Source organism: Pandoraea thiooxydans, from assembly GCF_001931675.1.
Lineage (GTDB): Bacteria > Pseudomonadota > Gammaproteobacteria > Burkholderiales > Burkholderiaceae > Pandoraea > Pandoraea thiooxydans.
Genome location: NZ_CP014839.1, coordinates 4,383,224 through 4,464,185 on the forward strand (window position 1 = coordinate 4,383,224; position 80,962 = coordinate 4,464,185).

Annotated in this window: 90 protein-coding genes, 1 tRNA gene and 1 other annotated feature (1 of these 92 only partly in view); of the genes, 50 read left to right on the plus strand and 41 right to left on the minus strand. The window is 63.9% G+C overall.

Annotation, left to right across the window (positions count from 1 at the left end; genetic code table 11):
* From mlaD to tatC, 23 genes are all read left to right on the plus strand, one after another.
* Nucleotides 1-86 carry the 3' portion of an outer membrane lipid asymmetry maintenance protein MlaD gene (gene mlaD, locus PATSB16_RS20305; protein WP_047215779.1) on the plus strand. Its footprint begins 430 nt before the window's first position, so 86 of the gene's 516 nt are visible here — the last part of the coding sequence; its start codon lies beyond the left edge, outside the window; the stop codon is at nt 84-86.
* Between the two features lie 3 nt (nt 87-89).
* The gene (locus tag PATSB16_RS20310; protein WP_047215780.1) at nt 90-1,013 is read left to right on the plus strand and encodes an MlaA family lipoprotein; all 924 of its coding nucleotides are present in this window, start codon (nt 90-92) and stop codon (nt 1,011-1,013) included.
* Nucleotides 1,014-1,114: 101 nt separating this feature from the next.
* Nucleotides 1,115-1,732 (plus strand): MlaC/ttg2D family ABC transporter substrate-binding protein, encoded by a 618-nt coding sequence (locus PATSB16_RS20315; protein ID WP_047215781.1) that lies wholly within the window; start codon nt 1,115-1,117, stop codon nt 1,730-1,732.
* 3 nt (nt 1,733-1,735) lie between these two features.
* Nucleotides 1,736-1,993 (plus strand): STAS domain-containing protein, encoded by a 258-nt coding sequence (locus PATSB16_RS20320; RefSeq protein ID WP_047215782.1) that lies wholly within the window; start codon nt 1,736-1,738, stop codon nt 1,991-1,993.
* A gap of 118 nt (nt 1,994-2,111) precedes the next feature.
* Nucleotides 2,112-3,056 carry an ABC transporter ATP-binding protein gene (locus tag PATSB16_RS20325; RefSeq protein WP_047215783.1) on the plus strand — a complete coding sequence of 315 codons (945 nt, stop codon included), beginning with the start codon at nt 2,112-2,114 and terminating at the stop codon, nt 3,054-3,056.
* Entirely contained in the window at nt 3,053-3,808 is a 756-nt protein-coding gene (locus PATSB16_RS20330; RefSeq protein WP_047215784.1) for an ABC transporter permease, read from the plus strand. The genes PATSB16_RS20325 and PATSB16_RS20330 overlap by 4 nt, the downstream gene beginning before the upstream one ends.
* 21 nt (nt 3,809-3,829) lie before the next feature.
* Complete coding sequence (locus tag PATSB16_RS20335; protein ID WP_047215785.1) at nt 3,830-4,066, plus strand: BolA family protein; 237 nt, start codon at nt 3,830-3,832, stop codon at nt 4,064-4,066.
* Nucleotides 4,067-4,222: 156 nt separating this feature from the next.
* Nucleotides 4,223-5,497: a UDP-N-acetylglucosamine 1-carboxyvinyltransferase gene (murA, locus tag PATSB16_RS20340; protein WP_047215786.1), complete on the plus strand. Its 1,275-nt coding sequence runs from the start codon at nt 4,223-4,225 to the stop codon at nt 5,495-5,497.
* The gene (hisG, locus tag PATSB16_RS20345; RefSeq protein WP_072628580.1) at nt 5,494-6,195 is read left to right on the plus strand and encodes an ATP phosphoribosyltransferase; all 702 of its coding nucleotides are present in this window, start codon (nt 5,494-5,496) and stop codon (nt 6,193-6,195) included. The genes murA and hisG overlap by 4 nt, the downstream gene beginning before the upstream one ends.
* Before the next feature lie 6 nt (nt 6,196-6,201).
* The gene (gene hisD / locus PATSB16_RS20350; protein WP_047215787.1) at nt 6,202-7,521 is read left to right on the plus strand and encodes a histidinol dehydrogenase; all 1,320 of its coding nucleotides are present in this window, start codon (nt 6,202-6,204) and stop codon (nt 7,519-7,521) included.
* Nucleotides 7,522-7,538: 17 nt separating this feature from the next.
* Nucleotides 7,539-8,612 carry a histidinol-phosphate transaminase gene (gene hisC, locus PATSB16_RS20355; protein ID WP_047215788.1) on the plus strand — a complete coding sequence of 358 codons (1,074 nt, stop codon included), beginning with the start codon at nt 7,539-7,541 and terminating at the stop codon, nt 8,610-8,612.
* Between the two features lie 56 nt (nt 8,613-8,668).
* Entirely contained in the window at nt 8,669-9,256 is a 588-nt protein-coding gene (hisB, locus tag PATSB16_RS20360; RefSeq protein WP_047215789.1) for an imidazoleglycerol-phosphate dehydratase HisB, read from the plus strand.
* A 51-nt stretch (nt 9,257-9,307) separates the two neighbouring features.
* The gene (locus PATSB16_RS20365) at nt 9,308-9,928 is read left to right on the plus strand and encodes a YchE family NAAT transporter (protein WP_047216797.1); all 621 of its coding nucleotides are present in this window, start codon (nt 9,308-9,310) and stop codon (nt 9,926-9,928) included.
* The gene (gene hisH / locus PATSB16_RS20370; protein ID WP_047215790.1) at nt 9,925-10,569 is read left to right on the plus strand and encodes an imidazole glycerol phosphate synthase subunit HisH; all 645 of its coding nucleotides are present in this window, start codon (nt 9,925-9,927) and stop codon (nt 10,567-10,569) included. Before PATSB16_RS20365 ends, hisH begins: the two co-directional genes overlap by 4 nt.
* Before the next feature lie 170 nt (nt 10,570-10,739).
* Nucleotides 10,740-11,489 (plus strand): 1-(5-phosphoribosyl)-5-[(5-phosphoribosylamino)methylideneamino]imidazole-4-carboxamide isomerase, encoded by a 750-nt coding sequence (gene hisA, locus PATSB16_RS20375; protein ID WP_047215791.1) that lies wholly within the window; start codon nt 10,740-10,742, stop codon nt 11,487-11,489.
* A 25-nt stretch (nt 11,490-11,514) separates the two neighbouring features.
* Nucleotides 11,515-12,294 (plus strand): imidazole glycerol phosphate synthase subunit HisF, encoded by a 780-nt coding sequence (hisF, locus tag PATSB16_RS20380; RefSeq protein WP_047215792.1) that lies wholly within the window; start codon nt 11,515-11,517, stop codon nt 12,292-12,294.
* A gap of 65 nt (nt 12,295-12,359) precedes the next feature.
* Nucleotides 12,360-12,758 (plus strand): phosphoribosyl-AMP cyclohydrolase, encoded by a 399-nt coding sequence (gene hisI, locus PATSB16_RS20385; protein WP_047215793.1) that lies wholly within the window; start codon nt 12,360-12,362, stop codon nt 12,756-12,758.
* A 12-nt stretch (nt 12,759-12,770) separates the two neighbouring features.
* Nucleotides 12,771-13,136: a phosphoribosyl-ATP diphosphatase gene (locus PATSB16_RS20390; protein ID WP_047215794.1), complete on the plus strand. Its 366-nt coding sequence runs from the start codon at nt 12,771-12,773 to the stop codon at nt 13,134-13,136.
* A gap of 46 nt (nt 13,137-13,182) precedes the next feature.
* A complete protein-coding gene (locus PATSB16_RS20395; RefSeq protein ID WP_047215795.1) occupies nt 13,183-13,545 on the plus strand; it encodes a DUF4870 family protein in 363 nt (120 codons plus the stop codon).
* A 54-nt stretch (nt 13,546-13,599) separates the two neighbouring features.
* The gene (locus PATSB16_RS20400; RefSeq protein WP_047215796.1) at nt 13,600-13,971 is read left to right on the plus strand and encodes a histidine triad nucleotide-binding protein; all 372 of its coding nucleotides are present in this window, start codon (nt 13,600-13,602) and stop codon (nt 13,969-13,971) included.
* Between the two features lie 120 nt (nt 13,972-14,091).
* Entirely contained in the window at nt 14,092-14,343 is a 252-nt protein-coding gene (tatA, locus tag PATSB16_RS20405) for a Sec-independent protein translocase subunit TatA (protein WP_047215797.1), read from the plus strand.
* Nucleotides 14,344-14,353: 10 nt separating this feature from the next.
* Complete coding sequence (gene tatB / locus PATSB16_RS20410; RefSeq protein WP_047215798.1) at nt 14,354-14,866, plus strand: Sec-independent protein translocase protein TatB; 513 nt, start codon at nt 14,354-14,356, stop codon at nt 14,864-14,866.
* A gap of 51 nt (nt 14,867-14,917) precedes the next feature.
* The gene (gene tatC, locus PATSB16_RS20415; RefSeq protein ID WP_047215799.1) at nt 14,918-15,709 is read left to right on the plus strand and encodes a twin-arginine translocase subunit TatC; all 792 of its coding nucleotides are present in this window, start codon (nt 14,918-14,920) and stop codon (nt 15,707-15,709) included.
* 75 nt (nt 15,710-15,784) lie between these two features.
* On the opposite strand, the gene PATSB16_RS20420 is transcribed toward tatC, so the two are convergent.
* On the minus strand, nt 15,785-16,990 hold the full coding sequence (locus PATSB16_RS20420) for a Do family serine endopeptidase (protein WP_047215800.1): 1,206 nt from the start codon (nt 16,988-16,990) through the stop codon (nt 15,785-15,787).
* 16 nt (nt 16,991-17,006) lie between these two features.
* Here PATSB16_RS20420 and PATSB16_RS20425 point away from each other — a divergent pair, with 16 nt between their 5' ends.
* Complete coding sequence (locus tag PATSB16_RS20425; RefSeq protein WP_047215801.1) at nt 17,007-17,753, plus strand: Nif3-like dinuclear metal center hexameric protein; 747 nt, start codon at nt 17,007-17,009, stop codon at nt 17,751-17,753.
* 32 nt (nt 17,754-17,785) lie between these two features.
* Here PATSB16_RS20425 and mscL read toward each other — a convergent pair whose 3' ends face one another.
* Nucleotides 17,786-18,217: a large conductance mechanosensitive channel protein MscL gene (gene mscL / locus PATSB16_RS20430; protein ID WP_047215802.1), complete on the minus strand. Its 432-nt coding sequence runs from the start codon at nt 18,215-18,217 to the stop codon at nt 17,786-17,788.
* A gap of 206 nt (nt 18,218-18,423) precedes the next feature.
* Between mscL and petA the strand changes: the two genes are divergently transcribed.
* From petA to PATSB16_RS20465, 7 genes are all read left to right on the plus strand, one after another.
* A complete protein-coding gene (petA, locus tag PATSB16_RS20435; RefSeq protein WP_047215803.1) occupies nt 18,424-19,038 on the plus strand; it encodes a ubiquinol-cytochrome c reductase iron-sulfur subunit in 615 nt (204 codons plus the stop codon).
* Nucleotide 19,039: 1 nt separating this feature from the next.
* On the plus strand, nt 19,040-20,425 hold the full coding sequence (locus PATSB16_RS20440; RefSeq protein WP_047215804.1) for a cytochrome b: 1,386 nt from the start codon (nt 19,040-19,042) through the stop codon (nt 20,423-20,425).
* Nucleotides 20,426-20,453: 28 nt separating this feature from the next.
* On the plus strand, nt 20,454-21,200 hold the full coding sequence (locus PATSB16_RS20445; protein ID WP_047215805.1) for a cytochrome c1: 747 nt from the start codon (nt 20,454-20,456) through the stop codon (nt 21,198-21,200).
* A gap of 79 nt (nt 21,201-21,279) precedes the next feature.
* Nucleotides 21,280-21,891 (plus strand): glutathione S-transferase N-terminal domain-containing protein, encoded by a 612-nt coding sequence (locus PATSB16_RS20450; protein ID WP_047215806.1) that lies wholly within the window; start codon nt 21,280-21,282, stop codon nt 21,889-21,891.
* Between the two features lie 58 nt (nt 21,892-21,949).
* Nucleotides 21,950-22,399 carry a ClpXP protease specificity-enhancing factor gene (locus PATSB16_RS20455; protein ID WP_047215807.1) on the plus strand — a complete coding sequence of 150 codons (450 nt, stop codon included), beginning with the start codon at nt 21,950-21,952 and terminating at the stop codon, nt 22,397-22,399.
* Nucleotides 22,400-22,478: 79 nt separating this feature from the next.
* Nucleotides 22,479-22,554 (plus strand) — tRNA-Thr (locus PATSB16_RS20460).
* A gap of 198 nt (nt 22,555-22,752) precedes the next feature.
* Nucleotides 22,753-23,394 carry a glutathione S-transferase family protein gene (locus PATSB16_RS20465; protein WP_047215808.1) on the plus strand — a complete coding sequence of 214 codons (642 nt, stop codon included), beginning with the start codon at nt 22,753-22,755 and terminating at the stop codon, nt 23,392-23,394.
* 233 nt (nt 23,395-23,627) lie between these two features.
* On the opposite strand, the gene PATSB16_RS20470 is transcribed toward PATSB16_RS20465, so the two are convergent.
* The 4 genes from PATSB16_RS20470 to PATSB16_RS20485 form a co-directional block, all read right to left on the minus strand.
* Nucleotides 23,628-24,491 carry a proteasome-type protease gene (locus PATSB16_RS20470; RefSeq protein ID WP_047215809.1) on the minus strand — a complete coding sequence of 288 codons (864 nt, stop codon included), beginning with the start codon at nt 24,489-24,491 and terminating at the stop codon, nt 23,628-23,630.
* A gap of 86 nt (nt 24,492-24,577) precedes the next feature.
* Complete coding sequence (locus PATSB16_RS20475; protein ID WP_047215810.1) at nt 24,578-25,372, minus strand: transglutaminase family protein; 795 nt, start codon at nt 25,370-25,372, stop codon at nt 24,578-24,580.
* 16 nt (nt 25,373-25,388) lie between these two features.
* On the minus strand, nt 25,389-26,345 hold the full coding sequence (locus tag PATSB16_RS20480) for an alpha-E domain-containing protein (RefSeq protein WP_047215811.1): 957 nt from the start codon (nt 26,343-26,345) through the stop codon (nt 25,389-25,391).
* A gap of 14 nt (nt 26,346-26,359) precedes the next feature.
* The gene (locus PATSB16_RS20485) at nt 26,360-27,784 is read right to left on the minus strand and encodes a circularly permuted type 2 ATP-grasp protein (protein ID WP_047215812.1); all 1,425 of its coding nucleotides are present in this window, start codon (nt 27,782-27,784) and stop codon (nt 26,360-26,362) included.
* Nucleotides 27,785-28,081: 297 nt separating this feature from the next.
* Here PATSB16_RS20485 and PATSB16_RS20490 point away from each other — a divergent pair, with 297 nt between their 5' ends.
* Together PATSB16_RS20490 and PATSB16_RS20495 are read left to right on the plus strand one after the other, a co-directional pair.
* Nucleotides 28,082-28,558, plus strand: coding sequence for a nuclear transport factor 2 family protein (locus PATSB16_RS20490; RefSeq protein ID WP_418303876.1), 477 nt, complete (start codon nt 28,082-28,084; stop codon nt 28,556-28,558).
* A gap of 41 nt (nt 28,559-28,599) precedes the next feature.
* The gene (locus PATSB16_RS20495; RefSeq protein ID WP_047215813.1) at nt 28,600-29,223 is read left to right on the plus strand and encodes a TetR/AcrR family transcriptional regulator; all 624 of its coding nucleotides are present in this window, start codon (nt 28,600-28,602) and stop codon (nt 29,221-29,223) included.
* On the opposite strand, the gene PATSB16_RS21035 is transcribed toward PATSB16_RS20495, so the two are convergent.
* From PATSB16_RS21035 to PATSB16_RS20505, 3 genes are all read right to left on the minus strand, one after another.
* Nucleotides 29,204-29,428, minus strand: a complete 225-nt coding sequence (locus PATSB16_RS21035; protein WP_169918205.1) for a hypothetical protein — start codon at nt 29,426-29,428, stop codon at nt 29,204-29,206. The genes PATSB16_RS20495 and PATSB16_RS21035 overlap by 20 nt on opposite strands.
* Nucleotides 29,429-29,522: 94 nt before the next feature.
* Nucleotides 29,523-29,813 carry a DUF427 domain-containing protein gene (locus PATSB16_RS20500; RefSeq protein ID WP_047215814.1) on the minus strand — a complete coding sequence of 97 codons (291 nt, stop codon included), beginning with the start codon at nt 29,811-29,813 and terminating at the stop codon, nt 29,523-29,525.
* Nucleotides 29,814-29,910: 97 nt separating this feature from the next.
* On the minus strand, nt 29,911-30,804 hold the full coding sequence (locus tag PATSB16_RS20505; protein WP_206093721.1) for a LysR family transcriptional regulator: 894 nt from the start codon (nt 30,802-30,804) through the stop codon (nt 29,911-29,913).
* A 117-nt stretch (nt 30,805-30,921) separates the two neighbouring features.
* On the opposite strand from PATSB16_RS20505, the gene PATSB16_RS20510 reads away from it, so the two are divergent.
* Genes PATSB16_RS20510 through PATSB16_RS20525 form a run of 4 tightly spaced genes read left to right on the plus strand, consistent with a single transcriptional unit; the run spans nt 30,922 to nt 35,594 of the window.
* On the plus strand, nt 30,922-31,773 hold the full coding sequence (locus tag PATSB16_RS20510; protein WP_237170267.1) for an HTD2 family dehydratase: 852 nt from the start codon (nt 30,922-30,924) through the stop codon (nt 31,771-31,773).
* Nucleotides 31,774-31,826: 53 nt separating this feature from the next.
* The gene (locus PATSB16_RS20515; protein WP_047215817.1) at nt 31,827-32,990 is read left to right on the plus strand and encodes an acyl-CoA dehydrogenase family protein; all 1,164 of its coding nucleotides are present in this window, start codon (nt 31,827-31,829) and stop codon (nt 32,988-32,990) included.
* Nucleotides 32,991-33,007: 17 nt separating this feature from the next.
* On the plus strand, nt 33,008-34,186 hold the full coding sequence (locus PATSB16_RS20520; RefSeq protein WP_047216799.1) for a CaiB/BaiF CoA transferase family protein: 1,179 nt from the start codon (nt 33,008-33,010) through the stop codon (nt 34,184-34,186).
* 22 nt (nt 34,187-34,208) lie between these two features.
* Nucleotides 34,209-35,594 carry an MmgE/PrpD family protein gene (locus PATSB16_RS20525; protein WP_047215818.1) on the plus strand — a complete coding sequence of 462 codons (1,386 nt, stop codon included), beginning with the start codon at nt 34,209-34,211 and terminating at the stop codon, nt 35,592-35,594.
* 93 nt (nt 35,595-35,687) lie between these two features.
* Here PATSB16_RS20525 and PATSB16_RS20530 read toward each other — a convergent pair whose 3' ends face one another.
* Nucleotides 35,688-36,497, minus strand: a complete 810-nt coding sequence (locus PATSB16_RS20530) for a helix-turn-helix domain-containing protein (protein WP_047216800.1) — start codon at nt 36,495-36,497, stop codon at nt 35,688-35,690.
* 153 nt (nt 36,498-36,650) lie between these two features.
* Between PATSB16_RS20530 and PATSB16_RS20535 the strand changes: the two genes are divergently transcribed.
* On the plus strand, nt 36,651-37,037 hold the full coding sequence (locus PATSB16_RS20535; RefSeq protein WP_047215819.1) for a nuclear transport factor 2 family protein: 387 nt from the start codon (nt 36,651-36,653) through the stop codon (nt 37,035-37,037).
* Nucleotides 37,038-37,045: 8 nt separating this feature from the next.
* Here PATSB16_RS20535 and PATSB16_RS20540 read toward each other — a convergent pair whose 3' ends face one another.
* The 4 genes from PATSB16_RS20540 to PATSB16_RS20555 are packed head-to-tail and all read right to left on the minus strand — an operon-like array spanning nt 37,046 to nt 43,890.
* A complete protein-coding gene (locus PATSB16_RS20540; protein WP_083566622.1) occupies nt 37,046-38,581 on the minus strand; it encodes an efflux transporter outer membrane subunit in 1,536 nt (511 codons plus the stop codon).
* Between the two features lie 4 nt (nt 38,582-38,585).
* Nucleotides 38,586-41,786 (minus strand): efflux RND transporter permease subunit, encoded by a 3,201-nt coding sequence (locus tag PATSB16_RS20545; protein WP_047215820.1) that lies wholly within the window; start codon nt 41,784-41,786, stop codon nt 38,586-38,588.
* Between the two features lie 25 nt (nt 41,787-41,811).
* Complete coding sequence (locus PATSB16_RS20550; RefSeq protein WP_047215821.1) at nt 41,812-43,011, minus strand: efflux RND transporter periplasmic adaptor subunit; 1,200 nt, start codon at nt 43,009-43,011, stop codon at nt 41,812-41,814.
* 18 nt (nt 43,012-43,029) lie between these two features.
* Nucleotides 43,030-43,890, minus strand: coding sequence for an alpha/beta hydrolase (locus PATSB16_RS20555; protein ID WP_047215822.1), 861 nt, complete (start codon nt 43,888-43,890; stop codon nt 43,030-43,032).
* A gap of 143 nt (nt 43,891-44,033) precedes the next feature.
* On the opposite strand from PATSB16_RS20555, the gene PATSB16_RS20560 reads away from it, so the two are divergent.
* Nucleotides 44,034-45,047, plus strand: coding sequence for a LysR family transcriptional regulator (locus PATSB16_RS20560; protein ID WP_047215823.1), 1,014 nt, complete (start codon nt 44,034-44,036; stop codon nt 45,045-45,047).
* Between the two features lie 42 nt (nt 45,048-45,089).
* Here the strand turns inward: PATSB16_RS20560 and PATSB16_RS20565 are convergent, their stop codons facing one another.
* Nucleotides 45,090-46,292: an ammonium transporter gene (locus tag PATSB16_RS20565; RefSeq protein ID WP_047215824.1), complete on the minus strand. Its 1,203-nt coding sequence runs from the start codon at nt 46,290-46,292 to the stop codon at nt 45,090-45,092.
* A gap of 380 nt (nt 46,293-46,672) precedes the next feature.
* On the opposite strand from PATSB16_RS20565, the gene PATSB16_RS21220 reads away from it, so the two are divergent.
* On the plus strand, nt 46,673-46,795 hold the full coding sequence (locus PATSB16_RS21220; protein WP_257786661.1) for a hypothetical protein: 123 nt from the start codon (nt 46,673-46,675) through the stop codon (nt 46,793-46,795).
* A 73-nt stretch (nt 46,796-46,868) separates the two neighbouring features.
* Here PATSB16_RS21220 and PATSB16_RS20570 read toward each other — a convergent pair whose 3' ends face one another.
* The 8 genes from PATSB16_RS20570 to hemA form a co-directional block, all read right to left on the minus strand.
* A complete protein-coding gene (locus PATSB16_RS20570; RefSeq protein ID WP_047215825.1) occupies nt 46,869-48,530 on the minus strand; it encodes an Nramp family divalent metal transporter in 1,662 nt (553 codons plus the stop codon).
* 496 nt (nt 48,531-49,026) lie between these two features.
* Nucleotides 49,027-49,347 carry a hypothetical protein gene (locus tag PATSB16_RS20575; RefSeq protein WP_047215826.1) on the minus strand — a complete coding sequence of 107 codons (321 nt, stop codon included), beginning with the start codon at nt 49,345-49,347 and terminating at the stop codon, nt 49,027-49,029.
* Nucleotides 49,348-49,586: 239 nt separating this feature from the next.
* Nucleotides 49,587-49,865, minus strand: a complete 279-nt coding sequence (locus PATSB16_RS20580; protein ID WP_047215827.1) for a hypothetical protein — start codon at nt 49,863-49,865, stop codon at nt 49,587-49,589.
* Nucleotides 49,866-49,947: 82 nt separating this feature from the next.
* On the minus strand, nt 49,948-50,577 hold the full coding sequence (locus PATSB16_RS20585; protein WP_269466312.1) for a UbiX family flavin prenyltransferase: 630 nt from the start codon (nt 50,575-50,577) through the stop codon (nt 49,948-49,950).
* A gap of 9 nt (nt 50,578-50,586) precedes the next feature.
* Nucleotides 50,587-50,898: a Grx4 family monothiol glutaredoxin gene (grxD, locus tag PATSB16_RS20590; RefSeq protein ID WP_047215828.1), complete on the minus strand. Its 312-nt coding sequence runs from the start codon at nt 50,896-50,898 to the stop codon at nt 50,587-50,589.
* A gap of 33 nt (nt 50,899-50,931) precedes the next feature.
* Nucleotides 50,932-51,801 carry a peptide chain release factor N(5)-glutamine methyltransferase gene (gene prmC, locus PATSB16_RS20595; protein ID WP_047215829.1) on the minus strand — a complete coding sequence of 290 codons (870 nt, stop codon included), beginning with the start codon at nt 51,799-51,801 and terminating at the stop codon, nt 50,932-50,934.
* Nucleotides 51,798-52,883 (minus strand): peptide chain release factor 1, encoded by a 1,086-nt coding sequence (prfA, locus tag PATSB16_RS20600; protein WP_047215830.1) that lies wholly within the window; start codon nt 52,881-52,883, stop codon nt 51,798-51,800. Before prfA ends, prmC begins: the two co-directional genes overlap by 4 nt.
* Nucleotides 52,884-54,173 (minus strand): glutamyl-tRNA reductase, encoded by a 1,290-nt coding sequence (gene hemA, locus PATSB16_RS20605; RefSeq protein WP_047215831.1) that lies wholly within the window; start codon nt 54,171-54,173, stop codon nt 52,884-52,886.
* Between the two features lie 308 nt (nt 54,174-54,481).
* On the opposite strand from hemA, the gene PATSB16_RS20610 reads away from it, so the two are divergent.
* Both PATSB16_RS20610 and PATSB16_RS20615 read left to right on the plus strand, forming a co-directional pair.
* Nucleotides 54,482-54,733 carry a GlsB/YeaQ/YmgE family stress response membrane protein gene (locus tag PATSB16_RS20610; protein WP_418303877.1) on the plus strand — a complete coding sequence of 84 codons (252 nt, stop codon included), beginning with the start codon at nt 54,482-54,484 and terminating at the stop codon, nt 54,731-54,733.
* Nucleotides 54,734-54,775: 42 nt separating this feature from the next.
* Nucleotides 54,776-55,018 (plus strand): GlsB/YeaQ/YmgE family stress response membrane protein, encoded by a 243-nt coding sequence (locus PATSB16_RS20615; RefSeq protein ID WP_047215832.1) that lies wholly within the window; start codon nt 54,776-54,778, stop codon nt 55,016-55,018.
* Nucleotides 55,019-55,046: 28 nt separating this feature from the next.
* On the opposite strand, the gene ettA is transcribed toward PATSB16_RS20615, so the two are convergent.
* Both ettA and ychF read right to left on the minus strand, forming a co-directional pair.
* Entirely contained in the window at nt 55,047-56,714 is a 1,668-nt protein-coding gene (gene ettA, locus PATSB16_RS20620; protein ID WP_047215833.1) for an energy-dependent translational throttle protein EttA, read from the minus strand.
* 134 nt (nt 56,715-56,848) lie between these two features.
* Nucleotides 56,849-57,943 carry a redox-regulated ATPase YchF gene (gene ychF / locus PATSB16_RS20625; RefSeq protein ID WP_047215834.1) on the minus strand — a complete coding sequence of 365 codons (1,095 nt, stop codon included), beginning with the start codon at nt 57,941-57,943 and terminating at the stop codon, nt 56,849-56,851.
* A 136-nt stretch (nt 57,944-58,079) separates the two neighbouring features.
* Here ychF and PATSB16_RS20630 point away from each other — a divergent pair, with 136 nt between their 5' ends.
* Genes PATSB16_RS20630 through PATSB16_RS20640 form a run of 3 tightly spaced genes read left to right on the plus strand, consistent with a single transcriptional unit; the run spans nt 58,080 to nt 61,873 of the window.
* On the plus strand, nt 58,080-59,249 hold the full coding sequence (locus PATSB16_RS20630) for a UbiH/UbiF family hydroxylase (protein WP_047215835.1): 1,170 nt from the start codon (nt 58,080-58,082) through the stop codon (nt 59,247-59,249).
* Between the two features lie 39 nt (nt 59,250-59,288).
* A complete protein-coding gene (locus PATSB16_RS20635) occupies nt 59,289-60,044 on the plus strand; it encodes a DsbC family protein (protein WP_047215836.1) in 756 nt (251 codons plus the stop codon).
* 32 nt (nt 60,045-60,076) lie between these two features.
* Complete coding sequence (locus PATSB16_RS20640; RefSeq protein WP_047215837.1) at nt 60,077-61,873, plus strand: M61 family metallopeptidase; 1,797 nt, start codon at nt 60,077-60,079, stop codon at nt 61,871-61,873.
* A 40-nt stretch (nt 61,874-61,913) separates the two neighbouring features.
* On the opposite strand, the gene PATSB16_RS20645 is transcribed toward PATSB16_RS20640, so the two are convergent.
* Nucleotides 61,914-62,810: a LysR family transcriptional regulator gene (locus PATSB16_RS20645; RefSeq protein ID WP_047215838.1), complete on the minus strand. Its 897-nt coding sequence runs from the start codon at nt 62,808-62,810 to the stop codon at nt 61,914-61,916.
* Nucleotides 62,811-62,940: 130 nt separating this feature from the next.
* On the opposite strand from PATSB16_RS20645, the gene PATSB16_RS20650 reads away from it, so the two are divergent.
* Together PATSB16_RS20650 and PATSB16_RS20655 are read left to right on the plus strand one after the other, a co-directional pair.
* Entirely contained in the window at nt 62,941-63,540 is a 600-nt protein-coding gene (locus tag PATSB16_RS20650) for an FMN-dependent NADH-azoreductase (RefSeq protein WP_047215839.1), read from the plus strand.
* A 15-nt stretch (nt 63,541-63,555) separates the two neighbouring features.
* On the plus strand, nt 63,556-64,395 hold the full coding sequence (locus PATSB16_RS20655; protein ID WP_047215840.1) for a pirin family protein: 840 nt from the start codon (nt 63,556-63,558) through the stop codon (nt 64,393-64,395).
* Here PATSB16_RS20655 and PATSB16_RS20660 read toward each other — a convergent pair.
* From PATSB16_RS20660 to rpe, 8 genes are all read right to left on the minus strand, one after another.
* The gene (locus tag PATSB16_RS20660; protein ID WP_083566623.1) at nt 64,392-65,174 is read right to left on the minus strand and encodes a uracil-DNA glycosylase; all 783 of its coding nucleotides are present in this window, start codon (nt 65,172-65,174) and stop codon (nt 64,392-64,394) included. The genes PATSB16_RS20655 and PATSB16_RS20660 overlap by 4 nt on opposite strands.
* 49 nt (nt 65,175-65,223) lie before the next feature.
* Complete coding sequence (locus tag PATSB16_RS20665; protein WP_047215841.1) at nt 65,224-65,913, minus strand: CYTH domain-containing protein; 690 nt, start codon at nt 65,911-65,913, stop codon at nt 65,224-65,226.
* A gap of 2 nt (nt 65,914-65,915) precedes the next feature.
* Complete coding sequence (trpC, locus tag PATSB16_RS20670; RefSeq protein WP_047215842.1) at nt 65,916-66,719, minus strand: indole-3-glycerol phosphate synthase TrpC; 804 nt, start codon at nt 66,717-66,719, stop codon at nt 65,916-65,918.
* Nucleotides 66,720-66,747: 28 nt separating this feature from the next.
* The gene (trpD, locus tag PATSB16_RS20675) at nt 66,748-67,779 is read right to left on the minus strand and encodes an anthranilate phosphoribosyltransferase (protein WP_047215843.1); all 1,032 of its coding nucleotides are present in this window, start codon (nt 67,777-67,779) and stop codon (nt 66,748-66,750) included.
* Nucleotides 67,780-67,834: 55 nt separating this feature from the next.
* The gene (locus tag PATSB16_RS20680; protein WP_047215844.1) at nt 67,835-68,407 is read right to left on the minus strand and encodes an aminodeoxychorismate/anthranilate synthase component II; all 573 of its coding nucleotides are present in this window, start codon (nt 68,405-68,407) and stop codon (nt 67,835-67,837) included.
* A gap of 2 nt (nt 68,408-68,409) precedes the next feature.
* The gene (gene trpE, locus PATSB16_RS20685) at nt 68,410-69,915 is read right to left on the minus strand and encodes an anthranilate synthase component I (protein ID WP_047215845.1); all 1,506 of its coding nucleotides are present in this window, start codon (nt 69,913-69,915) and stop codon (nt 68,410-68,412) included.
* Between the two features lie 268 nt (nt 69,916-70,183).
* A complete protein-coding gene (locus PATSB16_RS20690) occupies nt 70,184-70,900 on the minus strand; it encodes a phosphoglycolate phosphatase (protein ID WP_047215846.1) in 717 nt (238 codons plus the stop codon).
* Nucleotides 70,897-71,577, minus strand: coding sequence for a ribulose-phosphate 3-epimerase (gene rpe, locus PATSB16_RS20695; protein WP_047215847.1), 681 nt, complete (start codon nt 71,575-71,577; stop codon nt 70,897-70,899). Before rpe ends, PATSB16_RS20690 begins: the two co-directional genes overlap by 4 nt.
* A gap of 201 nt (nt 71,578-71,778) precedes the next feature.
* Between rpe and apaG the strand changes: the two genes are divergently transcribed.
* Nucleotides 71,779-72,153, plus strand: coding sequence for a Co2+/Mg2+ efflux protein ApaG (gene apaG / locus PATSB16_RS20700; protein WP_047215848.1), 375 nt, complete (start codon nt 71,779-71,781; stop codon nt 72,151-72,153).
* 12 nt (nt 72,154-72,165) lie between these two features.
* Here the strand turns inward: apaG and PATSB16_RS21200 are convergent, their stop codons facing one another.
* Nucleotides 72,166-72,303 carry a hypothetical protein gene (locus PATSB16_RS21200; RefSeq protein WP_237170268.1) on the minus strand — a complete coding sequence of 46 codons (138 nt, stop codon included), beginning with the start codon at nt 72,301-72,303 and terminating at the stop codon, nt 72,166-72,168.
* A gap of 25 nt (nt 72,304-72,328) precedes the next feature.
* On the opposite strand from PATSB16_RS21200, the gene mltA reads away from it, so the two are divergent.
* Nucleotides 72,329-73,459, plus strand: coding sequence for a murein transglycosylase A (gene mltA, locus PATSB16_RS20705; RefSeq protein ID WP_237170269.1), 1,131 nt, complete (start codon nt 72,329-72,331; stop codon nt 73,457-73,459).
* Between the two features lie 55 nt (nt 73,460-73,514).
* Here mltA and paaK read toward each other — a convergent pair whose 3' ends face one another.
* From paaK to paaN, 5 genes are all read right to left on the minus strand, one after another.
* Nucleotides 73,515-74,810 (minus strand): phenylacetate--CoA ligase PaaK, encoded by a 1,296-nt coding sequence (gene paaK / locus PATSB16_RS20710; protein ID WP_047215849.1) that lies wholly within the window; start codon nt 74,808-74,810, stop codon nt 73,515-73,517.
* A 110-nt stretch (nt 74,811-74,920) separates the two neighbouring features.
* Nucleotides 74,921-75,382: a hydroxyphenylacetyl-CoA thioesterase PaaI gene (paaI, locus tag PATSB16_RS20715; protein WP_047215850.1), complete on the minus strand. Its 462-nt coding sequence runs from the start codon at nt 75,380-75,382 to the stop codon at nt 74,921-74,923.
* 27 nt (nt 75,383-75,409) lie between these two features.
* Nucleotides 75,410-76,195, minus strand: a complete 786-nt coding sequence (gene paaG, locus PATSB16_RS20720) for a 2-(1,2-epoxy-1,2-dihydrophenyl)acetyl-CoA isomerase PaaG (RefSeq protein ID WP_047215851.1) — start codon at nt 76,193-76,195, stop codon at nt 75,410-75,412.
* Between the two features lie 38 nt (nt 76,196-76,233).
* Nucleotides 76,234-77,436 (minus strand): 3-oxoadipyl-CoA thiolase, encoded by a 1,203-nt coding sequence (gene pcaF, locus PATSB16_RS20725; protein ID WP_047215852.1) that lies wholly within the window; start codon nt 77,434-77,436, stop codon nt 76,234-76,236.
* Between the two features lie 78 nt (nt 77,437-77,514).
* Nucleotides 77,515-79,221 carry a phenylacetic acid degradation protein PaaN gene (gene paaN, locus PATSB16_RS20730; protein WP_047215853.1) on the minus strand — a complete coding sequence of 569 codons (1,707 nt, stop codon included), beginning with the start codon at nt 79,219-79,221 and terminating at the stop codon, nt 77,515-77,517.
* Between the two features lie 242 nt (nt 79,222-79,463).
* Here paaN and PATSB16_RS20735 point away from each other — a divergent pair, with 242 nt between their 5' ends.
* Nucleotides 79,464-80,240, plus strand: a complete 777-nt coding sequence (locus PATSB16_RS20735) for an enoyl-CoA hydratase (protein ID WP_047215854.1) — start codon at nt 79,464-79,466, stop codon at nt 80,238-80,240.
* 78 nt (nt 80,241-80,318) lie between these two features.
* Here the strand turns inward: PATSB16_RS20735 and PATSB16_RS20975 are convergent, their stop codons facing one another.
* The gene (locus PATSB16_RS20975; protein ID WP_156884525.1) at nt 80,319-80,630 is read right to left on the minus strand and encodes a hypothetical protein; all 312 of its coding nucleotides are present in this window, start codon (nt 80,628-80,630) and stop codon (nt 80,319-80,321) included.
* Between the two features lie 74 nt (nt 80,631-80,704).
* Nucleotides 80,705-80,962: a sequence feature (16S ribosomal RNA rRNA prediction is too short), on the plus strand.

Sequence of the window (80,962 nt, forward strand, 5' to 3'; positions counted from 1 at the left end):
GCCAGTTCCTTTACAGCAAAGCGGCTGATGCCGGCGGCGGGCACTCGCCAAGCGCTCCAGGCGCGCCTGCCCCGCAAGGGAAATAAGCCATGAAAAACAAAAAACACTTAACGTTACTTTTGGCGACGTGCATCAGCGTCGCGGGATGTTCGACGGTCCGGGCGCCGAGTCCGGCCGATCCGCTCGAAGGATTCAACCGCACCGTTTTTCAATTCAACGACGACCTCGATCGTTATGCGATGAAGCCGGTCGCGCAAGGGTATAAATTCGTTTTGCCCACACCGGTGCGCGCCTCGGTGACCAACTTCTTCTCGAATCTGGGCGATGTCGACAACCTGGCCAACAATCTGCTGCAGGCCAATGTGACCGCGGCCACGCAGGATTTGATGCGCATTGCGATCAACACCGTGTTTGGCGTCGGCGGGTTGTTCGATTTCGCCACGCCAGCCGGGTTGCCCAAACATAACCAGGACTTTGGTGTCACGCTGGGCAAGTGGGGGCTGCCTTCGGGGCCCTATCTGGTGCTGCCGCTGTTTGGCCCCAGCACGATACGCGATACGGTCGGCACGGTCGCGGATCTGCAAATCGATCCGTCCGGTTATTTCAAGCCGATCTGGTTCCGCAACACGTTGTATGGCTTGCGTGTGGTCAACACGCGGGCCAATTACCTCGGCGCCACCAATCTGTTGGCGCAGGCGGCGCTGGACAAATATTCGTTCACGCGTGATGCCTATTTGCAGCGCCGGCAGTATTTGATCAAGGGCAGCTCGGCGAGCGAACAGAATCTGCCCAATTACGACGATGAAAGCGGGCCGACCGCGGCTGCGCCTGCTGCGCCAGCTGAAACGAGTGCGCCAGCTGCGCCGGCAAGCGCGTCCGAACCGGCTGGCGCGGCCGCACCGGCGGGTGCGTCCGCCCCGGGCGCGGCCCAGCCCTCGAACAATGACAACGACAATGCGGTGCCGGTGCCGAACCGGCAGATGGTGCCCAATTCGCTGCGTCTGTTCCATTAGAGGGAAACAGTTTGTTACAAGGGCGCCATTGCCGGCGCCGAACTCCCTTTGCAGTATTTGTTCCAAGGCGAACAACCATGAGAATCCAAGGAAGGCATTAGATGAAAAAATTCTTTCTCATCCCCGTCATATCGTTTTTCATTGCCGGTGCGGCGCTCGCGCAGAACAACCTGGGACCCGAGGACCTGGTCAAGCAGACCGTCAACGAGGTCATGGCCGCAGTCAAGGCGGACAAGTCGATACAAGCCGGCGATATTCAGCATATCTCCGAGTTGGTCCAGGAAAAAATCCTCCCGCACGCCGACTTCCAGCGAACGACCCGCCTGGTGATGGGGCGCAACTGGAACAAGGCTACGCCTGAGCAGCAGCAGCAAATCACCGAGCAATTCAAGCAACTGCTGATCCACACTTACTCGGGTGCGATCGCGCAGATCCGCAATCAAACGGTGACTTACTTGCCCTATCGCGGCCAGCCGGGTGATACCGACGCGGTAATTCGCACGCAAGTGGTCAACAACGGCCAGCCGATCGAGATCGACTATCGGCTCGAGAAAACCCCCGCTGGCTGGAAGGTTTACGATATCAACGTGCTTGGCGCATGGCTGATCCAGGCTTACCGGGATCAATTCACGCAGCAGATCAGCGAGCACGGCGTCAGTGGCTTGCTGAGCTTCCTGACCGAGCGCAACCGCCAACTGGCCTCCGGTACGGCAAACTGATCTATGCTCGCGCTGCAATCCGAACTGACGCACGACACCGCAGCCGCGGTACTGCGTGATGGCATGGCGTCGATCGACGCTGGGGAGACCCAGGTCGATTGCGCCGCGCTGATGCGTTTCGACTCGTCGGCGCTGGCGGTATTGCTGGCGTTGCGGCGACACGCGATCCGCCGCGGCGCGACGCTGGCCTTCAGCAATCTGCCCGACGAATTGACCAGTCTGGCACAGGTCTACGGGATCACTCATTTGTTGGCTAACTGAGCACTGCGCCGGCCGACCGCTCGGCGGCCGGGGGCGACTTCCCCTATAATCTGGGGTTTCTTCAAATTCCCGTTCCAATTTATCCGGATGCGCCGCCCGCGAGCGGCGCGGATCGTTTATGGCGGCTATCGAAATCCGTAACGTTAAAAAGCGCTACCGAGCCCTGCAGGCGCTCAAGGGCGTTACGTTCTCCATCGAGCAGGGCGAATTCTTTGGCTTGCTCGGGCCCAACGGTGCCGGCAAGACGACGCTGATCAGCATTCTGGCCGGACTCGCGCGCGCCGACTCGGGCAGCATTTCCGTGCTCGGGCACGACGTGGTGCGCGACTACCGTCAGGCACGTCGGGAGTTGGGCGTGGTGCCTCAGGAACTGGTGTTCGATCCGTTCTTTACGGTGCGCGAGACGCTGCGCCTGCAGTCCGGCTATTTCGGGCTGCGCCACAACGACGCCTGGGTCGACGAGGTCATGGCCAATCTGGATCTGACCGACAAGGCCGACGTCAATATGCGCGCGCTGTCCGGCGGCATGAAGCGCCGCGTGCTGGTGGCGCAGGCGCTGGTCCATCGACCGCCGGTGATCGTGCTCGATGAGCCGACCGCCGGGGTCGACGTCGAGTTGCGTCAGACGCTGTGGAAGTTCATCTCCAGGCTCAATCGCGAGGGTCATACGATCGTCCTGACCACTCACTATCTGGAGGAGGCCCAGGCGCTGTGCGACCGGATCGCGATGCTCAAGCTCGGCGAGGTCGTCGCGCTCGAACCCACCACCCAGCTGCTGCAGCGGTTCGGCGGCCCTCGCCTGGTGCTGCGCTTCGCGCAGGGCACCCTGCCGCAGAGCCTGCGGCCGCTGCTGATCGAATCCCATAATCTGGACGGCCGCCACTTCGCGCTGCGCCTGGGCGGTTGCGACGAGGTCGAATCGATCCTCGCGACGTGCCGTGCCAACGGCTGCGTGATCGAAGATATCGATATTCAGCGGGCCGACCTGGAAGACGTTTTCGTGCAGATCATGGGCGACGCGCACGGCGCCGAGCCGGCGCCGCTAAGAGAGACGGCAATATGACGGGTTTTCGCACACTGCTGTACAAGGAGCTGTTGCGCTTCTGGAAGGTCGGTTTTCAGACGGTCGCCGCGCCGATCATCACGGCGCTGCTTTACCTGCTGATCTTTGGCCACGTTCTCGAGGGCCGGGTAAAGGTCTACAGCCAGCTCAATTACACGGCGTTCCTGGTGCCGGGGCTGGTGATGATGAGCGTATTGCAGAATGCGTTCGCCAACAGTTCCTCGTCGCTGATTCAATCGAAAATCACCGGTAATCTGGTGTTCGTGCTGCTGCCGCCGCTCACGCATTGGGAGATGTACGCGGCCTACGTGCTGGCATCGGTGGCTCGCGGACTGACGGTCGGATTCGGGGTTTTTCTCGTCACCGTGGCTTTCACGCACCTATTGTTTGCCGATCCGCTGTGGATTCTGATGTTTGCGTTTCTGGGCGCGGCGATTCTCGGCACGCTGGGATTGATTGCGGGCATCTGGGCGGAGAAATTCGATCAGTTGGCTGCCTTCCAGAATTTCCTGATCATGCCCGCCACTTTCCTGGCGGGCGTGTTTTACTCGATTCACTCGCTCCCTCCGTTGTGGCAGGCTATTTCTCATCTGAACCCCTTTTTCTACATGATCGACGGCTTTCGCTACGGCTTTTTCGGTGTCTCCGACGTCGATCCGTTCGTCAGTCTGACGGTCGTCGGCACTACGTTTCTGGTGTTGGCGGCGATTGCTCTGCGCCTGTTGAGCACCGGCTACAAGCTGCGTCATTGAACACATTTGCAAGGAGCGGCCATGCTGCCCACCCCCGAACAGATCAAGCAATATATCGAGACAGGCCTGGCCTGTGAGCACATCGAAGTCGAAGGCGACGGCCAGCACTTCTATGCGACCATCGTCAGCAGCGCATTCGAGGGCAAACGGCTGATTCAGCGCCATCAACTCGTCTACGGCGCGTTGGGTGAGCGCATGAAAGCGGAAATCCACGCGCTGTCGATGAAGACGTTGACGCCGGCCGAGTGGCGCGCCTGAGGCCAGGCCGAGCAGCATCCCCCGACATTACGGCAGGAACGAAAGCAAGGTGACAAACGCATCAAACGAGTGGCGTGACTCATGAGAATCACGCAAGACGATGGGCTATCGGGCGTCGCTCGGGCCAGGGAAAAGCAGACCACGGACGAGCCAAGCATGGATAAACTGGTTATCGAGGGGGGCGGGCGCCTGAGCGGGGAAATCCCCGTATCGGGTGCGAAGAATGCCGCTTTGCCGATTCTTTGCGCCAGTTTGCTCAGCGCGGAACCGATCGCGCTGAGCAACGTCCCCGAGCTGCACGATATACACACGATGCTCAAGCTGCTGCGGCAAATGGGCGTGACGGCAACCCGCGACGGCGATACGGTAACGATCGGCGCGCAGCATATCTCGCGCCCCGAGGCGCCGTACGATCTGGTCAAGACCATGCGTGCGTCGATTCTCGTGTTGGGTCCGCTGCTGGCGCGCTGCGGGGAGGCTCGTGTCTCGCTGCCGGGCGGCTGCGCGATCGGCGCGCGGCCAGTGGATCAGCACGTCAAGGGCCTGCAGGCAATGGGTGCCCAGATCAGCGTCGAGCATGGCTACCTGGTGGCCAAGGCCGCCCGTCTCAAGGGCGGGGCGCGCATCGTCACCGACATGATCACCGTCACCGGCACGGAAAACCTCATGATGGCCGCGGTCCTCGCCGATGGCGAGACCATCCTGGAAAACGCCGCCCGGGAACCGGAGGTGGGCGATCTGGCGAACCTGCTGGTGAAGATGGGCGCCCGCATCGACGGCATCGGCAGCGACCGCCTGGTGATTCAGGGCGTCGAGCGGCTGCATGGTGCCGAGCATCGGGTCATTCCCGACCGCATCGAGGCGGGCACGTTTCTCTGCGCGGCGGCCGCGACCATGGGCGACATCGTGCTGCGTCACGTGACGCCGGGGCTGCTCGATGCCGTGCTGGAAAAACTGCGCGAGACGGGAGCGGCCGTCAGCGCCGGCGACGACTGGATTCGGGTCGCCATGCAGCGCCGGCCCAAGGCGGTGAGTTTTCGCACCTCCGAATACCCGGCGTTTCCGACCGACATGCAGGCGCAGTTCATGGCCCTCAACAGCGTGGCCGAAGGCACGTCTCAGGTGGTGGAAACCATTTTCGAGAATCGCTTCATGCACGTGCAGGAATTGACCCGGCTGGGTGCGAACATCGCCGTCGAGGGCAATACCGCCGTGGTGACCGGCGTGCCGCGCCTGTCCGGCGCCACGGTCATGGCGACTGACTTGCGCGCCTCGGCCAGCCTGGTGCTGGCCGGACTGGTGGCCGACGGCCAGACCACGATCGACCGCATTTATCACCTGGATCGCGGTTACGACCGCATGGAAGCCAAGCTGTGCGCGGCTGGCGCCTCAGTGCGTCGCGTCGGTGCACGTCAGGGAGACCTCGCATGACCCGCACCGCCACCACTGCCGCCGCGCAAACGCCTGAACCGGTTCGTCGCAGCTCGCCGCAGCCACTCACACTCGCGTTGTCAAAAGGGCGTATCTTTACAGAAACGATGCCCTTGCTGGCAGCGGCCGGTATCGAAGTCACCGAGGATCCTGAAACGTCGCGCAAGTTGATTTTGCCGACCACCGATCCGAATTTGCGCGTCATTATCGTGCGCGCCTCCGATGTGCCGACCTATGTCCAATACGGTGCGGCGGATTTCGGCGTGGCGGGCAAGGACGTGCTGCTCGAGCATGGCGGCAATGGGTTGTATCAGCCGATCGACCTGAACATTGCCCGATGCCGGATGTCGGTGGCTGTACCGGCGGGTTTCGATTACGCCAATGCCGTGCGGCAAGGTGCGCGCCTGCGAGTGGCGACCAAATACGTGCAGACGGCGCGCGAGCATTTTGCCGCCAAGGGGGTTCACGTCGACCTCATCAAGCTGTACGGGTCGATGGAATTGGCGCCGCTGGTGGGGCTGGCCGATGCAATCGTCGACCTGGTCAGCACCGGCAGCACCTTGCGGGCGAATCATCTGGTTGAGGTGGAGGAAATCATGCCGATTTCCTCGCGCCTGGTCATCAATCAGGCTGCGTTGAAACTCAAGCGAGTATCGCTGCAGCCTATTTTGGCGGCTTTTGAACGGGCCGCCCGGTAACACAGCATGAAGATGAAGATACGCAAACTCGATGCTGCCGCGGCGGACTTCCCGCGGCAACTGAGCCAGTTGCTCGCCTTCGAAGCGAGTGAGGACGAAGCGATCGAGCGCGCAGTCGCCGCGATTCTGGCCGACGTCAAGGCGCGTGGCGACGATGCCGTGCTCGAGTACACCAATAATTTCGACAAACTCGATGCCACCAGCATGGCGAGTCTCGAGCTGCCGCCCGGCGAGCTGGAGGCCGCGCTCGATGGCCTGGAGCCCAAGCGCCGCGCCGCGCTCGAGGCCGCCGCGGCCCGCGTGCGGGCCTATCATGAGAAGCAGCGCATCGAATGCGGCAGCCATAGCTGGCAGTACACCGAGGCCGACGGCACCGTGCTGGGGCAAAAAGTCACGCCGCTGGACCGTGTCGGCATTTATGTGCCCGGCGGCAAGGCGGCTTACCCGTCGTCGGTGCTGATGAATGCGATTCCGGCGCGCGTTGCCGGCGTCAAGGAAATCATCATGGTGGTGCCCACGCCGGGCGGCGTGCGCAACCAGCTAGTATTGGCGGCCGCCCACATCGCCGGGGTCGACCGGGTCTTCACCATCGGCGGCGCGCAGGCGGTCGGTGCGCTTGCCTACGGCACGGCGACCCTGCCGGCGGTCGACAAGATCGTCGGGCCGGGCAATGCCTATGTGGCTGCGGCCAAGCGGCGAGTGTTCGGCACCGTCGGCATCGACATGATCGCCGGTCCGTCCGAGATCCTGGTGCTGTGCGACGGGACCACCAACCCCGACTGGGTGGCGATGGATCTGTTTTCGCAGGCCGAGCACGACGAGCTGGCCCAATCGATCCTGCTTTGCCCGGACGCCGCGTATCTGGCCAAGGTCGAGGCGGCCATGCAACGATTGATCGACGAAATGCCCCGGCAAGCGGTCATCCGCGCTTCGCTCGAAGGGCGCGGCGCGCTTATCAAGGTGCGCGACATGGACGAGGCTTGCGACATCGCCAACCAGATCGCCCCTGAACACCTCGAGATCTCCGCGCTGAACCCGCAGCCGTGGGCGGACAAGATTCGCCACGCCGGGGCGATTTTCCTGGGGCAGTTCGCCAGCGAGAGCCTGGGCGACTATTGCGCCGGGCCAAATCACGTGTTGCCGACCTCGCGTACCGCGCGCTTTTCGTCGCCGCTGGGCGTATACGACTTCCTCAAGCGCTCGAGCCTGATTCAGGTCAGCGAGGACGGCGCCCAGATGCTGGGCGAGATCGCCGCTGAATTGGCCTATGGCGAAGGGCTGCAGGCGCACGCCCGCAGCGCCGAATACCGTTTGCGTACCTCCTGAGGCGCCGAGAACCACTCATGTCCGCTTCGCTCGTGCAGCAACTGATTCGCCCCGACGTCCTGTCGATGCACAGTTATCCGGTGCCCGATGCCACCGGCTTGCTCAAGCTCGACGCGATGGAAAATCCCTATCGCCTGCCCGACGATCTGCGCGCGGCGCTGGGCCGGCGCCTGAGCGAGGTGGCGCTGAATCGCTATCCGGCGCCGCGGCCGCAGGCGCTGCTCGACAAGCTCAAGCACGTCATGCAGGTGCCCGCCGGCCACGACGTCCTGCTGGGCAATGGCTCCGATGAAATCATCAGCATGATTGCGCTGGCCTGCGCGCGGCCCGGCGCGTCGGTGCTGGCACCGGTGCCGGGTTTCGTGATGTACGAAATGTCGGCTCGCCTGAACGGCCTCGAGTTCGTCGGCGTGCCATTGCGGGAGGATTTCGCGCTCGATCTGCCCGCCATGCTCGCGGCGATCGAGCGCCATCGGCCGGCCGTGATCTATCTGGCCTACCCGAACAATCCGACCGGTAATCTGTTCGACGAGCAGGCGATGCAAGCCATCATCGCGGCCGCCACCCATAGCCTGGTGGTCGTCGACGAGGCTTATCAGCCATTTGCGCAACGCAGCTGGATGGCGCGCCTGCCCGATTTCACCAATTTGGTGGTGATGCGCACCGTGTCCAAGCTCGGCCTGGCGGGTATTCGTCTCGGTTATCTGGCCGGCTCGCCGGCCTGGCTCGCACAGTTCGATAAAGTGCGGCCGCCCTACAACGTCAATGTGCTGACGCAGGCGACGACCGATTTCATGCTCGAGCACGTCGACGTGCTCGACGCGCAGGCTGCGACCCTGAGGGCCGAACGGCAGCGCCTGAGCGAGGCGCTCGGTGCGATACCGGGCGTGACGGTGTATCCGAGCGACGCCAACTTCCTGCTGATTCGCGTGCCGGATGCAGCAAAAACCTTCGATGGGATGCTGGCGCGCGGGGTTTTGATCAAAAACGTGGGTAAAATGCACACATTGCTGTCCCAATGCCTGCGTTTGACCGTCAGCTCACCGGAGGAAAATGCCGTGATGCTGGCGGCGCTCGATGCCTCGTTGTGAACGAGCGAGCGGGATAGGCGGCAATTTCCATTTCTCTGAACGGACCCAACAACATCATGCGCATCGCGGAAGTCGTTCGCAACACCAGCGAAACGCAAATACGCGTCCAGGTCAATCTCGACGGCACCGGTGAGCGTCATCTGGCCACTGGCGTGGCATTTCTCGATCACATGCTGGACCAGATCGCCCGCCACGGGCTCATCGATCTGGATGTCGAGGCCAACGGAGATCTGCACATCGACGACCACCACACCGTGGAAGACGTCGGCATAACGCTGGGTCAGGCGGTAGCCAAGGCTGTCGGCGACAAGAAAGGTATCGTGCGCTATGGGCACAGTTACGTGCCGCTCGATGAGGCGTTGTCGCGCGTGGTCGTCGATTTCTCGGGGCGCCCCGGGCTGGAGTTCCACGTGCCGTTCACGCGCGCGCGGGTCGGCAGTTTCGACGTCGACCTGACCATCGAGTTCTTCCGCGGTTTCGTCAATCACGCGGGGGTTACGCTGCACGTCGACAATTTGCGGGGCATCAATGCCCACCATCAGTGCGAAACGGTGTTCAAGGCGTTTGGCCGCGCGTTGCGCATGGCGCTCGAAATCGACCCGCGCGCCGCTGGAGCGATTCCGTCGACCAAGGGCAGTCTATGAAATCGCCGGCCGAGCCGATCGGGTGCTGAGGTCATGACGAACACCCATACGCTGGATGTTCTCAAATCGTTCATTTCGCTGTTGGCGTTGATCAACCCGATAGGCGCTATTCCGCTGTTCATCAGCTTGACCGAGCAGCAAACGCCCGCCGAGAAGCAAGCCACGCTTCGGACCACGGCGATTTCGGTGGCGCTGGTGGTGGCCTGCTCGGCGCTGTTCGGCGAGCGAATCATCCATTTTTTCGGTATCTCGGTGGCGTCGCTGGAGGTCGGCGGCGGTGTCATCATGCTGTTGATGGCTGTCAACATGCTGAATGCGCAGGTTGGCAACACGCGCTCCACGGCCGAGGAGCGCGACGAAGCCGGCGCGCGCCAGAACGTAGCGGTCGTGCCCCTGGCGATCCCGCTGCTGACCGGGCCAGGAACCATCAGCACGGTGATCGTCTATGCCGGCAGGTCTCAGCATTGGTATGACCTGCTGTTCCTGTTGGCGGTCGGGGCGCTGCTCGGGTTCGTTACCTGGCTGGCCTTGCGCATGGCCGAGCCGATCGAAGGCTGGCTTGGTCGCACCGGCATCAACGTCGGCACGCGGCTGATGGGTTTGATTCTGTCCGCGTTGGCGGTGGAATTTATCGTGGATGGTTTGAAAATATTGTTGCCAGGTTTGAGATGACGAACAAGATTGCGATTGTCGACTACGGGATGGGCAATATCCGCTCGGTCTACCAGGCCCTGCGCGCCGCCGCGCCGCAAGCCGACGTCAATGTCAGCGCCGACGCCGGCCAGATCGTGGCTGCCGACCGCGTGGTATTGCCAGGGCAGGGTGCGATGCCCGACTGCATGCGCAGTCTGCGCGAATCGGGCCTGCGCGATGCGGTGCTGGAAGTCGCCCGGCGCGGCAGCCCGTTGCTGGGCGTGTGCGTCGGTGAACAGATGCTGTTCGACGTGAGCGAGGAAGGCGATACGCCGGGGCTTGGGCTGCTGCCCGGCAAGGTCGTGCGCTTCAGGCTCGAGGGCCGCCTGCAGGACGACGGTTCCCGTTTCAAGGTGCCGCAAATGGGCTGGAATCGCGTGCATCAGCGCCGCCCGCATGCGCTGTGGCAGGGCATCCCCGACGAAAGCTATTTCTATTTTGTGCACAGCTACTACGTGCAGCCGGCCAACGAGGCCGATATCGTCGGCGAAACCGAGTATGGCGTGCGCTTTACGTGCGCGGTGGCAAACGCTAATATTTTCGCGACGCAGTTTCACCCTGAAAAAAGCGCAGAGGCGGGCCTGACCTTATATCGCAATTTTGTTCACTGGAACCCCTGAATCCGTCTTGCGGCGGGGCCTGGCGCGATCACCGCAAGCCGGGCGCCGGCGCGGGATACCCATCGCGTCGCATGTTGTACTAATATGAACCCGACACGCCGTCGCCAAGCCTGGCCAGTATTGGGGCTAGCTTAATTCCTTTCTTTCACTTGTAAGCATCACGATTATCTATGCTGCTCATCCCGGCCATCGACCTGAAAGACGGTCAATGTGTTCGCCTCAAGCAAGGCGATATGGATCAAGCCACCGTGTTTTCCGAGGACCCCGCCGCCATGGCACGCCATTGGGTGGAGCAGGGAGCTCGCAGGCTGCATCTTGTCGACCTGAATGGCGCCTTTGCAGGCAAGCCTCGCAATGAGGCGGCCATCCGCTCGATCATTGCCGAGGTCGGCGAGGAAGTGCCGGTGCAACTGGGCGGCGGGATTCGCGATCTGAACACGATCGAGCGTTATCTCGACGGCGGCCTGTCGTACGTCATCATCGGTACCGCGGCGGTCAAGAACCCGGGCTTCCTCAAAGATGCCTGCGCGGCGTTCGGTGGCCACATCATCGTCGGACTCGACGCCAAGGACGGCAAGGTCGCCACCGATGGCTGGAGCAAGCTGACCGGCCACGAGGTCGTCGATCTGGCGCGCAAGTTCGAGGATTACGGCGTCGAGGCGATCGTCTACACCGACATCGGCCGCGACGGCATGCTGCAGGGGATCAATATCGACGCGACCGTTCGCCTGGCGCAAGCCGTCACGGTGTCGGTGATCGCCAGTGGCGGCTTGTCCAAGCTCGACGATATCAACGCGCTTTGCGCGGTCGAAAGGGAAGGCGTGGACGGCGTGATTTGCGGTCGCGCGATCTATTCCGGCGAACTGAATTTCGCCAGCGCGCAAGACCGCGCGGACCAATTGAGCGAAGGAGCGGCGTAGCCGGCCGGCGGCCGCGCGCACATCTATGGCACTACCCAAACGCATTATTCCCTGCCTCGACGTGACGGCGGGACGAGTCGTCAAAGGGGTCAATTTCGTCGAACTGCGCGACGCCGGCGATCCGGTCGAAATCGCGCGCCGCTATGGCGACCAGGGCGCCGACGAACTGACCTTTCTCGACATCACGGCGACCTCCGATGGACGTGACCTGATTTTGCCGATCATCGAGGCCGTTGCCGCCCAGGTATTCATCCCGCTGACCGTCGGCGGTGGCGTGCGCACCGTGCCCGACGTGCGGCGCCTGCTCAACGCCGGGGCCGACAAGGTCAGCATGAATTCCTCCGCCGTGGCCGATCCCCAATTGGTGGGCGACGCGGCTAGCAAATATGGCTCTCAATGCATCGTCGTGGCGATCGACGCCAAGCGCAGCGCCGGCACCGAGGCTGGCGAGGCGCCCCGCTGGGAGGTCTTCACGCACGGCGGGCGCAAGGGCACGGGGCTCGACGTGATCGAGTGGGCCAAGCGCGTCGAATCGCTCGGGGCCGGCGAAATCCTGCTCACCAGCATGGACCGCGATGGTACGAAGAATGGATTCGACCTGGCACTCACACGCGCGGTGTCCGATGCCGTCGGCATCCCGGTCATTGCCTCGGGCGGCGTCGGCAGTCTGGCCGACCTGGCCGATGGCGTTACGCAAGGGCATGCCGACGCGGTGCTGGCCGCCAGCATTTTCCACTACGGCGAATTCACGGTGGGTCAAGCCAAGCGCTACATGGCCGACCACGGCATTGCCGTCAGGCTTTAGTGCGGCAGCCCACCGACGCCAGCGGGCCGTTGGACGTCAACCAACCGGGACTACAGGAAACGATCATGTCTGCTAACTGGCTGGACAAGGTGAATTGGGACGAGCGAGGGCTGGTGCCCGCCATCGCGCAGGAAGTCGGCAGCAACGATGTGCTGATGGTCGCGTGGATGAATCGCGAGGCATTGGCGCGCACGGTCGAGACGGGCGAGGCGGTTTACTGGTCGCGCTCGCGCAACCGGCTCTGGCACAAGGGCGAAGAGTCCGGCCATGTGCAGACGGTCCGTGAAATCCGCCTGGACTGCGATGAAGACGTGGTGTTGCTCAAGGTCGAGCAACACGGCGGCATCGCCTGTCACACGGGGCGGCACGCCTGTTTCTTTCAGAAATTCGAGGGCAATGCGGCCGACGGCACCTGGAGCGCGGTCGAGCCTGTACTGAAAGATCCGCACAGCATTTACAAGTAAATAGGTTCAAGCATGAGCGATACCCTGCGCCGCCTGGCGGCTGTCATCGAATCCCGCAAGGGCGGCGATCCCGAGAAGTCATACGTGGCTCGCCTGTTTCACAAGGGCGACGATGGCATCCTCAAGAAGATCGGCGAGGAAGCCACCGAAGTCGTGATGGCGGCCAAGGATGCCCAACACGCCGGCAACCAGGGCGATACGCGTGCCAAACTGGTCGGCGAAACGGCGGATCTCTGGTTTCATTGCATGGTGATGCTGGCGCACCACGACCTGTCGCCCGACGACGTACTGACCGAGTTGGCCCGTCGGGAGGGACTCTCCGGCATCGAGGAAAAGGCCCTGCGCAAGGTGCGTGCTCGCGAGCAGGCGGGCGATTGAGTCGCACGAGCGGCGCATCTCACTACCATTTGTCGGGGGGCACCTGATGACCGATTATCCGGCGGCGCACACGCCGCTCGACGCCGAACAGGACGACAAGCTCCGCAAGCTCACGCATATCCTGTATGCGTTGTACGCCATTTTCTGGCTGACCGGCGGAGTGACCGCGCTGGTGGCGATCATCATCAATTACGTCAAGCGAGACGACGTCGCCGGCACGCTTTACGAATCCCATTTCGACTGGCAAATTCGCACCTTCTGGTGGTCGGTTCTATGGGGCGTGATCGGCGTGGCGCTGGCTCTGGTGCTGGTCGGCTTTGCCGTGTTGTGGGTGTTGGGCATCTGGACGCTCTACCGTATCGTCAAGGGTTGGCTCTATCTCCATGACGGCAAGCGCATGTACCCATGATGGCGACCCGGTCATGACAACGTCGCGCCGCGCGACTCAAAAAAACGAGGGCATATGAGTCACGAGAATTGTATTTTCTGCAAGATCGCCGCGGGTCAAATTCCTGGCAAGCGGGTGTTCGAAGACGATCAACTGATCGTCATTCACGACATCAATCCGGCCGCCAAGCTGCATTTGCTGGTCATCCCGAAGCGGCATATCGAGACACTGGCCGATTGCCTGCCAGAAAATCCGGCGGATCAGGCGTTGCTTGGTAGAATGCTTGCGTTGGCGCCCAATCTGGCTCGTGAGCAAGGCCATGGTTATGCCGATGGCGCGGGCGGATTCCGTGTGGTAATTAATACGGGGCCGGATGGTGGCCAAGAGGTCTATCATTTACATATGCATGTGCTGGCCGGACCACGGCCATGGAAGCGCATGGGATGACGGCGTGGCAACCGGCCAAATACCGGACACCACAGGTTTTCAAGGGGTTGATGCCTATCCGGCTGGATTGGCGTCGTGTTTGCCGGGCGGCACAGCCGCACGGCTGCAAGGAGAGTGGATATGGGTTCGTTGAGCATTTGGCATTGGTTGATCGTGCTGGTCATCGTGATGATGGTGTTTGGCACCAAGAAGCTGCGCAATATCGGCAGCGATCTGGGCGGCGCGGTCAAGGGCTTCAAGGAAGGCATGAAGGAAGGCGATAGCACGACTTCGACGTCGGCCGCCTCCGACAAGCCGGCAGTGAAAGAACTGCGCGACGGCAACGCGATCGACGTGGAAGTCAAGGATAGCAGCAGCCAAAAGCAAGGTTGAGGCGCGCGGCATGTTCGATTTCGATCTATCCAAGATGATGCTGATCGGTATCGTGGCGCTGGTCGTCATCGGTCCCGAGCGTTTGCCCAAGGTCGCGCGCACCGCGGGCGCGCTGTTCGGCCGGGCGCAACGCTACATCAACGACGTTAAGGCTGAAGTCAGCCGCGAAATCGAGCTCGACGGCCTGCGTTCCATGCGCGCGGAATTCGAGGACGCAGCCCGTCAAACCGAGGCGGCCATTCGCAAGAACCTAAAGGAGCAGGAGAGCGCGCTCAATGAAGCCTGGCAGAGCGCGGTAGCGGGGGATAGCGCGACTGCCGAGACGACCGATGGCATGATCGAGTCGCGTATCGGCAGTTCGCTGCGAACAACGACCAAGCGTCGCAACTGGCGCGTGCGGCAGAGCGCCACACCGGTCTGGTTCAAGAAGGCGAGTCTCAAACGGACCCAGGTGCAGTCGGCGGCGGCGCGTGTAGCGCGTCACACGCCGGCCCGCATGCGGCGGCCGGCCAGATTCTTCTAATAATGCGGCGCCGGTCCGGCGAGCCGCGATAACCTCTCATTAAGGTCGGGCGTGAGCGACGACAACCAAGTTTCGGATGAGGGCAACGAAACCTTCATCTCGCATCTGATCGAATTGCGTGACCGGATCATTCGGGCAGGCGCTTCGGTGATCGTGATTTTCTTCGGGCTGGTGTACTGGGCGCCGGACATTTTCCGGCTGCTGTCGCGGCCGCTCACACGCAATCTTCCGGCTGGCGGCAAGATGATCGTGACCGATGTGACCGGCTCGTTTTTCGTTCCGATGAAAGTCACGATGATGGTCGCTTTCGTCATCGCGCTGCCGTTCGTGCTCTACCAGGCCTGGGCTTTCATTGCGCCCGGGCTGTACAAGCATGAAAAAAAGCTGGTGATGCCGCTGGTGGTCAGCAGCTATGTTCTGTTCCTGCTGGGGATGGTGTTCGCGTACTTCCTGGTGTTTCCCACCATCTTTCATTTCATGGCGCACTACAACGCCCCGTTGGGCGCGCAGATGAACACCGACATCGATAACTACGTCAGCTTCGTGCTGACCATGTTTCTCGCGTTCGGGGTGACTTTCGAGGTGCCGGTGGTGTTGGTAGTGCTGGTGCGCATGGGTTTCGTCAGCATTGCCAAGCTCAAGCAGATGCGTCCCTATGCGGTTGTCGGCGCGTTCATCGTCGCCGCCGTCGTCACGCCGCCCGACATGCTTTCGATGATGATGCTCGCGGTGCCCCTGTGCCTGCTTTATGAATTCGGCATCATCGCGGCCCGCCTGTGGGCGAAAAACCGGCCGGCTGAGGACGCCGACGAGGCCGACGAGGCGGAAGAATCCGCGTCCTGAGTGCCGCGCCTTCGGTCACGCATTGCGCGCGCTGGTTACACCGAGCAGTGCGCCGAAGGTGAATCCCGAACTACGTCACTCGGCGCCGCCGCCGTCGGTGCCGGTATCGTCCGGCTGCGGCGGAGGCGGCGGACGCTTGCCGATCGATACCGTGATATCCATTGGTTTCTGCTTGCGCAGCACATGCAGCACGGCACTGCTGCCGGGCTTGAGTTGTGCAATGACGTTGAGCAGCTGTGAAGTGTCGGTTATCGATTGCTTGTTGACCTGCGTGAGGATGTCGCCCGGCTGAATGCCGCCGAGATCGGCCGGCCCGCCTTGCACGACGCCAGCGACAATCACCCCGGCATCCTGCTGCAAATTGAACGACTCGGCGATGTCGGAGGTAATATCCTGCGGCTCGACGCCGATCCAGCCGCGCGTTACCGTGCCGGTTGTGATAATGCTTTCCATCACCGAGCGCGCGGTCGATACCGGAATCGCAAAGCCGATCCCCATGTTGCCGCCGTTACGCGAGTAAATCGCCGTGTTGATGCCGACCAGATTACCCTGCGTATCCACCAGCGCGCCCCCCGAATTGCCGGGATTGATTGCGGCATCGGTCTGAATGAAGTTTTCGAATGCGCTGATGTCGAGATGATTGCGCCCCAGCGCGCTGATGATGCCCATCGTCACCGTCTGGCCCACACCGAACGGGTTGCCGATGGCCAACACAACGTCCCCGACATGCACGCGGTCCATGCGGCCCAGCGTGATGGCAGGCAAATGATTCAGATTGATCTTCAGCACCGCCAGGTCGGTTTCCGGGTCGCTGCCCACCAGCTTGGCGGCAGCCTTGCGGCCGTCAGGGAGCGCCACCTCGATCTCGTTGGCACCCGCGACCACGTGATGGTTGGTTAGAATGTATCCATCGGGACTGACGATCACGCCCGAACCCAGGCTCGACACCGGCTCCTGGCGCATGGCGCCGCCGTCGCCGAAGAAATAACGGAACAGCGGATCGTTCGCCTGCGGGGTGGAGCGTGGGGCGGTATCTTTGCTGGAAAAAATGCTGACCACTGCCGGCGTGGCGCGCTCGGCAGCCTCGGCGTACGAGCCCGGCGCGGGCTTGTCGCTGAAGCTGGGGGCGACTTCCTGCAGGGCGATGATCGGGTTGGCCAGTTGGCGTCCGAACGAGCCCTGGCGCTGCAGCCACTGCGGTTTGAGCGTCGCGACGATGAACAGCAGTGCCAGCAGGACCGTCACGGCTTGCGCGAATAACAGCCAGAAGCGTCTGAGCATGTAAGGGATAGAGGCGATGAACCGAGATGAACTGGAATTGTATCTGAACGAAGCGCTGCAAACCGCGCAATTTCGCGATTACTGTCCCAACGGACTGCAAGTCGAAGGGCGCCCCGAGGTGGCCCGGCTGATCACCGGCGTCACCGCCAGCCAGGCTCTGCTCGAGGAAGCCATCCAGTGGCGGGCCGATGCCGTACTGGTGCACCATGGCTACTTCTGGAAGGGCGAGGATCCTCGCATCGTCGGCTACAAGGGGCGCCGTCTGGGGTTGTTGCTCACCCATGGCATCAATCTGTTTGCCTACCACCTGCCGCTCGACGCGCATCCCGAGCTCGGCAATAACGCGCAGCTCGGCGCCCGGCTCGGCCTGCGCGCCACGGGGCGGTTCGGGCCCGACCAGCTCGGCTGGCTGGGCGTACTCGAGACCCCCATGGATGCCGGCGCGCTGGCTGAACGGATCGGTGCGGCGCTCGGGCGCTCGCCATTACTGCTGGGCGAGCCCGGCCGGCCGGTGCGGCACGTGGCATGGTGCACTGGCGCGGCGCAGGGTATGTTCGAGGCGGCCGTGGCAGCTGGCGCCGATGCCTACATAAGCGGCGAAGTCTCGGAGCAGACCACCCATCTGGCGCGCGAGACGGGCGTCGCCTATATCGGGGCCGGACATCACGCCACCGAGCGCTGGGGAATCATGGCGCTGGGCGAGCATTTGGCCCAGCGCTTCGGCATCGAGCACCGTTTCGTCGATATCGTCAATCCGGTATGAACCGGAGCTGTCCGTTCCGACCCAACGGCGATTTATTTTTTCAGGCTGTCGCGAATTTCGCGCAATAACAGGATATCTTCTGGGGTGGGCGCGGGAGGCGCGGGCGGCGGCTCTTTGCGCAGACGGTTGACCTGCTTGACCATCACGAAGATGATAAAGGCCAGGATGATAAAGTTCAGCAAGGCGGTGATGAAGCTGCCATAGCCGAGCACCGCGACGCCGGCCTTCGTCAGGTCTGCATAGGATTCCGGATTGCCTTTGAAGGTTGGCGGAATCGCGGCAAGCCTGATGAAGTGATTCGAAAAATCCAGACCGCCGAACATGGCCCCGACCACTGGCATGATGAGATCCTTGACGACTGAATCGACGATTTTGCCGAAGGCGGCGCCGATGATGACGCCCACGGCCAGATCCATCACATTGCCTTTGAGTGCGAATGTCTTGAACTCCTGCAGCATACTCATGCTAAACCTCCCGCTGTTGGTTTTGTTTCGAGCTGGTCGAGACCGCACGCCGATCATGAACAAATACGCGCCTGGCGTCAATGCGAGGCGCTGGTCAATACCGAAATGCGTTATGGCGGCGATACTTGCCGACAGGCTGGCCGCCAAGGGTGGTGGAGTATAATTTACGGTTGACGGAAAATCCAAATTCAAACTTGGGGACTGTGATGGGTGACAATCAAGAAAAGAACGTCGACAACAGCCGCCGAACTTGGCTAATCGCAACGTCTGTGGTCGGTGGAGTCGGTGGTGTGGCAACCCTGGTACCTTTCGTCAGTTCAATGGAGCCCTCGGAGCGGGCCAAGGCGGGCGGCGCGCCGGTCGAGGCAGACATCAGCGGTCTCAAGCCCGGCGACAAGATGACCGTCAGCTGGCGCGGTCTGCCGGTCTGGATCGTGCGGCGCACGCCCGATGAAATGGCCTCTCTGAGCGCCGACACGAGTCAGCTGGCCGATCCCGATTCAAAGCATCCTTTCAATTACCCGATGCCGTCCTACTGCGAGAACCCCTACCGGGCTCGCGTCGAACACAAGGATCTCCTCGTCGTCATCGGCATCTGCACCCACCTCGGCTGCATTCCTTCCGGTCCGTTCGAAGCCGATATCGTTCCGGCTCTCGGCAACTTTCCTGGCTTCTTCTGCCCCTGTCACGGTTCGACCTACGATATGTCCGGGCGGGTCTTCAAGAACAAGCCGGCGCCCAAGAATCTCGATGTCCCCCGTTACATGTACCTGTCCGACACGCACCTGGTGATCGGTAAAGACGAAAAAGGAGAGGCGTAACATGGCCGCCGATAAGAAAGTCGAAACGACAGGGCTGATCGGCTGGATCGATCGGCGTTTTCCGCTGACCAAGCTCTGGAAAGAGCATCTCTCCGAATACTACGCGCCCAAGAACTTCAACTTCTGGTACTTCTTCGGTTCGTTGGCGATGCTGGTGCTGGTGATTCAGGTGCTCACCGGCATCTTCCTGGTGATGAACTACAAGCCCGACGCGAAGCTGGCATTCTTCTCGGTCGAGTACATCATGCGCGACGTGCCGTGGGGCTGGCTGATTCGCTACATGCACTCGACCGGCGCCTCGATGTTCTTCGTCGTGGTCTACCTGCACATGTTCCGCGGCCTGCTGTATGGCTCCTACCGCAAGCCGCGCGAACTGGTATGGATCTTCGGATGCCTGATTTTCCTGTGCCTGATGGCCGAAGCCTTCTTCGGCTATTTGCTGCCGTGGGGACAAATGTCGTACTGGGGCGCCCAGGTGATCGTCAACCTGTTCTCCGCCATTCCGTTCATCGGCAAGGACCTCTCGCTCTGGATTCGTGGCGACTACGTCATCAGCGACGCCACGCTCAACCGCTTCTTCGCGTTTCACGTGATCGCCATCCCGCTGGTGCTGATCGGTCTGGTGGTCGCGCACATCATCGCGCTGCATGAAGTCGGATCGAACAATCCCGACGGCATCGAAATCAAGGAAAAGAAAGACGAAAAAGGCGTGCCGCTCGACGGCGTGCCGTTCCACCCCTATTACACGGTGCACGACATCATGGGGGTCGGAGTCTTCCTGATGGTGTTCAGCTTCATCGTATTCTTCGCCCCGACCATGGGTGGTTACTTCCTCGAAGCCAACAACTTCATTCCGGCCAATCCGCTGCAGACGCCGCCGCACATCGCGCCGGTGTGGTACTTCACGCCGTTCTACTCGATGCTGCGCGCTACCACCGACGACTTCAAGCACATCCTGATGGGCATCGCCGCCGCCCTTACCGTGCTATGGCTGGTACGAGGCAGGGCAAGCCTCAAGTGCAAGGGCATCGGCACGGTGCTGGTGGTGCTGCTGCTGCTCGCGATGTACTTCACCGAGGCCAAGTTCTGGGGCGTGGTCGTCATGGGCGGTGCGGTGCTTACGCTGTTCTTCCTCCCCTGGCTCGACAAGAGTCCGGTCAAATCGATTCGTTACCGTCCCGGATTTCACAAGGTCCTGCTGGGCATCCTGGTGATCGTTTTCTTCATCCTCGGCTACCTGGGCACGCAAGAGCCGACCCCGCTCAAGACCGCGCTGTCGCAAGTCTTCGCGCTGTACTACTTCGCGTTCTTCTGGGGCATGCCGTTCTGGACTCGGGCCGGCACCTTCAAGCCTGTGCCCGAGCGCGTCACTTACGCGGCCCATTGAGCGAAACCAAACGACACGGGATACCAAGATGAAGAAACTGTTCGCAATTCTCGCGCTCATCGGTTTGTTCGCCACGCCGGTGCTCGCCCAGGAGGCGCCTGTACCGCTCGACCCGGCCCCCAATCGCATCGACGACCTGGCGGCACTCCAGCATGGCGCGAAAATTTTCGTCAATTACTGCCTGAGCTGCCACAGCGCCGCGGCCATGCGCTACTCGCGCCTGACCGAACTCGGACTCACCGACAAGGAAATCAAGGATAATCTGCTCTTCGCCACCGACAAGATCGGCGCCACCATGAAGGTGGCGATGCGTCCCGAAGACGCCAAGAAGTGGTTCGGCGCGGCGCCCCCCGACCTGTCGGTCGAGGCCCGCGCGCGCGGCACCGATTGGCTCTACACCTACCTGCGCGGGTTCTATCGCGACGATTCGCGCCCGACAGGCTGGAACAACATCGTGTTCCCCAATGTCGGCATGCCCAATGTGCTGTGGCAACTGCAAGGCGAGCGGGTGTTGAAGCAGGTCGCCAGTGCCGGCGCGGGCGGTGAAGAAGGGCATGCGCCAGCCTTTGCGGGCTTCACCCAGGTAACGCCGGGCACGCTCACGCCGGTGCAATTCGATAGCACGGTGGCCGATCTGGTATCTTATCTGGATTGGATGTCCGAACCGGCCCAGCGTACCCGCCGCCAACTTGGCGTGTGGGTGCTGCTGTTCCTCGGGCTGTTCACTGTGCTGGCCTGGCGCTTGAACGCGGCCTATTGGAAAGACGTCAAGTAATCACAATTTCGTAGTGGGGCTAGGAACGGGGGAAGGGCCTTCCCGCTGCTAGCCCCTTTGGTTTTCAAGGATAACGCTTATGATGGTTCTATATTCGGGCACCACCTGCCCATTCTCCCAGCGATGCCGGTTGGTGCTGTTCGAAAAAGGCATGGATTTCGAAATCCGCGACGTCGATCTCTTCAACAAGCCTGAAGACATCGCCGTGATGAACCCCTATGGCCAGGTGCCCATCCTGGCCGAGCGCGATCTCATTCTGTATGAGTCCAACATCATCAACGAATACATCGACGAGCGCTTTCCGCACCCGCAACTGATGCCGGCCGATCCGGTGCAGCGGGCACGGGCGCGCCTGTTCCTGTTCAACTTCGAGAAAGAACTCTTCGTGCACGTGAGCACGCTCGAGAACGACAAAGGCCGCGCGGCCGAAAAGGCGCACGAAAAAGCGCGCCTGGCCATTCGCGACCGCCTCTCGCAACTCGCGCCGATCTTCCTCAAGAACAAATACATGCTGGGCGACGAATTCTCGATGCTCGACGTGGCCATCGCGCCGCTGCTGTGGCGCCTCGACCACTACGGCATCGAACTCTCCAAAAACGCCGCCCCGCTGCTCAAATACGCCGAGCGCATCTTCAGCCGGCCCGCCTACATCGAAGCACTGACCCCATCGGAGAAAGTGATGCGCCGCTGATCCGTCAGCGACCCGAGGCGCGCCCGCTGTCGGCGCGCCGGTTTTCACGCCACACCCCATGCCAGAAACCTCAACCAAACCCTACCTGCTGCGCGCGCTCTACGAGTGGTGCACCGACAACGGCTACACCCCCTACATGGCGGTGCACGTCGACGCGGGCACACGTGTGCCGCGCGAATTCGTCAAGGACGGCGAAATCGTCCTGAACATCAGCTTCGACGCCACCAGCGGGTTGCAAATGGGCAACGACTGGATCGAATTCAGCGCGCGCTTTGGCGGCGTTGCGCAGAAAATCGAAATCCCGGTCAACAACGTGCTCGCCATCTATGCCCGCGAAAACGGACAAGGCATGGCTTTCCCGGTCGACAAAACCGCCCCGGCCCTCGCGCCGCTGTCGACGGCCGGCGCCGCCCCGGAGCTCGCCTCCACAGACGCCAGCGACGACGACAACGACGAACCGCCACGCGGCCCCAACGGCAACCGCGGCCATCTCAAGGTCATCAAATAGCGCAACCCGGCGCCCCGCGCCGCATGCGGCTCGATTCGGATGAATGCGACCAACGGAATCGGGTACAATACGCGTCTTCGCCGGCTTAGCTCATCTGGTAGAGCAGTTGATTTGTAATCATCAGGTGGCGGGTTCGAGTCCTGCAGCCGGCACCAATCAAGTCAAGGGGTTACGTGAATTTCACGTAACCCCTTGTGCTTTCTGGGCGCCGAAAAGTACATTGCGTGATGCTTCGCGCCCTCCGGGCGGCCGGACGCTGACCGCCCCCGAGGCTCACTATGCCCGCAGCCTCGTGTATCCCCGAGCACGGCGCGGCAGGTCAGAATCCGCAATCCAACCTCAAGGAGCCTTTCATGCAACTGTATGGCAGACGCAGTTCGATCAACGTCCAGAAGGTTATCTGGTGTCTGGCCGAGCTCGGCCTGATGGAGCAGCGCGATTATCAACGCATCGATGCCGGCCTCGACTTCGGCGTCGTGCGCACCCCGGAGTATCTGGCGCTCAATCCGAACGGGTTGGTGCCGACCTGGGTCGAGGGCGATCTGGTGCTGTGGGAATCGAACAGTATCGTGCGCTACCTTGCCGCAACGCGCGGCGACGGCGCACTGTTGCCCGGCGATCCGGCCAAGCGTGCTGACGTCGAGCGCTGGATGGACTGGCAGCTCGGCACCCTCTGGGCTACGCTGCGCGTGGCCTTCCTGGGCTTGACCCGTACTCCCGAGCCGCAGCGGGATTACGATGCCATCAACACATCGTTTGGAAATGCTTCTCGCCAGTTGCAAATGGCCGAAGCGGTGCTGGCCAAACAACCTTTCATCGCGGCGACCGGCTTTAGCGTGGCGGACATCGTGATCGGCTTGGCGGTGCACCGCTGGATCGGATTGCTCGAGAACTTCGCCGGCGTGCTGCCCGCGCCGCCGGCGATGCCGTCGCTGATTGCCTGGCATCGTGAGTTGATCGAGCGGCCGGCGTTCAAGGAAACGGTTCGTTCGTAGTGGCGCGACGGGGCGAATGCTGGGCAGCGACCCTACCGGGTTTGTCAAGGCGAGCTGCAACGGGAGGGGGGTGACGATTTGACGGCAGGTGTTGGCTACGCCTATCTGACCGAGCGCCGCGGACTTGTTGATCTACCGGTTTTGGCGGCGCCATCGGCCATGTCAATGCGCATGAGGGAGTGGCGCAAAGGATCCGGCGTGAGCTCGCCCTGGTATTGGCCACACCGTCGAATTTACCTTGGCACTTTCCGATCGAAATCCTGCGCCAGCGTTTGCGGCACGGCCGCGCCTGGTGCGGCATCGCCGGCCGGTACCGGCGCATAGACGGGCTGCGCCATCGCGCGTCCGGCGGCCGGCGCGGTGCCGGCGAGGTGCTGCCAGTCGGGATCGGGAATTTCCGAGAACACTTGCTTGAGGCGTTCGCCCCAGGTGCCGTGGATCATTCGATAGTAGGCGTTTTCGCTGTCGAGCAGTGCGAAGCGAGTCACGCGCAGGCTGTTTTCCTCGTAGACCAGCAGGTCCAGCGGCAATCCTACCGAGATGTTCGAGCGCAGCGTCGAGTCCATCGAGATCAGCGCGCATTTGGCGCCTTCGTCGAGCGAAGTGGCGGGGGTGACGACGCGGTCGATGATCGGCTTGCCGTATTTGAATTCGCCGATCTGGAAATACGGATTGGTCGGCGAGGTTTCGATGAAGTTGCCAGCCGCGTAGATCTGGAATAGCCGGCTACGCTCGCCGGCGATCTGGCCGCCGAGGATGAAGCTGCAGTTGAAGTCGACGCCGAACTCGTCGAGCGATCTGGCATCGCGCGCATGCACGAAGCGCACCGCGTCGCCGACCGCGCGCGCCGCGTCATGCAGGTTGGCGGCGTTCCACAGGCTCGGTTGGTCGGGATTGGCGCTTTCGGTGAGCACCAGGCGCACCGCCTGCGTGATGGCCAGGTTACCGGCCGAGAGCAGCACCAGCACGCGCTCCCCGGCGCGCTCGAACACGGTCATTTTGCGGAACGTGCTGACATGATCGACGCCGGCATTGGTGCGCGAATCCGACAGAAAAACCAGGCCGGCATCGAGCCGCATGGCCACACAGTAAGTCATAACAAACTCAACGAGACGAATCGGCGCATTTTACTCCGTTCCCGCGGGGCGCACGGCGTGTCCGTGCCGCCCGGCGCGCGCGTTTTCTATTGATCGAGGCTGTCGACCGAGACCTTTACGCTCAGATGCTCGGTGGCACCGCCCACGCGCATGCCGCGCACCGGCGCGGCCGAATCGTAGTCACGGCCGATAGCCAGTCGGCAATAGTTGCCGCTGGCGTAGCGCGCATGGGTGACGTCGACGCTTACCCAGCCGTAGCCGTCGAGCCATACGTCGGCCCATGCGTGGCTTGCCGCGTGCGGCACGTCGCCCGGATCGATATAGCCGCTCACATAGCGCGCCGGCACGCCGTGCGCGCGACAGCAGGCCAGCATCAGATGCGCGTGATCCTGGCACACGCCGCGGCCCAGCGCCAGCGCGTGCGAGGCAGAGCTGGTCACCTCGGTTACGCCCGATTCGTATTCGACCCGGCCCAGGATGGTTTCGGCCAGCCGAAGCAGGTCTTGCGGGGTGTTGAATGCGGTGCCCGCCGAGAGCGCGAGAATGGTGTCGTCGGCCTCGGTCAGCCGGGTGGCGCACGTGTACTGCAGCAGCGGCAGACGCCCTTCGCCTTCGTCCAGGCGGCCTTCGTTCAGCGGGGTGGTTTCCACTTCACCGACGGCGAGCAGGTAGATGCTGTCATGCGGATGGTGAATCACCAGCGTGTGCATGGTGTTGCCGAAAGTATCCTCGGCCGGCGTGAGCTTGTCCGGCGCGGAAATGCGCCAGTCGATCACGCGCTGATGCACTTCGGTGCGCGGCGTCAGGCGCAACTGCTGGATGGTGTAATAGCCCTGCGCCGCGTATCGATACGTTGTCTCATGGCGGATTTTCAGGCGCATGATGGGTCGGTTCGCATTAAGAGGTCAGGGGAATCAGGAAAGTCTGGCTGACCTTGTTCCCCAAAATATACATGCGCTCAAGAAAATCGGTGAGATATGTATGCATGCCCTCGGCCAGGATCTGATCGATATCGGTGTAGGTCAATTCGGCCCGCAGCTTGCCGGCATACCGCTCGCAATCCTGCGACAGGCGATTGCGCACCACTTCGATGTTCTGGCACACCCCGTTGAGGGCGGCCAGTAGGGAACGCGGCATGCGCGGATTCAGAATCAGCAGTTCGATCACCCGCTCGGGCGTGATCACGTCGCGATACACCTTGCGGTAGATCTCGAAGCCCGACACCGAGCGCAGCACCGCCGCCCAGTAGTAGAAATCGGTCGGGTGGGTCGGGTCCTCGTCGCCACGCATGTCCTGCTGCGCTTCGTGAAATCGCACATCGAGCATGCGCGCGGTGTTGTCGGCGCGCTCCAGATAAGTGCCCAGCCGCATGAAGTAATACGCTTCGTCGTGTAGCGAAGTGCCCACGCTGACGCCGCGCGAGAGATGCGAGCGGAACTTCACCCACTCGAACAGATGCTGTGCGTCGCGCTCGAGCAGGTCGTCGGCCAGCAATTTGCGAAACTCCAGCCAGGTGTCGTTCAGGGTTTCCCACAGCTCGGTAGTCAGCGCGCCACGTACCGCGCGAGCGTTCTCGCGCGCTGCGGCGATGCAGTTGTAAATGCTCGACGGATTCTCTGGGTCGCGCACCATGAAATCGACTACCGCCGGGCCGCTCAGGCGGTTGTGGCGTGCCTGAAATGCCGTCTCCAGCTCGGAAATGCGCAAGATCGCCTGCAAGCCCTGTTCCTCGCTGGCGTTCGATTGCGGCAGCAGGGCGTTCTGCAAATTGACGTCGAGCATGCGCGACGTATTCTCGGCGCGCTCCATGTAGCGCGCCAGCCAAAACAAATGATCTGCGGTACGGCTGAGCATAGTGTGCCTGCGAGTTATTTTTCGAGGACCCAGGTGTCCTTGGTGCCGCCGCCCTGGGATGAGTTGACGACCAGCGAGCCTTCGGTGAGCGCGACCCGCGTCAGGCCGCCGGCCACCATCGACACGGTCTTGCCCGAGAGCACGAATGGCCGCAGGTCGATGTGCCGCGGCGCGATGCCGCTCTCGACAAAGGTCGGGCAGGCCGACAGCGCCAGCGTGGGCTGGGCAATGTATTTGTCGGGATGCGCCATCAACTGCGCACGAAACGCCTCGATCTGAGCCCGCGTCGAAGCCGGCCCGACCAGCATTCCATAGCCGCCCGCACCGTGCACTTCCTTGACCACCAGCTCGGGCAGATTGGCGAGTACGTAGCTCAGTTCGTCCGGCTTGCGACACTGGTAGGTCGGCACGTTATTCAGAATCGGCTTCTCGCCAAGATAGAACGACACCATGTCGGGCACGTAGGGGTAGATCGACTTGTCGTCGGCCACCCCGGTGCCGATTGCGTTGGCCAGCGTGACGCGTCCGGCGCGGTAGACCGATAGCAAGCCGGGCACGCCCAGGGTCGAGTCGGCGCGAAACGCCAACGGATCGAGAAAATCGTCGTCGACTCGCCGGTAGATCACGTCGACCCGCTGCGCGCCTTGCGTGGTGCGCATGAACACCGTGTTGTCCTCGACAAACAGATCCTTGCCCTCGACCAGCTCGACGCCCATTTGCTGCGCCAGGAAGGCATGCTCGAAATAGGCCGAGTTGTAGATACCCGGCGTCATCACCACTACCGTCAGCGCGTCGCTGCTGCCTTGCGGCCCGACCGCGCGCAGCGTGTCGAGCAGCAGGTCAGGGTAGTGCGCCACCGGCGCGATGCGGTTTTGCGCGAACAACTCGGGAAACAACCGCATCATCATCTTGCGGTTCTCCAGCATATACGACACACCCGAAGGCACGCGCAGGTTGTCCTCGAGCACATAGAACTCGCCATTCTCGCCGGTGCCCGCGCGTACCACGTCGATGCCCGCGATGTGCGCGTAGATGCCGCCCGGCACGTCCACGCCCTGCATCTCGGGCCGGTATTGCGCATTGGTGAAGATCTGCTCGGCCGGGATGATGCCGGCGCGCACGATTTCCTGGTTGTGATAGATGTCGTGAATGAAACGATTGAGCGCCTTGACGCGCTGCTGCAACCCGGTCTGGAGCGTCTTCCATTCGTGTGCCGGGATGATGCGCGGAATCAGATCGAACGGGATCAAGCGCTCCGCGCCCGCATCGTCCCCATACACCGCGAAGGTGATGCCCACGCGCCGGAACACCAGGTCCGCTTCGGTGCGCTTGCGTATCAGTGTGTCTGCCGACTGGCGCTGCAGCCAGTCGCGGAAGTTGTAATAGTGCCGCCGCACTTCCCCGGATTCGCTCGCCATTTCGTTGTAGCTCACCGTCATATCTGACCTCCTTGGCGCCGATAGATCCAGTATCGATGCAATACCCGTGCCTGGCAAGCCCCGAAACTCCCGATGGATTTGTTGCCAATTTGCACCGAAAATGCGTATTGATGCCTCGGAGCCGTGCATGCGGGCCGCCCCGTTATTGCGAATTTGGTCAATGAGCCGGCTTGACGGGTTCTGCCGGCGCAGGGCATGAAGCCCATTTGACATGGTGGAACGATCGTTCTACCATCGCAACTCAATACCGCATTTTCCGTGCGTCAGCACGCCCTGCGTTCTTCCTTCCGAGGTGAAATGATGTCGACCGAATCGCGCCCGCCGTTGCCGCCGTTCACGCTTGAAACCGCCACACAGAAGGTGCGGCTTGCCGAAGATGGCTGGAACACACGCGATCCGCAGCGCGTGTCGCTCGCTTACAGCACCGACAGCCGCTGGCGCAACCGCGCCGAGTTTGCGGTGGGGCGCGCCGAGATCGTCGCTTTTCTCACGCGCAAGTGGGCGCGCGAGCTCGACTACCGGCTGATCAAGGAACTGTGGGCGTTTGGCGGCAATCGGATCGCCGTGCGTTTTGCCTATGAATGGCACGACGACGCACAGAACTGGTTTCGTTCGTACGGCAACGAGAATTGGGAGTTCGACGAACAAGGTCTGATGGCGGTACGCCACGCCAGCATCAACGACCGCCCGATTCGCGAATCCGAGCGGCTCTTTCATTGGCCGCAGGGGCGCCGGCCGGACGATCATCCCGGCCTGAGCGATCTCGGCCTGTAAGCGCCTTGCCTGCGGCCCACGGCATTCTCTCCGAGCAAGCGATGAAGCAGACATCCGTCGCCGGTCCGCGCGAGCGTCTGCTCGACGCGGCCGAGCAACTCATCTATGCATCGAGCATCCATGCTACCGGCGTGGATGCGATCGTGCGCCAGTCAGGCACCGCGCGCAAAAGCTTCTATACGTACTTCGCTTCGAAGGAAGACCTCGTGGCGCAGGCGCTGCGGCGTCGCGACGATCGCTGGATGGCCTGGTTCGAGCACGAAACACTGCGTTCGGCCCCGCAACCGGCCGCGCAGTTGCTCGGCATGTTCGATGTGCTGCGCACCTGGTTTTGCCGCGACGACTTCCATGGTTGCGCATTTCTCAACGCGGCCGGGCAGATCGCGCCGTCGGACACCGCCATACTCGACGTCTCGCGTTTGCACAAGCAGCGCTTGCTGGCGTTCATCGAAAGCCTGTGTCGCGCGGCGGGCGCAGCCGACGCCGCCGCGCTGGCGCGCCAGTTGCTGCTGCTGGTCGACGGCGCGATCTCGGTGGCGCTGGTCAGCCGCCAGGCCGATGCTGCCGGCGACGCACGACGTGCGGCCGAGTGTCTGCTGGCAGCCATGTTGCCGAAGCCTGCCGCACCCGGTCGGAAGCCGAAAGTCACGAGGCGAGAAAAGTAGGATAGCGAATCAATTCAACATTCCGTCGCGGGAAAATTTCATTGATGCCGGCGTCGGCCAGCAGGCCGGCTTGCAGCGTCTTGCCGAGCGGATTTTTCATGCCATCGAGGATGGCGGCATCTGGCGTCGCGGGGTGCGGATGGATACCCAGAGAGTGGGGCGCGGCCGGCGAGCGCCAAAAAAAGAACCCGCCTAGGCGGGTCAATGGAGTTCACCCGTACGGTCAAGAGCGGGCATATTTAGTATAGCGCGCTCTCACGCAATATAAAGGAAAAGATGGAGACGGCCGCCTCTACGGGTCACTCGACGACTTCGACGCCGCGCCAAAAGGCGATATAGCCTCGAATCTGGGCGGCGGCCTGCTTGGGCTCCGGGTAGTACCAGGCCGCGTCGGGATTGACCTCGCCTTGCACGACCACGTTGTAGTAGCTCGCGGTGCCTTTCCATGAACACACGGTGTGGTAGTCGCTGGATTGCAGCACGGCCGGGTCGACGGTGCCCGGCGGAAAATAGACGTTGCCCTCGACGCGTTCGACTTCGTCGGCCGGGGCTTCGGCGATCACAACGCCGTTCCAGATGGCACGCGGCATGATGGCTCCTTTAGGCAGAGAGGGCAGGGAAGGCAAGGCAGGAAGCTTCAATGTTACGCCGATCTTCGCGCGGCCGTGCGGCGGCGATCGCGCCGCTTCAGTTTCCCACCGATTGCTGCAGAAACGCCACCAGGCGCTGCGCGAAAGCCGGCAGCGCGCCCATCTCGCGCACGATCAATTTCAGGTCCCGAATCGCCCAGGGGTTGGCCAGTGCCGCCAGATGCAGGCCGGCGCTTTGCTGGTGCCTGCGCGCCGCCGACTGCGGCAGCACGCCGATACCGACGTTCTGGCCGATCATCTGGCACATCGCATCGAAGCTGCCGACTTGAATCCGCACGCGCAACTCGCGCCCCGCATCGGCTGCTGCCTGGGTGAGAAAGGCGTGAATGGCGCTACCGGAATGCAGGCTGACGAACTCGTGCTCGAGCACGTCGAGAAAATCGACGCGCCGTGCACCGGCCAGCGCATGCCGGCGGGCAGTCGCCAGGACCAGCTTGTCGCTGCGATAGGGCAGCGCCTGCAGCCCGTCGGTGCGCACGTTGCCGGCGACGATGCCGATATCGGCGACGCCCTCGGCGACATTGCGCACGATCTCGTGGCTCAGGCGCTCCTGCAGATCGACGCTGATGCTCGGATGGCCGGTCAGAAACCCGCTCAGGGCCGTCGGCAGGAATTCGGTCATTGCCGTGGTATTGGCAAACAGGCGAATGTGGCCCCGGATGCCGGCCGAGTAGTCCTGCAAGTCGCCGCGCAGCGATTCGAGCTGGCGCACGATCTGCCGCGCATGGTGCAGCAGCGTCTGGCCGGCCGGCGTGAGCGTCACGCCGCGCCGGGTGCGATACAGCAACTGCGTGGCCAGCGCATCCTCGAGGTGCTTGACGCGCATGCTGGCCGCCGGCACCGACAGGCTGGAGCGCGCCGCGCCGCGCGTCATGCTGTTCGATTCGGCGATATTGACGAACAGGCGCAGGTCGGTCAGGTCGAAATGCAGCGGCGGCGGGGCGGGGCTGGGCATGAACGAAACACCGTCTTAAGCAAAGCTGAATTGTAACGACGAGCGGCGTGCGGCACACTGTACGGCATTCTCAGACCTCGATGGAGACGCCCCGTGTCCGATACCTACGCGCCGTGGCTTGGCCGCACCGAGCACAGCACCGACACCGTGAGCGCCGCGCCTGTGCGCGCGCTGGCCGCGACACTCGATCGCGACGACATTACCGCCCGCCCGGGCGATCCGCTGCCGCCGTTATGGCACTGGCTGTACTTCCTGCCTGTTGCGCCGCAGCGTGAGCTGGGCGAGGACGGCCACCCGCGGCGCGGCGGCTTCCTGCCGCCGGTGCCGCTGCCACGCCGCATGTGGGCCGGCAGCCGCTTCGAGTTCGTCGCACCGCTGCGCGTGGGAGACGCGATCGAGCGCACCAGCACCATTTTGAACATCGAGCAAAAGACCGGACGCTCCGGCGAGCTGGTGTTCGTCTGCGTCGGGCACGAGGTGTGCCGCGCCGACGGCGAAGTGTTGCTGCGCGAGGAGCACGACATCGTCTACCGCGCGCCGTCGCCCGCTGGCGCGCCCAAGGTTGCGCCCGAGCCCAAGGCGCCGCCGGCGCATGCCTGGCAGCGCACCATCGCACCCGATGCGGCGCTGCTGTTCCGCTATTCCGCGCTTACCTTCAACGGCCATCGCATTCATTACGACCGCACCTATGCGACCGAGGTCGAGGGCTATCCGGGGCTGGTCGTGCATGGCCCGCTGCAGGCCACGCTGATGCTCGATTTGCTCGGTCGCGAGCGACCCGGCGCGCAGCTTGGCGCATTCAGCTTTCAGGCTCGCCAGCCGGTGTTCGATATCGCGCCGTTCCACGTCTGCGGCGATCTCGATGCCGGCACCGGCGAGGCGCATCTGCTGACCTACACGGCCGACGGCCGGGTAGCCCTCGAGGGCTCCGCCAGTTTCGCCTGAGTTTGCCGTGCGCGCCGGCGTTGGCGCGTTTTTCAACCGGTTCCGATCACCTTATGAATCTGCCCGCCGAAGACCGTTACCAGGACATCCGCGATGCGCTGCGCGACCTGTGCTCGCATTATCCCGACGAATATTGGCGCGAGGTCGACGGCGCGCGGGACTATCCCGAAGCGTTCGTCGATGCGCTGACCGGAGCCGGCTGGCTGGCCGCGCTGATCCCGCAGGCTTATGGCGGGTCGGGCCTGGGGCTGGCCGAAGCGTCGGTCATCATGGAAGAAATCAATCGCAACGGCGGCAACGCCGGCGCCTGCCACGGCCAGATGTACAACATGGGCACGCTGCTGCGCCACGGCTCGGAAGCACAGAAGCGCGACTACCTGCCGAAAATCGCCAGCGGCGAATTGCGCCTGCAGTCGATGGGCGTGACCGAACCGACCACCGGCACCGACACGACCCAGCTCAAGACCGTTGCTGTCAAGCGAGGCGACCGCTACGTGGTCAACGGCCAGAAAGTCTGGATCTCGCGCATCCAGCACTCCGACCTGATGATTCTGCTGGCGCGCACCACGCCGGCAGAGCAGGTCAAACGCAAGTCCGAAGGCTTGTCGATCTTTCTGGTCGATCTGCACGAGGCGATCGGCCAGGGCCTGTCGGTGCGGCCGATCCTGAACATGGTCAACCATGAGACCAACGAACTGTTCTTCGACAATCTCGAGATTCCGGCGGAAAACCTCATCGGCGAGGAGGGGCGCGGCTTCAAATATATTCTGGACGGCCTGAATGCCGAGCGCACGCTGATCGCCGCCGAGTGCATCGGCGATGCGTGGTGGTTCATCAATCGCGCGGCCCGATACGCCCGCGAGCGCGTCGTTTTCGATCGCCCGATCGGGCAGAACCAGGGCGTGCAATTCCCGATCGCCGAGAGCTATATCGAGACCAGCGCGGCCAATCTGATGCGCTATCGCGCCTGCGAGCTGTTCGACGCGCACGCGCCGTGCGGTGCCGAGGCCAATATGGCGAAGTACCTCGCCGCCAAGGCCTCCTGGGAAGCGGCCAACGCCTGCCTGCAGACACATGGCGGCTTCGGCTTCGCCTGCGAATACGACATCGAGCGCAAATTCCGCGAGACCCGCCTGTACCAGGTCGCGCCGATCTCGACCAACCTGATCCTTTCCTACGTGGCCGAGCACATCCTCGGCTTGCCCCGTTCCTTTTGAGTGCCGCCGACACCGCCATGCATCGACCTCTGGAAGGCATCACCGTGGTTTCGCTCGAACAGGCGATCGCCGCGCCATTCGCGACGCGCCAGCTGGCCGATCTCGGCGCGCGCGTGATCAAGATCGAACGCCCGGGCGTGGGCGACTTCGCGCGCGCCTATGACGATCGCGTCGACGGACTGGCTTCGCATTTCGTCTGGACCAATCGCTCCAAGCAAAGCGTCACGCTCGACGTCAAGCACGCGCAGGCTGGGCCGGTGCTCGAGCGCCTGCTCGCACAGGCCGACGTGCTGGTGCAGAATCTCGCGCCGGGCGCGGCCGAGCGGCTCGGGCTGAGCTACGAGCGCTTGCGGGAGCGTCACGAGCGTCTGATCGTGTGCGACATTTCCGGCTATGGCGCCGACGGCCCTTATCGCGATAAAAAAGCCTACGACCTGCTGGTGCAAAGCGAGGCCGGCTTTCTGTCGGTGACCGGCACACCCGAGCAACCGGTCAAGGCCGGCTGCTCGATCGCCGATATCGCCGCGGGCATGTATGCCTACAGCAATATCCTTGCGGCGCTGATTCAGCGCGGCAAGACCGGGCGCGGCTGCCGGCTCGATATCTCGATGCTCGAAGCGATGGTCGAATGGATGGGCTTTCCGCTCTATTACGCCTATCAGGGCGCGAGCCCGCCGCCGCGTGCCGGCGCCGCGCACGCGACGATCTACCCCTACGGGCCGTTTCCCACCGGCGACGGCAAGACGGTGATGCTCGGCCTGCAGAACGAGCGCGAGTGGGTCGTGTTTTGCAGCGACGTGCTGCAGCAGCCGGCGCTGGCCGCCGACCCGCGCTTTGCCACCAACAGCGCGCGCAGCGCCAATCGAGAGGCGCTGCGCACGCTGATCGAGCAGGCCTTCGCCGGGCTCGACGCCGAGCAGGCGATTGCCCGCCTCGAAGCCGCGCGCATCGCCAACGCGCACGTCAACACCATGCACGACGTCTGGACGCACCCGCAACTGGCCGCGCGCGGGCGCTGGCAAACCGTCGCATCGCCGGCCGGCATGCTGCCGGCCCTGTTGCCGCCCGGGGGCGACGCGTTCGATGCGCGCATGGACCCGATTCCCGCGCTGGGCGAGCACACTGACAGCGTACTGGCCGAACTCGGCTTTACCGCGCCGCAGATCGCGCAATGGCGCGCACAGGGCGTGGTCTGACCATCCAGAGGAGACCGTACAGATGAGCGAACAGACGTTTGGCGACGCAACCCTGGCGAGCTTTGCCGCCACGCTGCGCTTTGACGACATACCGGCGGCAGTGGTCGAGCGCACGCTGGACCTGTATGCGGATTGGGTGGGCTCGGCGCTGGCCGGCAAGGGCGCGCGGCCGGTCGAGGCGATCGAGCGCTTTGCCCAGGCGATGGGGCCCACATTGGATTCGGGCGCGCCGGGCAGCGCCGAGGTGGTGATGTCCGGGCGCGCGAGCTCGCCGCTGTTCGCGGCGCTGGTCAATGGTGCCGCATCGCACTTCGCCGAGCAGGACGACGTGCACAACGGCTCGGTGTTTCACCCGGCCGCGGTGGTGTTTCCGGCGGCGCTCGCGCTGGCGCAGGCCCATCAGGCCAGCGGGCGAGAATTCATTGCCGCGTGCGTGGCGGGCTACGAAGTGGGCATCCGCGTCGGCGAATTTCTCGGCCGCTCGCATTACAAGGTATTTCACACGACCGGCACCGCGGGCACGCTTGCCGCGGCGGCCGCCGCCGGCCGATTGCTCGGGCTCGATGCGACGCAGATGCTGCATGCGTTCGGCTCGGCCGGCACGCAGGCTGCCGGGCTCTGGGAATTTCTGCGCGACGCGGCCGATTCCAAGCAGCTCCATACCGGCAAGGCGGCGGCCAACGGCCTGAGCGCCGCCTGGCTCGCGCGCGAGGGCCTCACCGGAGCGCGCCGCATCCTGACCGGCGCGCAAGGGCTGGCCGCCGGCATGTCGCAAGACGCCGTGGCCGCGCGCCTGACGGATCGGCTCGGCGAGCGCTGGGCGTTGGCCGAAACGTCGTTCAAATATCATGCCTCGTGCCGCCACACCCATCCGGCCGCCGACGCGCTGCAACAGGCGATGCGCGCACACGGCCTGTCTGCCGACGATATCCAGGCCGTCACCGCGCATGTGCATCAGGGCGCCATCGATGTGCTCGGCGCGGTCGACGTACCGCAGTCGGTGCATCAGGCGAAGTTCTCGATGGGCACGGTGCTTGGCCTGATCGCCGTGCGTGGCCGGGCCGACGTCAACGCCTTCGCCGACGCATGGCGCGACGCGCCCGTGCAGGCGTTCCGCGAGCGCGTGACGATGGCGCTCGACCCCGAGGTGGACGCCGCCTACCCGGCGCGCTGGCTGGGACGCGTGACGCTGCGCACGCGTGATGGCCGGCAACTGGCCGGCCGCGTCGACGTGCCCAAGGGCGATCCGGACAACACGCTCTCGCGCGATGAAATCGCCAGCAAGGCGACCGCGCTGGCGCGCTTTACCGGAGCCGCCGACGATGCCGAAGTGGCGCGCATGTTGACGCGCATCTGGGGGCTGGCCCAAGCGCCCGCCATGACCTGGCTGCGCGAGGCGGCAGCCTGAAATCTCGAGCCAGGACATATGCTCCCTGGCCGGCTGCGGCACGGCTGCGGCCTGTTGCGCAGGGGTTGCGTGCCGCAGCACGACGATTGGGGATTACGGGGCTTGCCGCCTGAGCCTGTCGGCAGTTGCCTGATCGGCCGGGAAAAACGTTTCCAATGCCAGCTCCGAGAGCGTGATGTCGATCGGCGTGCCAAATACCGTCGTGGTACTGATGAACGACAGGATACCGTCGTCCGTGACCAGCTCGAAGGGGACGATCACACCCGCGTGGCTCGACGGCACGGCGGCGCAGTGGTCCTGGCCTTTCGGCGCCGCATAGCCGTGCAGCTCGTCGAGCAAGCTGGCCAGCACGGGATCGCCGCTCAGCTCGACCTGCCGGCGCAGGCGCGAAAGGATATGCGCGCGCCACTCCCAGTAATTGGCGATGCGCGGCGCCAGCCCAGCGGGATGCAGGCTCAGGCGCAGCACATTGACCGGCGCCTTCAGCAAATCGGGGTCGACGCCGGCCATCAACGATTCGAGCGCGCGATTGGCGGCGACCAGCGTCCAATGCCGGTCGACGGCCAGCGCCGGATAGGGTTCATGGCCGGCCAACACCCGATCTATCGCCTGGCGCGCGGCGCTCATCGCCGGATCGTCCAGCGAGCGTTCGGCAAATACCGGCGCGTAGCCGCCGGCCATCAGCAGCCTGTTGCGCTCGCGCAGCGGCATGGCCAGCTGCTCCGCCAGGTGCAGCAGCATTTCTCGACTGGGTTGCGCCCGACCGGTTTCGACAAAACTCAGGTGGCGGGTCGAGATGTCGGCCTCGCAGGCCAAATCGAGCTGGCTCATGCGGCGCAGCAGACGCCATTGGCGAAGCAGCCCGCCCACGGAGGGCGCATCGGTTGGGGCAGAGAGTGTCATGGCGCGATCATAGCGCGCCCCCGGTCGTGCTTCCATTACCTCGCAAGTAATCGACGCCGGACCATGGCGGCAGGATCATGGACCCGTGCATCGGGATGGTTCACGCCTCGCGCCGACGCGTGCTGCCCGACTGCATTTTCAATGGAGTCCGATATGAACCCGATCTCTCAGCATCATGATGTCGCCTCGCTGGTCGACCGTTATTTTGCCGCCTGGAACACGACCGACGCCGGTCGACGTCGCGAACTGATCGCGCAGACCTGGAGCGACGACGCGGTCTATCTCGATCCGTTGATGCGGGGCGACGGCCATGCCGGCATCGATGCGATGCTGCAGGCGGTGCAGGCGCAATTCGCCGGTCTGGCGTTCCGCCGTATCGGCGAAATCGATGAACACCATGACTGCGTGCGTTTTTCGTGGGAGCTTGCGCCGCCCGACGGTGCCGCCGTGGCCGGCGGCACCGATTTCGGACAACTGACGGCCGATGGCCGCCTGCGGGCCGTGACCGGGTTTATCGATTTCATGCCAACAGCGGCATAAATGTCGATTCAAGGCGTTGCCCGGTGCCGCGGTAGCGCGGCGAGGGTCGACGCATGATCGGCGATGGGCTGCGCCGGTGTCTGGCCGCCCTGCGGCAGCGGGCCCCAGCCGCCGCCGAGCGCGCGGATCAGGTTGACCGTGGCCACCGCGCGCTGGCCCTCGAGCTGCACGGCGCTGCGCCGTGCCTGCAGCACGGTGCGATCGGCGTCGATCACGTCGAGATAGCTGACCTCGCCTTCGCGGTACTGCATACCCGAGAGCTTGGCCGCACGACTGGCTGCCGCCACCGCGGCATTTTGCGCTCGCGTCTGGGCGGCCAGAATGCGCAGGCTGGCGAGGTTGTCCTCGACTTCCCGAAACGCCACCAGAACTCTTTCCCGGTAGTTCGCCACGTCTTCCTCATAACGGGCGCGCGCCTGCGCCACGCCGGCCTCGCGGCGGCCGCCATCGAAGATCGGCAGCGAAAGCATGGTGCCAACCAGCGGACCGAGCAGGAAGGTGCGGCTGGACCAGTTGAACAGGTCGGTCAGGCGCGACGATTCATAACCGAGCCCGCCGGTAATCTCCAGCCGCGGGAAAAAGGCCGCACGCGCCGCGCCCACGCGCGCGTTGGCCGCGGCCATCGCGCGCTCAGCAGCGGCGATGTCGGGCCGGCGTTCGAGCAACGCGGAGGGCAGGCCGGCGGGAATCCGCACCCCGACCGGCACCAACGGTTGCGGCGGCAGCGAGAAATCGGCCGGCGGCAAACCCAGTAGCGTCGCCAGGCTGTGCTCGGCGAGCGCGCGCTGGCGCGCCACACCGAGTTCGTCCGCCTGGGCCGAAGCCAGCTCGGACTTCGCCCGCGCGACGTCGAGCTCGCTGATGTCGCCGTCCCTGAAACGCCGCTCGACCAGATCCAGCGCATGCTTGCGCAGCGCGACGGTCTGGCGGAACAGGCGGTGCTCGGCGTCGAGTTCGCGCAAGCCGAAATAATTCTGCGCGACGTCGGCCTGCAGCGCCAATTGCACCGAGCGGAACAGCGCGGCGCTTTGCTGAGCGTCGGCGCTCGCGGCGCTGACGGTGGCGCGCACCCGCCCGAACAGATCCGCCTCATATGAGACATTGGCCTGGGCACGCCATAGCGTGAACGGCGTGGTTTGCCCATCGGCGGGCAGGCCTTGCGAGGCTGGCGAGTCGAGCTGGCGTGTCGGGCCGAAGCCGGCATCGAGCTCGGGGAACAGGCCGGCGCGCGCGCCTTGCTGCAGCGCGCGGGCTTGCGCCAGGCGGGCCGCGGCCGCCTTCAGATCCTGATTGGCGGCCAGCGCCTGGGTCTCGAGCCGGTCGAGCGTGCTATCGCCGAACACTTGCCACCATTGGCCGCGCGGCATCGCTTCGGACGGCTGTGCCAGTTTCCAGGAGCCGGCTTCCCGAGGGGTGAGCTTTGCTTCCTTGAAGGCGGCGGGCGTGGCCACCGCCGGCCGCTCGTAGGTCGGCGTGACCGAGCAGCCCGCCAGCGCGAGCAGCGCGGCGAGCAGCGCCGGCAGCATACGTATCGTATTTTTCATTGCATCATCCTTGGAGTTCGGTGTCGGGCGTCTGGTCGGCGCACAACGGGGCGTCGTGCGGCGCGGCCGCGTGCAGCCGGCGCCTGTTGAGCGTGCGCAGCACGACATAGAACACGGGTGTCAGGAACAGCCCGAACAGCGTCACGCCCAGCATGCCGAAGAACACCGCCACCCCCATCGCATGGCGCATTTCCGAGCCCGCGCCGGTCGAGCTCACCAGGGGGACGACCCCCATGATGAAGGCGATCGAGGTCATCAGAATCGGCCGCAACCGCAGCCGGCTTGCTTCGATGGCCGCCTGCAGCGCGCTGCGTCCCTGCATTTCGAGCTCGCGTGCGAATTCGACGATCAGGATGGCGTTCTTCGAGGCCAGTCCGACCAGCACCATCAGGCCGATCTGCGTGAAGATGTTGTTGTCGCCGCGCGTGAGCCACACGCCAGTCAGCGCTGCCAACAGACTCATCGGCACGATCAGGATCACCGCCAGCGGCAAGGTCAGGCTTTCATAGAGGGCGGCCAGCACCAGGAACACCAGCAGCACGCTGATCGGGAACACCCACAGCGCCGAGTTGCCGGCCAGAATCTGCTGATAGGTCAAGTCGGTCCACTCGTAGCCGATGCCGCGCGGCAGCGTTTGTGCCGCGATGCGCTCGATGGCCGCCTGCGCCTGGCCCGACGAGTAGCCGGGCGCCGGCCCGCCGTTGATGTCGGCCGCGGTGTAGCCGTTATAGCGAACCACCATTTCGGGGCCGAAGGTCGGACTCACGGTGACCAGCGAGGAGAGCGGCACCATGTCGCCGGCGGCGTTGCGCGTCTTCAGTTGCAGAATGTCGTCGGCATGGGCGCGATACGGCGCGTCGGCTTGCACGCGTACCTGATAGACGCGGCCGAAGCGATTGAAATCGTTCACGTAGAGCGAGCCCAGGTAAATCTGCATGGTGTCGAAGACATCGGTGACCTTTACGCCCAGTTGCTTGGCCTTGACGCGATCGAGGTCGACGTTCAGTTGCGGCACGTTGATCTGATAGCTGGAGAAGGTCGGCCCGAGTTCGGGCGCGGCGCGCGCGGCCTTGAGGAATTTCTGCGTGGCCGCCTCGAGCGCGCTATAGCCGAGCGCGCCGCGATCCTCGAGCTGCAGCTTGAAGCCGCCCATGGTTCCCAGCCCCATCACCGGCGGCGGCGGAAACACGGCGATGAACGAGTCCTTGATACTGGCGTACTTCTGGTTGAGCGCCGCGGCAATCGCGCCGGCCGAGAGATTTTTCGCGCGACGCTGGTCGAACGGCTTGAGCGTGACGAATACGATGCCCGCGCTCGAGCTGTTGGTGAAGCCGTTGATCGACAGCCCGGGGAAGGCCACCGCATCTTCGACGCCGGGCTGCTTGAGCGAGATGGCGGTCATGCGGCGAATCACGTCCTCGGTGCGATCGAGCGAGGCGCCCGGCGGCAGTTGCGCGAAGCTAATCAGGTACTGCTTGTCCTGCGCGGGTACGAAGCCGCCCGGCACGATCCGCGCGACCAGCACCGCCAGCGCGAGCAGTACGAGATAGACCCCCATCATGCCGGCTTTGCGCGAGATCACGCCGGCCACGCCGGTGGCGTAACCGTGCGAGGCGCGTCCGAAGAGGCGGTTGAAGCGTGCGAAGAAGCCGCCGAACAGCCGGTTCATCACCCGCGTGAGCCGATCGGGCGGGGCGTCGTGGGGTTTGAGCAGCAGCGCCGAGAGCGCTGGCGAGAGCGTGAGCGAATTGAACGCCGAGATCACCGTCGAGATGGCGATGGTCATCGCGAACTGCTTGTAGAACTGCCCGGTCAGGCCGCTCATGAAGGCCAGCGGCACGAACACCGCGATCAGGGTGAGCGCAATGGCGATGATCGGCCCGCTGACTTCGCGCATTGCCCGGTAGGTCGCGTCGCGTGGCGACAGGCCCGCGGCGATGTTGCGCTCGACGTTCTCGACCACCACGATGGCGTCGTCGACCACGATGCCGATCGCCAGCACCATGCCGAACAGCGACAGCGCATTGATCGAGAAGCCGAACATCAGCAGCAGCGAGAAGGTGCCGATGATCGACACCGGCACGGCCAGCAGCGGAATGATGGAGGCGCGCCAGGTCTGCAGGAACACGATCACCACCAGCACCACCAGCGCGATGGCCTCGAGCAGCGTGTGCACGACCGCCTCGATACTGGCGCGCACGAACTGGGTCGGGTCATAGACGATGCGGTACTGCACGTCGGCCGGAAAATCGCGGCTCAGATCCTTCATGGCCGCGCGCACCTGGTCGGAGATGGCCAGCGCATTGGCGCCGGGCGACTGCATGATCGCCAGCGCCACCGCCGGCTTGTTGTTCAGCAGCGAGCGCAGCCCATACTCGGAGGCGCCCAGCTCAATGCGCGCGACGTCCGAGAGCCGGGTAACCGAGCCGTCGGGCGAGGCCTTGAGAATGATGTTGCCGAACTGCGCGGCGGTCTTCAGCCGCCCGCGCGCATTGACCGACAGTTGCAGCGGCACGTCCGGCGAACTGGGCGAGGCGCCGATCACGCCGGCGGCCACCTGCACGTTTTGCTCGCGGATCGCGTTGACCACGTCGGTGGCGGTCAAGCCCCGTTGCGCGACCTTGTTCGGATCCAGCCATACGCGCATGGCGTAGTCGCCCGAGCCCCACACCTGCACCTGGCCGACGCCGGGAATCCGCTCGAGCCGGTCCTTCACGTTGAGTACCGCGTAGTTGCGCAGGTACGTCATGCCGTAGCGGTTGTTGGGCGAAATCAGGTGCACCACCATGGTCAGCGTGGGCGAGCTCTTGATGGTGGTCACGCCCAGCCGCTGGACCTCCTCGGGCAGGCGCGGCAGCGCTTGCGACACACGGTTCTGCACCAGCTGCTGCGCCTTGTCGGGATCGACGCCGAGCTTGAAATTGACCGTCAGCGCGAGATTGCCGTCGCTATTGGCCTGCGACTGCATATACAGCATGTTCTCGACGCCATTGATCGACTCCTCCAATGGCGCGGCGACCGTCTCGGCGATCACCTTCGGGTTGGCGCCCGGATACTGCGCATGCACCACGACCGACGGCGGCACGACTTCGGGATATTCCGAAATCGGCAATTGAAACACGGCAAGCACGCCGGCCAGCAAGATCAGCACGGACAGCACGCCCGCGAAGATCGGCCGGTCGATGAAGAATTTGGAAATATTCATAGTGTTTCCTGTGAACTGGCTGGGCTCAGCCCTGTGCGGCCTGGGCCGCCTCGGCAGCGGCCAGCGCCGCGTCGGAGGCCATCGGTACCACGTGCGGCGCGACCGCGTCGCCGGGGCGCACGCGCTGCAGGCCGTTGACGACGATGCGTTCGCCCGGCTTCAGGCCATGGGTGATTACGCGCAGACCATCCTGGACGGCGCCGAGCGTGACTTCGCGATACTCGGCGTGCGAATGCGCGTCGAGCACCAGCACGAATTTCTTGTTCTGATCGGTGCCGATCGCCTGCTCGCTGACCAGCACGGCAGGGTGGGGCTGGCTGCCGGCCAGGCGAATGCGGGCATACAGACCCGGAATCAGCGCGCCGTCCGGATTGTTGAACACGGCCCGCACGCGGATCGTGCCGGAGGCCGTGTCGAGATGGTTGTCGATCGATTGCACCTCGCCCTTGCGCGGATAGCCGTGCTCATCGGCCAGGCCCAGGTAGACCGGGACGTCGCGACCGTGGTCGACGCCGGCATGGGCGATGAACTTGAGATAGCTTTGCTCGTCGACGTCGAAGCTTGCATAGATCGGCGAGACCGAGACCAGTGTGGTGAGCGGCGCGGACGCGGCACCGGCGGCCACCACGTTGCCTGCGGTGATGGCCGCGCGCGAGACGCGCCCGGCAAACGGGGCGACGATGCGCGTATAGCCCAGATTCAGGCGTGCCACCGCGAGCGCGGCCTGTGCCGCCTGCAGGTTGGCGGCGGCTTCGCGCGCGGCGTTCTGCTTTTCATCGAAGTCGCGCCTGGCGATCGCATTATCGGCCAGCAGCCGCTGCGCGCGGGCCAGATCCGAGGCCGTGTAGGCCGCCCGTGCCCGCGCCGCGCTCAATTGCGCCTCGGCCTGATCGACGCGGGCCTGATAGGGCCGCGGGTCGATCGTGAACAGCAACTGGCCTTTCTTGACCAGACTGCCGTCCTTGAAATGCACGGCCATCAGCGTCCCGGACACCTGGGGGCGTATCTCGACGCGATCGACCGCCTGCAGCCGGCCCGAGTAATCCTGCCAGTCGGTGATGGTGCGGCTGACCACGGCGGCGACGTCGACCTGAGCGGGCGCCGGCGCGCTCGACAGGGTGCGCGGCACGTTGGCATTGACACGGATGGCGGCCAGGCCGCCGGCGAGCGCCACCACCAGCGTGGCGGCGACGAACAGAACAAGACGTTTGCGAGACAGTGACATGTGGAATCCCCTGGATGGTTAACCGAGATTTGGCGTGCGCAAGGCGCGCGGGCGGCGAGTGCGTGGCGCCAGCCGGCGGCCGAGGAATTCGGCCGCTTCGGCCAGCGCCGGCGTGTGGGTGGGCAACTGCGCGTGGGTCAGATCGGCGTGACGGGTGACCTGGGTCGGCACGCCTGCGGCGATCAGCGCGGCCGCGTATTTTTCCGCTTCGACGTGCAGCACATCGCATTGCGCCGTGGCGATCAGGGCCGGCGGCAGGCCGTGCAGGCGCAGCGATTCGAGCGGTGCGGCATACGGATGCACGCGCTGGTCGGCGCGGGGCAGATACTGCCGATAGCACAGCGCGCATGCCTGCGCGGTGATGTCCGAGTGCAACCGGGCGGCGTCGCCCAGGCGGGTCATGCTCGGGTCGAGCATCGGGCCGAGCAATACCTGCGCGGCGAATTCGACGCTGTGGCGGTCGCGTGCAATCAGCGTCAGGCAGGTCGCCAGGTTGCCGCCGGCGTCGTCCCCGGCCACGGCCAGGCGTGTCGGATCGCCGCCAAAATCGTGCGCATGCGCGGCAATCCATACGGCGGCGGCATGGCTGTCTTCCGGCGCCGCGGGAAAGGGGGCGGCCGGGGCCAGAGAATAGCCGGCCGATACCACCAGCGCGGGACAGTGCGCGGCAATGAAGCGGGCCGGCGTGTCGGCGTCGTCTAGCGAGCCCGAAGTGAAGCCGCCGCCATGAAAATACAGCACCACCGGCAGCGCCGCGGCGTCATCTGGCCGATACAGCCGCACCCGTATGGCGCCGGCATAGCCGTCGATCGTGCGTTCTTCGATGAGCAGCGCGGCAAGCCGGGATACCGCTGCGAGGGGGGGACGGTGCGTCTTCATGAAGCCGATCGGGGTTGCCCGATGCCGAGTTCGAGTGAAACGGATTGTGATCGTTACGCGTTGCCGGATAAACGCCTATAATCCGGCAACAATAGTCGGCAAAAACGAACAATCTCGCGCCGTCATTTCCTTGGGAGAGAGTCATGGACCGCTTTCAGGCGATGCAAGTATTTACCCGCGTGGTGGACGCCAACAGTTTTACCAAGGCGGCCGACACGCTCGAGCTGCCGCGCACCACGGTGACCACGATCGTCCAGAATCTGGAGAAAATGCTCGGCGTGCGGCTGCTCAATCGCACCACCCGGCGCTTGAGCCTGACGCCGGACGGCGCCGCCTATTACGAGCGCTGCCTGCGCATCCTGGCCGACGTCGAGGAGGCCGAGGCAGCGTTTCTCGATACCGCGCGGCGCCCGCGCGGCCGGTTGCGCATCGACGTGCCGGGTTCGATCGGGCGGCTGATCCTGATTCCGACGCTATGCGAGTTTCACCTGCGCTACCCCGAGATCGAGCTGGCGATCGGACTGGGCGACAAGCCGGTCGACCTGGTGCAGGAAGCGGTCGATTGCGTGATCCGGGTCGGCGAATTGCGCGACTCGACGCTGGTGGCGCGCCGCATCGGTACGTTCGAGGGTGTGACCTGCGCGGCGCCCGGCTATCTGGAGCGTCATGGCGAACCGCGCAGCCTGGAGGATCTCGACCAGCACGTCGCGGTGCAGTATTTCTCCAGCCGCACCGGCCGCATCATCGATTGGGATTTCATCGTCGACGGCAAGCCGCTGGCGGTGAAGATGAACGGCACGGTATCGGTCAACGACGCCGACGCCTATGTCGCTTGCGGCCTGCAGGGGTTCGGGCTGATTCAGCCGGCGCGCTACATGGTGCGCAATTATCTGGAGTCCGGCGAATTGCGCGAGGTGCTGCCCGATTGCCGTCCGGCGCCGATGCCGATTTCGATTGTGTATCCGCACAACCGCCATCTGTCGCCCAAGGTGCGGGCGTTCGTGGACTGGGTGGCCGAGCTGTTCGAGCGCTGTCCGCTGCTCAGCGGCCGACAGGGCGAGCACGCCGGCGTCTGCGAATTTGCCGGGTCCGAGCCGCGCCCCACGCCGGCCGGGCTGGCGCCCGAACGTGCCGCCGAGTGCGAGTGCGTGTTGTGAGGCGAGCCCCCGCGACGGCGGGGGCATGGCGTCGCTGGCCTCTTACCAGCTGGTTTCGCGTTCCGGCGTCGCCGTGATGTTGTGGATCGAGATGTCGGCGCCGTTGAATTCCTGCTCTTCGCTCAGGCGCAGGCCCATCGTGGCCTTGAGCACGCCATAGACCACCAGGCCGCCGGCAAACGCGATTGCCACGCCCAGCGCGGTGCCGAGCAACTGAGACATCAGACTGACCCCGCCGATGCCGCCCAGCCAGGTTTGGCCGAACAGGCCGGCGGCAATACCGCCCCACACGCCGCACAGGCCGTGCAGGGGCCACACGCCGAGCACGTCGTCGATCTTCCAGCGGTTTTGGGTCAGGGTGAACAGCCACAGGAACAGCGCGCCTGCGATCGCGCCGACGATCAGTGCACCAAACGGGTGCATCAAGTCGGAGCCGGCGCACACCGCGACCAGGCCGGCCAGCGGCCCGTTGTGAATGAAGCCCGGGTCGTCCTTGCCGAGCAGCATGGCGGCGAGCGTGCCGCCGACCATCGCCATCAGCGAATTGACGGCCACCAGGCCCGAGATACCGCCGACCCGTTGCGCACTCATCACGTTAAAGCCGAACCAGCCGACGATCAGAATCCACGCGCCCAGCGCCAGGAACGGAATCGACGACGGCGGATGCGCGGCCACGTGACCGTCGCGGTGATACCGGCCGCGCCGCGCGCCGAGCATCAGCACGGCCGCCAGACCGATCCAGCCGCCCACGGCATGAACCACGACCGAGCCGGCGAAGTCATGGAACGGCGCGCCGAACATCTTCGTGAACCAGGCCTGCACGCCAAAATGGCCGTTCCAGGCGATACCCTCGAAAAACGGATAGACGATGCCGACCAGGAAGAAGGTCGCGACCGACTGCGGGTGAAATTTGGCGCGCTCGGCGATGCCGCCCGAGACGATGGCCGGAATCGCCGCGGCGAAGGTCAGCAGGAAAAAGAAGCGCACCAGTTCATAGCCGTGGTGTGCCGAGAGGGCACTCGCGCCGCTCCAGAAATTCACGCCATAAGCCAGCGGATAGCCGATGAACGCATAGGCCACCGCCGATACGGCAAAGTCGGTAAGGATCTTGACCAACGCGTTGACCTGGTTTTTCTTGCGGACCGTGCCGAGCTCCAGAAAGGCAAAACCGGCGTGCATGGCGAGCACCATGGTGGCGCCCAATAAAAGGAAAAGAACGTCGTATGCGGGGCTGTTCGAGGGCATGAATGCTCACTTTTGGTGCAAATTGAAGTGAATGATATTGCAAGCAAAAAGAATGCCTGTATTTTTATGTAATTGATTTAATTGAGTTCTCTGTTTTGCGCGTCGCTGACACGCCGCTATTTGGTGAATCCAGCGCGCTATTTTGGCGCATTTGCCGCCTGAACCCCAGTGCGGGTTGCCGTGCCGGGCGGCATGCACGGGTTCGGTGCGTTGCCTTGGGGCGGACGCATGCGTTAGATCTGCTTACATGCCTTACAAAACGGCGCTATCTCCCAAGCCGGTTGCTTGGTTATAACGGGGTTAACGGCCGATACGGCGCGAGCGGATTGTCCGCCGCGCGTGTCGCGCGTCGCCTGACTGAATTTTTTTCGGGAGTCGTTATGAGATATCTGATTGCCGCGGTTTTGCTGCTGACGCTGGGCGGCTGCGTCGTGGTTCCCGCCGGCTCTTATTACTATCCGTATGGCGGCGGTTACCATCATTACCATGATGATGACGATTGACCGTGTTGCCGGCTCGCTCCAGCGGCCGATCCGCGCCAGGCGCGGATCGGCCGGAAAACGCCGGGGGGCGGCGCTATCTGAGCAATGTGAGCTCGATTACCTTGACGATCACCAGCCCGACGGCGATCACGAGGTATCCGCGCAGCACGCCCATCCACAGGCGGTTGGCCAGCGACAGCCGGGGCGCCGGCAGTTGGTCGAGCGGCGGCATGCGCCAGGTGGCGCGCAGCGATTCGATGTCCTGTGCCGGCATACTTGCTTCGTCATCCGAGGCATCTGCGCCGGAGCGCAGCTTGCGCAGCGCCATTGTGCCCGCGTAGCCGGCCAGCGCCAGCACGGTGCCCCCGACCAGGATGCCGATGATCGCCTGGCCCGAAATGTCCGGAAACAGCACCGAGGCGGTCAGGATGATCGACAGCATCACCAGTACCCAGACGACCGCGCCGGTGAACAGGTTGAGTCCCCGGGAGTTGACCCACGGCCCGAGCACGGCCTTGTCGTTGCAAAGCAGCAGCAGGAACACCGTGGCGCTGGGCAGCAATACGCCGGCCAGAGTCTGCACCGCTTCGGTCAACAGCCCCAGCGGCGAGCCTGGAATCAGCACGATCACCGCAGCCAGCGCGACGACGGCGAAATAGATCACATAAAAACCCTTGGCGTCACCGACGCCGCGATGCAGCGAATGGCGGATCGAGAAGACATCGCCGATCGCATAAGCCGTCGACAGCGACACGGCCGCCGCGCCGATGATGCAGGCATCGATCAGCGCGATCGCGAACAGGATCGCGGGTGTGCGCCCGACGTATTTGTCGAGCCCGCTGAGGATGCCGCCGGCGTCGGTGAATTGCCCGAATTCCGGCCGGCCGTGGAACAGCTCGGCGGCGAACGCCATCATCGCGATGCTGCCGATCATCACCAGGCCGATACCGATCCAGAGGTCGGCTTTCTCGTATTTGATGAAGCGCGGCGTGATGCGCTTATCGACGATGTAGCTTTGCTGGAAGAACAGTTGCCAGGGCGCGACGGTGGTGCCGACGATGCCGATCACCAGCAGCATGACGTCGCTGAGCTTGGAGCCGACCGGCCAGCTCGGCACCACGAAGTCTCGTGCGATTTGTCCGACCGGCGGGTGTACGGCAACCAGCACCGGGATCAGCAGCAGGCTGGCAAACACCAGCACCATCGCAAAGCGCTCGAAACGCCTGAAACTCCCCGTACTGACGGCTGCCATCGTTAATACCGCGGCGATACTCACGCCCCATAACTTCGGGACGCCAAGAAAGTCAAAGGCAAAAGTGATGCCGATGAACTCAGTGACAATCGTCAATGCGTTGAGGATAAACAGGTCGATGACGCTGAAGGCGCCCCAGAACTTGCCGAAGCGTTCGAAAATCAGGCGGGCGTGACCGACGCCGGTAACCGCGCCCAGGCGCAGCACCATCTCCTGGTTGACGTACAGCACGGGAATCAGCAGCGCCAGGGTCCATAGCAGCGTCGTGCCGTAGTTCTGACCCGCTTGCGTGTAGGTGGCGAAGGCGCCCGCATCGTTGTCGCCCACCATGACGATCAGGCCGGGGCCGAGGATCGCCAGCAGGGTGCGAAATCGCGCCTGCCAGTCGCGGCGCGGCGCGGTGTCGTGATGCGCGATGGTGCCGAAAGCTCCTTTGATGTCGCCCAGATGAGCTTCGTCGAGTACCGCGCTGCGTGGCGGTAGAACGTTGGCGGGTGGTGTCATGGTGTTTCTCCGTGGTCAGGCAAAAGTAGGTTCCAGTCCGATAGACGTGGAAATACAAACGCTGGCCGCCGCATGCGCGCGGGGACCGGCGGGCCCACGCGTGCATGCGCGATCCGAACGCACGATGCGCGGCAGTGCAGGGTATACGGCGATACCCTGGCGCTGCTGCGCGTCAAAACAGGTGCACGGGAGATACTGCGAAACTGCAGCGCGCACCGTCTGCCCAGTGGCAAGACGGTGGCTAGGGGAAGCTAGCGGGGAGTCTTGCCAGTCAGGCAGTCAAACCGATCGAAGATCGACAACTACTACTGTCCAAGGTATTTGTCCCTATCGTGAAAACGAGCGAATTTTATGCGGCGCCCATCTTTTTAGTCAATCACATTGATGCAATTCCGGCAACCTTTTTATCGGCTGTTGCGCTGCCGCATCACACTGGCCGTTGAGCCGTATGGCCCGGCCGTCGGTGTGGCGCGGCAGCCTGCCGCGCCAGCGGTGCTCAATGCCTGTCATGCCCGCGGCCGTGCCAGCCACGGTCATGACGCCAGTGATCATGATCGCGCCAATCCCGATCGTGCCAGTCGCGGTCATGCCAATCGCGGTCATGCCAATCGCGGTCGCCACCATACCAGCCGGAGGTCACTACCACGGGCGGCGGTGCGTACACGGGCGCCGGACGATAGTAGACCGGAGGAGGCGGAGCCACGTATACCGGCAGCGGAACGCCGATGGAAATGCCAATGTCGGTGTGCGCCATCGCGGCACCGGATGCGGCCAACGCGATCAGGCCCGAAGCAAGCAATATCAATGGTCGTTTCATGTTTTTTCCTTGTCGCGGCAACGCCGAGGCGGCGTTGTCATATGGTTCCATTGTACGAACGGACCCTGCGCAGAGGTGAAACCAGGGTTCCAAAGATGTAACAATCGGTTAAGGGGCAATTTCGGGATCGTGCCGGCGCGGCGGCGTGGCCCCGCTATCTGGCTGTGGTGGTGCTGGGGACGCCTGACCGTGTTGGTCGATATGGCAACGACTGTGAAGCTTGCCCGGTGCATGGCTTGCTACGGGCGCGGTTCATGGCCCCGATACGCATGTTCGCGCGCAACATGCCGATGATGGTGCGGCATCGGATGCGCGGCGGGCGAGCCGCGGTGTCCGTGAGGTCCGCGACGCAGGGCCTGGCTGCGCGAAGCGACCGGCTGCGGGCGCCGCATCATGCTCAGGGCGAAATCCTGGTTGGCCTGCAGCAGCGATCTCAGGGCACCGCGCCAGGGCAAGCTCAGCAGGGCGCTGGCGATCAACAGGCAAAGCGTGAGGTCGAAAATAGCGATCTGCGACATTGCATCCTCCGTCCCGAGACAGACCGACCGATGGCCGGGGCCATTTCACTATAGGCGATGACGCTGCCGGTGAGCCGCCGAATTACGAGGCTGCCGCGTCTTCCCGGCCGGCGGCCAGGCCGGCCCAGGCGGGCGCCTGCGGCGGCGCCAGCTGGAACATGTCGAGCACGCGAGCGACCGTATGATCGATCATGTCGTCAAGCGTGGCAGGTCGATGATAGAACGCCGGCAAGGGCGGGAAAACGATGCCGCCCATTTCGGTGACGGCCGTCATGTTGCGCAGATGAGCCAGATTGAATGGCGTCTCGCGCACCATCAGCACCAGGCGGCGACGCTCCTTGAGGGTGACGTCGGCGGCGCGGGCGATCAGATTGTCCGACAGGCCGTGGGCGATGCTGGCCAGGGTTTTCATCGAGCATGGCGCGACCACCATGCCATGCGTGGCGAACGAGCCACTGGCGATGGTGGCGCCGACCTCGCGCACGCTGTGGGTGACGTCGGCCAGGGCCTGCACTTCGGCCTTGCCCAGTCCCAGTTCCTGGTGCAGGGTTTGCCACCCGGCGCTCGACACCATCAGGTGGCTCTGCACGTCGGTGTGGCGGCGCAATTGCTGCAGCAGCCGTACCCCATACACGGCACCGGTCGCGCCGGTGATGGCGACGATCAGCCGGCGTGGCGTCGCGGCTGTCGATGCGTCGTTGGGGATCGTCACGAAGCCGGGTCAGGCAGCGCCGAGGACTTGCTGCAGTTCGCCGCTTTGGTACATCTCCATCATGATGTCCGAGCCGCCGATGAATTCGCCGTTCACGTAGAGCTGCGGAATCGTCGGCCAGTTGGCGAATTCCTTGATGCCATGGCGGATTTCTTCGTCCTGCAGCACGTCGACCGTGAGGAAGTCGGTCACGTTGCATGCCTTGAGGATTTGAATCGCGCGCCCGGAAAACCCGCACATCGGAAACTGGGCGTTGCCCTTCATGAAGAGCACTACCGGGCTGCCGGTGACGATTTGCTGGATGCGTTCCTGAGTATTCATGATGTCGGCCTGTGAGGAAATTTAATGGTCATTCTAGCGAATTTCGGTCTTGCGCGCCGACGCCAGGCGAGCGCCGCTGACCCGTTCGATGCCCGCCAGATCGCGGGCGGAAAAGACATCGGTAAAACCGGCCCGGTGCAACAGGTCGCGCACCGCCCCGGCCTGGTCGTAGCCGTGCTCGCACAATAGCCAGCCGGCCTCGGCCAAATGGGTGGGCGCTCCGTTGACGATGGTGCGCAACGCGCTCAGGCCGTCGTGGCCGTCGGTCAGCGCGTGCGTCGGTTCGTGGCGCAGATCGCCGGCACTCAGATGCGGGTCGCCGGCGCGAATGTAGGGCGGATTGGCGACGATGACATCGAAGGCCGGCTGGTCGGTCAGCGCGCCGTACCAGTCGCTCTCGAGCAGCGTGAGCGCTAGGCCCAGCCGCTGCGCATTGGCGCGCGCCACCGCCAGCGCCGCGCCGGAACGGTCGATTGCGGTTACCTGCGCGCTCGGGCAGGCATGAGCGATGGCCAGCGCGATCGCGCCGCTGCCGGTGCCCAGATCGAGCACGCGCGGGGCATCGGTGCGCAGCTCGCGACAGCGCGCGAGCGCGAGTTCGACCAGCAATTCGGTCTCGGGCCGCGGAATCAGCACATCGGGCGTGACGATCAAGCTCAAGCCATAGAATTCGCGTTGCCCGGTCAGGTAGGCGATCGGCTCGCCGCCCAGGCGGCGCGCCTCGAGTTGCCGGAAGGCCGCCACAGCCGCTGCCGGCAAGGCGTCGCGATCGCGCGTGATCAATTGCGTGCGGGTCCAGCCGAGCGCGTGGCCGAGCAGGATGCGCGCCTCGAGCGCCGGCAGCGGCGAGTCTTGCAGCAGCGCCGCCACGGTGGCCGCTGGCGGGCCGGCGCGAACGTTCATGCGTCGGACTCGCCCAGCGAGGCCAACAGTTCGGCCTGGTGTTCGGTGATCAGCGCGTTGATCAGTTCGTCCAGATCGCCGTCCATGATCGCATCGAGCTTGTAGAGCGTCAGATTGATGCGATGGTCGGTCATGCGGCCTTGCGGAAAGTTGTAGGTGCGAATGCGCTCGGAGCGATCGCCCGAGCCGATCAGGCTCTTGCGCGTGGCCGCTTCCTTGGCCTGCTGCGCGCGTACCTGGGCGTCCTTGATGCGCGCGGCCAGGACCTTCAGCGCCTGGTCCTTGTTGCGGTGCTGCGAGCGGTCGTCCTGGCATTCGACCACGATGCCGGTGGGCAAGTGGGTAATGCGTACCGCGGAATCGGTCTTGTTGATGTGCTGGCCGCCGGCCCCGGAGGCGCGGAAGGTGTCGATGCGGATATCCGCCGGATTGATCTGCACGTCGCTGACGTCGTCGGCTTCGGGCATGACCGCGACGGTGCAGGCCGACGTATGAATGCGGCCCTGGGTTTCGGTGGCCGGTACGCGCTGCACGCGATGGCCGCCCGATTCGAATTTCAGGCGCGAGTAGGCGCCCTGGCCGACCAGCCGCACGATGACTTCCTTGTAGCCGCCCAGGTCTGACGGGCTCGACGAGACGATTTCGATCTGCCAGCGCTGGCGCTCGGCATAGCGCGAGTACATGCGCAGCAGGTCGCCGGCGAACAGCGCGCTTTCGTCGCCGCCGGTGCCGGCCCGGATTTCGAGAAAGATGTTGCGGTCGTCGTTGGGGTCGCGCGGCAGCAGCATTTTTTGAAGTTCGGCCTCGAGTTCAGCCATGCGCTTGCGCGCGGTCTCGATCTCTTCCTCGGCGAACGCCCGCATCTCCGGGTCCGCCGCGAGATCCTGGGCGGCCAGCACATCGTCGCTTGCCTGGCGGTAAAGGCCGTACTGTTCGACCACCGGCGACAATTCCGCATGCTCGCGAGTCAGCTTGCGATAGTTGTCGAGATTGTCGGTGATGTCGCTTTGGCTCAATAGCGCATTGAGCTCGGTCAGTCGTGCACTCAACTGATCGAGCTTGGCTTGCATGCTCGCTTTCATTTATTTGTCGGCAGTTCCCGAATGATGGAAAAGGTCGGGAATGAGTTGAACGATGCGCTCGCGTTGCTCGCCGCGCGCATAGTTGAGCGCATGGGTCGGGCCATGCAGGAATTTCTTGGTCAGTGCCTGGGACAGCGCCTCGAGGACGGCGGCGGGGTCGTCGCCGCGTGCCAGCATGCGCTGGGCGCGCTCCAGTTCGGTTTGCCGCAGCCGCTCGGCCTGGCCGTGCAGGTCGCGGATGATCGGCACGACGCTGCGCGCGTCGAGCCACTGCATGAAATGCTGCACGCGGGTTTCGATGATCGCCTCGGCCTGGGCCACGGCGGCCTGGCGCAGCGCATGGCCTTCCCGCACGATATTGCCGAGATCGTCGACGGTGTAAAGAAATACGTCGTCCAGGCGGCTGACCTCGGCCTCGATGTCGCGCGGCACGGCCAGGTCGACCATGAACATCGGGCTGTGCTTGCGTGCCTTGACGGCGCGCTCGACCGCACCGAGCCCGATGATCGGCAGGGTGCTCGCCGTGCACGACACGACGATATCGAATTCATGCAGGCGCGCAGGCAACTCGGACAGCTTGATCGCCGTGCCGCCAAAGCGCTCGGCCAGCCGCTCGCCGCGCTCGGCGGTGCGGTTGGCGATGAACAGGGCCTTCGGGTGCTGCGCGGCGAAATGCGTGGCGCACAGCTCGATCATCTCGCCCGCGCCGATGAAAAGAATGCGCTGCGTGCTGATGCTCTCGAAAATGCGCTGCGCCAGCCGGACCGCGGCGGCGGCCATCGATACCGAATGCACGCCGATCTCGGTCTGCCCGCGCACCTCTTTGGCGACTGCGAAGGTGCGCTGGAACAGCTGGTTCAGGTAGGTGCCCAGCGCGCCCGCCTCGGCGGCGCTGCGCACGGCATCTTTCAGTTGGCCGAGTATTTGCGTCTCGCCAAGCACCATCGAGTCCAGGCCGCTGGCCACGCGAAACGCGTGCCGCACGGCATCGGATTGCGGCAGCGCGTAAATATGGGGCGCCAGTTCGCTGGCCGGGATGTTGTGGAAACGCGCCAGCCACTCGACGGTGCTCTCGCGCGCCGCGGCGTTATTGGTCGCGCAGTAGATTTCGGTGCGGTTGCAGGTCGAGAGAATCGCCGCTTCCGGCGTCATGGCGGTGCTGCCGTTGGCGCGCCACAGCGATTTGAGGGTTTCCAGCGCCGGCTGCAACTGCTCAAGCGAAAACGCCACCCGTTCGCGCAGTGCGACCGGGGCGGTGTGATGGTTGATGCCGAGTGTAAGCAGTTGCATGTTCGATGAGCGGGGGCAACCGTTCATTATATCTCGTTGCTGGTCTTCCTGGCGGCGCGTGCGGGGCAAGGATTTTCCTCGTTAACAGCGAAAATTCTGTGGTTTGAATCCGCTTCTGACACGATTTTGCGACTTTTTTGACGATTTTGCACAGGGCCGCATTGGCCGCCTCGCCGGCGTCTGGCCGTGCAACGTTCTGTAACGATTTTCCGGCATCCGGCCCGGCAAAGCTGGCTATACTCGCGGCGAGAGTGGCGCCGGCTGCAAGCCGGCGCCACGCCGGGCAACTCAGCCGCACAGGAGGCATCATGGGCGTCGTCGGCACGATCTTTGTCGGACTGGTGGTGGGCATCGTGGCGCGCGCGCTGCACCCCGGGCGGCAGAGCATGGGCGTCATCATGACGATCGTGCTCGGCATCGCCGGCTCGCTGCTGGCCAAATACGTCGGCCAGATGCTGCATTTCTATCAGGCAGGCCAATCGGCCGGCTGGATCGCTTCGATTCTGGGGGCCATCGTCCTGCTGGTGATTTACGGCGCCGTGGCGCGCCGCGCGAGTTGAGCCGTCGGGCTCGAATTGACAGCTTATCTTACGGGAGACCGCATGCACGGCATTATCGTTCTGTTGCTGATCGGGTTGGTGGCGGGCTGGCTGGCCAGCCTGGTAGTGGGTGGGGCCTACGGCTTGATCGGTGACATGGTGGTCGGCGTGATCGGCGCGTTCCTGGGCGGCTGGATTTTGCGCCATGCCGGCGTCTCGGTGGGCTACGGCACGCTGGGGCGCATCATTACCGCCACCATCGGCGCGATCGTGCTGCTCGCGGTATTGCGGCTGGCGCGGCGCTGACGCCGCGCCGCGCAGCCGGTGCCGCGCCCTAACGCGCGATGGGCCGGTAGCGGATACGCTTGGGTTTGGCCGCTTCCTCGCCGAGCCGTTGCCGCTTGTCGGCCTCGTATTCCTGGTAGTTGCCGTTGAAGAAGGTGACCTGGGAGTCGCCTTCGAAGGCCAGGATGTGCGTGGCGATGCGGTCGAGAAACCAGCGGTCGTGCGAGATGACCATCACGCAACCGGCAAATTCGAGCAGCGCGTCTTCGAGCGCGCGCAGGGTTTCCACGTCGAGATCGTTGGACGGTTCGTCCAGCAGCAGCACGTTGCCGCCGGCGATCAGCGTCTTGGCCAGATGCAGCCGGCCGCGCTCGCCGCCCGACAGATTGCCGACGAGCTTTTGCTGGTCGCCGCCCTTGAAGTTGAAGCGCCCCAGATAGGCGCGCGAGGGTGTCTCGAAGCGGCCCACGGTCAGCACGTCGGCGCCGCCGGAAATTTCCTCGAAGACAGTCTTGTCTGCCTGCAGCGCGTCACGGCTCTGGTCGACATAGGCCAGCTTGACGGTGGGCCCGAGCGTGACGGTGCCCGAATCGGGCTGCTCGCGGCCGGTCAGCATGCGGAACAGCGTCGATTTACCGGCGCCGTTCGGGCCGATGATGCCGACGATCGCGCCCGGCGGCACGCTGAAGCTGAGGTTGTCGATCAGCAGGCGGTCGCCATAACCCTTGCTGACGTTCTCGAACTCGACCACCTTGTCGCCCAGGCGCTCGGCCACCGGAATGAAGATTTCCTGCGTTTCGTTGCGCTTTTGGTATTCCTGCGAATTCAGCTCGTCGAAGCGCGCCAGACGGGCCTTCGACTTGGCCTGCCGGCCCTTGGGATTCTGGCGCACCCACTCCAGTTCTTTCTGGATGGTCTTTTGCCGCGCCGATTCCGAGGCTTCTTCCTGCTTGAGGCGTTCTTCCTTCTGCTCCAGCCAGCTCGAATAATTGCCCTTCCAGGGGATGCCGTGGCCCCGGTCTAGCTCGAGAATCCACTCGGCGGCATTGTCGAGAAAGTAGCGATCGTGAGTGACCGCGACGACCGTGCCGGCAAAGCGCGTGAGGAATTGTTCGAGCCATTCGACCGATTCCGCGTCGAGGTGGTTGGTGGGCTCGTCGAGCAGCAGCATATCGGGCTTGGACAGCAGCAACTGGCACAGGGCCACGCGGCGTTTTTCGCCGCCCGAGAGGTTGCCGATGATGGCATCCCACGACGGCAGGCGCAGCGCGTCGGCGGCCACCTCGAGTTGCTGCTCGGCGCTGTTGCCGCCGCTGGCGGCGATGATCGCCTCGTATTTGGCCTGTGCCGCGGCCAGCGCGTCGAAATCGGCGTCGGGCTCGGCGTAGGCCGCGTAAATCTCGTCGAGCTTCTGCTGTGCCTCGAATACCTCGCCCAGGCCTTGCTCGACGGCCTGGCGCACGGTGTGCGCCGGGTCGAGCTTCGGCTCTTGCGGCAGGTAGCCGATATTCAGATTGGGCATCGGCGTGGCCTCGCCTTCGATTTCAGTGTCGACGCCGGCCATGATCTTGAGCAGCGTGGACTTGCCCGAGCCGTTCAGGCCCAGCACGCCGATCTTGGCGCCGGGGAAAAACGACAGCGAAATGTCTTTGAGGATATGGCGCTTGGGCGGCACGATCTTGCCGACCCGGTTCATTGTGAAGACGTACTGTGCCATGGGCGGTTTAGCCTGAAGTGCTGAAAATGGGAGGTGTGGGCGAAGTGTAGCAAACACAAGGCCGCCGCGACGGCGCGGCGCGCATGCGAGGGCGAGCCCGCGCGGTCGGCCTGGACCGCGCGCTCAGGGGTGGATCAGACGTTGAACAGGAAATTCATGACGTCGCCGTCGTGGACGACGTATTCCTTGCCTTCGGCGCGCATCTTGCCGGCTTCCTTGGCGCCTTGTTCGCCCTTGTAGGCGATGAAGTCGTCGAAGGCGATGGTTTGCGCGCGAATGAAGCCGCGTTCGAAGTCGGTGTGGATTACTCCGGCGGCTTGCGGCGCGGTGGCGCCGATCGGGATGGTCCAGGCGCGCACTTCCTTGACGCCGGCGGTGAAGTAGGTCTGCAGGCCGAGCAATTTGAAACCGGCGCGAATCACGCGGTCCAGGCCGGGCTCTTCCATGCCCATGTCGGCCAGGAAGACTTCCTTGTCGGCGTCGTCGAGGTCGGCGATCTCGGCCTCGATGGCCGCGCAAATGGCGACCACCGGCGCGTTCTCGGCGGCCGCGTAGGCGCGCACGGCGTCCAGGTGCGGGTTGTTCTCGAAGCCGTCGTCCTTGACGTTGGCCACGTACATGGTCGGCTTTTCGGTGATCAGGCAGAACGGCTTGAGCAGCGCCTTTTCTTCCGGCTCGAGCTTGAGCGCGCGTACCGGCTTGGCTTCGTTGAGCACCGGCAGCACTTTTTCGAGCACGGCGACCAGCCGTTGGGCCTCTTTGTCGTTACCGGAGCGGGCAGCCTTGGTGTAGCGTTGCAGCGCTTTTTCGACGGTGGCCAGATCGGCCAGCGCCAGTTCGGTGTTGATGACTTCGATGTCGGACAGCGGGTCGACCTTGTTGGCGACGTGGATCACGTTCGGATCCTCGAAGCAGCGCACGACGTGCGTGATGGCATCGGTCTCGCGAATATTCGCCAGGAATTGGTTGCCCAGGCCCTCGCCCTTGGAGGCGCCCGCCACCAGGCCGGCGATGTCGACGAACTCGACGGTGGCCGGCACGACACGCTCGGGTTTGACGATCTCGGCCAGCGCCTTGAGACGGGGGTCCGGTACCTCCACCACGCCGACGTTGGGCTCGATGGTGCAGAACGGATAGTTTTCGGCGGAGATGCCGGCTTTGGTCAAGGCATTGAAAAGGGTCGATTTGCCGACGTTGGGCAAGCCGACGATGCCGCATTGGAGGCTCATGGCGCGAACAGTGCAGAGGAAAACCGCTATTGTACTGGAGCGATCCTGGCGCGGCTGCGCGTGCCGGGCGCATAAGCGGCGATGCCCAGGGCTATAATGCCCTGAGTCTGAGATCTTGCGCCCATGCGCGCTGTGTATGTCCAATTCCAATTCATTCGATGTGATCGTCGTCGGCGGCGGGCTGGTCGGCAAGTCGACCGCGCTGCTGCTGGCGCAGGCGCGCCTGAAGGTGGCCTTGTTGGCGCGGCCGGCCGCCGCGCCGGCCGATGCGTGGGACGCGCGCATTTACTCCCTGTCGGCCAGTTCGCAAACCTTGCTCGAGCGCATGCGCGTGTGGCAGGCGCTGGATGCGGCCCGGGTCAATCCGGTGTACGACATGGAGGTGTTTGGCGACGCGCGCGGCGCCCTGCATTTTTCCGCCTATCAGGCGGCGGTGCCCCAGCTCGCGTGGATTGCCGAATCGTCCAATGTCGAGCGGGCGCTGGATGCGGCGTTGCGCTTCGCGCCGCAAATACATGTGTTCGATGCGCGCGGCGCGGCGCTCGCGGTGTCGGCCGAACGCGCGGCGTTGCAGCTCGACGACGGTGCGACGCTGCACGCGGCGCTGGTGGTCGGGGCCGATGGCGCGCACTCGTGGGTTCGCGAACAGGCCGGCATCGCCGTGCAGCGGCGCGATTACCGGCAGGTCGGGGTGGTTGCCAATTTTCGGGCCGAACGGGCGCATCGCGATACCGCGTATCAATGGTTTCGCGATGGCGAAATCATTGCGCTGCTGCCGTTGCCGCAGCAGCATGTGTCGCTGGTCTGGTCGGCCTTTGCAGACCATGCCGACGAACTGCTCGCGCTGCCGCCGGCGGCATTGGCCGCCGAGGTGACGCGCGTCAGCGGCGATGCCGGGTTGGGCGAGTTGACCTGCGTGTCGGCGAGCGCGCAAGGATTTCCGCTCGCGCTGAGCGAGGCCGACCGGCTCATCTCGCCGCGCATCGCGCTGGTGGGCGACGCCGCGCATACCGTGCATCCGTTGGCCGGCCAGGGCATGAACCTCGGCCTGCGCGACGTGACGGTGCTGGGCGAGGTGCTGGCCGCGCGCGAGGGGTTTCGCGACTGCGGCGACTTCACGGTGCTGCGCCGCTACGAGCGCGCGCGTCGCGAGGACATTCGCCGCATGGCGCTCACCTGTGACGGCCTGCAGCGGCTGTTTGCGTTGCCGGGTCCGGTGATGCAGCGGCTGCGCAATACCGGCCTGGACTGGGTCAACGCAACGCCGTTTCTCAAGAAATTCCTGGTTGGCCGCGCGCTTGGGTGAGCGCGGCCGGCCTTTCTCAACGCCAAGGGGCTGATCGGTATGTTTGAACGAAATCGCACGTACACGCGTGTCGCGCATGTTTTTGGCGCGCTTTTCCTGAGCTGCGCGGCGCTGGCGGCAACCGTGCCGGCGCACGCCGACGCAACGCTGGATCGGGTCAAGGCGGCGGTGCAAAAGAGCCTGGGCGCTGATGCGCAGGTCAAGGCGGTGGAAAAGACGCCGCTGCCGGGTATCTATGAGATCGATCTCGGCACCCAGATCGTGTACAGCGATGCGCAAGGGCACTATATGCTGGTGGGCGATCTGGTCGACGCGCACACCCGGCATAGCCTGACGCAGGCGCGCCTGGCGGAGCTCAACAAGATCGATTTCAATACCTTGCCGCTGAACGACGCGATCAAGTACGTCAAGGGTGACGGCAGCCGCAAGATCGCCGTGTTCGCCGACCCGAACTGCCCCTATTGCAAGCGCTTCGAGGAGGCGCTCAAGAGCAGCAGCGTCACTAACGTAACGGTGTACACCTTCCTGTTCCCGGTGCTGGCGCCCGACTCGGCGACCAAGTCGAAGGCGATCTGGTGCGCGCCTGATCGATTGAAGGCATGGCACGCCTGGATGCTCGATCAACAGTTGCCCGCACAGGCCGGCAATTGCAGCACGCCGCTCGAACAGAACCTGGCGCTCGGGCGTCGGCTCAACGTGACCGGCACGCCGACGATCTTTCTGACCGATGGCCGCCGCTTGCCGGGCGCCCTGACGGCAACCCAATTGGCCCAGGTGCTGGGAACCGGCAAGTAAGCCGGCGGATGCCGAAACAATAACGACGCCTGATGAAACCGATTCGCTATAGCATCGTCCCCAAGCAGCCCGCCGCCCACCTGTTCGAAGTCAGCGTTACCGTGCCGCAGCCCGATCCGGCCGGGCAGCGCTTTACGCTGCCCGCGTGGATTCCCGGCAGCTACATGGTGCGCGAATTTGCCCGGCATATTGTCACGATCGACGCGGTGTGCCGGGGGCGCAAGGTCGCGCTGGCCAAACTCGACAAACATACCTGGCAGGCCGCGCCATGCAAGGGCGCGCTCACGCTGACCTATCAAGTCTATGCGTGGGACCTGTCGGTGCGGGCCGCGCATCTCGATCAGACGCACGGCTTCTTCAACGGCAGCAGCGTATTTCTGTGCGTTGCCGGCCAGGAAGCGACGCCTTGCGAGATCGATATCGTGCGGCCGGGCGGTGTGCAGTACCGAGCCTGGCAGGTCGCCACGGCGCTGGCGCCGGCGCCCGACACCAAGGCGCTCGGGTTCGGCCGCTATCTGGCTTGCGATTACGACGAACTGATCGACTCGCCGGTGGAACTCGGCACGTTTGCCCACGCGAGCTTCAAGGCGTGCGGCGCGCTGCACGAAGTGGCGATCACCGGCAACGTACCCAATCTCGACATCGCGCGCCTGTGCCGTGACATGAAGCGGATCTGCGAGACGCAGATCAAGTTCTTCGAGCCGGCTCCCGGCGGGCGCGGCCGCGCGCCGGTGTCGCGCTATGTGTTCCTGGTGATGGCGGTGGGGGACGGCTACGGCGGGCTCGAGCACCGCGCCTCGACCGCGCTGCTGTGCACGCGCGGCGATCTGCCGGTGCTGGGGCACGCGGCGATGAGCGAAGGCTACCGGGGATTTCTCGGGTTGGTCAGTCACGAGTACTTTCACACCTGGAATGTCAAGCGCATCAAGCCGGCGGTTTTCGCGCCGTATGATCTGGCGCGCGAGAACTACACCTCGCTGCTGTGGCTGTTCGAGGGCTTCACGTCTTACTACGATGACCTGATGCTGGTGCGCAGCGGCGTGATCGCCGAGCAGGACTATTTCGATTTGTTGGGCAAGACCATCGGCAACGTGCTGCGCGGCAGCGGGCGGCACAAGCAAAGCGTGGCCGAGAGCTCGTTCGATGCCTGGATCAAGTATTACCGGCAGGACGAAAACGCGCCCAATGCGATCGTCAGCTATTACACCAAGGGCTCGCTGATCGCGCTGGCGCTGGACCTGATGATTCGCACCAGGACGCGTGGCCGCAAGTCGCTCGACGACATCATGCGTGCCCTGTGGCAGCGCTACGGGCGCGACTTCTATCGCGGCCGCCCGGTCGGCGTGCGCGAGGAGGAGGTCAGGCCGCTGTTCGAGCAGGTCAGCGGCATGCCGCTGAAGGAATTTTTCGACTCGGCGGTACATGGCACGAGCGATTTACCGTTGGCGCGGTTGTTCGAATGGTTTGGCGTGACCCTCAAAGCCGAGCCCGGTGAGAATGCCAAGCCGTCGCTCGGCGTGAAGCTTGGCACCAGCAATGGCTCATGCACGCTGGCGCAGGTCCATGACGGCGGCGCGGCGCAGCGCGCAGGCCTGTCGGCCGGCGACGCGCTGGTGGCGCTCGACGGCTTGCGCGTGACGGCCAGCAACCTCGATAAGCTGCTGGCGCGCTATCGGCCCGGCGACGATGTCCGCCTGCATGCGTTCCGGCGCGATGAACTGCACGAATACGTGGCGACCTTGAGCGCGCCCGAGCCTGCCCGTTACCGCCTGAGTGTTGTCAAAGAGCACGGCGCAGCGGCACGCCGTGCGCGCTGGCTGCACGGTTGATGCCAGCCAAGCGCCTGAGCAGCCTCAGAGTGTGGGCGCATCAGACCGGAGGCCGCGCCACCGCCATCATGTGCTCGATGAACACCTGCGTCTTGCGCGGCAGGAAGCGTCGCGATGGCGTCACCATGTGCACCGGATGGCTGGGCAACGACCATTCCGGCAAGACCTTGACAAGACGGCCCAGGGCCGCACTGGGCGCGGCCAGCCCGTCGGTCAACGCCGCCATGCCGGCGCCGGCCAGCGCCAACTCCTTGACCATCCCCATGCTGTTGACCTGCAGGGCGCCGTGCATGGTGAACTCGACGCGCTGGCGCCCGCGCGTGAGCACGTCGCTATCGATGACGTTGCGCGCGCCCTGCAGCAGTACGAAGCGATGCCCGGCGAGTTCGTCGGGCGAAGTCGGCATGCCGGTTTGCGAGAGGTAGATCGGACTGGCGTAGAGACTGCGTGTGAGGTCCAGAAAATGGCGTGCCACCAGCGTCGAGTCGCTCAAATGGCCGGCGCGGATGGCGACGTCCACGCGCTCGGCGATCAGGTCGACGTGGCGCGGGCTGAGATCCATATCGACGGATATTTCCGGGTAGGCGGCGCAGAAGGTGGCCAGCGCAGGCGCGAGCCACTGCATGGCGAAATCGCTCGGCGCGGTCACGCGCAGCCGGCCGCGCGGCCGGTTCGACAGCTGGCTGGCGAAGTCGCGCGTTTCTTCGACTTCTTCCAGGATCGGCAGGCACCGTTCATAATAGGCTTGTCCGACTTCCGTGAGCTCCAGGCGACGGGTCGTCTTGTGCATGAGCTTGGTGCCCAGCCGCGTTTCCAGGCGCGTCAGGCGCCGGCTCACGGTGGCCTTCGGCAAGCCGAGCCGATCGCCGGCGCGGGTGATGCTGCCGGAGCGCACGACCTCGGCGAAGATCAGCATGTCGTTCAGGTCATCGATCATGGCGTTATCTCGGGGAGCACTGTTCCAAATTGGGAACAAACAATTCAATTTTAGCGGCTTGTTTCATTTTGCGTGGTTATTAGAATTTCTCCTAAGACATGTACGTCCTTAACGACCCAAGGAGAGATTGATGACCACCATTTTGCAGATCAATGCCGCAGCCCGCTCGCAGGGCGCAAATTCCACGACACTGGCCAATGAGACGGTGGCACGCCTGAGCGCTGCCCAACCGGGAGCCAAGGTGATCGTGCGCGACCTGCTGGCCGACGGCCTGCCGCACCTGGACGAGACGGTGATCGGGGCTTTTTTCACGCCGGAAGACAAGCGCTCGCCGGAGCAGAACGCGATCATTGCCCGCAGCGACGCGCTGATCGCAGAAATCCAGTCAGCCGATACGATCGTATTGGGTGTGCCGCTGTACAACTTTCACGTGCCGTCGCAACTCAAGGCCTATTTTGACTGGATCACGCGCGCTCGCGTGACGTTCCGCTATGGCGAGGACGGCACGCCGGAAGGGCTGATCAAGGGCAAGAAAGTTTATGTTGCGCTGGCGCGCGGCGGCTTCTACAAAGATACGCCCAACGATAGCCAGACCCCGTTCCTGAAAACCATTCTGGGTTTTCTGGGCATGACCGACGTGACCTTCATCTACGCCGAAGGCTTGGCGCGCGGCCCGGAAGCGGCCGCCACCGCGTTCGCCCAGGCGCGTGAAGCGATCGCCGCTATTTAACCAACGACCCGCCTCATGAGACACAACGATCCGTCCGCGCAACCGTCGCCGCTGTCGACCACCCATCGCAGCCGCTGCACGTTGTTTCATTCGGTCGGGGTGCACGACCGCCTGACGCAGACCGATCCGTTGTTGTCTTTCGAGGTGTTCCGCTTGTCCGGGGCGGTGATTCCGCCCCATCCGCACGCCGGGTGCGCAGTCGCGCACTACATACTCCCCGATGCCGCGGGCGGCCTGCGCAGCCGTCTGGCTCAGGGCGAGGCGGAGGTGGCCCGTCCGGGCGACCTGCTGTGGCTCGACGCGCATTGCGGCACGGTGCATCAAGAGACGCCGGCCGACGGTAGCGTCGAGTGCCGCGGGCTGCAGGTGGTCGTCAATTATGCGGACTGCGAGCGCGAGGGTGCGCCGCAGCAGCGCCGGGTGCCTGGCGAACAAATGCCTTGTTGGCAAAGCGGTGGTGTCGAGCTGCGGCTAGTGTGCGGGCAATGGCAGGAGCGCCAGGCGCCGCTGGTGCCGCACGCTGGTGCGACCCTGTTGACCTTGAACTGGCAAAGCGACGATACCTTGTCGTTGGCGTTGCCGGAGGATAGGCATTGGTTCGCGCTGGTGCTCGACGGCTGTTGCAGAATCGATGGCGTTTTGCTGGCGGCCGGCGGCTCCACGATGGCGGCGACCTTGCCGGCCGGTACATGGAACGTATCCGGCACGGCCGGTGCCGGGCTTGCGTTGCTGGGCGGCGCGCCGCTCCATGAGCCGGTCATTTACCAGGGAGCGTTTGCCGTGCGCGACGAGGCGCAACTGGTCGACACGCTGCGCCGCTATCAGGAAGGCGCGATGGGCACGCTTGGTTGTTAGGGCAGCGGTGCGATGCGCCAGTCGATGGGCGTGGCGCCCACACTGGCCAGATGCCGATTGACGGCGCTGAAATGGCCGCAACCCAAAAAGCCGCGATGCGCCGACAACGGCGAAGGATGCGGCGCCTCGAGCAGCAAGTGACCATTGCCGGCAAGCAGCGGCGCCTTGGCTTGCGCGTGAGAGCCCCACAATAGACACACCAGTGCCTTGCGATGCTTCGACAACTCGCGCAGCAGGCAGTCGGTGCATGCCTCCCATCCCCCATTCTTGAAGCGCTTGGCGTGACTCGCCGCCTGAGCGCGCTCGACCGTCAGCACGGTATTGAGCAGCAGCACGCCCTGGCTCGCCCAGGTCTCCAGATAGCCGTGCCCTGGTGCAGCGATATGCAGATCCCGTTCGATTTCCTTGTAGATATTGCGCAGTGATGGCGGCACGCGAATGCCGGGGCGTACCGAAAAGGCCAGGCCATGGGCCTGTGGCACGCCATTCTCTTCGCCGTGATACGGGTCCTGGCCGAGGATGATGACCTTGACGGCATCGGGCGAGGTGACGCGCAACGCATGAAATACGTCGTCTGGATAGATCTGTTTGCCGGCTGCCCGCTGGGCGTCGACGAAGTCGCATAACTCATCGTAAGCGGGGCTGCGCATGAATGGCGCGAGCAGTGCGCGCCACTCGGCCGATAGCGATTCGAATTGCGCTCGCAGCGGCAACGCGGACGGCGTCGATGGGGCGTCGAACAGATCTTGTTGTCGTGGCACGGTGTTGGCGTTCGGCATTGGGTCCTGGGCGGGCGATGGCTGGCTGTCCAACCGATCGGCAGTACGGTCATCCGCGTTGGTTGAGCGCATTGTGCAATACGTGTTGGCGCAGTCGATAGCCGCGCTCGGCTTTGCTGGTGTCGTCCGGGTGCAAACCCGGGAAGCGCTGGCGCAGGTCGGCGGCCACGGCCTGCAGCGCCGCTTCGCCACTGGCGTCCTGGCTGGCGAGTTCGAGCTCGAGTTCGCATAGCGGGTCGCGATGACTTACGCCGTCACGCTCGACGGTGATTTCTCCCTGGTCGAGCGCAATTTCGAGCGGCGCGCCCACATGGGAAAGGGTCCAGATTTGGCGGTGGAAATTGGTTTCGAACAGCGGGCGCAATTCGGCCGCGATACCTCGCAGGGTTGCCGCGATGCCGGGCGCGTCGCAAACCTCCAGCAAGGCCGCAATATCCAGTTCGCCATGCGCGAGTGGCAATTCCCATTCGTGACGAACGTGCAGGCCGCCGGCGCTGGTCCCGCTGCTCTTCAGGGTTTGCAGCCACCGGCCGGTGCCGCCGCGCTCCACGTAGCGCAGCCGCAAGGCTGCGGCGGCCTGGCTCAGGCGCAGATCGGGCGTATCGAAATAGCGGTTGATCAGATGCTGCGGCGCGCCGGCACGCATGTCGGCGCGGCCGCCGAAATAGTCAGCCAGCGCCGACGGCAAGCCAGTATCGCCGGCCGGCACGGCGAGTTTGATTTCGCGCTCGATGGCCATGATCAGCCGAACAGGCGAGCCAGCTCGGCACCCGGATCGGCCGCACGCATGAATGCCTCGCCGACCAGGAACGCGTGCACGTTGGCGTCGCGCATGCGGCCAACGTCGTCGCGATCGAGGATGCCCGACTCGGTGACCACCAGGCGCTCGTCCGGGATTTGCGGCAGCAGGCGCAGTGTGTTGTCGAGACTGACCTCGAAGGTGTGGAGGTTGCGGTTGTTGATGCCCAGCAACGGAGTTTTCAGGTGCAGCGCGGTGTCGAGTTCCTGGGCGCCGTGCACTTCGACCAATACGGCCATGCCCAGCTCATGCGCCTGCGCTTCGAGTTCCTGCATATGCGGCAGTTCGAGTGCGGCGACGATCAGCAGGACGCAGTCGGCGCCCATCGCACGTGCTTCGTAGATCTGATAGGCATCGATCATGAAGTCCTTGCGCAGCACGGGTAGCGTGCATGCGGCGCGCGCTTGCTGCAGGTAGGCCGGACTGCCCTGGAAGAATTGTCGATCGGTGAGCACCGACAGGCACGCGGCGCCGTGCCGCGCGTATGACTGGGCGATCTCGGCCGGCACGAATTGCTCGCGCAGGATGCCTTTGGACGGGCTGGCTTTCTTGATTTCGGCGATGACTGCGGCGTGGCCTGCCGCGATGCGGCCGCGCAATGCGTTGGCGAAATCGCGCGGCTGCAGCGTGGCGTCGTGCCGGGTCGCCTCGGCCTCGCGGCGCAAGCTGGGCAGATCGCGAGCGCGGCTCGCGGCGGCGATCTCCTCGGCCTTGACGGCGAGGATTTTGTCGAGAATGGTGGACATGTCGTCTTTCCTGCGTGCTGTGACGGCGCTACTGCTTGAAGCGTTGCGTGTAGGCGGCGAATTCGTCGACTTTCGCGCGGGCCGCGCCGCTGGCGATGGTCTCGCGCGCCAGCGTGATGCCCTCACCGATCGAATCGACCTTGTTGGCGGCATACAAGGCAGCCCCTGCGTTGAGCGTGACGATTTCGCGGGCGACGCCCGGCTGGTTTTCCAGGGCGCCCAGCAGCATCACCTTCGAATCCGCTGCATCGGCGACTTTCAGGCTGCGGTTGCTGACCATTTGCAGGCCGAAGTCCTCGGGGTGGATTTCGTATTCGCGCACTTGCCCGTCCTTGAGCTCGCCCACCAGCGTGGCGGCACCGAGCGAGACTTCATCCATGCCGTCCTTGCCGTAGACCGCCAGCACGTGTTGCGCGCCCAGGCGCTGCATCACGCGGACCTGAATGCCGACGAGGTCGGGGTGGAACACGCCCATCAACTGGTTGGGCGCGCCAGCCGGATTGGTCAGCGGGCCGAGGATGTTGAAAATGGTGCGCACACCCAGTTCCTTGCGGATCGGTGCGACATTTTTCATCGCCGGATGATGGTTGGGGGCGAACATGAAGCCGATGCCGACCGCCTGCAGGCATTCGGCTACCTGCTCGGGTTCGAGCATGATGTTGACGCCGAGCGCCTCGAGTACGTCCGCGCTGCCCGACTTGGAGCTGACGCCGCGATTGCCGTGCTTGGCGACTTTCGCGCCGGTCGCGGCCACCACGAACATCGAGGCGGTGGAGATATTGAAGGTGTGGGAGCCGTCGCCGCCGGTACCGACGATATCGACGAAGTGCTCGATGCGCGGGACCTCGACGTGTCGGGCAAACTCGCGCATGACCTGGGCGGCTGCCGCGATTTCGCCGATGGTTTCCTTTTTGACGCGCAGACCGGTAATGATGGCCGAGGCCATCACCGGGGACATCTCGCCGGTCATGATCATGCGCATCAGATGAAGCATCTCGTCGTGGAAAATCTCGCGATGCTCGATGGTCCGCTGCAGCGCTTCCTGGGGGGTGATCGTCATGGGAGTCTCCATTATTGGGTCTGCGTGCGTTGCAATCGTGTCGATAGGATCGCCGTCATGGCCGCTGAGCCTGCAGGAAGTTGCGCAGCAAGTCGTGGCCGTGCTCGGAGAGAATCGACTCGGGGTGGAACTGCACGCCCTCGATGGCGAATTGTTTGTGGCGCACGCCCATGATTTCGCCGTCGTCGGTCCAGGCGGTGATCTCAAGACAATCGGGCAGGCTGGCGCGCTCGATTGCCAGCGAGTGATAGCGCGTGACGGTAAAGTGCCTGGGCAGGTTGGCGAACACCCCTTGCTGGGTGGTTTCAATGCGGCTGACCTTGCCGTGCATGATTTGCTGCGCACGCACGATCTTGCCACCGAATGCTTCGCCGATTGCCTGGTGGCCCAGGCAGACGCCGAGAATCGGCAGCTGGCCGGCGAAATGGCGCAACACGTCGACCGTGATGCCTGCGTTGGACGGGTGGCTCGGCCCGGGCGACAGGCAGATGCGCTCGGGTTTGAGCGCGGCGATTTCATCGAGCGTGATTTCGTCGTTGCGAAAGACCCGGACGTCTTCGCCGAGCTCGCCGAAATACTGCACGACGTTATAGGTGAACGAGTCGTAGTTGTCGATCATCAGCAGCATGGTCAGATCTCCGAATCCAGTCCGTCTTGCACTTGTTCGGCTGCGCGCAGCACGGCGCGCGCCTTGTTTTCCGTCTCTTGCCATTCGGATTCGGGAACCGAGTCGGCGACGATGCCGGCAGCGGCCTGCACATAGAGCGTGCCGTCCTTGATGACGCCGGTGCGGATGGCGATGGCCAGGTCCATTTCGCCGCCGAACGACAGGTAGCCGACCGCGCCTCCGTACAGGCCGCGCTTGACGGGCTCGAGTTCGTCGATCAGTTCCATCGCGCGCACCTTGGGCGCGCCGGTGAGCGTGCCGGCGGGGAACGTCGCGCGCAGGACGTCGATGTTGTTCAGGCCGGGCTTGAGACGGCCCTCGACCGAACTGACGATGTGTTGCACGTGCGAATATTTTTCGATGACCATCTTGTCGGTGACGACCACCGATCCGGTTTGCGCGATGCGGCCCACGTCGTTGCGCGCCAGATCGATCAGCATGACGTGCTCGGCGATTTCCTTCGGGTCGTTCAGCAGTTCGGTGGCCAGCTCGGCGTCGCGCTCTGGCGTCGCGCCGCGCGGGCGGGTGCCGGCCAGCGGCCGGATGGTGACGATCTCGGCCGGACCTCCCGGGGTGTTGCGCTGTTCCTGCCGCACCAGAATTTCGGGTGACGCGCCGACCACCTGGAAGTCGCCGAAATTGTAGAAGTACATGTATGGCGAAGGATTCAGCGAGCGCAGCGCCCGATACAGAGACAGCGGTGCGTCGCGGTAAGGCTTGGTGATGCGCTGGCCGACCTGGACCTGCATCAGCTCGCCCGCAGCGATGGCTTCCTTGGCCTTGGCGACCGCGGCCAGGTAATCGGTTTTGTCGAACTCGCGATAGGTCTGGGTGCGCACGCTCGGCGAAGTCACCGGCGCATCGACCGGGGCGCGCAGCCGCTGGCGCAGCTCGCGCAGGCGCAGGCGAGCGTGCGAGTAGGCCTCGGGTTGCGACGGATCGGCGTAGACGATCAGGTAGAGCTTGCCGGTGAGGTTGTCGATCACGGCGAGCTCTTCAGTGAGCAGCAGCTGGATGTCGGGCAGGCCGAGATCGTCGGGTGGCGTGCTGTGCGCGAGCTTTTTCTCGATGTAGCGCACCGCGTCGTAGCCGAAGTAGCCGGCCAGGCCGCCGCAAAAGCGCGGCATGCCGGGGCGCAGCGCGACCTTGAAGCGCGCCTGGAATTGCGTGATGAATTCGAGCGGATCGCCTTCGTGGGTTTCGATGACGGCGTTGTCGCGCACCACTTCGATGCGCGGCCCGAAGCTGCGCAGCCGGGTGCGGGCCGACAGCCCGATGAAGGAGTAGCGGCCAAAGCGTTCGCCGCCGACGACCGATTCCAGCAGGAAGGTGCAGGCGCCGCGCCGGTCACCTTGCGCCAGTTTCAGGTATAGCGAAAGCGGCGTTTCGAGGTCGGCGAAGGCCTCGGCGATCAGCGGAATGCGGTTATAGCCTTGGACGGCCAGGGATTTGAATTCGAGTTCGGTCATGTTTCTCTGTCCAGGAGAGCGCGACGCGCGCTATGGCTTCAGGCCCGCGTGCCGCGACCAGCTGGCCTGCGGGCAACGTGCGGATCGTCCAAACGGGCCGACTGGGCCGATGATGAGGACGGTGAAGCAGAGGCAAAAAACGGAAGCTGAAGGCGAACTTCAGCGGCCCTGTGGAGCTTTTTAGCTCAGCAAGACCAGCGGCGCCAGGGCCATGCCCCCCGGTCGATACCGCTCAGACACCGTTTTTTGTTGAGAAACATGCAATCGGTCAGTTGGTTGATAGTGACGCTGTGTGATCCGCGGCCGGCAAAATCGCTTGCGCAGCGGCGAAAAGCGAAGCCACTATACCATCGGAATCCGCCGCTTGTATAGCGTTGCCATGGTTGTATCCGTAGGGCACGGTCAGGACCCGGCAACCGGCCGCGCGCGCTGCCATGACGTCGTTTTCCGAGTCGCCGATGAGCACCGCCGAGGCCGGACTCACGCCCAGTGCCTCACACGCCTTGAGCAGCGGCAGCGGGTCGGGCTTTTTGCGTGGCCAGCTGTCACCGCCGTAGACCAGCTCGAAAAAACCCTCCAAATCATGATATTGGAGCAATTCGACAGCGAACCGGTGGGGTTTGTTGGTGATGCAGGCCAGCGGCAGGCCGCCCTCGCGCAGGCTCGCGAGCCCTTCGCGCACGTGCGGATAGACGGTGGTGTGGCGACCGTTGATCGTTGCGTAGGCCTGCTGGTAGCACGCCAGCGCGGCGTCGAATTCTGTGGCCGCGCGCGCCGGCGGGAGGGTTTCGGCCAGCACCGATTGAATCAGGTGTTCCGACCCTTTCCCGATGAAGTGGAGAATTTTCTGGCGCGGCAGCGGCGCTGCGCCGAATTGGTCGAGCATGGCGTTGATGGCCGCGGTGAAGTCATCCACCGTGTCGACCAGCGTGCCGTCGAGATCGATCAGGCACGCCCGGACGTCTGTCAGTCGAGGCTGGTTCATTGGACGGTCGCCAGTTCGGCGCGCATTTTGGCGATCACGGCGCGGTAGTCGGGCTGCCCGAAAATGGCCGAGCCGGCCACGAAGGTGTCGGCGCCGGCCGCCGCGATCGCGGCGATGTTGTCCACCTTGACGCCGCCGTCGACTTCGAGTCGGATTTCGCGCCCGGTGCGGTCGCGGTAGGCATCGATCATGGCGCGCGCGGTGCGCAGCTTGTTGAGTGCCTCCGGAATGAACGATTGGCCGCCGTAACCGGGATTGACCGACATGATCAGCACCAGGTCGAGCCGGTCGAGCACGTGATCGAGGTAATTCAGGGGTGTGGCGGGGTTGAATACCAGCCCGGCCTGGCAGCCGCATTCACGGATCAGCGACAAGGTGCGGTCGACGTGGTCGACGGCCTCCGGGTGGAAGCTGATGAGATTGGCGCCGGCTTTGGCGAAATCGGTGGCGATGCGGTCGACTGGACGCACCATCAGATGCACGTCGATCGGAATATCGACATGCGGGCGCAGTGCCTCGCAGACCATCGGGCCCATCGTCAGATTGGGCACGTAATGGTTGTCCATCACGTCGAAGTGGATCCAGTCGGCGCCGGCGGCGGCGACGTTGCGCACCTCTTCGCCCAGACGGGCGAAATCGGCTGACAGGATGCTGGGGGCGAGGCGGAATTGGCGCATGAGGAGCGATCGGGCAAAAACGCTATTTTAATTCGTCTGGCGCGCCACCGGGGAAAGTCGCCGTGCCGATGCCGGTTGCGGCCCGCCCGAACTTGCCGCAGAATGGCCCATCGACGGACGCCAGAAGCCGTCAAGCCGCGATCTGCTTTGCCGGGGGACATCGCCCACGTTTGCCAGCGCGCCGCACATGACAGGATAACGATGAGCCAGTATGAATTCACCATTTCGGTTCGGCCGCAGTATCTGCCCGAGCAGTCCGAACCCGAACGACGCCAGTTCGCATTTGCCTACACCATTACGATCCGCAATACCGGTCAGGTGCCGGCTCAGTTGATTTCCCGCCATTGGGTGATCACCGACAGCGAGGACCGGGTGCAGGAGGTCAAGGGATTGGGGGTGGTCGGTCATCAGCCGTTTTTGCAGCCTGGCGAGCAGTTCGAATACACCAGTTGGGCCATGATCGCGACGCCGGTGGGTTCGATGCGGGGTTCGTATTTTTGCGTGGCCGAGGACGGTGAGCGGTTCGAGGCGCCGATTGCCGAATTCGCGCTGACCATGCCGCGTACGCTGCATTGAGCGCGGCGCCGGTCATGAACGATCGTCGTCGCGCCGGTCGCGCCCGCCACGCTGGTTCATGCGCCACACGATGATGCCGAGGATCACGAACGCCAGTAACATTTCCGGCAGGATCAGTAACGCCGGGTATTTGTCGAATAGCTCGCCCATGAAGTCCTCTCCTGGAATGTTGACAATGATGCGCTACGGCAAAACGAGCCTGGCGCTGCTGATGAGTCTGTTTTTGTTTGCCTGCGCCAGTTATACGCCGAAATCCGAGGTGGGGGGTAGTGCCGGTGTGCCGGCGGCGCCATCGGGCGATATGCGTGCGGTTGCCTGGACGCAGGTCGACGGCTGGCAGGACGACTCCCTGATCGGTGCCGATGCGGCGCTCCTGCAAAATTGTTCGAAGTTGTCCCAACAACCCAATTGGCGGGCGCCGTGTGCCGCCGCAGTGCAACTCGATGCGCTTGATCCCGAGGCGATCCGCGCATTCTTCCAGCGATATTTCACGCCGTTCGAGTTGTTCAACCGCGATGGCAGCCACACAGGGCTGATCACCGGCTATTACGAGCCGTTGTTGCATGGCTCGCGCGTGCGCCACGGCATTTACCAGACCCCCCTTTATCATTGGCCTGCCGGACGGCCGCGAGGCTCGCTGCCGGCGCGCGCCGACCTGATGCGCAGCGGCATCCTGCGGGGCAACGAGCTGGTGTACGTCGATGATCCGATCGAAGCGTTTTTTCTCCAGGTGCAGGGCTCTGGCCAGATCGAACTGGATGACGGCACGATCATGCGGGTGGGCTACGACGGCACCAATGACAAGCCGTACCGATCGATCGGGCGCTGGCTGATCGATCATGGTGATTTGAGCCCGGCCCAGGCAACCATGCAAGGTATTCGGGCTTGGGCTCGTGCCAATCCGCAGCGCGTGGCGGCGCTGCTCAATGTCAATCCGCGTTTCGTTTTTTTCCGCGAGATGCCGAACGACGGAGTCGGCGGGCTGGAAGGGCCGATCGGCGCGCTCGGCGTGCCTTTGACCGCGCAGCGTTCGATCGCGGTCGATCCGCGTGCCGTGCCGCTGGGCAGCCCGGTTTTTCTGAGCACGACGCGCCCGGCACCGGGGGGGGTGTCGGGCGGGCCGCTGACGCGTCTGATGTTCGCGCAGGACACGGGCAGCGCGATCAAGGGCGGCGTGCGTGCCGATTTCTTCTGGGGACTGGGTGACCAGGCTGGAGATATTGCCGGGCGGATGCGCCAGCAGGGGCGGATGTGGGTGTTGCTGCCGAACGCCCAGGTGTTGTCGGAGGCGGCGGTCTCGCAATGAGACCGCGCACGCCTCGCCGTCGGCCGCAGCGGCGAGGCGAGGCGGGGCGAGAGGCTTAACGCGGACGCTTGTCGATCACGCGGCGCGCCTTGCCCGCCGAGCGCTCGATGCCACCGACCGGCTTGACCTGCACGCCGGTCGACACACCGATGAACGTCTTGATGTCGCGCCTGAGCGCGGCACCGGCCGACTGAAGCTCGGCGGCATCGTGTGCAGCCGGTGTCGCTTCGACGTAGATCATCATGGTGTCCATCGGCCCTTCCTTGTCGAGCACGATCTGATAGTGCGGCGCGAGCAGCGGTTGCTTGAGCAGCAATTCCTCGATTTGCGACGGGAAGACGTTTACGCCGCGGATGATCATCATGTCGTCCGAGCGGCCGGTGATCTTTTCCATGCGGCGCATGGTGCGTGCCGTACCGGGCAGCAGGCGCGTCAAATCGCGCGTGCGGTAGCGGATGATCGGCAGCGCTTCCTTGGTGAGCGAGGTGAAGACGAGTTCGCCGAACGCGCCGTCGGGCAGCACTTCGCCGCTGACCGGGTCGATGATTTCCGGATAAAAGTGATCTTCCCAGATGGTGGGGCCATCCTTGGTTTGCGCGCACTCGCAGGCCACGCCCGGGCCCATCACCTCGGACAATCCATAGATGTCGACGGCGTCGATGCCGACACGTTTTTCGATGGCCTGGCGCATGTCGTTGGTCCACGGCTCCGCGCCGAAGATGCCGATGCGCAATGACGACTCGGCCGGCGGCATGCCTTGCCGCTCGAACTCGTCGGCGATCGCCAGCATATAGCTTGGCGTGACCATGATGATGTCGGGTTTGAAGTCCTGAATCAGCTGGACTTGCTTTTCGGTTTGGCCGCCCCCGAACGGGATGACCGTCATGCCCAGCTTCTCGGCGCCGTAGTGCGCGCCAAGTCCGCCGGTGAACAGGCCGTAGCCGTAGCTGACATGAACTTTGTCGCCGCGGCGCGCGCCGGCGGCGCGAATCGAACGGGCGACCAGTCCGGCCCAGGTGTCGATGTCGCCCTGGGTGTAACCGACCACGGTTGGCTTGCCGGTGGTGCCGGACGATGCATGAATTCGCGCCACGCGCTCCATCGGTACCGCAAACATCCCGAACGGATAGTTTTCGCGCAGATCCTGTTTGGTGGTGAACGGGAATTTGGCGATATCGCTCAGCGTTTTTAGGTCGTCCGGGTGTACGCCGGCTTCATCGAACTTTTTCCGATAGACGGGCGAGTTCTCGTACGCGTGCTTGATCGACCATTTAAGCCGTTCGAGTTGCAGCGCCTGTAATTCGTCCAGACTTGCAGTTTCGATGGATTCGAGCGGCAAGGCGGTGGTCATGACTGTCTCCTGGAAACATCAATAAAAACTGGTTCGCGCAAGCGCGCGTTAAATGGCGGTGGCTTCACGCCGTGGGACCCCGGGTGGGCACGCCACGCGCGCCGCGATGGCTATTCGACGGGGACGACGTGCCCCTTTATTTGCGCCGATTTGCCACGAAACATGGCGACCGTCTCGCCGGCCCGGTTGGTCACGCGAATATCGTAGACGCCGTGCCGGCCCGAAAGCACCTGCTCAGTCGCCTCGGCCGTGAGCGTGTCGCCTCGATGCACGGGCTTGAGGAACTCGATCGCGCAACCCGCGGCCACCGTATTTATATTGTGGCTGTTGCAGGCAAATGCAAATGTCGAGTCGGCCAGCGTGAAGATCAGCCCGCCGTGGCAGATGTTATGCCCGTTGAGGAAATCGTCGCGCACTTCCATGGTCATGCGGGCGTAGCCCGGGCGAATTTCCTGGAGTTGCAGGCCAAGCCATTGGCTGCAGCGGTCGACGCTGTACATGGCTTTGCCTGCGGCTTGCGCCAGCCGCTCGGCGTCGGTGCCGCCGGCAAGGGTGGGGTGGAATGCTGACATGGGGGGCCTCGTTGAATAAGTTGGCGTTTAGCGGCCTTGAAAGTCGGGCGCGCGTTTTTGCAGGAAGGCGTTGACGCCCTCGGCGTAGTCGTCCGACTGGCCGAGTTCGCGCTGCAGATCGCGCTCCAGGTCGAGCTGTGCATCGAGCGTGTTGGTTGCCGAGGCGTGCAACGCCTGTTTGATGGCGGCCAGCGCGCGGGTCGGCTGGCCGGCCAGATGGGTCGCCAGCTTTTGCGCCTGAGCGCCGAGTTCGGCGTCGTCGACGCAGCGCCAGATCAGGCCCCATTGTTCCGCTTGTTCGGCGGTGACGCGATCGCCGAGCATGGCCAGACCCATCGCGCGGGCCATGCCGATACGCTGCGGCAGGAACCAGGTGCCGCCCGAGTCGGGTAGCAGGCCGATTTTGACGAAGGCCTGTATGAAGTTGGCGGAACTGGCGGCCAGCACGATGTCGCAAGCCAGCGCCAGGTTCGCGCCCGCGCCGGCCGCCGTGCCGTTGACCGCGGCGATCACCGGCAGCGGCAGTGCACGCAGGCGCCGCACGAGCGGATTGAAGTGTTTGTCGATCAGCGCGCCGAGGTCCGTCATGCTGCCGGGCGAGAAGTCCAGATCGGCCAGATCCTGGCCAGCACAGAAGCCGCGCCCGGCACCCGTCAGCACGAGCGCGCGCGCGCCGCTGCGCTCGACGTGGTCGAGTGCCGCCTGCAACTGTTCATGCATCTGGCGGGTGAAGCTGTTGAGCTTGTCCGGCCGGTTCAGCGTGAGGGTGGCCACCTTGCCTTCAAGGGAAAAAAGCACGCTTTGCTCTGTCATGACATCTCCTCGGTCAACTTGTTGTGGCGCCTGCCGTATCAGATACGTTCGATGGCCAGCGCAATTCCCTGTCCGACGCCAATGCACATCGTACACAGTGCGAAGCGGCCTTGGGTGCGATGCAGCTGGTACATCGCGGTGGTCACCAGGCGGGCGCCCGACGCGCCCAGCGGGTGGCCCAGGGCGATTGCGCCGCCGTTGGGATTGACACGCGGATCGTCGTCCGCAACGCCGAGCATGCGCAGCACTGCCAGGCCCTGGCTGGCGAACGCCTCGTTGAGTTCGATGACGTCGAACTGGTCGAGCGTCATGTTCAATTGCTTGAGGAGTTTCTGCGTGGCGGGAGCCGGGCCGATGCCCATGATGCGCGGCGCGACGCCGGCGATGGCCATGCCGAGCACCCGGGCTCGCGGGCTCAGGCCGTGTGCTTTGACGGCGGCCTCGCTGGCCAGCAGGACCGCGCAGGAGCCGTCATTGACGCCCGAGGCGTTGCCCGCCGTAACCGAACCGTCGGGCCGCACGATGGGTTTGAGTTTGGCCAGCGCCTCGAGACTGGTGGCGCGAGGATGTTCATCGCGCGAGACGATCAGCGGGTCGCCCTTTTTTTGCGCGATGGAGACAGGGGTGATTTCCTGCGCGAGGGTGCCGTCGGCCTGGGCGCGCGCGGCCCGCTCCTGGCTGCGCAAGGCGAATTTGTCCTGGTCTTCGCGGCTGATTTTGAAGTCGGCCGCAACGTTCTCGGCAGTCTCGGGCATCGAATCCACACCGTACTGCGCTCGCATCAGCGGGTTGATGAAGCGCCAGCCGATGGTGGTATCGAAAATGTCGGCGCTGCGCGCGAATGCGCTGGCGGCTTTGCCCATGACGAAGGGCGCGCGGGTCATGCTTTCCACGCCGCCGGCGAGCATCAGGCCGGCTTCACCCGCTTTGATGGCGCGCGCGGCCGTGCCGATTGCGTCCATGCCGGAGCCGCACAAACGGTTGAGCGTCGCGCCGGGCACGTCGATCGGCAGCTCGGCCAGCAAGGCCGACATGCGCGCGACGTTGCGGTTATCTTCCCCGGCCTGGTTGGCGCAACCGTAAATGACGTCATCGATGGCGTGCCAGTCGACTTGCGGATTGCGTGCCATCAGCGCGCGCAGGGCAATGGCGCCCAGGTCGTCGGCGCGCACATCCTTGAGGGCGCCGGCGTAACGGCCGATGGGGGTGCGAATGGCGTCGCAGATGAAAGCTTCGGTCATGTCTTTTGTCTCGTTGCTTTGGGCGCCGCCCCCGGCATGGGGACGGCTGCCGTGTCATTGAATCGCGCGGTGATGCCTTCAGGCGTTCGGCGGTGTATCCGCCGTGGAACGGGCGGGCACGTGGCGGCGGCTCTGCACGACGCGGAAGCGGTTCGCGACGAAGGCTGCGTCGGTCAGGCTGGCGTTGGCCGCTGGATTGCCGCCGGTACCGTGAAAGTCGGAGAACGCGGCGGATTGGTTGACGAATACGCCGCCGGTCAGATTGAGGGAAAGCGCGACGTTGCCTTGCACAGAGGCCTCATGCGCGGCATCGGCGACTTGGGCATCGGTGGTGTAGGCAGAGAGGGTGAGCGCGCCGTGCTCGGCGGCAATACGGCCGGCGAGGGGCATCGATTGCTGCGTGCCGTCGGTGGCGATGACGAAGGCGATTGGACCGAACCACTCGCGCGTGAAGATCGCTTCATCGGTGTTGGCGTCGAGCTGCAGCAACAGCGGGGTGCGGATGCGGGCGTCGGGATAAACCGGATGAACCAGGGTTTGGCTGTCGAGCACGACCGGTTTGCCCAGCGCCCGGGCTTCGTCGATACGGGCGGCGATGCCTTCGTTTTGTATCGCCCCGAGGATTTCCACGGCCTTGGCCGGATCGCCGCACAGCTTTTGCACGCTGGCGGCGATCGCTTGCGCGACCTCGTCGAACGGCACAGTGCCTTCCGGTGTGCGGATGCCGCTGCGTGGAATGTAGATGTTCTGCGGCGCAGTGCACATCTGGCTGGCATAAAGCGCAAGCGAAAACGCGATGTTGCGGGCCATTCCCTTCAGGTCGTCGGTCGAGTCGATAACGATCTGGTTGACGCCGGCTTTTTCGGTAAAGACATGGGCCTGATGAGCATTTTGCTCGAGCCAGTCGCCATTCCTGGTGCTGCCGGTGAAGTCGATCACGCGAACATCGGGGTGCAGCGCGAGTTTCTGCACGATCTCGCCGTCATTCGGATTGGTGGCGGCGAGCATGACGACGTTGGGATCGAAACCGGCTTCAGCCAGAACCTCACGTGCGATCTTGACGGTGATCGCCAGCGGCAGGATGGCGCCGGGGTGGGGTTTGACGATCACCGCGTTGCCGGTGGCCAGGCTCGCGAACAGGCCCGGGTAGCCATTCCACGTCGGGAACGTGCAGCAGCCCAACACTAAAGCGATGCCGCGCGGAACGATGGTATAGCGCTTTTCCATGGCCAGCGGCGGATTCTTGCCCTGCGGCTTTTCCCAATAGGCCGTGGCGGGAACGCGGCGCAACTCGTTCCAGGCATAGGCGACGGCTTCGAGGCCGCGGTCTTGGGCGTGCGGGCCGCCGGCCTGGAATGCCATCATGAAGGCTTGCCCGGTGGTATGCATGACGCTGTGGGCGATTTCGAAGCTGTGCGCGTTCAGGCGCGCCAGTATTTCCAGCGAGACGCCGACCCAGGTATCGGGCGAGGCGAGCGACCACGCTTTACGAGCTTGATTCGCGGCGCTCAGCAGCGTCTCGGTGGCAAAACCCGGGTATTGGATATTCAGCTCGATGCCGTAGGGGGAAACTTCCCGCCCGACCGTGCCGACGCCGGGCTGGTCGAGCGTGAAGCTCTTGCCCAAATGAGCCTTGAATGCCGCTTCGCCGTCCGCCGCCGCAGTTTCGCCGTAGGCGCGCGGGCTTGGCATTTCCGGGTAGGCGCTCCAGTAACCGCGTTGTTCGGCGGTTTGGAGAGCCCGTTCGAGCGTGCTTTGATGCTTCGCGAAAAGGGGATGCGTCATGGTGAGCGGGGGCTAAGAGAGATCAAAAATGGGATGTCGGTTTATTAATTGACCGACCGGTTGGTTTGTTAATATAACACCAAATTCGAGGGGGTGGTAGCGCTAGGCGGCAATCCATGGTGAGTGCGTGCGTTGCCGATCGGTGTCACACTCTCGTACTGCGATTTATGCGCTCATCAAGTCTGGGTGAATGCGCATTCGGCCATAAATTTTGTTGGATTATCGAGAAAAGGAGGGGTGCTATGGCATATGAAAACATCTTGGTGGAAACGCGCGGCCGGGTTGGTCTGGTGACCTTGAACCGCCCCAAGGCGTTGAATGCCTTGAACGATGCGCTGATGGATGAACTCGGCGCTGCGCTGAGCGCCTTCGATGCCGACGACGGCATTGGCTGCATTGTCCTGACGGGCAGCGAAAAGGCGTTTGCCGCTGGTGCCGATATCGGCATGATGGCCCAGTACACCTATATGGACGTATTCAAGGGTGAGTACATTACGCGCAATTGGGAGGCGGTTCGGCGTATTCGCAAGCCAGTGATTGCGGCAGTGGCAGGGTTTGCATTGGGCGGCGGTTGCGAGCTGGCGATGATGTGCGATTTCATCATCGCTGCCGATAGTGCGAAATTCGGCCAGCCTGAAATCAAGCTGGGCATCATGCCGGGGGCTGGCGGCACGCAGCGTCTGCCGCGGGCGGTGTCGAAGGCAAAGGCGATGGATATGTGCCTGACCGCGCGGTTCATGGATGCCGCAGAGGCAGAGCGAGCCGGCCTGGTCTCGCGGGTGGTGCCGGCCGATAAGCTGCTTGACGAGGCGATGGCCGCCGCCAATACGATTGCCGAGTATTCGTTGCCGGTGGTGATGATGGTGAAGGAATCGGTGAATCGTGCTTATGAAACCACCTTGGCCGAGGGCGTCCATTATGAGCGCCGAATGTTTCACTCGTTATTTGCTACCGAAGATCAAAAAGAGGGTATGGCGGCATTTCTGGAAAAGCGCAAACCTGTTTTCAAGCATCGCTAAAGAATATTTAAAAAAGGTCTTGCCAAGGGAGGAGGAGGTGGACTAATATCTCGCTTCTTCGCGAAGACGAGGTTGCTGTTAAGGGGCCGAGGCGGAAGTGAAGAGTGTTGATGGGATTGGCTGTGCGAGGAGTTGAGCGCGGCGCTGGCGAGAAAAAGTTAGCAAAAACCTGTTGACAGAAGCGAGTGTGAAGTAGATAATCTCGCTTCTCTGCTGCAAACGCAGCGACGCAAAAAACGAAGTGAAGTTGACGAGTTTTGAGCGAATGATCTTTAACAATTGAACAGCCGATAAGTGTGGGCGCTCGATGGCGAGTGCGCCTTCTTCGGAAGGTAGCTTTAAAAACATTGAGAGCTCACACGGTAAAGGTAAGTTGTGATTTTTGATCATGACTTGTCAGTACTTGAGTTGAGCGACCTATTCGATCGCGAGCGATCGCGAGAATAGAAAACAGTAACAGGTTTGAACTGAAGAGTTTGATCCTGGCTCAGATTGAACGCTGGCGGCATGCCTTACACATGCAAGTCGAACGGCAGCGCGGAGAGCTTGCTCTCTGGCGGCGAGTGGCGAACGGGTGAGTAATACATCGGAACGTGCCCTGTAGTGGGGGATAGCTCGGCGAAAGCCGGATTAATACCGCATAAGCTCTACGGAGGAAAGCGGGGGACCGCAAGGCCTCGTGCTATAGGAGCGGCCGATGGCAGATTAGCTAGTTGGTGAGG

Coding starts and splice junctions, on each gene's coding strand:
- PATSB16_RS20490 (WP_418303876.1), top strand. CDS start 28,082: ATGATGTCGACCGAATCGCGCCCGCCGTTGCCGCCGTTCACGCTTGAA.
- prmC (WP_047215829.1), bottom strand. CDS start 51,801: ATGAACGTTCGCGCCGGCCCGCCAGCGGCCACCGTGGCGGCGCTGCTG.
- hisI (WP_047215793.1), top strand. CDS start 12,360: ATGTCTGCTAACTGGCTGGACAAGGTGAATTGGGACGAGCGAGGGCTG.
- PATSB16_RS20330 (WP_047215784.1), top strand. CDS start 3,053: ATGACGGGTTTTCGCACACTGCTGTACAAGGAGCTGTTGCGCTTCTGG.
- rpe (WP_047215847.1), bottom strand. CDS start 71,577: ATGCGCCAATTCCGCCTCGCCCCCAGCATCCTGTCAGCCGATTTCGCC.
- PATSB16_RS20640 (WP_047215837.1), top strand. CDS start 60,077: ATGAAACCGATTCGCTATAGCATCGTCCCCAAGCAGCCCGCCGCCCAC.
- ychF (WP_047215834.1), bottom strand. CDS start 57,943: ATGAGCCTCCAATGCGGCATCGTCGGCTTGCCCAACGTCGGCAAATCG.
- PATSB16_RS20580 (WP_047215827.1), bottom strand. CDS start 49,865: ATGTCGCAGATCGCTATTTTCGACCTCACGCTTTGCCTGTTGATCGCC.
- PATSB16_RS20400 (WP_047215796.1), top strand. CDS start 13,600: ATGAGTCACGAGAATTGTATTTTCTGCAAGATCGCCGCGGGTCAAATT.
- PATSB16_RS20660 (WP_083566623.1), bottom strand. CDS start 65,174: ATGCCGAACGCCAACACCGTGCCACGACAACAAGATCTGTTCGACGCC.
- PATSB16_RS20465 (WP_047215808.1), top strand. CDS start 22,753: ATGCAACTGTATGGCAGACGCAGTTCGATCAACGTCCAGAAGGTTATC.
- PATSB16_RS20610 (WP_418303877.1), top strand. CDS start 54,482: ATGGGCGTCGTCGGCACGATCTTTGTCGGACTGGTGGTGGGCATCGTG.
- paaI (WP_047215850.1), bottom strand. CDS start 75,382: ATGTCAGCATTCCACCCCACCCTTGCCGGCGGCACCGACGCCGAGCGG.
- PATSB16_RS20535 (WP_047215819.1), top strand. CDS start 36,651: ATGAACCCGATCTCTCAGCATCATGATGTCGCCTCGCTGGTCGACCGT.
- hisC (WP_047215788.1), top strand. CDS start 7,539: ATGTCCGCTTCGCTCGTGCAGCAACTGATTCGCCCCGACGTCCTGTCG.
- PATSB16_RS20310 (WP_047215780.1), top strand. CDS start 90: ATGAAAAACAAAAAACACTTAACGTTACTTTTGGCGACGTGCATCAGC.
- grxD (WP_047215828.1), bottom strand. CDS start 50,898: ATGAATACTCAGGAACGCATCCAGCAAATCGTCACCGGCAGCCCGGTA.
- PATSB16_RS20470 (WP_047215809.1), bottom strand. CDS start 24,491: ATGACTTACTGTGTGGCCATGCGGCTCGATGCCGGCCTGGTTTTTCTG.
- PATSB16_RS20485 (WP_047215812.1), bottom strand. CDS start 27,784: ATGACGGTGAGCTACAACGAAATGGCGAGCGAATCCGGGGAAGTGCGG.
- hisD (WP_047215787.1), top strand. CDS start 6,202: ATGAAGATGAAGATACGCAAACTCGATGCTGCCGCGGCGGACTTCCCG.
- PATSB16_RS20440 (WP_047215804.1), top strand. CDS start 19,040: ATGGCCGCCGATAAGAAAGTCGAAACGACAGGGCTGATCGGCTGGATC.
- PATSB16_RS20665 (WP_047215841.1), bottom strand. CDS start 65,913: ATGGCCATCGAGCGCGAAATCAAACTCGCCGTGCCGGCCGGCGATACT.
- PATSB16_RS20575 (WP_047215826.1), bottom strand. CDS start 49,347: ATGAAACGACCATTGATATTGCTTGCTTCGGGCCTGATCGCGTTGGCC.
- PATSB16_RS20335 (WP_047215785.1), top strand. CDS start 3,830: ATGCTGCCCACCCCCGAACAGATCAAGCAATATATCGAGACAGGCCTG.
- PATSB16_RS20690 (WP_047215846.1), bottom strand. CDS start 70,900: ATGAACCAGCCTCGACTGACAGACGTCCGGGCGTGCCTGATCGATCTC.
- trpC (WP_047215842.1), bottom strand. CDS start 66,719: ATGTCCACCATTCTCGACAAAATCCTCGCCGTCAAGGCCGAGGAGATC.
- PATSB16_RS20975 (WP_156884525.1), bottom strand. CDS start 80,630: ATGATCAAAAATCACAACTTACCTTTACCGTGTGAGCTCTCAATGTTT.
- PATSB16_RS20425 (WP_047215801.1), top strand. CDS start 17,007: ATGAACCGAGATGAACTGGAATTGTATCTGAACGAAGCGCTGCAAACC.
- PATSB16_RS20480 (WP_047215811.1), bottom strand. CDS start 26,345: ATGCTCAGCCGTACCGCAGATCATTTGTTTTGGCTGGCGCGCTACATG.
- PATSB16_RS20545 (WP_047215820.1), bottom strand. CDS start 41,786: ATGAATATTTCCAAATTCTTCATCGACCGGCCGATCTTCGCGGGCGTG.
- PATSB16_RS20475 (WP_047215810.1), bottom strand. CDS start 25,372: ATGCGCCTGAAAATCCGCCATGAGACAACGTATCGATACGCGGCGCAG.
- tatB (WP_047215798.1), top strand. CDS start 14,354: ATGTTCGATTTCGATCTATCCAAGATGATGCTGATCGGTATCGTGGCG.
- ettA (WP_047215833.1), bottom strand. CDS start 56,714: ATGGCACAGTACGTCTTCACAATGAACCGGGTCGGCAAGATCGTGCCG.
- PATSB16_RS20455 (WP_047215807.1), top strand. CDS start 21,950: ATGCCAGAAACCTCAACCAAACCCTACCTGCTGCGCGCGCTCTACGAG.
- petA (WP_047215803.1), top strand. CDS start 18,424: ATGGGTGACAATCAAGAAAAGAACGTCGACAACAGCCGCCGAACTTGG.
- hisA (WP_047215791.1), top strand. CDS start 10,740: ATGCTGCTCATCCCGGCCATCGACCTGAAAGACGGTCAATGTGTTCGC.
- mltA (WP_237170269.1), top strand. CDS start 72,329: ATGATGCGCTACGGCAAAACGAGCCTGGCGCTGCTGATGAGTCTGTTT.
- hisG (WP_072628580.1), top strand. CDS start 5,494: ATGACCCGCACCGCCACCACTGCCGCCGCGCAAACGCCTGAACCGGTT.
- prfA (WP_047215830.1), bottom strand. CDS start 52,883: ATGAAAGCGAGCATGCAAGCCAAGCTCGATCAGTTGAGTGCACGACTG.
- PATSB16_RS20635 (WP_047215836.1), top strand. CDS start 59,289: ATGTTTGAACGAAATCGCACGTACACGCGTGTCGCGCATGTTTTTGGC.
- PATSB16_RS20550 (WP_047215821.1), bottom strand. CDS start 43,011: ATGTCACTGTCTCGCAAACGTCTTGTTCTGTTCGTCGCCGCCACGCTG.
- PATSB16_RS20655 (WP_047215840.1), top strand. CDS start 63,556: ATGAGACACAACGATCCGTCCGCGCAACCGTCGCCGCTGTCGACCACC.
- murA (WP_047215786.1), top strand. CDS start 4,223: ATGGATAAACTGGTTATCGAGGGGGGCGGGCGCCTGAGCGGGGAAATC.
- PATSB16_RS20615 (WP_047215832.1), top strand. CDS start 54,776: ATGCACGGCATTATCGTTCTGTTGCTGATCGGGTTGGTGGCGGGCTGG.
- PATSB16_RS20500 (WP_047215814.1), bottom strand. CDS start 29,813: ATGCCGCGTGCCATCTGGAACGGCGTTGTGATCGCCGAAGCCCCGGCC.
- tatA (WP_047215797.1), top strand. CDS start 14,092: ATGGGTTCGTTGAGCATTTGGCATTGGTTGATCGTGCTGGTCATCGTG.
- PATSB16_RS20560 (WP_047215823.1), top strand. CDS start 44,034: ATGGACCGCTTTCAGGCGATGCAAGTATTTACCCGCGTGGTGGACGCC.
- hisF (WP_047215792.1), top strand. CDS start 11,515: ATGGCACTACCCAAACGCATTATTCCCTGCCTCGACGTGACGGCGGGA.
- PATSB16_RS21220 (WP_257786661.1), top strand. CDS start 46,673: ATGAGATATCTGATTGCCGCGGTTTTGCTGCTGACGCTGGGCGGCTGC.
- PATSB16_RS20540 (WP_083566622.1), bottom strand. CDS start 38,581: ATGAAAAATACGATACGTATGCTGCCGGCGCTGCTCGCCGCGCTGCTC.
- PATSB16_RS20515 (WP_047215817.1), top strand. CDS start 31,827: ATGAATCTGCCCGCCGAAGACCGTTACCAGGACATCCGCGATGCGCTG.
- paaG (WP_047215851.1), bottom strand. CDS start 76,195: ATGACAGAGCAAAGCGTGCTTTTTTCCCTTGAAGGCAAGGTGGCCACC.
- PATSB16_RS20555 (WP_047215822.1), bottom strand. CDS start 43,890: ATGAAGACGCACCGTCCCCCCCTCGCAGCGGTATCCCGGCTTGCCGCG.
- PATSB16_RS20645 (WP_047215838.1), bottom strand. CDS start 62,810: ATGATCGATGACCTGAACGACATGCTGATCTTCGCCGAGGTCGTGCGC.
- PATSB16_RS20525 (WP_047215818.1), top strand. CDS start 34,209: ATGAGCGAACAGACGTTTGGCGACGCAACCCTGGCGAGCTTTGCCGCC.
- PATSB16_RS20495 (WP_047215813.1), top strand. CDS start 28,600: ATGAAGCAGACATCCGTCGCCGGTCCGCGCGAGCGTCTGCTCGACGCG.
- PATSB16_RS20420 (WP_047215800.1), bottom strand. CDS start 16,990: ATGCTCAGACGCTTCTGGCTGTTATTCGCGCAAGCCGTGACGGTCCTG.
- PATSB16_RS20390 (WP_047215794.1), top strand. CDS start 12,771: ATGAGCGATACCCTGCGCCGCCTGGCGGCTGTCATCGAATCCCGCAAG.
- PATSB16_RS20445 (WP_047215805.1), top strand. CDS start 20,454: ATGAAGAAACTGTTCGCAATTCTCGCGCTCATCGGTTTGTTCGCCACG.
- mscL (WP_047215802.1), bottom strand. CDS start 18,217: ATGAGTATGCTGCAGGAGTTCAAGACATTCGCACTCAAAGGCAATGTG.
- PATSB16_RS20650 (WP_047215839.1), top strand. CDS start 62,941: ATGACCACCATTTTGCAGATCAATGCCGCAGCCCGCTCGCAGGGCGCA.
- apaG (WP_047215848.1), top strand. CDS start 71,779: ATGAGCCAGTATGAATTCACCATTTCGGTTCGGCCGCAGTATCTGCCC.
- pcaF (WP_047215852.1), bottom strand. CDS start 77,436: ATGACCGAAGCTTTCATCTGCGACGCCATTCGCACCCCCATCGGCCGT.
- PATSB16_RS20680 (WP_047215844.1), bottom strand. CDS start 68,407: ATGCTGCTGATGATCGACAACTACGACTCGTTCACCTATAACGTCGTG.
- PATSB16_RS20450 (WP_047215806.1), top strand. CDS start 21,280: ATGATGGTTCTATATTCGGGCACCACCTGCCCATTCTCCCAGCGATGC.
- PATSB16_RS20630 (WP_047215835.1), top strand. CDS start 58,080: ATGTCCAATTCCAATTCATTCGATGTGATCGTCGTCGGCGGCGGGCTG.
- paaK (WP_047215849.1), bottom strand. CDS start 74,810: ATGACCACCGCCTTGCCGCTCGAATCCATCGAAACTGCAAGTCTGGAC.
- PATSB16_RS20395 (WP_047215795.1), top strand. CDS start 13,183: ATGACCGATTATCCGGCGGCGCACACGCCGCTCGACGCCGAACAGGAC.
- hisB (WP_047215789.1), top strand. CDS start 8,669: ATGCGCATCGCGGAAGTCGTTCGCAACACCAGCGAAACGCAAATACGC.
- PATSB16_RS20520 (WP_047216799.1), top strand. CDS start 33,008: ATGCATCGACCTCTGGAAGGCATCACCGTGGTTTCGCTCGAACAGGCG.
- hisH (WP_047215790.1), top strand. CDS start 9,925: ATGACGAACAAGATTGCGATTGTCGACTACGGGATGGGCAATATCCGC.
- PATSB16_RS20735 (WP_047215854.1), top strand. CDS start 79,464: ATGGCATATGAAAACATCTTGGTGGAAACGCGCGGCCGGGTTGGTCTG.
- trpD (WP_047215843.1), bottom strand. CDS start 67,779: ATGACGATCACCCCCCAGGAAGCGCTGCAGCGGACCATCGAGCATCGC.
- PATSB16_RS21200 (WP_237170268.1), bottom strand. CDS start 72,303: ATGGGCGAGCTATTCGACAAATACCCGGCGTTACTGATCCTGCCGGAA.
- hemA (WP_047215831.1), bottom strand. CDS start 54,173: ATGCAACTGCTTACACTCGGCATCAACCATCACACCGCCCCGGTCGCA.
- PATSB16_RS20325 (WP_047215783.1), top strand. CDS start 2,112: ATGGCGGCTATCGAAATCCGTAACGTTAAAAAGCGCTACCGAGCCCTG.
- PATSB16_RS20530 (WP_047216800.1), bottom strand. CDS start 36,497: ATGACACTCTCTGCCCCAACCGATGCGCCCTCCGTGGGCGGGCTGCTT.
- trpE (WP_047215845.1), bottom strand. CDS start 69,915: ATGACCGAACTCGAATTCAAATCCCTGGCCGTCCAAGGCTATAACCGC.
- PATSB16_RS20320 (WP_047215782.1), top strand. CDS start 1,736: ATGCTCGCGCTGCAATCCGAACTGACGCACGACACCGCAGCCGCGGTA.
- PATSB16_RS20565 (WP_047215824.1), bottom strand. CDS start 46,292: ATGCCCTCGAACAGCCCCGCATACGACGTTCTTTTCCTTTTATTGGGC.
- paaN (WP_047215853.1), bottom strand. CDS start 79,221: ATGACGCATCCCCTTTTCGCGAAGCATCAAAGCACGCTCGAACGGGCT.
- PATSB16_RS20570 (WP_047215825.1), bottom strand. CDS start 48,530: ATGACACCACCCGCCAACGTTCTACCGCCACGCAGCGCGGTACTCGAC.
- PATSB16_RS20315 (WP_047215781.1), top strand. CDS start 1,115: ATGAAAAAATTCTTTCTCATCCCCGTCATATCGTTTTTCATTGCCGGT.